Source organism: Arthrobacter sp. Soil761 (assembly GCF_001428325.1).
In the GTDB taxonomy this organism is placed as follows: domain Bacteria; phylum Actinomycetota; class Actinomycetes; order Actinomycetales; family Micrococcaceae; genus Arthrobacter.
The window spans coordinates 395,431-510,773 of the sequence record NZ_LMSF01000001.1; the positions used below are offsets into that span (position 1 = coordinate 395,431).

Genomic DNA, 115,343 nt, shown 5'->3' on the forward strand with positions numbered 1-115,343 from the left:
GCCAGGCGGCCAGGCCGCCGTCGAGCAGGTACACCTCATTGAGGCCGGCATCGCGGAGCATCCACCACACCCTTGCGGCCGCCATGTTCGCGCTGTCATCGTAGGCGACCACGACGTCGCCCTTCTTGATGCCCCAGCGCCGGGCCGACTCCTGGAACTGTCCGGAGGAGGGCAGGGGGTGCCGTCCCCGGTCCGGAACCGCCGGGTCGGACAGCTCGGAGGCCAGGTCCACGAAGACGGCACCCGGCAGGTGCCCTGCGAGATAGTGTTCGTGGCCGTGCGGATCGCCCAGGACCCAGCGCACGTCCAGCAGCACCGTCCGGCGCCCGGCGCCGAGCCTGGCCTGGAGGGCGGCAACGTCCATCAACGGTTTCATCGGTGCTCCTTCTGCAGCGTGCTGACGGCGGACGCGGGATATCCTGCCTGGACGGCCGCCGGTCCCACTCTAGACGGGGAGTTCCCGGCCCGCGGGTAGGCTGGACTGGTGACGATCGAGGGCAGCACCGGCAGGAACGATGGCGGAACGGACCGGGACTGGGCCGACCAGGCCATCCGCACCATCACCGCCGAAAACAACCGTTCCGCGGACACGCACCTGTACTCCGTGCCGCTGCCGGAACAGTGGGGCATCCAGCTGTACCTCAAGGACGAGTCCACGCACCGCTCCGGCAGCCTGAAGCACCGGCTGGCCAGGTCCCTGTTCCTGTTCGGGCTGGTCAACGGCTGGATCCGGGCGGACACCACCATCGTGGAGGCCTCAAGCGGCAGCACCGCGGTCTCGGAGGCCTACTTCGCCCAGTTGCTGGGTTTGCCCTTTGTCGCCGTGATGGCCCGCACCACCAGCCCGGAAAAGATCGCGCTGATCGAAAAGTTCGGCGGCTCCTGCCTGCTGGTGGAGAACGCCACGGATGTGTATTCGACAGCCGAAGAAGTAGCCGCCACCTGCAACGGGCATTACATGGACCAGTTCACGTTCGCGGAGCGGGCCACCGACTGGCGCGGGAACAACAACATCGCCGAATCGATCTTCGGGCAGCTCAGCCTGGAGCCGCATCCGGTGCCGGAGTGGATCGTGGTTGGCGCCGGTACGGGCGGAACCAGCGCCACGATCGGCCGGTATCTGCGCTACCACAGCCATCCCACACGGTTGCTGGTGGTGGACCCGGAGAACTCGGCCTTCTATCCAGGCTGGCTGGGGGAAGCAGCCGGACGGCCCACCGGCCTGCCCTCGCGCATCGAAGGCATTGGCCGGGCCCGGATGGAGCCGAGCTTCATCCTTACGGTGATCGACCGGATGGTCCAGGTGCCGGATGCCGCCTCGGTGGCAGCAATGCGGCACCTGAACTCATTCGCCGGCCTGCATGCAGGTCCCTCCACCGGAACCAACCTGTGGGGAGTCTGGCAGACGGTGGCCCAGATGCTGTCCGAGGGCCGCAAGGGCAGCATCGTGTCGTTGATGTGCGACGGCGGCGAACGGTATGCGGGCAACTACTGGAACCAGGACTGGCTGGCTTCCCAGGGGCTGGATCCGGCGCCCTACGAGGCCGTGATTTCGCGCTTCCTGGACACCGGGGAGTGGACCGGCGCGCCGGCCTAAACCTCCACGGACTCGCGGGCGGCCAGGTGCCTGTATTCGGTGCCGTACTTGGCGCCGATCCGCTTGACATGGCCTTCAACGATGCCCAGGCCGTTGTCGTTGAGCAGGCCGTCATGGATCTGGAAGGCGCGCGGCGCCCGCACACCGATGACGAAGTCAACAACCTCGGCGGACTTGCTCCACGGCGCGTGCAGCGGGACCAGGAGCGTCTGGACCTGGATTCCGTCCGGGATGATGAACGAGTCCCCCGGGTGGTACACGTTTCCGTCCACCAGGAAACCGATGTTGGCAACCACCGGGATCTGCGGGTGGATCAGGGCGTGCTGGCCGCCAAAGCTGCGGATGTCGAAGCCGGCGGCCTGGAAGGATTGGCCGGGTTCCACCGTATGGATGCGGTCTGCCGCGGCGGCGGCTTCCCGGCGCAGTTGCCCGGCCACGCCCCCGGGGGCATACAGCGCCAGGCCCGGATCTCCTTCGAGGGCGGCCACCACGGCCTTGCTGTCAAGATGGTCTGCGTGTTCGTGGGTTACCAGGACTGCCTGCGCCCCTGACAGCGCCTCGGCTGATTCGGAGAAGGTGCCGGGGTCCAGTACCAGGATGCGGCCTTCCTTCTCGAGCCGGATACAGGCGTGGGTGTACTTGGTCAGCTTCATAGCGCCAGCCTAGGGTCCGCCCCGGAAGCCTGTCCACGGACCCTGTCCTGCACTCCGGCCCATGAAGCTCCGGCTGGTAATCTTGGTGTTTGCCCCCCACGGAAGCGAGTTCGTCCATGCCGATCGGCGTCAAGGCTGATTCCGCCGCCCCATCCCCGGCAGGAGGCGGCAGGGAACAGCGCGTTACCAAGCAGCGCAAGGCCGTCAGTGCGGCCCTGGACCACCTGGACGACTTCGTCAGCACGCAGGAGCTGTACCGCATCCTGCAGAACCAGGGCGTGTCCGTGTCATTGGCCACTGCCTACCGGATCCTGCAGTCACTCGCCGATGAGGGACTGGTGGATGTGCTGCGCAATGGCGACGGCGAGGCCGTGTACCGGCGCTGTGCGGTGACCGCGCATCACCACCACCTGCTGTGCAGGAACTGCGGAAAGGCAGTGGAGGTGGAGGCACCCGCCGTCGAAACGTGGGCGGTGCGCACGGCCGCCGAGCATGGGTTTACCGAGGTGGACCATACCGTGGAGATTTTCGGCCTGTGCCCTGACTGCACCGCCCTTAAGGCTGCCGGGAAGCTGTAAGGACCCGCCCGTTGATGCCGCGCGCGGCGCGCACGGAGCTGATGGCGCGGCAGGCCACGTAGATCAGGAACGACAACGTGGTGACGTAGGGGCTGATGGGGATCCGTCCGCCCAGTGCCAGCAGGATTCCGCCCACCGTTGCGGTGACAGCAAAAACGACGCTCAGGACCACCGCCGCAACCGGCGACGACGTGACCCGCAGGGCCGCGGCCGCCGGCGTAATCAGCAGCGCAAGCACCAGCAGGGCGCCGACCACCTGGATGGACAAGGCCACACTGACGCCCAGGAGGACCATGAAGACGAGGGCCAGCGTGCGGACCGGGACTCCCCGCGCCTCGGCGAGTTCGGGATCCACGCTGGCGAAGGTGAGCGGCCGCCAGATGGCCACCAGCACCAGCATCACCACGACAGCGGTCCCGGCGAGGGCCTGGAGCTGGACGGTGTCCACGGAAACGATTTGCCCGGTGAGGAGCCCGAACTTGTTTGCGGCCCGGCCCTGGTACAGGGACAGGAACAGGATTCCGAGTCCCAGGCCGAACGGCATGATCACGCCGATGGTTGAGTTCTTGTCCCTGGCCCGGACACCCATCAGGCCCAGCAGCAGCGCTGCCGCCACCGATCCTATGAGCGAGCCAAAAACCACGTCCGCACCGACCAGCAGGGCGAAGGCGGCGCCGGCGAAGGAAAGTTCGGAGATGCCGTGGACCGCGAAAGCGAGGTCCCGCTTCATGACGAACGTGCCCACGAGGCCGCCAAGGAGCCCCAGGATGGCGCCCGCCCAGATTGAGTTCTGGACCAGGACCAGCAGTTCGCCGTAGTTGTCGAAGTTGAAGATGGCACCGAGGATGCTGTCGGCGTCCATTACGCTGCCTCCCCTGCCAGGGCGTCAGCCTCGGCGTGGTGGTGGGTGGTGGCATCGGGCAGGCCAACGACGACGATCCGGCCGTTGGCGTGGATCACCTCCACCTGGGTGCCGTAGAGGTCGGAGAGCACTTCCGTGGTCATGACCTCTTCCGGCGTCCCCACCCGGAACCGTCCCCCTGCCAGGTACAGGACCCGGTCCACGTAGTCGATGATGGGGTTGATTTCGTGGGTAACGAAGACAACGGCGCTGTTGTGTTCGCGGCTTTGTTTGTTGATCAGGGCGCTGACTGCCTGCTGGTGGTGCAGGTCAAGGGACAACAGCGGCTCATCGCAGAGCAGGACCTGCGGATCAGTTGCCAGTGCCTGCGCCACGCGGAGCCGCTGTTGCTCCCCGCCGGAGAGCTGGCCAACGGGGACCTTGGCGTAGTCGGAGGCGCCCACCAGTTCCAGGAGCTGGTCCACCCTGCGGTTTGTCTTGCCGGCCGACAACCGGATGCCCCACCGGTGCCCGTCGACTCCCAGGGCCACCAAATCGCGGGCACGCAGGGGCGTGTCCTGCGGAAACGACTTCTGTTGTGGAATGTAGCCGATCAGGTTGCTGCCGCGTTCCACGGGCCGGCCGCCCAGGAACGCTTGTCCGGAGTGCAGCTTCTGCAGGCCCAGGAGGACCTTCAGGAAACTGGTTTTGCCGCTGCCGTTGGGACCCAGCACGGCGAAGAACTCACCGGGCCTGATGTCCAGGTCCAGATCCTCCCAAAGCGTGCGCTGACCGAACCTGAGGCAGGCCCCGCTGAGGCTGACGACGGATTTCACCTGTTTGACTCCAGAATTTTGCTGACGTTGTTCACATTGTCCGTCATCCACTGCACGTAGGTCTTTCCCTCAGGCAGGGTTTCGGTGAAGTCCACCACCGGAACCCCGGCGGCTTCAGCAGCCTTCTTCAGCGCTTCCGTCTGCGGGCCCTCGGTCTGCGCGTTGTAGGCCAGCAGCCGCACTGTCCCGGAAGCCACCAGGTCTGTGGCCTCCTTCATGGCGGCGGGCGGGACGTCAGTGCCCTCCTCGATCGCGGCAGTGTAGGCCTCAGGTGTGGCGTTCTTCAGGCCCGCATCTTCGAGCAGGTAGAGGGGAACGGGTTCGGTGACCGCAACCTGTCCTCCGGCCGCCGCGCCTTTCCGGGCCTCCAGCTTGCCGTGCAGGTCTGAGAGGGAGGCCTTGAAGGCGTCGGCGTTGGCTGTGAACGTGGCGGCAGAACCGGGATCCAGCGTGCCGAGCTTCGCCGCAACACTGTCGGCCATCCGCTCCATGGCCGGCAGGCTGTACCAGACGTGCTCGTTGAAGTTGCCGTGATCGTGCCCGCCAGGGCCTTCGGCGGCCGGCCCGGTCGAGGCGGAAGCCTCCTCCTCCGGGTGGGCAAGGCCGGAGACTTCGACGGCGGTCAGCACCGAACCGCCGTCGAGCTTGCTGCTCTCCACCAGGGTATGAAGGAAGTCGTCGTAGCCGCCGCCGTTTTCGATGACCAGCTGCGCCTTCGAAACAGTGAGGCGGTCCTGGGCGGTTGCCTGATAGGAATGCGGATCCTGGCCGGCGTTGTTGATGATCGCGGTCACGCTGACCTTATCCCCACCGATGCTCCTGGCAATGTCGCCGTACACATTCGTCGAGGCCACGACGTTGATCCCCTGCGTGGAAGCGGGCGTCCCGGACTGCTGCGGGCTGCACGCACTGAGCAGAAGGCCAAGGCCCGTCAGGGCGGCAAGGAAAGAGCTGGCAGCGGCGGTACGGCGCACGGGAAACCTCAGTTCACGCAGATGGGGAGGACGACAGTGCAAGCCTATACCTAAATGCGAATGATTCCTATTTAGGTCAATTTCCGTTCGGCTGGCCCAACCGGCGGATTCCGGTGGCCTGCGTCGCGTCCCGGATTTCACCGACGAGCTGTTCGATGACGTCCTCAAGGAAGAGCACACCCCGCGTCTTGCCGTCCGGGCCGATCACGCGTGCAAGGTGGGATCCCGTGCGCTGCATGACGGACATGGCTTTTTCGATCTCGTCCCCCAGCGCCAGGTTGGCCAGCGAGCGGATGCGGCTCTCGGCAATCGGCAGTTCGTAGGCGGACTCCGGAATGGACAGCACATCCTTCACGTGGAGGTAGCCGTAGAGCATGTCGTCGTCATCCAGCATGGGAAACCGGGAGAACCCCGTACGGCTGACGGCCTTTTCAAATTCCACCGGAGTGGTGGAAGCCCCCAGCATGACCAGCTTCCCGAGCGGCACCATGATGTCCTCCGCCGTGTGCTCCGAGAACTCCAGGGCACCGGTAATGAGCCCGGCGTCGTCGTCCACCAGGCCGTGGCGGGTGGACTCCTGGACGATCGACTGCACCTCCTCCAGCGTGAAGGAGGACGTCACCTCATCCTTGGGCTCGATCCGCATCAGCTTAAGGATGTAGTTGGCGGACCAGTTGAGGACTGAAATCACCGGATGGACCAGCCGCGAGATGAACAGCAGCGGCGGGGCCAGGAGCAGCGCGGCCTTGTCCGCCACGGACACCGAGATGTTCTTGGGCACCATCTCGCCGAATGTGACGTGGAGGAAGGTCACCAGCATCAGGGCCACGGCGAAGGCCGCAACGTCCGCAGCTTCCGCCGGCAGGCCCACCGTCTCGATGGGGACGGCAAGCAGGTGGTGGATTGCCGGCTCGGCCACCAGCAGGATCAGCAGGGAGCAGACGGTGATGCCAAGCTGCGCGCAGGCCAGCATCAAGGACACGTTCTCCATGGCGCGCAGGGTTGTCTGGGCGCGCTTGGATCCGGTGTCGGACAAGGGCTCAATCTGGCTGCGGCGCGCGGACATGATGGCAAACTCAGCCGCCACGAAAAAGGCATTGCCCAGCAGGAGCAAGCCCAGCCAGAGGATGCCCGCCCAGTCACTCATGGCTTGCTCCTGTCATTGGCGTCCTGTGCAGCCGGTTGATCCGCCGGGTGGAAGCAGATGCGGTCGATTCTCCGGCCGTCCATCCTGGTAACGCTGAGCGTTCCGCCGCCCACCGGGACGGCGTCCCCCACCACGGCGATCCGGCCGAGTTTGCTCATGACGTAGCCGCCCACGGTCTCGTAGGCCGCTTCGTCCGGAACACTCAGCCCCGGGATCTGTTCGGACAACTCGTCCGGACGGAGGAGCCCGGGAAAGTACCAGTCGCCGGAGGCGCTTTGCAGTAGCCCCGGACGGACCTTGTCGTGCTCGTCCGCCACCTCGCCCACGATTTCCTCCACCAGGTCCTCAAGGGTGGCGATGCCTGCCGTACCCCCGTATTCATCAAGCACGACGGCCAGCTGGAGGTTTCCCTCGCGGAGCTCGGCCAGGAGTGCATCAAGGTGGATGGTCTCGGGCACCCGCAGTACCTCGGTCATGATGGCGCCCGCTTCAAGGTTGCGGCGCCGGTCCCACGGAACAGCGACGGCCTTCTTGACGTGCACCAGTCCGCGGATGTCGTCGGCGGACTCGCCAATAACAGGGAACCGGGAGTACCCGGTCCTGCGTGCTGCGTCCACCACGTCGGAGACCGGCTGGTCGGCGTCGATTGTCTCGAGCCGGATGCGCGGCGTCATGACGTCCGCGGCCGTCCGCGTTGAGAAATTCAGGGTGCGGGCGATGAAGTTCGCAGTCCCGGCGTCGAGCGTTCCCATCGCAGCCGACCTGCGGACCAGCGAGGCAAGCTCCGCCGGAGTCCGCGCGCCGGAAATTTCTTCCTTGGCTTCCAGCCCGAAAACGTTCAGGACCTTGTTGGAAAAGCCGTTCAGGACCAGGATGGCCGGTTTGAAGATCGCCGTGAAGATCAGCTGTGGCCGGGCCAGCGCCCGGCCCACGGGGAACGACAGCGCGATCGCCATGTTCTTGGGCACCAGCTCACCCAGGAGCATGGACAGCAGCGTAGCCAGCACCATGGCGAGGATGAGGGAGATGGACTGCACGGCCACGGCGGGAAGTCCGACGGCGGCCAGCGGCGCCTCGAGGAGGTGGCCAACCGAGGGTTCCATGACGTAGCCGGTGAGCAGCGTGGTCAGGGTGATGCCGAGTTGGCAGCTGGACAGCTGGGTTGACAGCGATTTGAGGCAGGTGAGCAACGGCACAGCGCCGCTGTCCCCGTCGTCAATGGCGCGCTGGACGGTGGATTGGTCCAAAGCGATGAGGGAAAACTCGACGGCCACAAAGAATCCGGTGCCGGCGATCAGCAGCAGGCCTGCTGCCAGGAGGAGCCACTCCATTCAGCATCCCGCCTGGAGCGGCAGGACCGCCGGGAGCGCAGCCGACCGGAAAAGGGAGGAGCTGCTTCGGCCCGGCGGAGGATGGTCGGCGGATCCCGAGGACTGGTCCGCACGGGATGCGGCAAGCTGGGCCGCTGGCTGGTGATGGGCGCGTTGTCGGGGTTTGCCGGCTCTGGGGGCGGACTGTGCGGCGCTCCTCGTGGAGCTCCGCTGACAGTGCCCAGGCCGGCACCTAGATTTACTGTCCATAAGAATTTCAGTCTACAGGAGCGGCCCCGGCCGGATGCGCGGCAGTCCGCCGCCGGGGCGGCCCGGCCTCCGGCCGCCCCAGCACTTTGCGGGGCTTCCCGGCGACCCTTGGCGCTCCAGGAGCCGGGCGTATCAGATGGCAATTCAGATGCAATTTTGGGCTCACATTCAGCCCCATGTTCGTCACTTCATGATTTGGGTCACCCTTATTGGCAGTTAACACAAGATGCTCACTAGACTTGCTAAGGGTCTGGGTTCAGAGGACGCAGAGACTGGTTCGATCGCAGTGCTGAAGCACCGGGGGGCCAAAGAGAAATCAAACTCATGGAAGAGGCGTATTTCAAGTGCCAGAGCAGCCAAGCCACCGTCTACCAGAGGAATTTGGCGGGAACGAGTGGCTCGTTGACGAACTGTACGAGCAGTACCAACAGGACAAGAACGCCGTGGACGCCAAGTGGTGGCCGCTGTTTGAATCTTTCGACTCGGGTAACGGTTCTTCCAACAATGGAAATTCCGCGCACGCTGCCAATCCTCCTACGCGCGAGCTGCCCGTGGTGAAGACGGCACCCGCTGCTTCGGCACCGTCGCCGGCCGCAGCCCCTGCCACTCCCCCGGCGGCACCCGCCGCCACCCCGGCCGCCGCTCCTGCAGCAGCCCCTGCGCCGGTCAAGAAGGCCCCCGCCACGGAGGCACGCGACGGCGGCAAGAAGACCGAAGCAGGCACCGGCTCGCAGCCCATTCCGGCGCAGCTGCCCAAGAACGTCAAGGCCCCCACCGCGCCGGAGGAGGACGTCGTCTCCGTCCTCCGCGGACCTGCCAAGGCCATCGCCACCAACATGGTCACCAGCCTTGAGGTGCCCACGGCCACCAGCGTCCGGGCGATTCCGGCCAAGCTGCTCATCGACAACCGCGTGGTCATCAACTCGAACCTGGCCCGCGCCCGCGGCGGCAAGGTCTCCTTCACGCACCTCATTGGCTACGCAGTCATCCGGGCCCTTTCCCAGTTCCCGTCGATGAACGTGTACTACGACGAGGTGGACGGCAAGCCCGTTGCGGTCCAGCCGGCCCACGTCAACTTCGGCATCGCCATCGACATGCCCAAGCCCGACGGCACCCGCCTGCTCATGGTCCCGAACATCAAGAAGGCCGAGACCCTCAACTTCGCCGAGTTCTGGCACACGTACGAGGACCTCATCAAGCGCGCCCGCAACGGCAAGCTCACCGCCGAGGACCATCAGGGCACCACTGTCTCCCTGACCAACCCCGGCGGCATCGGCACCGTGCACTCAGTGCCGCGCCTTTCCAAGGGCCAGGCGGCCATCATCGGCGTCGGCGCCCTTGACTACCCGGCCGAATTCCAGGGTGCCAGCGAAAAGATCATCGCCCACAACGCCATCAGCAAGGTCCTCACCCTGACCTCGACGTATGACCACCGCGTCATCCAGGGCGCCGGCAGCGGCGAGTTCCTCAAGCTGGTGCACCAGCTGCTGCTGGGCGCACAGAACTTCTACGACGAGATCTTCGAAGCCCTCCGCATCCCCTACGAGCCTGTCCGCTGGAGTGCGGACCTGCAGGTGGATCCGGCTGACGAGATCAACAAGGTTGCCCGGATCCAGCAGCTGATCCACTCCTTCCGCGTACGCGGCCACCTCATGGCGGATACCGATCCGCTGGAGTACGTGCAGCGCAAGCACCCGGACCTCGACGTCCTCACCTACGGCCTGACCCTCTGGGACCTGGACCGCGAATGGCCCACGGGCGGCTTCGGCGGCAAGCCGATGCTGAAGTTCCGCGACATCCTCGGAGTCCTGCGGGATGCCTACTGCCGCACCACCGGCATCGAATACATGCACATCCAGGAGCCTGCCGAGCGCAAGTGGTTCCAGGACCAGCTGGAACACCCCTACTCCAAGCCCAGCCGGGAAGAGCAGCTGCGGATCGTCTCCAAGCTGAACGCGGCCGAGGCCTTCGAAACCTTCCTGCAGACCAAGTTCGTGGGGCAGAAGCGCTTCTCGCTGGAAGGCGGCGAGTCCCTGATTCCGTTGCTGGACGCCATCATGTCCGATGCAGCCGATGACGGCCTGGACGAGGTTGCCATCGGCATGGCCCACCGCGGCCGCCTCAACGTCCTGACGAACATCGCCGGCAAGACCTACGCACAGGTGTTCCGCGAATTCGAAGGCACGCAGGATCCGCGCTCCGTCCAGGGCTCCGGCGACGTCAAGTACCACCTGGGCACCGAAGGTACCTTCACCTCGGACACCGGCAAGGAGACCAAGGTCTACCTCGCCGCCAACCCGTCCCACCTGGAAGCCGTGGACTCCGTCCTCGAGGGCATTGTCAGGGCCAAGCAGGACCGCCTTGACCAGGGCGAGTCGTTCCCCGTCCTGCCCATCATGGTCCACGGCGACGCTGCCTTCGCCGGCCAGGGCGTGGTTGCGGAAACGCTCAACCTGTCCCAGCTGCGCGGTTACCGCACCGGTGGAACCATCCACATCGTGGTCAACAACCAGGTCGGCTTCACCACCGCCCCGTCGTCGTCGCGCTCATCCACGTACTCCACGGACGTTGCCAAGATGATCCAGGCACCGGTCTTCCACGTGAACGGCGACGACCCCGAGGCTGTGGTCCGCATCGGCCAGCTCGCCTACGAATTCCGCCAGCGCTTCCACAAGGACGTCGTCATCGACATGGTGTGCTACCGCCGCCGGGGCCACAACGAGGGTGACGACCCCTCGATGACCCAGCCGCTGATGTACAACCTGATCGAGGCCAAGCGCTCCGTCCGCAAGTTGTACACGGAGTCGCTCATCGGCCGCGGGGACATTACCGAGGAAGAAGCCGAGCAGCTGCTCCGCGACTACCAGGAACGGCTGGAGCGGGTCTTCGCCGAGACCCACGCCGCCCAGACCTCCCCCATCCCGATCGTGACCGCGGATTCCGCTGCCGTGTCCGACATCGAGCGGCCCATGGCCCAGCAGTCCGATTCCAGCGTCAGCGCACCGGCCTCCACGGCCATCAGCGCCGACACCCTGGCCCGGATCGGCAAGGCTCACGTCGAGATCCCCGATGGCTTTACGGTCCACCCCAAGTTGAAGCAGCTGCTGGAAAAGCGCGAGCAGATGTCCCGCGAAGGCGGCATCGACTGGGGCTTCGGCGAGATCGCAGCCTTCGGCTCCCTGATCATGGAAGGCGTCCCCGTACGCCTTGCCGGCCAGGACTCCCGCCGCGGCACCTTCGTACAGCGCCACGCCGTCTTCCACGACCGTGCCAACGGCAAGGAATGGCTGCCGCTGGGCAACCTTTCCGACGACCAGGCCAAGCTGTGGATCTACGATTCACTGCTGTCCGAATACGCGGCCATGGGCTTCGAGTACGGCTACTCCGTGGAACGCCCGGACGCCCTGGTCCTCTGGGAGGCCCAGTTCGGCGACTTCGTCAACGGTGCGCAGACCATCATCGACGAATTCATCTCCTCCGCAGAGCAGAAGTGGGGCCAGCGGTCCTCGCTGGTCCTGATGCTCCCGCACGGCTACGAAGGCCAGGGCCCGGACCACTCCTCGGCGAGGATCGAGCGCTTCCTGCAGCTCTGCGCGGAAGACAACATGATCGTGGCCAACCCCACCACGGCGGCCTCGCACTTCCACTTGCTGCGGCGCCAGGCGTACAACCGGCCGCGCAAGCCGTTGATCATCTTCACGCCCAAGCAGCTGCTGCGCCTGAAGGCTGCCGCCTCGTCCGTGGAGGACTTCACCAGCGGCACCTTCCGTCCTGTCATTGGTGAGCATGAGCAGCTGCCGGCCACCGCCGTCGAACGCGTGCTTCTGGTCTCCGGCCGCCTGTACTACGATCTCCTGTCCACCCGGCAGAAGACCGGCGACAAGACCACCGCCATCATCCGCGTGGAGCAGCTCTACCCGCTGCCGCACCAGGAGATCGCGGCGGAGCTCGCCAAGTACCCCAACGCCGAAGTGGTCTGGGCACAGGATGAGCCTGCCAACCAGGGCCCCTGGCCATTCATCGGCCTGCACCTGCCCGAGGCCCTTGACCGGCGGGTCCGCCTTGTGTCCCGGCCGGCATCCGCCTCCACGGCAGCCGGCTCCATGAAGCGGCACGCTGCGGAACAGGATGTCCTCCTGAAGCAGGCATTTGCACGGAAGTAAGCAGTAAGGCTGCCCGGCCGGAGTCGAAATACCAGACTCCGGCCGGGCAGTTCTGTTTAATGGATGGACAGCGCCGCCCCGTACCCCCGCAGCCGCGGCGGCGACGATGCAGCGGCCGTACCGAAGTAAACCCGTACCGAAGTAAAGAGGAACGCGTGGAAGACAGGAAGCTGCGGATCGCAGCTGTAGGAGACGAACTGCTGGCCGGACTGGGGGATCCCCGGGCACTTGGCTGGCTGGGCCGCGTCCTGGCCCGCACTCCCCAGGACGGAATGCTCCTGGAAAGCTACGCCCTCCCCTGTCCGCAGGAAGGCACCGAGGGGCTTGCGGCACGTTGGCTGGAGGAAGCCGGCCGCCGTTTCAGCCCCGAGGCGGAGAACCGGCTGGTCATCGGCCTGTCCGGGCGGGACATTGAATTCGGTCTTTCCACCGCACGGAGCAGGCTGAACCTGGCCAATATCCTGGACTCGGCGTCACAGAACCGGATCGAGGTATTCGTCGTGGGGCCGCCTCCCACGCTGGACCCGGCCCAGAACCGGCGGCTTGACGAACTGAACACCGCCTTCGCCGATGTCACCACCCGCCGCAAGCACCTCTACGTCGACACGTTCTCGCCCCTGCTGAACCACGAACAGTGGCGCCAGGACCTTGCCGCAAACGGTGGAACGCCCGGCCAGGCAGGCTATGGCCTCATGGCATGGCTGGTGCTGCACCGCGGCTGGTTCCAGTGGCTGGGACTGGAAGCCCCCCAGTAGTAGCCCGCTCGAGATATATCTTGACCCTGCCCGCCTGCGGCGATACGTTGTAGGGGCTACGCGATATATCGTCTTTTGGAGGGGACCATGGCCGAGCAAAACTGGAGTGTGACAGACCCGCAAACCATGGACGTCGACGGCGTGACGGCCCTGAAGCTGGGCATGGTCCGTGGCAGGTTCAGGATCACGGCGCACGCGGGGTCCCAGGTGCGGCTGGAGTTCGCCGACGTGCACGGCGATCCGGTAGCCGTGTCACTGAACAGCGGCAGGCTCGAAGTGCGGCACCAGCTGCACGGAGCCCAGGGCTGGTTCAAGAACCTCATGGAGACGGTCAACCACAGCAGCGACAACTCCGCGCTCATCACCATCGCTGTTCCCCAGGGTGTGGAGGTGGAGGCCGGGACCGTCAGCGGGGACGGGCTGGTTTCGGGCGTCTCTGCCCGTGTCCGGCTGAACACCGTGTCAGGTTCCGTAGTGGCGGACAGTACCTCCGGCGAGCTTCAGGTCAATACCATCAGCGGCAGCGTGGAGGTCAGGAACCACCGCGGGGTACTCATGGCCAAGAGCGTCTCAGGCAGGGTTACCGCCTCCGGATACTTCACCAACGTGCGCACCAACACCGTCAGCGGGCACCTCGACGTTGAACTGCTCGATTTCACCCGGGACTTCGGCTCCAACTCGGTGTCCGGGGATCTGGCTATCAGGCTGCCGCACGACGTCGGCGTCGACATCGTGGCCAAGTCCGCCGGCGGAGCGGTGATCCTTGACGGCCGGCAGTGCCTCCTGGCCAACGGCAAAGTGGAGACCATTGCCGGGCCCGACGGCCAGCTGATGCTCGTCCGGACCAATTCGGTATCCGGCAGGACGTCCATATCCCACGCTCCTGCACCACTTGACGGCGACGGGGAAGCGCAAGGCTGATGCCGCCCGTCTTCGCACACGGTGCGTTGCGCCTCTACCTGCTGGCACTGCTGGAAAGCGGGCCCAAGCACGGGTACGAGCTCATCAAGGCGCTCAAGGAAAGGTTCGCGGGGACTTATTCGCCAAGCGCCGGAACCATCTACCCCCGGCTGGGCAAGCTCGAGGAGGATGGCCTGGTGGCCACCGAGCCGGCCGGGCGGCGCACCAACTACCGCATTACAGCCGCCGGCCTTGCCGAACTGAACCGGCGCCGCGACGATCTGGCGGGGGTCGAGAATGACATCGCCGTCTCCGTCCAACGGCTTGACGTGGAACTGATGGTGCAGAAGTTCCATGATGAGCTCTGCGCGGACCTGCGGCGGCAGGCCATGCGCCGCCCCATCAGCCCTGTGACGCTGGAAACCGTCAGGACAGCCCTCGACGACGCCCGCGCGGCCATCCGCAGCACCCTGCAGTCCTAAGGCGGCGCCTGCTGCCGCACTTCCACAGGTCATCCGCCCCTACCCGGTTCGCGGGCCGCCACATCATGTGGGAGACTTGAGGGCAGCTCTTTTGAGTACCAACAGTAAGGAGGCCAGCTATGAGCAAGCGTGCACGCAAGCGTCGTGACCGTAAGCGTGGCGGCGCGAACCACGGGAAGCGCCCCAACACCTAGGCAAATGCCAGGAACTACGGTTCAAGCGAAGGACCCCGCAAGCCAAACGGCTTCCGGGGTCCTTTGCTGTCTGCGGCCCTGACCGGCGCAACGCGTGCCTGTTCCTAGGCCTCCACGGGACGGATGGTGTGGATCCTGTCCAGGATGGCGTTCTTCAGGTTGTCCGGCGCGGACTCCGTGCAGGAGCGCTTGACCATATTGCGGATGACGCACTCCAGGTCATACTGTTCCGTGCACTCAGGGCAGTCATCAAGGTGGTTCTTGATTTCCGTGAGGTCCTCGCGGGTCAGCGCCCCGTCAAGGTATTCGTAGATGCGTTGCATCCTGGTGTCGTCGCAATCGCCCAATCCCTGGCAGTCGCTCATTTCCTGTTCTCCTGTGCTTTGCTTCCTGCCGCATCCGAGGCATCTGCGGCCGTCTTAAATCCCCGCTCGGCGGCGTATTCCGCGAGCATGTCCCGCAACATTCGCCGGCCGCGGTGGAGCCGGGACATCACAGTGCCGATGGGCGTGTTCATGATGTCCGAGATTTCCTTGTAGGCAAAGCCCTCAACGTCGGCGAAGTAGACCGCCAGCCGGAATTCTTCGGGGATGTCCTGCAGCGCCCGCTTCACGTCCGAATCCGGAAGATGATCCAGGGCTTCAGCCTCGGCTGAGCGCAGTCCGCTCGAGGTGTGCGACTCCGCCCGTGCCAGCTGCCAGTCCTCAATGCTGTCCGAGTTGGACTGCAGGGGCTCACGCTGCCTCTTGCGGTAGAGGTTGATGTACGTGTTGGTCAGGATCCGGTACAACCAGGCTTTCAGGTTTGTTCCCGGCTTGTACTGGTGGAAGGCCGAAAAAGCCTTGGTGTAGGCCTCCTGGACCAGATCCTCCGCGTCGGACGGGTTCCGGGCCATGCGCATGGCAGCGGAATACAGCTGGTCGACGTACTGCATGGCATCCCGCTCAAAGCGAAGGCGGCGCTCCTCCACGCTCTCCGTGGCGACGTCCAGCGTGGCATCCTCGGCATCCGCTTCTGCGGCCAATGATTCAGGGCCTGCCTGTCCGGCAGGCACAGGCGCGGTGCCGGCCCTGCCGTTTGCTTCGCCGGGGGTAGCCTCATACATGGCCGCAACGGCCGGATCCAGGGTGTTCATTGCCTTCAAGTCTACTGTCAGGCTCCCTGCCCGGGGCGTGCCGTATTCCGGCGGTTCCGAGGCCAGCTTGTCCACTGCCACCGGGCCCGCCTGCCTGGTTCCGTCCAACACCTTCCCCAAGGGCCAACTCCGCTCTGTTTCGGGTGAATGATTGTCAGGCCCCTGTTGCGGACCTGTTTGCCATAACCGCCTCCCACGGGCAAATATTCCCCAAAAGTGCAAGACTAGGACCGACTCCGCCGCTCGGCGCGGCTCGTCCATCCAGGAGGAAATCCATGTCCTTTGTCCGCACGCTCGCACGGCCCATGCTCGCCTCCAGTTTCGTTCTCGCCGGACTGGATAAGCTCAGGAACGCAGACGACACCGCACAGCAGCTCTCACCGCTGCTGCGCAAGGCTGCAGCCTCGCTTCCCTTCCAGGCGAACGAAACCACCCTCGCACGTGTGATTGGCGGAACCCAGGTAGGGGCCGGCGTCCTGTTCGGCCTTGGCAAGTTTTCCCGGCTCTCCGCGGGCCTGTTGACGGTGATTTCGCTCCTGAACACCTTCGTTGAATGGCGCAGCGCGGATATCAGCAGCAAGGAAGGCCGCGAAAGCCGCCGGAACCAGCTGCTCAAGAACCTCTCGCTGAGCGGCGGCGCCCTGCTCGCTTCCGTGGACACCGCCGGCAAGCCCGGCCTGGCCTGGCGCGCCGAGCACCTGGCGGCCGATGCCCGTCGTAACGCCTCGCACCTGGCCGCCGACGCGCGCAGGACCACCACCAAGAAGCTGAACAAGGCGGACAAGGCCGTGCGCCGCGCCGTCGAACACGCTACGGGAGCATAAACACGAATGACCGCAGCAGTTGCCACCCGGGACGGGTCCGGAACGCCTGTCCAGCACTGGGCCGCACCCCTTGCGTCCCGGCCCGTTAACGCCACCGTGACGGTGCCCGGATCGAAGTCCCTGACCAACAGGTACCTGGTCCTGGCAGCCCTCGCGGACGGCCCCTCCCGGCTGCGGGCCCCCCTGCATTCCAGGGACTCCGCACTCATGGTCGACGCACTGCGGCAGCTCGGTGCCGTCATCACCGAAGTGCCCGGGGACGGTGCCTTTGGGCCCGACCTGGAGGTGGTTCCGCTGCCGGCGGCAGCGGCCGCGTCCCACACCAGGATCGACTGCGGACTTGCCGGCACCGTCATGCGGTTCGTTCCGCCGCTGGCGGCGCTCCGCAACGGAGCCAGCGTGTTCGACGGCGATCCCCACGCCCGCAAGCGCCCCATGGGAACCATCATCGAAGCCCTCAAGGCCCTGGGCGTGGCCGTTTCCGCCGAAGACGGCAGCGCGCCGTCGTCGCTCCCTTTTGTGGTGGAAGGCAACGGCGCAGTCCGCGGCGGCCATCTGGTGATCGATGCCAGCGCCTCCTCGCAGTTCGTCTCCGCCCTCCTCCTGGTGGGCGCAAGGTTCGACGACGGCCTGCACCTGGAACACGTGGGCAAGCCGGTACCCAGCCTGGACCACATCAACATGACAGTGGCCGTCCTGCGCGGTGCCGGCGTTTCAGTGGACGACTCCGTCCCCAACCACTGGGTGGTGGCGCCGGGACCCATCCGCGCCTTCGACCAGCGGATTGAACAGGACCTTTCCAACGCCGGGCCCTTCCTGGCCGCGGCCCTGGCCACGCGGGGCACCGTACGGATTCCCAACTGGCCTGCTGAAACGCAGCAGGTGGGGGACCTGTGGCGCGGAATCCTGGCCAGCATGGGCGCCTCGGTCACCCTGGCTGACGGTGTCCTGACCGTCACCGGCGGCCCGGAGATCAAGGGCGGCAACTTCGCGGACACCAGTGAACTGGCTCCCACGGTCGCGGCCCTGTGTGCCCTTGCCACGGGGCCTTCCCGCCTCAGCGGCATCGCCCACCTGAGGGGACACGAGACGGACAGGCTCGCGGCCCTGGTATCGGAGATCAACCGGCTGGGCGGCGACGCCGAGGAAACCAGCGACGGCCTGGTGATCCGGCCCGCCCGGCTGCACGCCGGCGTCGTCCACAGCTACGCCGACCACCGCATGGCCACGGCCGGCGCAATCCTGGGACTCGCCGTCGAAGGCGTACAGGTGGAGGACATCGGCACCACGGCCAAGACCATGCCGGATTTCCCGCAGCTGTGGGCCGGCATGCTGGCCCAGGGAGAAGGGTCCGCCGCCGGACCGGAAGGGCGCGGCAGTGGCGCGGAGCACTGATTCCTGGGACGAATCGGACGTTCGGATCCGTCCCAGCAAGAAGGGCTCCCGGCCGCGCACCAAAGACCGCCCCAGCCACGACGACGCCGTGACCGGACGGATCATCACGGTGGACCGCGGGCGGTACACCGCGGTAGTGGACGAGGACTCGGAGAATGAGCGCGTTGTCATTGCCGCGCGCGCCCGGGAACTTCGGCGCTCGCCCGTTGTGGCAGGCGACTTCGTCTCGCTCGTGGGGGACGTCTCCGGCGCGCCGGACACGCTTGCCCGGCTGGTGAAGATCCAGGACCGCCACACCCTCCTGCGCCGCAGCGCCGACGACACCGACCCCGTTGAGCGCGCGGTGGTGGCCAACGCCGACCAACTGGTGATCGTGGTGGCTGCCGCCAACCCGGAACCCCGCACGGGGTTCATCGACCGCGCGCTCGTGGCCGCATACGACGCCGGAATCGAACCCATCCTGCTGGTCACCAAGGCCGACGTCAAAGACCCCGCGGACCTGCTTTCCAACTACACGCACCTGGACTTCCCGGTGATCATCAGCAAGACGGCGGATGCGCAGGCGTCGGGAATCGATGCCCGGTCCGATGACGGGCTCTCGGCGCGGCTGGACAGCGCCGCAGTGGCGGCGCTGCGGGACCATCTCGATGGCAAGGTCACCGTTATGCTGGGGCACTCCGGCGTCGGCAAGTCCACCATGGTGAACGCCCTGACCGGCGCCGAGCGGGCCACCGGCGGCGTGAATGCCGTGACCGGGCGCGGCCGCCACACGTCGTCGTCGGCCCTTGCCTTGCGGTTGGCGGACGCGCCTCCCGGCAGCTGGATCATCGATACCCCCGGCATCCGTTCCTTTGGCCTGGCGCACGTGGACCCTGACCGCATCCTGCGCTCCTTCCCGGACCTCTCCCCCGGCATCGAGAACTGCGAACGGGGCTGCAAGCACACCGCAACCGCAGTGAACTGCGGCCTCGACGACTGGGTGGCAGGCGGACACGCAGGTCCCACCGGCGCGGCCCGGCTGGCCTCGCTGCGGCGCCTGCTTGGCACGGACCCGAGGATGGAAGCACAGGAAACCAAGGAGCTCGGCAGCGTCAACTGACGCGTTCTCCCGGCAGAACCGTCCACAGACGGTAGTTTGGAACCATGATCCAACCCGCTTCGAGCTACAACGATGACCTGCGCCTGGCCCATGTCCTGGCCGACTCCGTGGATGACCAGACCATGAGCCGCTTCAAGGCCCTGGACCTCCACGTTGAGACCAAGCCGGACCTGACGCCGGTCACCGACGCGGACAAGGCCGCCGAGGAAGCCATCCGGGGCCAGCTCTCCCGTTCACGCCCCCGCGACGCCGTCCTGGGCGAGGAATTCGGCAGCACCGGCCACGGTTCCCGGCGCTGGATCATCGACCCCATTGACGGAACCAAAAACTTTGTCCGCGGCGTTCCCGTATGGGCCACGCTGATCGCCCTCGTGGATGAGGGCGAACCGGTGGTAGGCGTCGTCAGCGCCCCGGCCCTGGGCAAGCGCTGGTGGGCGGCGAAAGGCATGGGCGCGTACATGGGCAGGTCCCTTGCCGCCGCCACCCGCCTCCGCGTGTCCAACGTGTCGAAGCTTTCCGACGCCTCCCTCTCCTACTCCAGCCTGGGCGGGTGGAAGGAACGCGGAAACCTTGACGAGTTCCTCGGCCTTACCGAGGACGTTTGGCGGACCCGGGCCTACGGGGATTTCTGGTCGTATTGCATGGTGGCCGAGGGCTCCGTGGACATCGCCTGCGAACCCGAGCTGAACCTCTATGACATGGCTGCCCTGGTGCCGATCGTGGTGGAGGCCGGCGGCCGGTTCACATCCCTGGAAGGCGAGGACGGCCCGTTCGGCGGGAACGCCCTGGCCACGAACTCAATCCTGCACTCGGAGGTCCTGCACCGATTGAACCCGTACCTGGACGATCTGCTGTAACTCACGCGCTTTCCACGTTTGAACGAATAATGCGACGCCGGACACCTCCCAAGGCAGGTGCCCGGCGTCGTTTATTCGGCGGCGCGTAACAAAGCCCTTAACAATTGCCGCGGCTTCAGTCCTGGCCGCCCCATGTCCTACGCTTTTATGCAGGTCACGAGTGCCAGCGCAAAACCCCGGTTTGCTGGCCGGCAACCCTCCATTCGCGGTGGGGTGCCCCGGGTGACGACCAGGCCGGTCCGGAGCGGATGCGGCAAGCGCGGATTCCACTATGCCGGAGTCCTGTACCAAGTGAGGTCTCTGTGACAACTGCCACCGTCTCCCCCCAGCCCGTCATTGCCCAAGCTGCCGTCCCCCATGCACGCCACGCCGCAGCCGGCCGGCCGCTCGCTGCCGTCACCGGCGCCGAAATCCAGGCGCCCCTGATTTCGGGCGGCCACGTGCGGTACGCCAACCTCGATTACGGCGCCTCCGCCCCGGCACTGTCCGTAGTGTCCGCTTACCTGAATGAGATCCTCCCCTACTACGCCAGCGTCCACCGCGGGGCAGGATACGCATCCCAGATCAGCACCTCCGTGTACGAGAACGCGCGCAGCATCGTCAGGGATTTCGTGGGCGGCCGCCCGGATGATTCGGTCATCTTCACCCGCAACACGACGGATTCGCTGAACCTGCTGGCCGGCTGCCTTCCCGTGACCGATGGCCGCCACCACGGCGAAGTGCTGTACCTGGACATCGAACACCACGCCAATCTCCTGCCGTGGCAGGGCGTCCCGCACCGCAGCATCGTCGCCGCCGACACCATCACCGGCACCCTTGAGGCCGTACGTGCCGAGCTTGGACAGGGCGGTGTCAGCCTGGTCGCGGTCACCGGGGCCTCCAACGTGACCGGCGAAATCCTCCCCATCCGGGCGCTGGCCGCGCTGGCCCACGAACATGGCGCACGGATCGTGGTGGATGCGGCCCAGCTCGCGCCGCACCGCCGCATAGACATCAGCGCGGATGACGTCGACTACCTCGCCTTCTCCGGCCACAAGCTGTATGCGCCCTTCGGCGCCGGCGTCCTGGTGGGACGCCCGGACTGGCTGGACGCCGGCGTCCCGCACCTCGCCGGGGGCGGCGCCGTCAAGGAAGCCAGGCTCGACGGCGTCAGCTGGGCCACCGGCCCGGCCCGCCATGAGGGGGGCTCGCCGAACGTCCTGGGGGCCGCCACGCTGGCCCGCGCCAGCCAGGTCATTGCCGGCCTGGACCAGGAACGCTGGCACGCCCACGAGTCCGCCATCCGCTCCTTCCTGGTGGAGGGACTCCAGCGGATCGACGGCGTCACGGTTCACCAGATCTTCAAGGACACCAACCCCGAAACGGACACCATCGGGGTGGTCAACTTCTCCGTCGAGGGTTACGACGCAGGACTGGTGGCGGCGTACCTTTCGGCAGAGCATGGCGTGGGCCTGCGTGACGGGCGCTTCTGCGCCCATCCCCTGCTGAAGCGCCTGGGCCTGCCGTCCGGTTCCCTCCGCGCCAGCTTCGGCGTCGGTTCGCGCCTGGAAGATGCCGAGCGCCTGCTGGCCGGCATCCAGGCGCTCCGGAGCAACGGGCTGGGCTGGGACTACGTGGTGGACGCAGGCCGCTGGGTCCCTGCCAACGACACCCGCACCTACCCGCACTGGGCGCCCAACACCCCTGGAACAGCCGGCGCAGCGCCCTGCATCGACGACTGACGCGGGAGACCGGCCACTCCTGTTTCAGCCGGCTGACCGTGTGTCAGGGGAATGCGGTAAATTCGAAAGGTACCGCAGGACGTCAGCTGAAGGAGGCCACGCGTGGTTCGGGGTGGCCCCAAGCTTGATCACGGGCGGCGCAGGGAACTGGGCCAGAGCTTCCAGGACGGCGGCAGGCACTACCAGCGCGTCCGGCCCGGCTACCCTGAGGAGTCAGCCCGGTGGCTGGTGCCCGCCGACGCCCATGAAGCCCTCGACGTGGGTGCCGGTACCGGAAAGTTCACCGCGCTGCTGCTGGACATGGGGCTGGACGTCACGGCCGTGGACCCCTCGGCGGACATGCTCGCCCAGCTCACGGAACACTACCCGGCTGCCACGGCGATGCCGGGGACTGCCGAGGCGACAGGCCTGCCCGACGCCAGCTTCGACGTCGTCACCGTAGCCCAGGCGTGGCACTGGTGCGACGCCCTGGCGGCAAGCACCGAACTGGCCCGCGTGCTGCGCCCGCACGGAACCCTCGGCCTGGTGTGGAACCAGCTGGACACCTCAGTGCCCTGGGTGCACCGGCTCTCCCGGATCATGCACGCAGGCGACGTCTACCGGCCGGGGCACAAGCCCGTCATCGGCCCGGAGTTCCAGGGGCTCGAAGGGCATGTCACCCACTGGCAGGACACAGTGGACACCACGGACCTGATGGAACTCACTAAATCCCGCAGCTACTACCTCCGGGCCGGCGAGTCAACGCGGGCCAAGGTCCTGGCCAACCTGGACTGGTACCTGCACGAACACCTTGCCTACACCCCTGACCAGGAAATCGACCTTCCCTACCTCACCCTGGCTTGGCGGGCCGTCAAGGCATGACGGCGCATCCCGTATGGCGCCTGCAGAGCCGGTAGGCTTGGATTCGTGAAGACCAGCGCGCCCTCCTCCTCGATCGAGGATTACGTCAAGGTCATTTATTCCTTTACCGAATGGCAGGACAAGCCCATCACGTCCTCCCAGCTCGCACAGCGGCTGGGTGTGGCAAATTCCTCGGTTTCGGAAATGGTCCGCAAACTCAAGGACCAGGGCCTGGTGGACCACAAGCCCTACAGCGCCGTCACGCTGACCGAGGCCGGCCTGCGGCTGGCGCTGTCCATGGTCCGGCGCCACCGGCTGATCGAGACATACCTTGTCCAGCGGCTCGGATACAGCTGGGACGAAGTCCACGATGAGGCTGAACAACTCGAACACGCCGTATCGGACACGTTCATCGAACGGGTCGCCGCCAAGCTCGGGGACCCGAAGCGTGACCCGCACGGCGATCCAATCCCCACGGCGGACGGGCAGGTGCTGATGCCGCGCGCGCACCTCCTCGCCGAGCTGGACCAGGGACATACCGGCAGGATCACCCGGATCAGCGACGACAACCCGGAACTGCTGCGCTACCTGGCAGCCCAGGCCATCGACCTTGATGCGGACGTCGAGGTGGTGGGACGGCGGCCTTTCGGCGGAGCCCTGGTGGTGCGGATCGGTGGTCCCGGCGGCGCCCGTGAGTACGATTTCGCTGAGGAAATCGCCTCGGCGCTCTGGGTCTCCAGCGACGCGCCGCATGCCGGCTGCGCCCTGGACGGGCTCTGACGTGGCGTTGCCCACCGCCCGTGCCTGGCTGGCTGTCGCCGTCGGCGGGCTGATCGGCAGTGAGCTGCGCTACGGGCTGGGCCTGGCGTTTCCGGACGTGCCCGGTTCGGTCCCGTGGGCCACGCTGGGCATCAACATCATCGGCAGTTTCGTCCTCGCGGCTTTGACCACCGTCTGGATGGCACGCCCGCACACGGCCTTCTGGCTGCGCGCCGGCATCGGGCCGGGCCTGCTGGGTTCCTTCACCACCTTTTCCGCGGTCATTTTCGCCTCCGACCAGTTGGCACGCGCGGGTGAGCACCCCGTATGGCTCCTCTACCTGGGCTTGTCGCTGTTGCTCGGTCTTTCGGCGGCCGGCCTGGGCTGGCGCACCGGAAGGCTCATCGCCCGGAACCGGGGCCCGGCATGATCACGGCAGCCCTGGTGGGAGTGTTTGGCGTGGCCGGAGCGCTTCTGCGGTTCGGGATCGACAGCTGGTTTGCACACCACAGCAGCATCCGCAGCGTCCGCACCGATGGCCGTGCGGCGCTGCACTGGCCCTGGGCCACCCTGCTGGTCAACGTCGTCGGCTGCTTCATCATCGGTCTGGCACACGGCCTGACCGCCGGGCTGGGACTTGGCGCGGAATGGCAGGTGGGTTTGGCCACCGGACTGGCCGGCGGACTTACCACCTTCAGTTCGTGGACCACCGCCACCATCCGCCTGCTCAGCGAAGCACGGTTCGGCGCCGCGGCCCTGAACGTGGCGGTTAACCTGGGCCTTGGCTTTGCTGCCGCGGCCGCTGGCAGTGCACTGGCTTCCTAACGACGCTGTTCCCGTTGGGGGCCCGGCCGGCGATTTGGCGGCCTCCCGTATGGTGGAAGGTGATGATCAGCAGACGCGACGCCGCAATAACCCTTGATGTTCCCCTTGAGATGGCGCAGCGCCACGGCCTGCCGAAGTGGATGACGGAGGCCGAACTCCGCGCCATCCTCGACAATCCTCCGCCATGGCTGGTGCAGTCGCGCGCCAACCGGACGGGCAAGCGGCCGGTGTGGGTGCACCTGGAATGCGCCGTCTGTGGCTATGAGGAGGCGGCCCGGCCCAAGAAGTGGTGGCCGGACTTCACCTACGTGGTATGCAGCCATCATGCGCCTTCCGATGTTCCCGCCGTCCGCCCCGGGTGCGTCCGCAGCGAGTACGACGGCGTGGGGACCCGTTTCGTGGGCATCGCGGACGTGGAAGCGCCTCCGGTCCGTCCCTAGGCCCGCCCAGGTGACGTGCCCCGGGTACCTTCGGTCCGGCGTCGGGCATTATCCTGCGCCGTTGCCTGTCATTTCTTCCGGGACGGCGGTGAGGTGCAACTCGGTGCCGTCGCGGAGTACCTTCACGTCCAGCGGCTCGCCGATGGCATCGGAAAACAGGAGCCGCTGCAGGCTTTCCGCGTTGCTGACGGGACGGCCTCCGGCGGTGACGATAATGTCACCCGCGGCAAGGCCTGCTTTGTCCGCCGGCGAGCCGGGCAGCACCTCCACGACGCGGAGCCCTTCGCGCAGCCCGCTGCGGATCACAGCGCTGGGGTTGAGCTGGATGGGCGTGCTGACAAGGCCCAGGTAGGCACGGCGTACCCTCCCGTCTGACAGGAGCGCGGAGATGATCCTGCGGGTGGTGGCATTGATTGGTATGGCGAGCCCCAGCCCGGCGCCCGCCACTGCGGTGTTGATGCCGACGATCCTGGAGTGCGTGTCCGCCAGCGCTCCACCGGAGTTGCCTGGGTTCAGCGCTGCGTCCGTCTGGATAACGTCCTCGATCACTCTCCTGTTGCCGCCCGCCCAGACTGGAATGGCCCGGCCCAAACCGCTGACCACGCCCGCGGTGACTGACCCCGCCAGGCCCAGTGGGTTTCCGACGGCAATCACAAGCTGGCCCACGCGCAGGGTCTCGGCCGCGCCGAACTGAGCAGGTGGCACCTTGGGCCGCGAACCGTGGACCACTGCTAGATCGGACAGGGGGTCGGCTCCCACCAGTTCCAGTTCCATCCGGCTCCCGTCTCCAAACACCGCAAAACCGTGCCGGGTGCCTGCCACGACGTGTGAGTTGGTGAGCAGGTATCCGTCCTCCGTGAAGAGAACGGCCGAGCCGGCGCCCACCCTCACCCTGCCGTTGCCCCTATTCGCGGTCATCTCGATGGCTGCCACGTGGGGCGTAACCGCTGCCGCGACACGCATGACCGTTTGCGAGTACGAGTCCAGGACGTCCTCGTCTCCGGTGGATATGGGTTCCCGCGCCTGTTCCATGACGCACCTCCGGTCTGGTGCCGCTTCCGGCAATCCATGCCCTTTACGGGTCCTTACGGGAGACAACAATGGCCGGGCACGGTCCACTCCCGGTGGAGCTACGCCGTGGGTGAACGCCGGCATTGCGATGCGGTGCGGCTGTCAAGGCTTTAGGATCGGAGCATGACTGACTCCCCTGCAGGGTCTCAAACGGAAATACTGAACGCTGAGGAGTGCTGGCGGTACCTTCGGTCCTCCTATATCGGGCGGCTGGCGGTCATCAACGGTGACGTTCCCGAGATTTTTCCCGTGAATTTTTCGGTCGCCGGTGACACCCTGCTGTTCCGCACGGCGCCGGGGACCAAGCTCCGTGCCCTGCTCAGCGGCTCGGTTGCCGCCTTGGAGGTGGACGGCCTCAACCCATACGCCACTCAGGTCTGGAGCGTTGTCGCCAAGGGCAGGCCGCAGCCATTCGATGAAGCCAGCATGAAGCTTCCGGAGGAAGACGCCGACCGGGAACCTTGGGAACCGGGGATCAAGGACCACTTGGTGGCCATTACCCCCACCGATATCACCGGCCGCCGTTTCGCGGTCACGCCGCGGACCCGTTGGTGGCCGCCGGTCGATTTTTCCGCCGACTGGCTGTAGCGGCCTGCGGTCTCACGCCGTGATGATCACTTTGAGGGCCTTGGTTTCGGCTGCCCGGGAAAACGTGTGGTAGGCGTCAAGGAACTGGTCGAAACTGAAATGGTGCGTGGCGAATTTCTCCGCCCTGATCTTTCCCTGGGCCACAAGCTTGAGCAGCATGGGCGTCGTGTTGGTATTCACCAGCCCCATGCTGATGTTGATGTTTTGGATCCACAGGTTTTCCAGGTGCAGCTCCACCGGTTTTCCGTGCACCCCAACGTTCGCCACCGATCCACCCGGCCGCACTATGTCGGTGCACATGCCAAATGTTGCCGGCATGCCAACAGCTTCGATGGCCACATCGACGCCCTGTCCGCCGGTCAGGGCCAGGACCTGTTCCTTCCAGTCACTGCTGCCGGAAAGGACAGTGTGCGTGGCGCCGAACTCCCTTGCCTTCGCCAGGCGGTTGGCGTCCAGGTCGATGGCCACCACAGTCGCTGCGCCGTACAGTCCTGCCGTGGTGATCGCCGCCAGGCCCACCGGCCCGGCACCAACAACGGCCACGGTGTCGCCGGGCTTCACCCGGCCGTACTGGACACCTATTTCGAATCCGGTGGGGAGGATATCGGAGAGCATGACGGCCTGTTCGTCGCTGACGCCCGCGGGCAGCAGGTGCAGCGAGTTTTCGGCGTACGGCACGCGGACATACTCCGCCTGGGTCCCGTCGATCAGGTGTCCGAAGATCCACCCGGTGCCTTCCTGGCCTTCGCCTCCCAGGCAGTGCGAATAGAGTCCGGTCTTGCAGTTGGCACAGTGGCCGCAGGATTTGATGCACGAGATGATGACACGGTCATTCACCTTCAGGCCGGTCACGGAAGGCCCGGTTTCCACGATGGTTCCCACCGCCTCATGTCCCAGGATCCGGCCCTTTTCGACGGCGGGTACGTCACCTTTGAGGATATGCAGGTCGGTGCCGCAGATCGTGGTGGTATCGACCTTGACGATGACGTCGCCGGGTTGCTGGATCCGGGGGTCGGGGACATCAGTCCATGACTTGTCACCCGGTCCGCCGTAGACGAGGGCTTTCATGTGTCTCTCCTTACTGTGTGGGACGGATTCTCCGACGTTCGCCGCCGGCTTGCGCGGACAGCTGATGGTTGGGCTGCGGGCCGGCGGGACTGGCTGTCGGCGGATCCAGTGCCTGGAGTTTGGCTATGTGCAGGCTTCCGAGCACCAGGAAGAGCCCCGAGAGCCCAAGGGCGGGCAGCAAGGCGGCCAGGCTTGGTTCTGCACCGAACAGGGGTTTGACCAGTTCACCCACCGCCAGGGAGAAAATGAGGGTGAAACCCAGGACATACAGGGCCGGGAGAAGCAGCAGTCCCGTACGGTGGCCCCGGTACGTGAGGAAGGACAGGATCAGGAACCCGGGCATGATGAAGCAAAGGTCCAGGATGAAGATCGAGTAGAGGGAGTCAATCTGCTCGCCGCTCCGCATCAGGGGCAGGAGCATCCCGATCCACAGAGGGTAGAAGACCAGCGGCTGAAGGATGGCACCGGCCGCTGACACCAGCCTCAGTGCACGGGGAAGGGAGGCGGATGGCGCGTCGCGGTCCATGGTGGCCCCGGCGGTGACCATGGCCCAGAATGACACTGCGAAGACTGCCATGTAGAGCAGGTACAGGCCGTTGTACGTCCGCTCAATGACGTAGATCCCGTATGCGTAGAAGAGGTAGCCAAGGAGCCCCAGTGCCACGATCTGGTATTTGGCCCTGTGCGGGCCAACCGCGTAGGCCAGGTACAGCAACGCGAGCCCGGCCGCGACGGAGAGCAGGTCCTGGGAGTAGGCGCCGGGGATCAGGTCAGCGGCAACCACCCTGTTGTAGATTCCGGGCCGCCAAAGGCCCGTTGCCGCAGCGGCGAGTGCCAGCAGTCCGGCAACAGCCCACAGCAGGCGGTTGAGGAACAGATGGGTCAGCATGGGCCACCTTTCACCGGAAGATGAGCGTTTCCCGGGCGTCCCCACAGCGTCCCATTGGGCCGGCCGGACCCCAAGTGCCATTGGTCCTTCCTTGGGCATTGGTCCTTCCTTGTAGGCCGGGCCTTTATGCCCTTACGGCAGGCGGGAGAGTTGCCTACGCTGTGGCCTATGACTGAGAAAACGAACGTGCCTGTGCCGGAAATCCTTGACGCGGTCGAGTGCTGGACGCTCCTCGCCCAGACCGGGGTGGGGCGCCTGGCCGTCATCGCCGATGGCCATCCGGATGTCTTTCCCGTCAATTACAAGGTGGACGGCAGGACGCTGGTTTTCCGCACCGGCGGCGGTACCAAGCACCAGGCCCTCCAGTCGGAAGCCACCGTGGCCCTCGAAGCAGATGCGGTCAGCTCCCAATTCGGGCTCGCATGGAGCGTCGTGGTCAAAGGCACGGCTGTTGAAGCGACGCCCACGGGCCCTGACCTGGATGACGTCAAGCGGGCGCTGTTTCCATGGCAGGGCGTGGGGCAGGAGCACTTCATCCGCATCACGCCGGAGTCGATAACGGGGAGGCGCTTCACGGTGGACGCACCACTGCTGTGGCAAACCTCGCTGGACGACGCAACCCGCGCCGGTTTCGAGTAGGAATTACGGGCAGGAGACACCGTGCGCGCATGGTGGGTGAACGGGCCGGGCCCCATATCCACCCACCCGCTGGTTCAGGGACTCCGTGCCACTCCTACGCCTGCGGCCAACGAACTCCTGGTGGAAGTGACTGTCTGCGGTGTTTGCCGCACCGACCTCCACCTCGCTGAAGGAGACCTGGCACCGCACCGTGCGCAGACTGTGCCCGGGCATGAAGCAATCGGCGTGGTTGTTGAGGCAGGAGTTGCCTGCTCCCGGTTCAGGACTGGCGACAGGGTGGGTGTGGCGTGGCTTGGCGGGGTTTGCGGCAGGTGCGACTACTGCCGCCGGGGTGATGAAAATCTGTGCCAGTCGCCCGTCTTCACCGGCTGGGACAGGGATGGCGGCTATGCCGAGTACTTGACGGTTGCGGAGGATTTTGCCTACCCGGTACCTCCAACCTTCCGGGATGAGCAGGCGGCACCACTGCTGTGTTCGGGCATCATCGGGTACCGCGCGCTGAAGCGCGCCGCCCTTCCCGTCGGTGGCCGTCTTGGCATTTACGGCTTTGGCAGCTCTGCCCACATCACCGCCCAGCTGGCGCTTAAACAGGGCGCCTCCGTGTATGTCATGACCCGGTCTGACGGCGCGCGGTCGCTCGCCCTGGAGTTGGGAGCTGATTATGCGGGGGACGCTTATGACCAGCCGCCGGTACCGCTCGATTCCGCCATTCTTTTCGCACCGGTTGGAGACCTTGTCCCGGCTGCGCTGCGCGCCCTGGATCGGGGCGGAACGCTTGCCATCGCCGGAATCCACCTAAGCGACATCCCGGCCCTCAATTACACCAGGGAGCTCTTTTTTGAACGGCAGGTGCGGAGCGTGACAGCCAATACCCGGGCTGACGGGCGTGAGTTCCTGGCTCTCGCAGCCAGGCTTTCGCTTACCCTCACCACCACGGCCTACCCGTTCCAGGCTGCGGCCAAGGCACTTGAGGACCTGGCTGCCGACAGGATTACCGGTTCGGCAGTCCTGCGGGTCCGGCCGGAACAGTAGCCTCTCATCCAAACAGGACGGCGGCCTCCTGGTACCGCGCTTCAGGGACCACCTTCAGTTCCCCCAGCGCTTCTTCAAGGTCGACGTTGACAATGTCCGTGCCGCGCAGCGAAACCATGGTGCCCCACCTGCCGGCGGCTGCCGATTCGACGGCGGCCAGGCCCAGCCTGGTGGCAAGGACACGGTCGAAGGCCGTGGGTTCGCCGCCACGCTGGATGTGGCCCAGGACGGTGGCGCGCGTTTCGATGCCGGTCCGCAGCTGCAGTTCTCCTTCAAGCAGCAGTCCGATGCCTCCCAGCCGCGGGCGTCCGAAAGTATCCAGGCCACGGGGCGCGTACGGTGCTTCGTGGCCTTCAGGAGCGAAGGCCTCGGCCACCACCACGAGCGGAGCCCTGCCCCGGTCACGGGCCGACAGCACCCACGAGCAAATTTGGTCCAGGGACACCGGATGTTCAGGTATCAGGATGGCGTGCGCGCCCGATGCCATCCCGGAATGCAGTGCTATCCAGCCCGCACTGCGGCCCATGACCTCGGCCACCATGCACCGGTGGTGCGACTCGCCGGTGGTCCGGAGCCGGTCGATGGCTTCGGTGGCGGTCTGCACCGCAGAATCAAAGCCGAAGGTGTAGTCGGTGGCGCCGAGGTCATTGTCGATGGTCTTGGGCACTCCCACCACGTTGATGCCCTGGGAGCAGAGTTCCCGGGCGGCTGCGAGTGTTCCCTCTCCCCCAATGGCAATCAGGCCGTCCAGTTCGTTGTGCCGGACGCAGGCACGGACACCCTCGATTCCATTGCCCACCAGCGGGTTGGTCCGGGACGTGCCCAGGATGGTTCCACCCAGGCGGGCGATCCCACGGACACTCGTACGGGGCAAAGGGTAAATGTCCTGCTCCAACACACCCCGCCAACCGTCCCGGAACCCGATGAATCCATAGCCATGCGAAACGTGCCCGCCCAGCACGGCTCCCCGGATGACCGCGTTCACGCCCGGGCAGTCACCGCCACTGGTGAGGATCCCCAGCCGCTTCACCGGACCACCACCCCCGAAGCCCGGACAGGCAACGGAAAATGGAGGGTTTGCCCGGGAGGAAGGACCTCGTCATTGCCATGCACCTGCACCTTGATGGGGCCGGCGTCACCGGGAGCAGAGGCGATGCTCATGTCCCCGTCCTTGAGATGTATGCGGAGGCGGTGTCCCCGGTAGAGGACCTCAAAGGCAACGGCGCGCAGCCCGGTGGGGAGGTTGGGTGCAAACAGGATCGTGTCACCGCTGAACCGGAGCCCCGCAAAGCTGCGCTGGACCACGTCGATGGTTCCGGCCATCGCGCCCAAATGGATGCCCGCGCGCGTGGTGCCGTGCTGGGTATCGTCAAGATCGGCGTCGAGCGCTTCCCGGAAACTGTCCCACGCCCGGTCCGCGTCCAGGCCCGCAAGGACGGACGCGTGGGCAACCCTGCTCAGGGTGGAGCCGTGCGCCGTCCTGGCCAGGTAATACTCGATCGTCTTGTTGAGGTGTTCCGCCGTGAATGCATACTGAAGCCGCCGAAGAATGCTGACCAGTCCGTCGTGTCCCAACAGGTACGGGAGCATCAGGACGTCGGCCTGCTTTGCCAGCTTGTAGCAGTTGGTACTGTCATCTTCGGCCTCGAGGATGAGGTCCAGCCGCTCAATGTCGCCGTACCTGTCCCGGTAGTGGTCCCAGTCGAGTTCCTTCAACGACCCGTAGCCCTCGAACTGGCTAATGACGCCGTCCTCGTGAAAGGGGACGTACATCGCCGATCCCACGTGCGCCCACCCGGCGGTTTCCTCCTCTGTGACACCCAGGCGTTCCATGAGTACGGCACGTTCGCTGCCGTGCAGGAAGGCCATGATTCCCCTTGCCGTGGAGCAGGCCCATGCCGCCATGACATTGGTGTAGGCATTGTCGTCCAGGCCGGGTCCGTCGCTGCCGGGATAGCCGGTGTGGTATTCGTCCGGTCCCACGACGCCGCGCAGGTGGTAACGGCCCTCCTGCTGGTCGTAGTCCGCCAGTGAGCGGAAGAAACGGGCAACCTCGATCACCAGTTCCGCCCCCTTTTGCAGGAGCCAGATCTTGTTACCAGTGGTCTGGAAGTACTGCCAGGCATTGAACGCGACAGCAAGTCCGGAGTGCACCTGCAGGTGCGAGTGGTCCTTGACCCACCTGCCGGACCTGTCGTTGTACAACCATTTGGGCGTTTCCTCGGTTCCGGCGCTGGCGCTTTGCCACGGAAATTTCGCCCCTGCCAGACCTTCCAGGGCCGCGGCATGCCGGGCGGCGGGAAGCCGCCGCCACCTGTAATCGATGACGGCACGCGCAACCTCAGGCGTCCTCGAGGCGAGTACCGGCAGGACGAACAGCTCATCCCAAAAGACGTGGCCCCGGTAGCCCTCGCCGTGGAGTCCACGCGCCGTCACGCCGGCATCCAGTTCGGTCGTATGGTGTGTCAGTGTCTGCAGCAGATGGAATATGTGCAGGTTCAGGACAAGGCGCACCTGGACCGGGGCATCGATCTCCACCATGAACGGCCGCAGCTCGCGCCGCCACGCTTCCTCGTGCGCCGTCAGCAGCGAATCGAAGTCCCCGGGGATACGCGCCAGGACCGCACGGGCACCGGCTTCCGGAGAGGATATGGCACGGTCACGGGACGTCACCACTGCCACCGTCTTGGTGATCCGCACCGCGGCGCCGGCACTGAGGGACAGCAGAAGAGTCTGGAAATGGAAGGCCCCTTTCCTGCCCTCCTCAACTCCCTCCGCTTCCGGGAATACCTGTGTTCGATAGGCCGCGGCGATGCGGATGAGGCTCTGGGTAGTTTCCACTTCGACGACGGAGGCAGCAAGCGCGGACGGCTCAGGGATGGAGCGGTGGGAGGCTGTCCTGTCAGCGATGTGGACGTCCGAACCCTGGGCATGTTCGGGGAGGTTGGCGTTGCGGACCCCGGCGTTGACACCGCTGCGGACCTCCACCTGACCGCTCCAGCCCAGCGCGGTGATAACCGTCTCAAGGACCAGCAGATGGGGCTCGGCCATGGACGCGAAACGGGTTTGCACTACTTCCAGCCTGCGGTGGTCGGCTGTCTCCAGCAGCAGCCGCCGCTCCAGTACCGCCCGTCTGAGGTCCAGGACCCTGTGCTCGCGGACCGAGGTCATTCCGCCCTCCGACCACCACTGCTTGCCCGGCAGGCGCAGGTCGAGCGGCAGGCAGTTGGGGGCGTTGACCATGTGTTCTTCCAGCAGCGTCTCGCCGCCGGCTTCCGCGCGGACACGGTTGTAGACGCCGGCGAGGTACATGCCCGCGTAGCTGAAGCTGCCGCCTTCGGGCGCCGCCCCGCGGACGCCCATGTAACCATTGCCCAGCGTGGTCAGGGCTTCCCGGTGTCCCTCGTGTGCGGCGTCGAAACCTTCATAGACGAGGTGCCAGGCGTTGCCGATGACCTGGCCCAGATCCAGCTCCCCCACGTCGTTGAGGACGGTATGGGCGCCGGCTGCCTCAAGCTGCCGGCGGTTGCCGGTCCGGTCGATTCCGACAACGAGGCCGAAGTCACCCCGGCGGCCGGCCTCAACCCCCGCCGCGGAGTCCTCGATCACCACCGCATGTGGCGGGGAGACCCCAAGCCGCGATGCGGCCGCAAGAAAGACGTCCGGCGCCGGTTTTCCGCGCAGGCCGAGCCGGGCCGCCGTCGTTCCGTCCAGCACCACCCTGAAGAGATCCTGGATGCCCGCCGCTTCCAGGACCAACCCGGCGTTCCGGCTTGAGGTGACCACAGCAGTGGGCACTGCCGCGCCCGCAAGCCTCTGCAGCAAATCCAGGGTGCCTGGGTAACTCTGGACGCCGTCGGTCCGGAGGTGTTTCAGGAACAGTTCGTTCTTCCAGGCACCCAGGCCGAACCCGGTCCATGCGCCGGCTTCGTCCGTCTCGTTTCCCTTCTCAACCTGCACTCCCCTGGCAGCCAGGAACCGTACCACCCCCTCCTCCCGCGGCATCCCGTCGATGAAGGTGAGGTAGTCATTCCTGCTGAGCGGGGCACGGTTGGCGCCGGCAGGGACTCTTGGGTCACGCAGGATCCGGTCGAACGCATCTTTCCAGGCAGCCTGGTGGACCATCGCTGTATTGGTGACCACCCCGTCCAGGTCGAAGATGACGGCGTCAAACGGTGGCTTGGCAGCAGCGGCGGTGGGCGACCCGATCATAGGTCAGTGGTACCAGCAAAGCGGTCATTCCGGACAGGGCCCTAGGGCCCGGCGCGGCCGCCGGGTCACGACGCGGCCACTGGAACCCTATGTCTTTGCGCCGGCTGTGTGCCCCACGTGGCTCCACCAGGTCAACGGGGACGTGATGGAAAAACGCCTGCCCGTAACGGAGTTGGGAACGATCCGGACAAAGTGGTCCTTTTCACCGGCCTGCCAGGGAAACAGGGTAAGGCCTGCTCCCTTCATCAGTTCCTCCGATGGCTCGAGGATGACGGCCTTGCCTTTGACCAGGACGCTCCATGCTTTGGCGTCATCATGGCCGTCGGCTTCCAGGGCGACGGCGAGCGGCCCGCCTGCTGCGCGCAGTTTCGTTCCCTCCCCCGTCCGGAAGACCAGCGATTCGTGGTCAACTTTGTAGTTGACCGGGAACACCTCCGGGTATCCGTTCACCAGCACTGCCAAATGGCCGACGGATACTCCACGCAGGAGGTCCCAGCACGTTCCGGCGTCCAGGACTTCGGTAGGCGTTTGCGGTGGATCGTTGTGCATGCAGTCGAAGGTAACGGCTTGCGGGGCCAGCCCGGTAGAGCATTTAGGCCCGGGTCCCCTTGCCTTGACAGGCAAAGAAAAACACCCCGGTCCGAAGACCGGGGTATTTTACCCGTGGGTGGAGATGGGGGGAATTGAACCCCCGTCCGATGTCGTGTTGTCAGGGCTTCTCCGGGCGCAGTTTGCGTCGGATTTTCTCGGCCCCAGCCATGCTGCAAACAGCTGGCTGATCCGGGCCCAGTCATCTAAAAGTCCCGTTTACTCCGATGACGGGAGCAAACAGCAGTGGCTATCTAAATGACGCCAGGATCCGGGGCGATAGCAACCCCGGGCTGACGGACTGTCTTACTGCTTAGGCAGCAAGAGCGAAGTCAGTGCGCTTAGATTCGGCACTTATTGGTTTGCAGAAAGCGTTTACGAGATAATTCTGCATCCTCGGCCCGCTTCACCTGTCGCGACTAACACCGTCGAAACCGATCATCCCCGTATTTTGTTACCAAACCGGCTGGCAAGCCTGCCGGACTATTCATACTAACGCATGACCCGTGGAAATAATTCCTACCGGCGCCGGTTGCGCTCGCGCATCTCACGCTGGGCTTCACGGTTGTCCTGCTGTTCCCGCAGCGTCTGCCGCTTGTCGTATTCGCGCTTGCCGCGGGCAACACCGATTTCCACCTTGGCCTTGCCGTCCACGAAGTACAGCTGGAGGGGAACAATGGTGTAGCCGGACTCCCGGACCTTGTGGGAGATCTTGATGAGTTCTTCCCGGTGCAGCAGCAGCTTGCGGCGCCGGCGTGCCGCGTGGTTGGTCCAACTGCCCTGGTTGTATTCGGGAATGTGGATGGCTTCCATCCACAGTTCGTCGTTATAGAACGTGCAAAATCCGTCCACCATGGAGGCGTGGCCCTCACGCAGGGACTTCACTTCGGTGCCCATCAGCGCGATGCCGGCCTCGTAAGTGTCCAGCACGTGGTAATCGTGCCGGGCCTTGCGGTTGGTGGCCACTACCTTACGGCCACTTTCTTTAGGCACGGGGAAACTCCTCGGGTTCAGGTCGGGTGCCTCCGGGCCTGCGGCGCGGAGCTATACCAGTCTACGGCAGCAGCGCTTCGCCCCTACAGCAATCCCATGGGGTCGACGGCGGCACCATTGAGCCAGGTTTCGAAGTGGGCGTGGCAACCCGTGGAGTTGCCGGTGCTGCCGGAGTAGGCAATGAGCTGGCCCTGGGAGACCCTCTGCCCATTCGAAACCACGATGCTGGAGTTGTGGTAGTAGATGGTGGTGAGCGTATTGCCCTGCACCACGCCGTGATCGATCTTGACGCGCCAACCGCCACCATCGGCGGAATTCCAGCCTGAGCTGAAGACCTCACCGGCCGCTGCCGCATAGACGGGCGTGCCGCAGGCTGCGCCAAAGTCGATTCCGGTGTGCATGTATCCACCGGTGCCATAGAAGTCGATGGTTCCCGGCGGGGTGGTGCGGTAGCCAAAACCGGAGGTGATGGGGATGCTGCCGTCGAAGGGGTGGCGGAGGCCAAACGCCGACGGTGATCCCGCGGCGGGCGGGACGTACGGCTGCGCGGGCGGGGCCGGGCGGTTTGCGGCGGCCGCGGCCGCGGCCGCCGCAGCGGCAGCAGCAGCCGCCTGCCTGCGCTGCTCGGCTTCCCAAGCTTCACGGGCCCTGCGGTCGCGTTCGGCGATCTCGTTGGCCACCTGGTTCTGGTTGGCCTGGACGCCGGCCAACTGGGCCTGGATGCCGGGCTTTGCCGCCTGGAGTTCGGCATCGAGGCGGGTGGTGTCCGCAATGAGCTGGTCGACTTGGGCCTTCTTGGCCGCAGCCTCGTCGCGGGCGGCCTTCTCCCGCTCCAGGGCAGCGTCGGCCTTGGCCTTGAGGTCCTTGATCTCAGCTTCGACAGCTTGCAGGCGCGCTTCGGAGTTGACGTTGGTGGCGTTCTGCTGGCTGAGCTTGTCCATGGCTGCGTTCTGGCTGCGCATGGCCTGGTCCGCAAGGTCCATGGTTTCGGTCAGGCTGCTGCCGCTGTTGGAGCCGAAGAAGAGCGACAGGTTCGAAGGAACGCCGCCGGATTTGTAGGCCTGGGTGGCGATCTGCCCAATCAGTTTCTTGGTGTCCGCGATCTTTTGCTTGTCCGTCTCCAGCTGCTGGGTGATCTTGGCCTTGTTCTGCTGGGCCATGTCCACGCGGGCCGACAGCGCCTCTACCTCCTTGACAGCCCCGGCTACCCGCCCCTGTGCCTCAAGGAGTGCCTGCTGGGCACCGGGCAACTGTCCCTGGTAGATCACCAAGTCGCTGGCGGCCTTGGCGATCCGGGAATCGACGAATTCGAGGGATGCCTGGACGCGTGCGGCTTCGGCCTCGAGCGCGGCTTGGCGGTCTTCGAGGTCGTCGGCGAAAGCGACGGGTGTGGCAAGGGCCATCCCGGCCGAAAGGATGACGGTGAGCACGCCGCTGACGATCCCCAAACGGCGGGCAGCGGCCCGCCCTCGGCTGTGCCGGGGGCGGGGCAAGGTTTGGTGAATGAGGTTCATGGGCATTCCTAGGTCGCGGTGTGCACAGCCTAAACGCGCAAATATCTACGTAAGGTCAAGAGAGACGAAATTCCTGCCAAGGATCCGCCAAGGATTATCAGCGCCGGGGCGATGATCAGGGTCTGCCCGGATGAGATAAAGGCCGTATCCGGGTATTGCCGCGACATATAGTCGCCCAGGAAGTATTGCGCTACGGCCCACAGGGTGCCCGAGGCCAGGGCAGCGCCGATGACGGCTGCTATGACGCCTTCCAGGATGAACGGCAGCTGGATCACGGTTTTTGAGGCACCGACCAGGCGCATGATTCCGGTTTCGCGGCGCCGGCTGAACGCCGAGAGCCTGATGGTGGTGGCGATCAGCAGGATGGCGCAGACGATCATGACCCCTGCGATGCCGACCGCCACAAGGGACGCACCGTTCATCACCGAGAAGAGGCGTTCGAGGAGCTGGCGCTGGTCGATCACCGTTTCCACGCCTGGCTGGGAGGAAAACGTCTCGCTGATGATCTGGTACTTTTCCGGGTCCTTCATGTTGATCCGGAACGATGCGGGCAGCTGGTCCGGCGTCACGGAATCGACGATCGGAGAGTTCGAAAACTGGTCCTTGAAGTGCTTGTAGGCCTCATCCTTGGACTCGAACTGAAAGTCGTTGATGTACTGCGCCACGGCCGGGGACTCAAGGAGCGCGTTCAAGCCCTGTTGCTGCTCAGGGGTGACTGGCCCGGAAGCGCAACCCGGCGCCGTCGAACCTTCACTGCAAAGGAAGATCGCCACCTGGACCTTGTCGTACCAGTAGCCCTTCATCTGGTTGATCTGCATTTGCAGCATTCCGGCCGCACCCACGAAGGTGAGGGACACGAACGTCACCAGGATGACCGAGACCACCATGGAAAGGTTCCGGCGCAGCCCGCTGCCGATTTCCGAAAGGATGAATGCGAGCCTCACCGCTGGGCCTCGCCTTCAGCGCCATTGCCCGGCAGGCCGCCGTCGGGCGTTTCCCTGCCACTGGCGTCCTTAAGGCGCCTGGACTGGCCGACTACGGGAATCATCGAGGTGTACAAGGCCTTGGCTTCGTCGCGGATCACCACGCCGTTCCTGAGTTCGACCACCCGTTTGCGCATTTCGTTGACGATGTCGTCATCGTGGGTGGCCATCACCACGGTGGTTCCGTTCTGGTTGATCTTGTCCAGGACGCCCATGATTCCCATGGACGTGGTGGGGTCCAGGTTTCCGGTGGGTTCGTCCGCGAGGAGGATCCCGGGCCGGTTGACCACGGCACGCGCGATGGCCACGCGCTGCTGCTCGCCGCCGGACAGCTCGTGCGGCATGCGGTGTTCCTTGCCTTCGAGGCCGACGGTCTTCAGGACCTCCGGGACGGTGTCGCGGATGACGCTGCGGCTCTTGCCGATGACCTGCATGGCGAACGCCACGTTGGCGAAGACATTCTTTTGGGGCAGGAGGCGGAAGTCCTGGAACACGACGCCGATGCCCCGGCGGAGGCGCGGAACACGCCAACTGGAAATCTTCGCGACGTTTTGGCCCGCCACGTAAACAGCGCCGGAGGTGGCGCGGTCTTCCTTCAGCACCAGGCGGAGGAAGGTGGATTTTCCGGAGCCGGACGCACCGACAAGGAAGGCGAATTCGCCGCGGTCAATCTCAAGGGTGACAGAGTCCAGCGCCGGACGGGCTTTCTGGTCGTAAACCTTGGTGACATTTTCGAATCGGATCATGGCCCTAAGTACCCTGCAGGGCATGGCTGATTCTTGTGATGCAGCCCAGTTCTGCAGCCGGTGCACGGGTTTTCGTTTGGGGAAAGTAGGGCCCCGGCCCCTCGACTATACGCAGGGTCCCCCGTGCTTCGACCTGCTTTCGGGGGCGTGTCGCTGGATCGGCTGCAGGACGGCGGGGCCGGCAGGCCTACTTTTCGGCGTTGCGGTTGTCAGTACGCCAGCGGATGCCCGCATCGATGAAGTCGTCAATCTCGCCGTCGAACACTGCGGACGTGTTGCCCACTTCGTGCTCGGTGCGCAGGTCCTTCACCATTTGATACGGGTTCAGAACGTAGGAGCGCATCTGGTCACCCCACGAAGCTTTAACATCGCCGGCCAGCGCCTTCTTCTCCGCATCCTCCTGCTCCTTCTTCAGCAGCAGGAGCCGGGACTGCAGCACGCGCATGGCGGCGGCGCGGTTCTGCAGCTGCGATTTCTCGTTTTGCATGGAAACCACCGTGCCGGTCGGGATGTGGGTGAGGCGGACGGCGGAGTCCGTGGTGTTGACCGACTGGCCGCCGGGGCCCGACGAACGGAACACGTCCACCCTGATTTCGTTGTCCGGGATGTCGATGGAGTCCGTCTGCTCGATCAGCGGAATGACTTCCACTGCGGCAAAGGACGTCTGGCGGCGGCCCTGGTTGTCGAACGGGCTGATCCTGACGAGACGGTGGGTTCCGGCTTCCACGCTGAGCGTGCCGTACGCGTAGGGAGCCTTCACCTCGAAGGTGGCCGACTTGAGCCCGGCCTCTTCCGCGTAGGACGTGTCCATGACGGTGGTGGGGTAGCCGTGCCGCTCGGCCCACCGGAGGTACATGCGCATCAACATCTCGGCGAAGTCTGCGGCGTCCACGCCTCCCGCGCCGGCGCGGATGGAGACCACGGCTTCGCGTTCGTCGTACTCGCCGGACAGCAGGGTGACCACTTCCAGGTCCTTGAGGGCTTTCCTAATGGACTCAAGTTCTGTCGCGGCCTCCCCCATCGAGTCCGCGTCGTCCTCGTCCTGCCCAAGCTCAACGAGGACTTCAAGGTCGTCGATCCGGGATGCCAGGCTGGTGAGTCGCTCCAGTTCGGACTGGCGGTGGGAAAGCCGGGAGGTGATTTTCTGCGCGGCCGCGGGGTCGTCCCAAAGGTCCGGCTCCCCTGCCCGCTCGCTGAGTTCGGCGATGTCTTCCTTGAGTGTCTCCACGTCGCTGACGCGTTCAATGGACTCGTAGGTGGCGCGCAGCGCCCGGATTTCAGCGGAAAAATCAATATTGGCCATGGTTGTTTAAGCCTACGCTATGGAGCGGTACGGCCCGGCGCTGCCAGGATCATTGGCTCAGCGGGTGCATGACTCAGCGGGTCAGGCGTGAGCGGGCGGTGGACGTCGCTTCGATTCGGATGCCATCAGGGACAAGGAAGTTCACCACAGGTGGGTGCACGTCTGCCGTGAGGACCACGACGGCGGTGGAACCGTCAGGTGTACCCGTTGTAGCGGCGACGGCGAGGCCTGAGAAACGCTGCGAGGCTGGGCTCCTCGAGACGAAGTCGGCAGCTACATTGCGGACGCGCGCGGGATTAAGGACAGCCGAGGGGCTTCCACCCTGGGATGTGACTTCTCCCAGGGTGTAGCTGTCGGCCGCCGCAAGCGATGCCCCGTCTGCCAGGGACAGCAGGCGCTTGTGCTCCAGATAGACGGCAGATATGCCGACGACGACCGTCGCCACCAGAAGTGCCAGGGTGATGTAGCCGAGAATCATCACCATGACCTGGCCGCTCTGGTCCGATTCCCGGCGTTTCACCGGTACCGGCCTACCAATTGGGTGGAAGACGCCTCAACCTCCGTGGCTGATAATCCGTCGGCGAACGGAATGAACGGCAGCGGTACGCTCAGGCTTACGGTGACAGTCACCGTGGTTCCGGCGGCCTGGCAGTCAGCAGGGTTGCAGGTCGTGGCCATGCGGGCCCTGTCTGCCTGGTGCCCGAAGTCGGAAAGGGCGAGGGCCACGGCCTGCTCCGCAGCTGCCTGGGCTGTGGAGGAATCCGGCTGTGCCACATAAACCTTGGCCGCCTGGTCCGCGGCACCCACCACAGCGAAGGAACCGCCCTGGATTTGCCCGACGGTGATCACGAAGTACACCAGCGGGACCATCAGCAGAAGTGCAAGGAACGTGAACTCGACTACCGCACTTCCTTGCTCGTGTCCGCTCCCCTGCTCCTCATGCACAAAGCCCTGCTGCTGGTGCTCCCCGCGAGCAGGCCTGGGGCAGTGGGATGGGTCGCCCACGTGCGTGCCCCCGGCACGCTCCCTGCAGAGCACTTCTGCCACGCGGGCCGTGACCAGGAACAGACTGGAACCGGCCTGTGCGCTGGAGCGGGACTGGGCACTGGAACAGGACTGCGCACTGGCGCGGGGTGGTCCGTCGGGGTGGGGCAACGGGCTGGCGCTGAACGGATCAAGGCTGGACAGCCGCATGCCCTTTCACCTCCAGCAGGTCCCGGGGCCCAATCAGGCCGATGACCGGCATTGGGGACCGGACAGTCACTTCCAGGGTGCGCATCCCCTGGACAGTTACTTCCTGCGTACTGACCTGGTCAGCAAAGCCTTCGTTCAGGGCCATGCTGATGAGGCTGCGGGTCCGCTCTTGCGCGTCGGCGGCATTGCGGTCAGCGAGTGTGCCGTACCGGGCACCAGAGGCAGCAGCATCAATAAGTGTGTTCCGGACATGCAGAACCAGGGTCAGCTGAATAATCGCAAGGAAGAACATCGTCAGCAACCCGCCAACCAGGACGAAGTCCACCACGGCTGAACCCCGCTCGCCCGGCCTGGGCAGCACTGGCTGCACGGGTCCGTGAGCGGACGGCAGCATGGTTCAGTTCCCCACCTTGTCCATTGCCTGGTTGAACATGGCCTCCAAGGCGGGGCCCGCGAGCGCCAGCAGGGCTGCAACCAGGACCGCGGACATCAGGGTTATCATCACCCATCCCGGAACGTCACCTCGTTCAGGGTTATCGTTACCGGTGGTCGGAGGCACCTGAAGGTCTTCCCTGCCTTCGGTGTACTGTGCACCGATAGGGCGCCCCCTCCCGGCTGTCGCGGGCACCTTGAGCTGCAGTAAAGCGGCAAGGCCAAGAAGCAGCAGTGCACAGCGGGTTCCGATGGTTTTCATCTTGAGTCCTATTCCTGGTTCCTAAGGTGGGCTTTAACTAATGGCAGCCGGTCCGGGCTTCGGGTCTTTCTCCCCATCAGAAGCCCAGGTTGATGGCGGCCAGGCCGGGGAAAACAGCAAACACCACGGTCAGGGGAAGCACCCCGAAAACCAGGGGCACCATCATTGCAATTTCCTTTTTCCCGGCAGCTTCCATCAGGTCCCGCTTGGCCGAATCGCGCACGTCCTGCGCCTGCGCGCGAAGCACGTCCGCAAGGGGTGTTCCTCTTTCCACCGCAACGATGATGCCGTCAACAAACCTGACCAGCGGCGCAAGGTCGGTGCGCGCAGAGAACTCCTGCATTGCCAGAATCAGCGGCTTGCCGGCCCTGGTCTCCGCGAGGATCTTCGAAAATTCCTTGGACAGCTCACCGTTGGCACTCCTGCAGACGCGATCCAATGCGCCTGTTGCGCTCTCCCCTGCGCCGACGGCCAGGGCCATCAGTTCGGCAAGGCTGGGAAACTCGGCCATCATCCGCGCTTCCCGCCGGCGGACCTGGGCGCCAAGCCAGTAGTCCCGCAACACAAAACCCGCTGCAGTACTGCCGATAATTACCGCCGCTGCCAAGAGCGGGCTGAACCTGCCCGCTGCGGCTCCAATGAGCATGAAAGTCGCTGAAAGGACAAAACCCGCAGCAGCCCACAGCAACTGTTCAGCGCGGAAGTCGATGGCGGACTTGTTGATTCCTGCCTGGGCCAGCCGCCGGCCCGTGGCACTAGGCGTGGGGTTCAGTCTTCCCAATGCGGACAGCCAGTCCCGGAAGACGGGACGGAAAATTCGTTCGAGGGGGCCGAAAGGTGTCAGGTTCTGCTCGCCGGCGTGCAGGAGCCTCGACTCCAGGTTTTGCGACTTAAGTTGGGGCTCTATGCGTTGGGAAAGCGTCAGGGCGCGCATGGGAGGTGACCGGAAGATCACGAGCCACAAACCAAGGCCAAGGCCGATACCGCAGATTACTGCTGCAGGCGGGATGATGATCATCGGAGCACCCTTTCGTCCTGTGGCAGGGCCCCGATCTTCAACATCACCGTGTAGCAAACAAGCGAGACCACCAAGCCGCCGAGCAGGACTGCGGCGCCCATAGGCGTGTTGTAGGCCTGGATCGCCTCCGGCCTGCTGGCAAGCAGGATCATCACGATCCAGGGTGCCGCGACGGCAAGCCGGGCGGCATTGATGGTCCACGACTGCCGCGCCTCGAGCTCGCTGCGGGTCCGGGCATTCTCCCGCAGGAATTCCGCCAAGGTGCCCAGGAGCTTCCCCAGGTCCGAACCGCCTACCTCCCGGGTCAGCCGGAGCGCTTCGACGATGCGGTCGGCCACCGGGTCAGCCAATCGCTGCTTCAACTTGTTTAGAGACCCATCAAACTGGCCTCCGGCGCGATAGTCAGCGCCGAACTCACGAAAAATGGGCCGCAATTCCTCAGGTCCCTTTTCTCCAAGCTGAATGAGGGCCTCGGGCAGGGGCAGGCCCGCACGGATCGCAGAGCGCAGATGATCCACGACGTCAGGCCAGAGTTGGCGCAGCAGGGCCGTCCTCTTTTTGGCCCGCCACCTGAGGATGGTGATGGGAAGCCATGTGCCGAAAAGTCCGAAGCAGCCGGCAATGGGCCACGAATGGCTAAGCCCGTAGAACACCAGTGCTACAAAAACCCCGAGGCCCAAGCAAGTACCGGCCAAACCGCGGGCTGAGACCCTGTCGACCCCGGCAACCGCGAGCAGGTCAGCCAGGTGGCCGGGCTTTCGCACGCGGTTCCCGGGGTCCGGCGTTTCCCAACAGGACCACCAAATGAGGAAGAGGCCCATCCCTAGCGCCGCCCCCATCAGCGCCGGGATCATCGCGGATCCAGCAGCGTGGCGAGGTCGTATCCTGCCCGCGAAAACTTCTCAGCTGCCGGCATGGCGTTGGCCCGTGGTTGCAGGATTCCATTCTCCAGGGCGAAAACCAGTGACGACTCGATGATGCCGTTTTCCACGCGGCGCCCCAACGATAGGATTTGGGTCACTTGCCGACGCCCATCGGGATGCCTACTGCAGTGCACTACAAGGTCTATGCAGGATGCAACGGTGGGGACCACGAACGCACTGGAGATGTTGTCCCCCGCCAATAGCGGCAACGTGCAGATCTTGGTCACAGCATCGTGCGCCGAGTTCGCATGGACGGTGCACATTCCGGGCAGGCCACTGTTAAGGGCAATCAGCATGTCCAGGCTCTCGGCTTCCCGCACCTCCCCTACCACCAGCCGGTCCGGACGCATCCGCAACGCTTCCTTGACCAGGCGACGGAGTGGAATTTCGCCCTCACCTTCGAGGTTCGGCTGCCGGCACTGCAGACCCACCACGTCCCGGAGGGGAAACTGAAGTTCAAAGATTTCCTCGACGGTGATGACACGCTCCCGGCTACCTATGCTCGCCGCCAGACAGTTCAGCATGGTTGTCTTACCTGCCTGGGTGGCCCCCGACACAAGGATGTTGAGGCCACTGGACACCGCCGCGCCGAGAAATCGTGCCGACTGCGGTGTCAGCGTTCCCAACTCGACCAGGTGTTCCAGTCGACTGGCCTTCACGACGAATTTGCGGATGTTCACGGCCCAGTGCCGGCGGGTTACATCCGGAATGACTACGTGGAGCCTGGATCCGTCCGGCAGTGCCGCGTCCACAAAAGGGGACGACATGTCCAGCCGTCTGCCGGAGCTTTTGAGCATGCGTTCTACGAGGTCACGCACGTGTTGCTCGGAGAGGCTCAGCGAGGTCAGCTCTGACTCCCCGTTGCGTGCCACATATATTTCGTTTGGCGCGTTGAGCCAGATCTCTTCTATTGAAGGATCGTCTAGGAGTGGCTGGAGCACTCCAAAGCCGGCCACGGCATCAAACAGGAACCTACGGGCAGCATCCAACGGGCCAAGGGGTGGAAGAGGCCCCATAAGGGCGCGCTCGTCATAGTCAGTGACGGCTGCTTCCACCAGCCTACGGACCTCTCCTGCCTGCCTCAGTGGGTCCAGCCCACGACGGCGGATGAGCTCGCGGACTTCGTCCTCGACAATTCCCAGCGCGTCCATATGTTCCCCCATACAACTGCCGCCCCCAGCGGAGGCAGTTCGACTGGGTACAGCTTAAGTAGAGGGTCCTGCCGCAACAAGTCATTCAGCACTCCTGTGGATAACTGACGACCCTCAAGATTCCCCTTAGTAGGGCTCAAGATTTCGCTTCGAAGACCACAGGATTCACAGAAGTAACACCAGAATCACTGGTTGCGCCAGTAACACTGGTGCTATGGTGAGCGCGTTATTTATCGAAATAGCACTATCAGGTGCCTTCCTGGGGGAAATCACCTGAGCAGTATCCAAAGAGGCGCTTGGGGGAGCGCCGCATTGTCTCCGGAGCACATATGAAGCGGAACCTGTCTCAGTCCCGTCGCCCAATCATGATGTCCCTTGGGGCCGGCTTATTAGCTGCCTCCTTGCTGACCGGCCCTGGCCTGATCGGAGCAGCTTCCGCTTTGGAGCCCAGTCCCACACCAACGCCTGCCCCGTCCCAAACTGCCACTACGCTGCCACAGGCGACGCCGGCACCAACAACCACTGCGTCGCCGCAGCCTTCCATCGCAGCCAGTTCGCCGACGTCGGCTACTCCCCAGTCAATGGCCCAGGCCATCGGCCCCGGCGGGGCGGAAATGGGGCAGAGGTCCAAGAGAGTGACCTCTGCTTCCCCGTCGCCCACCGCCCAGAAACTCAGCGCCGAATCGCTCGCAACAGAGGGCACATGGATGCCCTCCTTTGGGATACAGGGGCTTGACGTAAGTGGACACCAAACCAGCGTCGACTGGCAGCAGCAGTGGAACATGGGTGCCCGGTTCGCGTATGTGAAAGCCTCTGAAGGCAATTACTTCACGAATGATCTGTTTGGCTCACAGTACCAAGGCGCACGAAGCGTGGGGATGCTCCGGGGCGCATACCACTTCGCGATCCCCAACTGGTCTTCCGGCGCCGATCAGGCGCGCTATTTCGTGAACAACGGTGGTGGATGGTCCGGCGACGGCTATACGATGCCGCCGGTTCTCGACTTCGAGTTCAACCCCTACGAGGGTCGGACGATCAACGGCTTCTACTTTGGCAACACCTGCTATGGCATGTCCCAGGCGCAACTGACATCCTGGGTCCAGGACTTCGGAAACACGATGAGGTCCCTCACCGGCAGACTGCCGATGATCTATACGAATACAAATTGGTGGAACCAGTGCCTGGGCAATCCCACCGGTTTTGGGGACTATCCCTTGTGGGTTGCGGCCTACCCGTACTCGGCAACCAACGATGCGGGCGCCATTCCGACAGGCAGTTGGGACACCTACAGCATCTGGCAGTACAGCAGCACCGGGCCGTTTGCTGGGGACTCCAACGTTTGGAACGGGGACTATGCGGGACTCAAGGCATTCGCTTCCGTAGCCGTTCCATTGGCGGCGAGCCAGGCCATAGGCGACGTCCGATCCCGTACGCCAGAACTGGGAGCCCAGACGTCCAACATAGTTTGCGGCCTGCGCGAGGGAGGCTGCTACCAGAACTTCCAGAACGGTGCAGTCATATGGTCCCCGACCAACGGAGCCCATCCCAGCCTGGCAGGTCCGATCAGGACGCTCTGGCAAGCGGACGGCTTCGAAAATGGAACCATGGGCTACCCGACCTCTGCCGTAATCTGCGGCCTGAAGGACGGCGGCTGCTATCAAAACTTCCAGAACGGTGCCATCCTGTGGAGTTCTGGCTCTGGCGCGCAAATCAGCGTGAGCGGACCAATTCGAACTGCCTGGGCAGCAACAGGCTTTGAAAACGGCGTTATGGGATATCCCACCGGAGGTCAAACATGCGGCCTCGCCGCACAGGGTTGTTACCAAAACTTCCAGTCGGGCGCGGTCTTGTGGTCTCCTGCTACCGGGGCCAAGCGCAGCCTCAACGGACCCATTAGGGCAGCTTGGCAAAAGACAGGCTTCGAGTCAGGGCCACTTGGCTACCCGACCAGCGAAACGCTTTGCGGTCTTCGGGACGGCGGCTGCTTCCAAAGTTTCCAAACAGGCAGCATCGCGTCCTCAATCACCAATGGAGCACACATCGTTTGGGGCCAGATGGAGTCGGCCTGGAGGGCAGGTGGCCGGGAAGCAGGACCCCTGGGCTACCCCGCTGCAGATGAAGTCTGCGGCCTCAAGAACGGGGGGTGCCGGCAACTGTTCGAAAAGGGTGCCACCGTCTGGTCACCCTCCACTGGAGCCCAATTGAGCCCCGCCGGACCTATCCGCACGTTGTGGCTTCAGCAAGGGGGTGAGAGCGGTCTGATGGGATATCCCACCGGGCCTCAAACATGCGGGCTCGTCAACGGCGGCTGCTTCCAGGAGTTCGAAGGCGGGGCCATTATTTGGTCTGCGACGTCCGGTGCGCAGCTGAGCAAGGCTGGTCCCATCAGAAATGATTGGGCTCGAACTGGCTTTGAGAACGGTGCCATGGGCTACCCCACCGCAAATGAAGTTTGCGGGCTACCCGACGGGGGCTGCTCGCAGGATTTCCAGAACGGCTCACTTACGTGGACTTCCGGCAGAGGCGTTTTGCGGGTCATGTCCCCAATTTTTGCCTCGTGGAAAGCTCAGGGGCGCGAGTCCGGAGTACTTGGCTACCCCAGCGCAACCCAAGTCTGCGGACTTGTCGGAGGAGGCTGCTACCAGAACTTCCAGAATGGCGCCGTTCTCTGGTCGGCGGCCACGGGCGCCCAGCCGAGCCCTGCAGGGCCCATCCGCACACTCTGGGCTGCGACAGGATACGAAAACGGTTCTCTCGGATACCCCACCAGTAGCCAGGTCTGCGGTTTGAAAGACGGTGGTTGCTACCAGAACTACCAAAACGGGGCTATTCTCTGGTCTCCCGCCACGGGCGCGCAGATAAGCCCCAACGGACCCATCAGATCCAAGTGGGGCTCCATGGGCTACGAGCTCAGCGAGTTGGGATACCCTACGGGCGGTGTGGTCTGCGGCATCAGGGACGGGGGCTGCTACCAGAATTTCCAAGGCGGAGCGATGCTGTGGTCGCAGGCAACGGGGGCTCAGCCCAGCACTGGACCAATCCGCACGAAGTACGCCAGCCTTGGCTACGAGAACAGCTTCCTCGGCTATCCCATCGCGGCGACTTCCTGCACCTTGGCCAACGGAGGCTGCTTCCAGAACTACCAGGGCGGGTCCATCACCTGGAGCCCCACAACTGGGGCAAGCGCAAGCACAGTGCGCCGGTAACCGGTGTGGCTCCTGCTGCGAGAGGCAGGAGCCACGGTCAGAAGCTATTGGATTCAGAACAGAAAAGGGTTGAAGCAGCCGCTTCAACCCTTTTCTGTTTGTAGAAATCTACTTTTCGGCGAGGAGCTCGAGCAGGTATGAGCCGTAACCGCTCTTGACGAGGGGTTCGGCCCTTTCGCGGAGTTCATCGTCGGTCAGGAACCCCAGCCGCCACGAGATCTCTTCGGGCGCTCCAATCTTCAAGCCTTGCCGGTTCTCCACCGTCCGAATGAAATTGGAGGCATCGTTTAGGTCGTTGAAGGTCCCGGTGTCGAGCCAAGCAGTTCCCCGGGGCAGGATCTCGACCTGCAGCTTACCGGCGTCCAGATAGACGCGGTTCACGTCGGTGATCTCGAGTTCACCGCGGGCGGACGGCTTGAGGTTCTTGGCGATGTCAACAACATCGTTGTCATAGAAATAGAGCCCTGGAACTGCGTAGTGGCTCTTGGGTGCCGCGGGCTTCTCTTCCAGGGACAAAGCCTTGCCATCGTCATCGAATTCCACCACCCCGTAAGCAGACGGATCCTTGACCCAGTATCCGAAGACTGCTCCCCCGTCGATGGTCTTGAACCTGCGCAGCTGAGTGCCCATGCCCTGGCCATAGAAGATGTTGTCACCCAGGACCAGAGCAACGCTGTCATCACCGATATGGTCCGCACCGAGCACAAATGCCTGGGCCAGTCCGTCAGGAGAAGGCTGCTGCTTGTAGGTGATGGAGACGCCGAACCGGGACCCATCCCCCAATAAGCGTTCAAACTGCTCCGCGTCGTGGGGAGTGGTAATGATGAGGATGTCCCGGATCCCAGCCAGGATCAGCGTGGACAGCGGGTAGTAGATCATCGGCTTGTCGTAGACCGGTACCAATTGCTTGCTGACACCCAGCGTGATGGGATGAAGCCTGGAGCCGGTTCCGCCGGCCAGTATTATTCCGCGCATGTCCCCATCTTTCCCTTCGCTAGGAGCAGCAGCAAATCCGGTAGTCTAGGGAATTATGCAGCGACTTCTCGTAACCGGCGGAGCCGGCTTTATTGGCTCGAACTTTGTCCACTACGTTTTGGAAAACACCGACGACCACGTAACGGTTCTGGACAAGCTGACCTACGCAGGTAACCTCGAGTCGTTGAAGGGCCTTCCGGAGGAACGTTTCACCTTCGTCCGGGGCGATATCGCGGACGCAGCCCTTGTAGATGGTCTTGTTGCCGATTCCGACGTCGTTGTTCACTACGCTGCCGAGTCGCACAACGACAACTCGTTGCATGACCCACGCCCTTTCCTGGACACCAACATCATCGGCACCTATACGCTCATTGAGGCAGCGCGCAAGCACAACAAACGCTTCCACCACATCTCCACGGACGAAGTTTACGGAGACCTGGAGCTGGATGACCCGGAGCGTTTCACCGAACAAACGCCTTACAACCCCTCAAGCCCGTACTCGTCAACCAAGGCCGGTTCCGATCTGCTGGTACGGGCATGGGTACGCTCCTTCGGCCTGCAGGCCACCATCAGCAACTGTTCCAATAACTATGGTCCGTACCAGCACGTGGAGAAGTTCATCCCCCGGCAGATCACCAATGTCATCGACGGCATTCGCCCCAAGCTCTACGGTAAGGGCGAGAACGTCAGGGACTGGATCCACGCCAACGACCATTCCTCCGCTGTGCTTGCAATCATCGCCGGGGGAAAGATTGGCGAGACCTATCTGATCGGCGCGGACGGCGAGAAGAACAACAAAGACGTCGTAGAGCTGATCCTCAAGCACATGGGACAGGCCCCGGATGCCTACGACCATGTGGTCGACCGGCCAGGTCACGACCTCCGCTACGCCATCGATTCCACCAAGTTGCGCGACGAACTCGGGTGGAAACCTCAGTTCTCCAACTTCGACGAGGGCATCGAAGACACAATCGGCTGGTACCGGGATAACGAAGACTGGTGGCGCCCGCAGAAGGCTGCCACCGAAGCAAAATACAAGGAACAGGGCCAGTAGTCCATGTCGCTGGAGTTCTCGAAGAAGCTTGCTGCCCACCAAACCCCCATTCCCGGCGTCGTTCTCTACGACCTCCCGGTCCACGGCGACAACCGGGGATGGTTCAAGGAGAACTGGCAGCGGGAAAAGATGCTTGCTCTCGGGTTGCCTGACTTCCGGCCCGTGCAGAACAACATCTCCTACAACGAAAAGGCCGGAACCACCCGTGGGATCCATGCCGAGCCGTGGGACAAATTCATTTCGGTGGCCACCGGCCGCATCTTCGGGGCGTGGGTTGATCTTCGGGAGGGCCCCTCGTTCGGTGCGGTCTTCACGGCTGAACTCGACCCGAGCCAGGCAATCTTCATCCCCCGCGGAGTCGGCAATGCGTTCCAGACGCTGGAGGACAATACCGCCTACACGTACTTGGTGAACGACCACTGGTCCGCGGACGCTCAAGGTCAATACACCTTCCTTAACCTCGCCGATGAGACGGCTGCGATCCAGTGGCCGATTCCGCTCACCCAGGCGGAACTCTCTGACAAGGACAAAGCGCACCCGCGGATGGCCGACGTGGTCCCGATGGCAGCCAAGAAGATCCTTGTGGTAGGTGCCGGGGGGCAGCTGGGCAAGGCACTTCGTGCCCAGTACGACGGCGATACCTCGGTTGAGTTTGCAGGCCGCGCTGAGTTCGATCTCACCAACGCGAACAGTTTCAAAAGCAGGAACTGGAAGAACTACTCGACGATTATCAACGCCGCCGCCTACACTGCTGTCGACGCAGCGGAAAGCGCAGATGGGCGGGCCTCCGCCTGGTCCATCAACGTCGCGGCCGTAGCGCAACTGGCGCGCACCGCCGTCGAGAATGATCTCACTTTGGTCCATATTTCCTCGGACTATGTCTTTGACGGTAGCCGCGATATCCACGACGAGGACGAGCTCTGCTCTCCCTTGGGCGTTTATGGGCAGACCAAGGCCGCCGGAGACGCGGTAGTCAGCGTGGTTCCCCGCCACTACATTGTGCGGACCAGTTGGGTTATTGGAGAAGGAAATAACTTCGTCCGCACCATGGCCAGCCTGGCGCGAAAAGGGGTCAAGCCTTCCGTCGTGAATGACCAGACAGGCCGCCTGAGCTTCACCCAGGACATTGCGGCTTTCATTCGACATTTGCTGGAGTCGGATGCAACCTACGGTTTGTATAACTTCAGCAATGACGGGCCCGTCAGGAGCTGGGCGGATATTGCGCGGGATGTGTTCGAGCAGTGCGGGGCATCCGGCAGTGACGTCACTGGCATCACCACTGCCGAATATTTCAAGGACAAGGCAGCGGCCCCGCGGCCACTTTCCAGCACGCTCGACTTGGCAAAGACGCGCTCTACGGGTTTCGACATACCTGATGCCGACGAGCGGCTGGCAGCCTATCTGAAGTTGGAAAACGATAAGGCATGAGACCTGTAGATCAGACGCAGCACACCCTTGTGATCATGCCGGCCTGGAACGAATCGGAGGCCATCGGCAACACGATTCGTGAGGTCTTCGAGTTTGGCCCGGATTGCGATGTCCTGGTAGTTGACGACGGTTCACGGGACGACACGGCACAGGTAGCCCGTGATGCAGGCGCGCTGGTTGTGCAGCTACCGTTCAACATGGGCGTTGGCGGTGCCATGAGAACCGGGTTCAAATTCGCAAAGATGCACGGCTACACCCAGGTCATCCAAGTGGATTCGGATGGCCAGCACGATCCCCGGGATATAAAAGCCGTCCTCGATGGGCTCCAGGAAGCAGACATCGTCATCGGTGCCCGCTTCGCCGATAAGGGCAATTACACAGTCCGCGGGCCCCGTAAGTGGGCCATGAACGTCCTGGCGTGGACGATATCGAGGGTCGCAGGAACCCGGCTCACGGATGTCACGTCAGGCTTCCGCGCTGCGAACACGAAGGCCATCCGGCAATACGTAGACCACTACCCTGCGGAGTACCTCGGGGACACCATTGATTCCCTGGTTGTTGCGATCCGGTCTGGGTGCACCGTGCGCCAGGTTGGAGTGTCAATGCGGGAGCGGCAGGGCGGGACGCCGAGCCACGACCCATTGAAGGCAGCCATCTACCTCGGCCGGTCAGCTTTTGCCCTCCTCTTCGCTTTGACGCGCAAGAAGAACGAACCGTCATCCAACTAGGAGTTCACATGGCCACGCTTGTTGGCTTCATCTTTGTGCTGGTCATTCTGCTCATTATCTTCGAGATGCTCCGCCGGCGTCATTTGAGGGAAAAGTACGCAGTCCTCTGGATCATCATCGGTGTTGGAATGCTGGTCCTTGTTGCGTTCCCACAGCTGCTTTTCTGGGCCAGCGGCGTGCTCGGCGTTCAAGTGCCTTCAAACCTTCTTTTCGCGATGGCATTGCTTTTGCTCGTCCTGGTCTGCCTTCATCTGTCTTTCGAGCAGTCCCAGGCTGAGGACGAAATCCGTGTCCTGGCCGAAGAAGTAGGAATTCTGCGGCTCAAAGTACAGGAACTGGAAAAAGGCCAAACACGCGATCAATCTGTACCGGACAACGAGGTGCCAAGCGCGGGAAGGCCACCCGAAACCACTGCTTAAACTATTCAGGTGGCTGCCGGTCAATGCCTGCAGCCACCTGAATTATTTAAGTCTCCTAAGAGATAACGTGTTTCAACAGCCGGGGCAGGGAATCGGTCTTTCCAATCGCCAGGGAACGCGCGACCAGGGTAGCGGCGTTCAGACGCGACGTCGTATGGAAAGCAGCCGCGCGAGCTGTCCTCTGCCAGCCGAGTTCGCGGAATCGGCGCGCCTGGCCCTCGAAGAAGGCCCGCTCCTCATCGAAGCGCCTCCCATCCAGAGCCTTAACTGATGAGTCTGAGGCTGAATGACGGCGGTAAAGGAATGCCAAGGTTGGATCAACCACCATAGATCCGTTTTCAGCAGCAATATCCAGCAATAGTGCGAGGTCCTGGACGACGTGCAGCCCCTCGGTGAAACCGATGCGGCGAATCACGTCCGTGCGCCAAGCAAGGGACGGGAAGTAAGCCCAGTCTGCCCGCATAAGGCTGGTTGCCATTCTTTCGCCCTGCAGGAGGACCGGTTCCTTGACGCTCGGGGCATAGACCTTCTTGACGATGTCGACCAGAGGCGACGCGACTCGGCCCTTCTCATCGATCACCTGGACCCCTGGCTGCACCACGCTGGCTTGTGGGTAGGCTTTGAAAGCCTTTGATACTACTGCCAGATAGTTCGGCAGCATGATGTCATCAGCGCCCATGACGACGACGATGGGGGCTTCAGCCAGGTCCAGGGCCTTGCGGTAGTTTCCGTTGGCACCCAGGTTCTTTTCGTTCTTTTGGTAGCTCACCCGAGGGTCGGAGATGGATTCGAACCAGCGCTGAGGTTCGGGGCTTGGAAACCCATCATCCACCACGATGAGCCGCCAGTCTTCGAACTGCTGGCTCATGACGCTCTGGGCAGCGAGTTTCATCAGGTCGACGTCCCCATAGTAGGGAAGCAATACATCAATGGCCATGTGCCAGGTAGATCCTTTTCTTGTCTTCCAGCGGATGCCCGCCAGCGGTTAGTCCGAACGTGAGCCAGATGGTCGTTTGAGGAGTGCTAGTCCGTGCCTTCAGCGGTCACAGTTCCTGCACGAGCAGGAACTTTTCCGGGCTCATGCCTGAAAATCCATACCTTATAGAGCCAAAAGTTCCAAGATGTGGTCAGTACAGTCGCGAACGCTTTGCCTATTCCGTAGGAAATTCCCCAGGCGTCGAAGCCGTTCACGATGACATCTATTGCCACGATGTTGAAAACCACCAGGGCCAGATACTTAAGCAGGCTCACATGGCTCCGGTTTCTGGCACGGAACGTAAAGGAGCGCTGGAGGGCGAAGTTGAACACCAAGCTGGCGACAAAAGCGATGGGCGTGGCAATCCAGAGGTCCACTCCGAAGACTTCATGCATGAGGGCCAGTAGAGCAAGATCTACTGCGAAGGAAGCGCCTCCAACGAGCAGGAACTTGATCAGGTGACTGCGCTCAACGATCCCTGAGATCCGGGAAGCGAGTTTCTGTGCTCGATGCTTCACTGATCGCGCACTGTCTGTTGTCTGCAAGCCACTCCCAGTTCCGTATACCCCCGCAGGTTGCAGTCGGGCTCAAGCCATCATACCGGGTGGCTGTCCATGGGGTGCTACCGGCAAAGAGGTCGAGGCGGCATTCGCGCCGACGGCTTCGACCGGTTCCATGACGTTATACTTGCGTTGCCGTTGCATACGTGGCGCCCTCGCCGGGGGCGCGGGGGTTAATTCGGCGCTTCAGAAATTTGGGGAGCAACAACACATCATTCTGCGGCATCGAGCCATAGCCGGTGATTTCACCTTTGGTCCCCTTGGTCTGGGCGCCAGCCGCGATCTATGGGCGGCAGGGATCCCATGCAAGTCGGTCGAAATTGTCTGTGCAGCGTCGTGCCCGGGTTATGGCAAAGGTAACAGCAGTCGTTAGGCAAGAAGGAAGAGCAGAATGTCACCCCAGATGTCGTCCAGACTTCAAAGCATCAGCTTGCATGCCTGGCGTTGGGTGTCAGCTTCCGACCGAATGGCGCGAATGGCCGTCATCGCTGTGTATGCGTTCCTGGTGATCACTGGAGCCACGACCTCTTCAATTGGAGTGGCAGAACTCCGACAAGATCCTTCCCACCCGGAAGGAAACCAACTGGGGTCGAGCTCCGCTATTCGCTCTGACGAGTACAACGCATTCTCCCCGATTGCGATCTCCATCATGGCGACGGGGGCAGCCCCGACTACCAGCTATCTTGCCGCGCCGGCTGATGTCGTTCACAGGTATCCTTCCGGCGGGTTCTTCGAAACGTTCGTCTACTTTGATTCCACCATGCTCCGGTCCGCGGCGGTTCTGCCCGACGAGATGGTTTTCGCAGCCCACTGGTGGCTCCCGGCCTTCCTGCTCTTCCTTTTCCTTCCCAAATGGTTTCAGCAGATTGGGGCATCCCGGCACATGGGATGGCTGGCTGCTTTCCTTATAGCGCTCTCCCCCGCCGCATCCTGGTGGACGATGATGCCGATCCAGCTAATCGCGTACACGATCGCGGGGTCGAGTCTCCTGCTCTCCGCATATGGCGGCTTCAAATCGCGGCGCCTGCCCATCCCGCTCGCTCAGTCCGTTGCTGGTGGAATTCTCCTCGCCGGCATCCCCAGCTTCTACATTCCGTGGTCTTTGGTTCTGGGTCTTCCCGTGGTGGCTGCAACGTCCCTTTGGATCCTTTCCCGGAAGGAGAGTTGGGTGCCGAAGATCAAGGCCCTCGGCTTCACAGCCGGTGTAGCGTTGATATTCGGGATAGGCACGCTGCTGGAAAACAGGGAGGGCATCAATGCCCTGCTGAACACGGTATATCCAGGTTCGCGACGGTCAACTGGCGAAGCTCAGCCATTTGGGTTCCTTTTTGGTGCACCATCCCTGGGGGAGCTCAAAGATGCAATCCCTGTCGGCAGCAACCAGAGCGAGATGTCTACCGCGTTTACCATAACCTTCCTTTGGGCTGTGCTGGTATGGCTGGGCGTCTCTGGAATCGGCAGATGGAGGGATAATGTCGTACCCCTGATACTTTCCTTCTTTGGTGCTGTGTGGCTTCTGTGGTGCACCTTTAATTTTGGCCCTGTGGGGGCTCAAATCCCTCTGCTCAACTATGTCCAGCCTGCCAGGGCGGCCCAAGTCTGCGGAATTATCGGCACATTGTTGGTTGCCGTGCTGTTGTCCCGTCTCAAGGACAGCCCCCGGTGGCGCTTGCCCATTGCTGCAGGGCTCACAACAGGACTGGTAACCGCCTATGCGGGTTCCCAGCTTCAGCTCACTTATCTGCCGGGCATGTCAAGGAAGGAGGCGCTTCTCGCGGCTGCCGGCGTTGCAGCAGTCGTCTTCTTTGTCACACGCTTTCCCAAGTCCATTTATCCCGTCGGACTTGCTGCTGTCGTTGCCGCGATTCCAGTCTATGGCGCTAATCCTCTACTTTTCGGCTTGGGCGACCTCAGAGCGTCACCAGCAGCGACCTACTTATATTCCGAGGGGAGCGAAAGCCGCGAAGCAGGAACTCTCTGGGCCACCGACAGGTCGGCTGTTGACACCCTCTTGCTTGCTAATGGCGTGCCCTCACTCACGGGAGTTCAGCGCTCCGGCCCCGACCAAAGTAAGTGGAGCATTCTTGATCCCGAACATCGATATGCCAACGACTGGAACAGGGGCGGCGGCTTCATTCAATTCGCCTGGACACCTGGGCTGCCAAAGACCTTCTCAAACAACGGTGGAGACAGGACAATCCTCCACATTGACCCCTGTGATCTGAAAGGGGCGTTTCCAAGCCTTACCCACATCACGGCATCCGGAGAACTTTCCGCTTCTTGCTTGACCCTGGAGAAAGAACTGACCTGGTCTGGACAAAAGACGCTAGTCTACCGCGTCTCATGACTGACGCCTTGTTCCCTCCGGGCGACGATACACTGGATCCTGCTGCCTGACGACTCCCACAGTTGGGGCCGGTCAATTCGGATAAGCGAAAAGGAACAGTGAGACGTGACGCGCCAGAGTGACGCCAGAGTGGTGGCCATTATTTCCGCATTCCACCCGCCGGTGGACCTGTCCGAGAGAGTCCTGGAACTCAACAAGCAGGTGGCACACACCGTGGTTGTCGATGATGGCTCGGATATCAGCCATTCCAGCACCGTCCTGCAGGAGCTTGAAGAGATCGGCTGCACTGTGCTCCGGATGCCGGAAAATTCAGGAATTGCTGCCGCCCTGAACACCGGCATCAATCTGGCGCTTCAAAAGTGGTCCCCCGACTTCGTGTTGACCCTGGACCAGGACTCCGCGCTTGATCCCGGCTACATTGAAGCTGCGCTCAACACCTTCACGGCGGCGAAGGCCGAGGGAATAGATCCCGGACTTATCAGCGCCCAGTCGCACAATGGCCTAAACGTTCCCCTTCTCACCAAAAAAGCTCACTTTCCTGAAGCCTTCGATCCCCTCCAATCTGGAGCTCTGATACCTGTCTCAACCCTCAAAGCCGTGGGAATGATGGATGAAAGACTCTTCATCGATTGCGTGGACTCTGAATTCAATCTGCGCGTCCGGTCCCATGGCCTCGCCACCCTGATAGGAAAGGGCTGCAATATGACCCATGCCCTGGGGCATGCACAGCCGATGATGCTTTTCGGATGGCATGTGTCCGTTCTGGGCACCAAACGGCACGTCCACTCGCACGCGCCGTTCCGGGTGTACTACATAACCAGAAACAGCATTTACCTTTGGCGCCAATACGGTGCGCGATTCCCAGGCTGGCTCCTGCGACGGCTCAGATTCCAATTGGAAAGCGACATCTTTCGACTGCTGTATGGGGCAAACCGCAAGGGGCAACTCCGTGCTTTGGCCCGCGGCTGCCTCGACGGCTGGCTTGGACGGCTCGGAAAGATTGACCCCTCATTTCAGCAACGGATCAGCTCATGAATGCGAAAGCGGTAAAAAGGGTATCTGTCTGCATGGCAACATATAACGGACAGGATTACCTGGCGGAGCAGATATCGTCCATTCTCGACCAACTGTCGCCCGAGGACGAACTCATCGTCGTGGACGATGCCTCCAAAGATGGGACGATCGACGTCGTCCGCAGCATCAATGACTCCCGTATCATCCTCCTTCCCAACCAGGAAAACATGGGGTATGTTTCCAGCTTCGAGAAGGCAATCGCCGCGAGCAAAGGTGCCTACATCATGCTCTCGGACCAGGACGACATCTGGTTGCCGGGGCGCGTGGAAAAGCTGGTGGATTCACTGCACACCAAGGCCTTTGCGGCAAGCAACTTCACGGTGTTTGGCGGCCCCGCCAACAAGCTGCAGAAAGTGCAGTTGAAGAAGGCCGACAGTGGGCGTTGGCTATCGAACCTGGTTACCACGTGGATCGGCATCCGACCCTACTATGGCTGCACCATGGCCTTCCGCGCAGATGCCAAGCGTCTGATTCTTCCCTTTCCAACGTTTCTTACGGAAACCCACGACCAGTGGATAGCGATCGTGGCGAACATTAATCGTGAAATGGAACATGTGGAATCGGCCACTGTTGCACGCCGCCTGCATGAACAAAACACGACACCCAAATCGCGACGTCCCATCTCCAAAATCGTCCGAGCCAGGATTATGTTGCTCCGGGCGTTCCTCGTTGCCCTTCGTCGGAAGTCCCAGACAACATGAGCCCCGCTCCTTCGCCTCCAACTTCGCCGGCTCAGGCGGGTAACTATTCTGAAGCATTTGGCGCTGTAGCTATGGCCGCCTACGAGCCGGACGAAACCATGTTCGCTCGGCAGCTCTTGTCCATTCAAGCCCAGACTCACACCGCCTTTGTATGCCTCATATCGGCTGATGGCAATTTTGAGCGCGTCCAGGACATTGTCAGCCGGACCTGCGGAGGCGACAGGCGTTTCAAGGTGCTTGGATACGACGACAGGCTTGGGTTCCATCACAATTTTGAGCGTGCGCTCAATGCAGTTCCTGCGGAGGCACGCTGGGTAGCCCTCAGCGACCAGGATGACTACTGGTATCCGGAAAAGCTCACCACGCTGCTCCCCTACCTCGAGGAGTCAGCGCTTGTGACGTGTCAAGCCCGCGTCGTATCACCAGAGATGTCAACAACAGACCTGGACCCAGCCAAGGGTACTCAGACCGATCGGAAGAATGTAGGGCCGGCTGATCTTGTCGCCAACAACCAGGTTACAGGCGCACTCTGTGTGTTTCGCCGTGAAGTCCTTGAGTTGGCTTTGCCCTTCCCGTCGCTGGCCGCCCCTTCCCAGTATCACGACCATTGGATCGCTCTCTGCGCTATGGCCGGAGACGGCGCACGCGTGAAGGACCTGGTCCTCCAGGACTACATCCAGCACGGCGGCAACGTTGTGGGAGAATCCCGGCAGAGTCTTACGGGCTCGATACGTAACACGTTCCGGTTCGTGCGCCGCTACGAAGGCAACGCTTCGCCTATAAGTATCTGCCGACTCATCTATAAGACAGGGCTGGGCTGGCGGACGCTGATGGCACGGACGCTCCTGCAGCGGCTTCAGAGCGACGGACGTTCAATCCCTGCGGACCTTCGGGGTGCATTGGAAATTTATGCCGCGCCCAAGGCACTACGCCTGATCCAGCTTTTGGCATTGGGTTGGCGACGCAAAAATGTGCCCTTGATGCGGGTGCTGGAAATCTTGCTGGGGGTCTTCGTGAAACCCATCAGCAGCCGGAACATAACCAACTGACCTGTTCGCCGGCGCCCTCGCGGTGCTTCGGTTCCAAGGCCCCCTTGAGCGTCCGGTGCTGCCGCAGCACGTGACCGGGACCGTCAGCAGTTGATGCGTTCCCGGGCCTCGGTGGTAAGGGTGGCCAGCAGTTCACCGGGCATCTGACGGGTGGGTTTGGTGAAGAAACCCTGCCCATAACCCTTGGCAACCGCCACAAACCAGTCCTTCTTACTCCGGGCGGCCAGTCCCTGGTGCAGAGAATGCTGGATCAACAACAGAACATCGAACACATTGGTACCCAGCGGGAATCCCCGTTCCCGGATGTACCAAAGGCTGTTTCTGACATGGAAGAACAGCCGTGATCCCATGTCCTCTCCAATGCCCTTGGCAACCGGGTGGTTGACTTGGCTCTCCTTGACGGTCATCGCGAAGCCCATCTTGGACAGTCGATGGGTGTATTCGGAGTCATCAATCCAGATAAAGAAGTCCTTGAACGGCAGATGCGTGGCGGCGGCAACCTGAAGGTTGATCAGCACGCCCACGAAGGTCGCGGCATCAATGGCGATACCGCCCAGTTCGCTGGCCCGTACCTGCTTATGAGCGTCCCGGCTCACTACGGGGGGATTCCTGGGATTGAACTCCCCCCGGCCCGCCGTCACGAGTGACGCAAGGAACGCGGGACGGGGCGCCATGGACTCGAACTTTTCCATCAACGGCGCCAGTGCGTCCAATTCGGGTTCAGCGTCGTCGTCCATGAGCCACGCTGCATCATGGCCGTGGGCAAGAGCAATCTCCACTCCCCAGGCGAAGCCCCCGGCTCCACCGAGATTGGCACCTGTCTCAAACATCGTGACAGTCGGGTGTGAGTCGCGTATGTACTCTGCGCTTCCGTCGGTGGATCCGTTCTCAATGACGATGATTTCATCGAGCGGCCTCGTCTGCTGTTCCAGAGCCGCCAGGCACTTCTTCAGGTAGTCAAGACGGTTGTAAGAGACGACGACAGCAGCTACGGACATGAAATTTCCTGACTTTTTAGATCAACTTCCCGGTACATCGTAGTCGACCTGGCGCACAATCCCCTTGTCCGGCGAGGGGCGCCGGCTACTCTAAGCTGGATACTTTGGCGCTCAACGCTTACAAAGGCACGTCGAAGGAACAGAACCGCATGAAAGCAATTGCCGCAGCGCTGGCCAGGTTGGCGAAGTTTGCCCTGACCGTTGGCCTCGGCACCGTCGTCGGACTAATAGCTATTCCTGTCATCACCGACGTTGTCGGGTCCGGGCTGTGGGCCATCCTTGCGCTGGTGCAATCGCTGGCCACCCTGTTCGGTGTACTGGTCGCCTTTGGATGGGGAACCGTCGGACCGTCGATGGTCGCGTCGCTGCCAGCGGCCGAACGTCCGCAACTTTTCGCGGACTCACTCGTAACGCGCTCCTATCTCTACTTGTTGACGGCACCAATCATGGGCTGCGTCATGATTGCTTTGCAGCCGGCCCATGCCGCCTTTGTCTTCCTGGCCTCCCTGACGTATCTTCTCCCCTTCCTTGGGGCCTCTTGGTACTTTATCGGCGAGGCAAAGCCAACACGCCTCTTTCTGGCTGACGCGCTGCCGCAGTTGGCCGGTACGGTTGCTGGACTTTTCGTTCTTACGAACACGAGAGATTTGACTCTCATGGTGCTGACGCAACTGCTGTTCAGCCTGTTTGCCGTAGCGATCAGCGCAGTCGTGGTGCTGGGCTCGGCTAAGTCGACCCTGAGCTTCGACTTCTCCATCCGTGGGTCCTGGTCGCGCATGCAGTTGCAACGGCACGGAGTCATCACTGCGGCGACTGGGAGCCTCTACGTGAATTTGCCGATTCTTGCCGTCACAATCCTGATTCCGTCCCATTTGGACGTGTACGCCTTCGCGGACCGGCTGTTCCGATACGGCGCCGTAGCTTTCTCGCCCGTTCTCCAATTTATTCAGGGTTGGATACCGGAAGGTGGCGTACGGGACCAGAAGCATAGAATCCGGCGTGCAGCCCAGGCCGCGCCCTTGATTGGGGTGGCAGGCGGTCTGGCCCTGGCGATCCTTGGCCCGTTTGCGGCTCAAGTTCTTGTCAAAGATCCCATCCCATTCGGCACAAGCCTCAGCGTACCGATCGGAGTGGCTTTTGCAGCGGTGGCGCTATCACAGGTGCTGGGACTGGCTTGCCTTGTAGCAGTTGGACGGGCACGGGACCTAGCGAGATCGACACTCATCGGCGCCCTGGCAGGTGCCCCGATGATCGTAGCGGGAGCACTCAGCCTTGGTGTGGTGGGGGTGGCCTGGGCCGTCGCCATATCCGAAGCCCTTGTTGCGGCTTACCAGCTTGTGGTACTCCGTCGACACATGCGGGGCTAAGCAGGGGTCATAGTTCCCGCAAAGCGGATACCAACCGTTCCGGGGCTGAATTATGAGGCCGGGTTTAGCCTCTACGCAGGAGGGGAAGGGCACAGGTCGAGTTTGTAGAGCTTCGCCTCACCCTGGGAGTCTTCGAGTGTGGCCATGCCTGCAGCTATGAGGGCGTCCAGTCCTTTATAGCCACTGTCCCTTCCATGGACTTCCCGGTGCCCGAAGTCGAGGATGTATTCGATCTTCAGGCTTTCAACTGTCGGGCATACGGCGGGATCGTCCTTGGCCGGAGCAGGACCGTTAAGCAAAGGAGTTGCACCTTGGGGAACGGCGCTGAGGATGTGGAGTTGGACGAGCTTCCGGTCGGCAAAGGCGTACGCGAGGGAACTTCCGTTCCATGGATTGCCCACCATAAGGGCGTCCTGGGGCACTTCGCCTGGCAAGCGCTTGATGAGCGCCATCTCGTCGCTGGAGATCAGCGGTGAGTTCTCGGACAACCGGTAAGACCCTGCCATTGACGCTTCGGCTTGGCTGACATTGCCGCGTTGAGTCGCCACAATCAAAGCCAAAACCATGACGGTAGCCGCCACGGCGCCCAACATCTCCGGCCGCAAAGTCTTCCCGCCCGTCACAGGCGCGGTAGGCCGGACAGAACGGCCCCTTATCAGGCCGGCGCCCTTTGCCACGAGGATGGACAGCTGATTCCACACCGCGACGGCACCCCTGCACGCAAGCGGAATCGTCACCACGGGCAGGAGAGCCGCCAGCCGGGGAGGGTCGTTGTACCAGATGCCAGTGAGGAAAAGCCGGAAGTCGTCAGCCGGAAAGGAGCTGACCACAACGAAGAGAAAAGCAGCCACCGCATAGGTTCCCAGCAGCCACAGCTGCCGCCCGGACCGGAAAGTTAAGTAAATGCCGATCAGCGTCAGGAGCATGATGCCCCACGCAACTGGACGGCCAATTGCTGAGCTGGAGATCACCTCTCCAATTGCCTGCCCCGTCGACTCTACCGGCGGCCAGAAGGCAGCCTCGGCTGGAGGACGCACCGCGTCCCACAAGACTCGGAGCAGTACGACGGCGACAACGAAGCCGAGTGCCAGGGCCGTTGAAACGATGATTCGTTCCTTGCCCCGCCGGGTTGCAACCGTAGTCGTGAAAATGCGGGTGTATACGTAGAGGGCCGGGGGCAACATCAGTGCCAGCCACGCCATGGCGGCGCTTGGGTGGGCAAGTGCCATACCCGGAAGAGCCGCAAGCAGCAGGAACAGGCTCAGGAGCCTGGATCGGCTGGATACGGCAGACAGGCCAAGTGCGTCCAGTCCCAAGGCAATCACCATAGGCAGGAGGGCAAGCGCAAGAAAATTGGGGTACAGGACACCGAAGTCCAAGAGCGAAATTGGAAAAGCGCCGAATGCAGCAGATGCAATGCCTGCAGTGATGCTGACGGCCGGACGGCGCCCCCAAATGGCCTGTGCGAGATAAATGCACCCAAGCGGCCAGACGAAGGAGGCCACGACAATATTCATGACGTTTACGGATGCCGTGATGTCCCCTCCCCCAATGCCGACGAGCAGGGAGACCAGGTCGTGCCAGGCGGCGGGATAGGAACCGGCCCCCGTCATCGCATTAAGCGTGAGGGACGAGCCGGAGCCGGTGTCGAGAATGTACCGCACAGCGTTCAGGTGGAACACATTGTCGAAGGTTTGGGAAAACGACTCCGGGGAACCGGCGGCGTTCAACAGCCGACGACCAATCAGGACGGCTGCGATGGCCAATGCCGCCAAAGAGGCAAGGATCCAGTGGCCCGGATTGTCCTTCAACCCCGCATCAACCGCTCCGGCCCGCTTCCTGAGCAGGAGGGACACCGCAAGAGCTACGGCGGCCACCCCAATGGTTACGGCGACCACCGGCAGGAGCGACCAGGCAATTCCAGCGAAGGGTGCCAGGATTGCAGCCACAGCAATTATTGAGACGCTCACAGAGGGAGCAGCGGCGGCGGCCCGGGTGGCACCCAGTCGCGCGGCCATGCCGACGGTGAATCCGGGGATCATCAGCAGGGCCACCGCGAGGACAAACTGTGGTACTGCGTCAAACCAAGACAAAAAGTCCTCCATACGGCTACTGGAGCGCGGGTATGTTCTGCCTGCCGCGGCTGCCTGTGTGAGAACGTCACGGACGGCCTGGTAAGGCCCGCGACGAAAGGTTAAATTAGGTCAATTGCGCAACAGGCCGACAGCCTCATGTATCGGCCCGTCGTAAATCATTTCTCCGTGTTTGAGGAGAACACCCCGTTTGCAGATCCTCGACACAAGATCCAAGTCATGGCTCACCACGACCAAGGTCTTGCCGTCCTGCGCCAATTCCTGGATCTTGTCGATGCACTTCCGTTGGAAAGGCTCATCTCCTACTGCGAGGATCTCATCGATCAGGAAAACCTCAGGGTCTGTGTGCACAGCAACGGAAAAGGCGAGCCGCAGGTACATTCCGGACGAGTAGAACTTGACCTCGGTATCTATGAACTGGCCAATCTCGGAAAACTCGACAATGTCGTCGAACCGGTCCTTGATCTGCTGCTCGGTCATTCCCAGGATGGCGCCGTTAAGGAACACGTTGTCGCGTCCGGAGAGGTCCGGGTGGAAGCCCGCGCCGACTTCGATCAGTCCCGCCACCCTGCCCCTTGTTTTTACTGTTCCTGAATCAGGAAGCATGACCCCGGAAATATGCTTGAGCAGAGTGGACTTGCCGGAACCGTTCAGGCCCAGCAGCGCCACTGTTTCCCCCGCCTCGACGTTGAGAGAAACGTTCTTTAGCGCGTGGAACTTCTCCGAAAGGTCCCCTTTGCGCCCCTTGACGAGCCAAACGACGGCTTCCTTGATGGATCGCGTATGGCGGAGGACGAATTGCTTGCTGATGTCAGAGACTTCAATTGCGTTGACCACTTAGAGCTCCTGCGCGAAACGGCCCTCAAGGCGCCGGAAAGTGAATTGGCCCAGGACGAGGATCGCCAAGGCAACGCCGATCCCAACCACCAGCCAAAGACTAAAAAGATTGGGGGGCATGGCGACGGAACCGTCAGTCGTCGGGAACCAGAACGCGTAATGAAAGAGCTCCACGCCGATCGTGATCGGATTCGCCTGGTAGACGGCAAACCATCCCGACCCCAGCTTCTCCTGAACCATGGACCATGCATACATCACGGGGGAAGCCCAGGTGGCGACCATCAGGAGCATGTCCACCAGGTTCTCGGAGTCACGGAAGTAGACGTTGGCGGCGCCGAACAGAAGACCCAGGCCCGTGGCAAGGAGGGCAACGATAGCAAAGCCGGCCACCGCCGCGAGCAGCTGAAAAAGGTTGGGATGCCATCCGGCGAAGAGACACCCGACGACAAGCACCACCAGCTGCGGGAAGAAGTGCACAGCCGAAACCCAAACGGACGCCACAGGAAAGAGTTCGCGCGGAAGATAGATCTTCTTGATGAGGTTTCCGTTGTTGACGATGGACCTGGCTGCATTTCCCAGTGCTTCGGAAAAGAAGTTGATTAGCACAATGCCCGAAAACAGGTAGACGGCGTAGTTGGCCAACCCTTCGGGGTTCCGTGCGCTTCGTTCCAGGCCCAGAAAAACCCCGAGAGCCACGTAGAAGACGATGAACTGCACTCCAGGCTTCACATACGACCAGAGCAGGCCCAGGACAGACCCTCGGTAGCGTACCTTGAGCTCTTTCCGTACCAGCAGCTTAAGAAGGAAGCCTGACTGCCTTATATCCCGGAGGCCACCACCCAGTCCGGGCGTGGTCAACTCCCCGGATGCGACTTCACTCACTTGATCTCGTTCTGGGTATGCTGCTCGAACGTCTTCCTCCAGGACTCCATAGAAGTGAGGTCCGACACGGCAGCTTTGTATTTCCTGCTGAGCGCGGGCCACTCCTTGAGCAGGGCAGAGTGAAGCCGCGCGCTCTCTGCCAGCATCTTCCGCAACTGCTTGGGATCCCGGCGGTACCAGGAGGCTCCGGTGCCTTCAGCGTTGGACACCACAGCGCTGTCGTACTGGGCCATGCGCCACCACCGGTTGTCCTGGTGCGCAATCGTTGTCTGAGGACGCTCTGCACTGGTGCCCTTGACCGGGCTTGCCAACTGCCGAACGACAGTCTTGGCCGCCCATGGAAGAAGGGTCAGCTTGCCAGGCTGCGACGGGCCGTGGCCCCGCCGCGGCGGTTTGTCCATCTTAGGCGCCGGAAAGTCTTCCGGATCAGGACGGAAGACTGCATCCGAATGTGCGGCCATCATCTCGCGGATCTGTGGCAGCTTGGCTGACAGCAGCCCGGGCAGTGATTCCGGCCCCTTCAACACATCCTCCAGGGCCCATTGCCGGCCCTGGGCCGTGGCGTACTGCATGGACACCAGATGCTTGACGTCAGCGTATTGCGACTCCTTGATGACCCTGCCGCCAAACTCGTAGGGGCTGTGAAGGAGGGCGGCCACCACCCTGTTGCGGGCGTGGAAGTAGGCCTGCCAGCCAACGAGGTCGTCCTTGTCAATCCAGGACACGTGCCAAACAGCTGAGCCCGGCAGCGACACCGTGGGGTATCCGGCCGCCTTGGCCCGCAGCCCATATTCGGAATCGTCCCACTTGATGAACAGCGGGAGTGAGAGTCCGATCTCCCGGATTACCTGGGTGGGGATCAGGCACATCCACCAGCCGTTGTAATCGACGTCGCAACGCCGATGCAGCCACGGGGTTTGGCGAAGGTTGGACGACAGGAAGTCGTGGCCCAGGATCATGTCCTCGCTGGGTAGCGAAGGCTGGAACCGGTAAGGGTTTACCACTTCGCCGAAGGTGTGCAGGACCGTCCGGTTGTAGAGGTCGAACATGTGCCCTCCGACGAGGGTCGGAGTCTTGCACCGGTCCGCGAACGTCAGAAGGCGAATGATGCTCTCAGGCTCAACAACGACGTCATCATCCATCAACAGGGCGTAGTCGCTGCCGTTCTCGACAGCCTCGAACATGCCCCGCGCAAACCCGCCCGAACCGCCCAGGTTGGACTGGTTGATGATGCGGAGCTTGCCCCTGAGGGAACGCTTGACGTCGTCGAACCCCTCAGCGTCGGAAAGTTTCTGTGTGCCCTGGTCAACAATCAGGATTTCCTGCACGTGGGCCAGCGCTTCTTCGCTGTCGGCAAGGAGCCGCAGGTTGTTGAGGCAGAAATCCGTTTTGTTCAGGGTGGTGATCTGGAGCGTGACGGACCCCGGCGTTGTTTCGACCGCCGGACCCTGCCATTCCGCGTCGAGCATGATCAAGGGCTCGGTTCCGGCCAGCAGGTCGAACCAGTACCACCCGCCGTCGCCGAAGGGCGCCAGTGAAAGTTCAAACGTGCTCTCCGCGTTGCCTTCAACCCGGCGGGTGTCCACCCGCTGCAGGGAACCGCGGGCGTTCGACTTGTAGACGATAACCGAGCCGGCGCCCTGGGTCCGGACCTGGAGCCGGATCTTGTCTACTGTCGTCCACCGACGCCAGTAGCTGGCGGGGAAAGCGTTGAAGTAGGTGCCGAAAGACACCCGTTCGCCGGAACGGACAGACGTTGAGTGCCGCGAAAGGAAGTCTTCAACGTGCGCTTCTTTGGTGGGGCTGCTGATGGTCCGGGGCTTCGCGGTCTTACCGTCGCGGTCGCCGGCGGTGGGCAACTGAATGCCCGTCGCGGTGCCCATGTCCATATAGAGGGGCACCGTGTCCATCTGGCTGGCACTGGGCAGGATCACACGCTGAAGCGTCTGCCACGCTCCCCGGTCCTTAACAGCGTCAGCCCTCACGGTGTTCTTCGTCTTGTTGTCGGTAGGGACGCTCATGCGTCGACTCCCCCGCTTTCAAGCTGTACGCCGCTTTCGAAGTGCGGCCGGATCTTGTTGTCAAACATGCTGAGAGCGGCGCCGATGGCCATGTGCATGTCGAGGTACTTGTAGGTGCCCAGCCTGCCGCCGAACAATACGTCCTTTTCGGCCGCAGCGAGGTCTCGGTACTTCAGGAGGCGTTCCCTGTCCGCGGAGGTGTTGACCGGGTAGTAAGGCTCATCGCCCTTTTCGGCAAAGCGCGAGAATTCGCGCATGATGACCGTCTTTTCGGTCTGGTAGTCGCGCTCCGGGTGGAAGTGGCGCGGTTCGATGATGCGGGTGTAGGGGACGTCTGCGTCGTTGTAGTTCACAACCGACGTGCCCTGGAAGTCGCCCACCTCAAGGACTTCTTCCTCGAAGTCGATGGTGCGCCAGGACAGGTCGCCCTCGGCATAGTCGAAGTACCGATCCACCGGGCCGGTGTAGACGACAGGAATGTTGCCCACGACCTTGTTCTTGCTGTACTCGTGGGACTCGTCGAAGAAGTCGGTATTGAGCCGCACCTCGATGTTGGGGTGCTCTGCCATCTTTTCGATCCAGGCGGTGTAGCCGTTGGTCGGCAGGCCCTCGTACTTGTCATTGAAGTACCGGTTGTCATAGTTGTAGCGCACAGGCAGCCGGGAAATGATACCGGCCGGCAGGTCCTTGGGATCTGTCTGCCACTGCTTGCCGGTGTAGTGCTTGATGAAGGCCTCGTACAAGGGGCGGCCGATCAGCTGGATGCCCTTGTCGTTCAGGTTCTGGGGGTCAGTTCCCGCCAGTTCCCCTGCCTGTTCCTGGATGAGGTCGCGGGCCTGGCCGGGGGTGAGATTGGCCCGGAAGAACTGGTTGATGGTGGCCAGGTTGATGGGAAGCGAATAGACCTCGCCCTTGTGGACGCCATAGACCTTGTGCACATAGTCAGTGAAGGTGGTGAACCGGTTGACGTACTCCCACACCCGCTCGTTCGAGGTATGGAAGAGGTGGGCGCCGTACCGGTGGATCTCGATCCCGGTCTGCTCTTCCTTTTCGCTGTACGCGTTTCCGCCGATGTGGTGGCGGCGGTCGATGACAACGACCTTCAGGCCGAGCTCAGTGGCGGCCTGTTCTGCGATTGTCAGGCCAAAAAAGCCGGACCCTACGATGACGAGGTCAGCGGTCACAAAATCTCCTGGTTCGAATGCGGGCAGCGCAATGGTGCGCAGTGTCTGCTGCTCTAGCCTACCCGAGTGACTGCAGGGCCCGTCGAATCAGCATTCCCGCTGTGACCCGGCACACGGAGTCCCGATGGGCAGGCGAAGGACCCCGTTATCCCAGTGCGGTTTATCCACATAGGCGCAGAAGCCAATGCCCCGCACTGAGCCCGGTGGCTAGCGTGGGTCCATGCACGAGGGACCAACTACCCATGACGCTTAATTGCACTCTGGTGGGCGGACCGGGATCACCGCGTGCCCAGCCACCCGTGGAACTGTCCATTGATGCACCGGCCGGCACGGCAGGGTACGTCATTCACGAACAGTTGGTCCGGAAGTACGGTGCGGGCTCAGTCAGAGTGGACGGGCAGGATCTGCGTTCCCTGGTCCTCGGCGTGCCGCCGCTCGTAGAGGCGGCAATCCTTGTCGACGGCGGCACCCCACCTTCGAGCAGGCGGCCACGGCGCCCGCCAATTGCCGATGCCGTCCCTCCCCTGGTCCTCGCCATCGACAGCGGAGCAGCATCGGGAACCGTTGTGCCATTACGGCGTGGCACCTACACCATCGGTCGAAGCGGCACACGGATTGTCATCCCGGACCCGGAGTTGTCCCGTGAACATGCCAGTGTGGTGGTCACTGACACGGAGATCATATTGGTTGACCTGGACAGCGCCAACGGGACATATGTCGACGGCCAAAGGATACGGAACACGGTTATCTCAACGGACTCAACCATCAGGTGCGGTCAATCGAACCTATCGCTGGTGTTTGCAGATGTGCCCCATAGAGTCCTCTCGGAAGCAGGAAAGTCGGTGGCGGAACCTATCGTGGTGTCCGGCCGCCCTGATCCAGGAAACCGCGCGGCACTCCTTCTGACCGCGATTCTCCCACTGGCACTTGGGGTACTGCTGGCCTTTCTCACCGGCATGTGGATGTTTCTGGCCTTTTCCGCGGTTTCGGTGTTTTCGGTCCTGGTGCCCGCGGTCAGCGGACGGCGGCACAGGCGGGACCTGTCCGCGGCCCTGAAGTCGGCTGTTGAAGATGACAGGGAACGCCGACGACGGTGCGCCCCTTCCCTGTCCATCGTTGCTCTTGCGGCCCGGCGGACTGAAGGGACGTCCAGCCCGGTTCCCCCCGGCGACGGGGTGTGGCTGCGGCTGGGACAGGCAGAACAGCCGGCCAATGTCAGGATCGAACCGCCCGGTGCTGCCGCGACCATCCCACGGGCAGGAATCGTCCCCGTCGTTCTGGACCCGGACGTCCCGCTCACCACCCTGGGCGGCCCGCGCTTTGCCACCGATGGCACCCTCCGCTCCCTTCTCATGCAACTTGCGGCATACCCGCGCACGGGCACGATGAATGTCGTCGTCCACGGGCTGCCGGAAGCCCTACCCCTCGCAGCCCGGTATCTCAGCAGAGTGACGCTCACTGCAACATTGTCCGCCGCCCTTAATGCAGTGGACGGCAGCGAGCAACAGGGCTGCGGGCGGGGAGTCCTTTTGATCCGGGGGGATAACTCCGGAGCGGTGGTGGAAAAGTCGCTCCGGGAAGCAGCGCTCCAGCGGGGGTGGCAGGTTCTTCACTTCCTGCCTGAAGACGGCGATTGGCCTGCACCTGACGTCCTCCTGTCCGAGCGTGCATCAACCGTGGTGCAGAACCACCGCGGTACTGTGTTTGTCCCTGACCTGGTCCCGGACGAAGTCTTTACGGCTTTCTGCCGGCACCTCGCCGGTGCCCTGATTCGTGACAAGGAACAGGCCAAGACCGTTCCCGCTTCCTGCAGCCTTGACGAAGTCCTGCCACTGACGCTCGCGGCTACCGCAAGCAGATGGGACTGCAGCGCCCGAAACATCGGATTGCCCGTACCCTTGGGCGTTTGCAGGTCGGGAACGAAGACCTTCGACCTCCTGGCCGACGGTCCGCACCTCGTGGTGGCAGGCACCACAGGCTCAGGGAAGTCGGAACTGCTCCGGAGCATGGCCCTGGCGCTGGCCTTGTCCTATCCGCCGGACCGGGTCAACTTCTTCTTCATCGATTTCAAGGGCGGTTCAGGTCTTGGTCCGCTCAGCGGGCTCTTTCATTGCGTGGGACTGCAGACGGATCTTTCCGATTCCGAGATGGAGCGGACACTGACATCGCTTCGCGCCGAAGTGAGGCTGCGGGAGAGCTGCCTCGCCGCGGCCCGCGTCCCTGACGTCTCCACGTACCGCTCCGCACCGGCGGCCAAGGATTTTGTGCTCCCCCACCTCGTCATCGTCATCGATGAGTTCAGGATGCTGGTTGACGACGCGCCGGAAGTTCTTCGTGAGCTGCTGCGGATAGCATCGATCGGACGGTCACTGGGCATCCACTTGATCATGGCCACTCAGAGGCCGCAGGGAGCGTTGACAGCTGACATCCGTGCAAACGTCACCTCGAGCATTGCACTTCGCGTGCAGTCCGACATGGAATCTGTCGACATCGTCAATTCCAGGGACGCTTCGGCCATCAGTGTTAGTACCCCCGGCCGCGCCTTCCTGGCGCGCGGAACGGAGCCGGCCGAGGAGTTCCAGGCCGCGTCCCTGTCGTCAGTCTCCGATCGCAAACAGCCAAGTGCCGTTTCTGTCCAGCGGACAATGGACTATCTCGCCTGCCAGGCAGCCGAACCAGGCGACAGACGAGCCCCTGCACCCACCCCCGCACAGGCAGTGGAACCGCTGGCAGCCTTGGTGAGGAGTCTGTGCGCTGCCCAGCAGAAACCAGCACCGAGAAGGCCTGTCGCACCTCCACTGCCGACTGAACTGGAAAAGCCCGACCCGAACGCGCCATCCTCGGATTCGGGAACCGCTGACTCACTGGCCCTGGAACCCGTGGCTGTGGCGGGCCAGATCTGCCTCGGCCTGATGGATGTTCCCGAGCAACAAGAACTTCAGCCCCTTCTGTGGAGCCATGCCAAGCACGGTCACGCAGCCTTCATTGGCAGTCCAACTTCCGGGGCCGGATCGGCACTGGAATTGACTGTCCATGAACTAATGGCCAGTCCTGATGGAGCCCATTTCTATGTCCTGGACGCGGACGGGAGTCTTTGCCCGCTGGCAGGTGAAGCACGGGTGGGCGCCCACGCCGCCTTGCACGATCTGCGGCGTGGAGTGCGCATCCTGGAGCGGCTCGTCCGTGAACTGGGGCAGCGGTTGAGTCAACCCGCCTCCAATCCGGTACCTCTCGTCCTCGTCATCATCGGCTGGGGATCCTGGGTTTCGGCATTCCGGTCCGGACCGCTGGCCTGGGCGGAAGATCTGGTTCTGGACCTCGTGCGCGACGGCGCCAGGGCAGGGATAACGCTCCTGGTCCATGGGGAGCGGGAGCTTGTCACCGCCAGGTTCTTTGGTGCGCTTCCCAATCGTTTCTTTTTTCCAGCCTGCTCCACCGAGGAGAACCGCGCCCTGTGGCCGCGGATGCCTGCCGTTCCGGCCGTCAAGGGCAGGGCTGTAGCCTTCGGCCCTGTCTCGGGCGGCAACCCCGTTGCCTGCCAGTTCTACCGCACCCCCGATCTGCAGGCTGGCACAGGCCGGAGAGGCGCCGGATATCCGCCAGCCGCATCGACTCCATTCCGCATTGAACCCCTCCCCGAGAAAATCACGGTCCGGCAGATCGCAGCGGTCATGTCGGCGGCGGGGACACCCCACCGAGCCCTGCGGTCCCCAGACCAGGACCCGCCTGGCGGTACGCACTGCTCCGAACTATCGGAACCGCCCCGCCGGCCACGCAACGTCATCCTGGGCGTAGCCGGAGACGAACCCGCTCCAGCGTCCTTGCGGATGCCTGGCAGCGGAGTCACCGCCATTCTTGGCAACCCGGGAAGCGGCAAAAGCAATACCCTGCTCGCGCTGGCAGCACTCAACCCGGGACAGCAGTGGTGCACGTGTCCGGTACCGGCAGAAGGCGCAGAAGATTTTTGGCGGGACGTGCTTATGCAGGCGGAGAGCGGGGGGCTTTCGCGGGAGACCGTACTGCTGGTTGACGACGTTGATCTGCTGGCCCTTCCGGCGCTGAGGGCTTTGGAGCGGCTGGCCGCTTTGGGCCACTCCCTGATGGTCACTGCTGCCTTCAGCCCAATGCTTTTCCAACGCGTTCCGCTGGTCATGAACGCAAGGGGCGCCGGCGCCGGACTTCTGCTGGGGCCACGTTCCCTGGCGGATGGCGACCTGTTTGGGATCAGGTTCGAAGTTGAGTCCAACGCTCCGCCGGGGCGTGGCGTCCTCATCTCCGGCGGGCGGTCCTGCCCCGTTCAGGTGGCCTGGGCGGGCGCGACAGGCTGAGCATGCCGGTTGCCCGTCGAACGCCGTCCCGCGGAGAGGCGGCCAGGGCCCGCGCTGCAGGTCAAAGTGCGGGCGGAGCACTTCCGGTTCGGGAGGCATGGTTGATCACGTTGTTGGAGAACAGGAGGACGATGGCGATAACAGCGGGTACCAGCATCGCCAACCCGGCAAGGACCAGGCCGCTGGTTATGGCGGGTACGCCTATGGTCAGGACGAACAGTTGGGCCACCAATGCGGCCGCCCGGGTCCAGCGATAGCCCCTGTACAAAAAGACGGACACGGCAAACAGCCACGCGGAGAAAGCAAGCAGGAGCCCCAAGGTGAAGACGGCACCCCAGAAGGACAGCACGGGGCTCCCGCTGAGCAGCTCGTAGGCGTACCACCCGGCGGCTGCCAGCAAAGCCGTCGCCTCTGCAGCAGAAACAATGGCCACCACCTTGGCCGCGGCCGGCACGGTTGCCGGACGATCGCCGGCCGAAGGGTCAGCACCGTCACGGGGCTCATCAGGAGAAGAGGGGGCGCCTGCTGGGTTTACCGGGGGTCTTGACACACTGGCACCCTACCGGACATAGTCGGACACTGGTGAGGGCGGGAGCCGACACTGTGATGCATCGCTCAGGTTTCAGCGGATATCAAGCGTTATTACCCCTTGTTTACACAGCGTTAACATGACAGGCTTGATGCAGATGACCAAGGGGGCCCTGAGGGCCCCTTTCCTTTGTAGCCACTAGTGAATAATTTCACAAAGGCATTTCCCAGAAATGGAGCAACTGATCAGCATGGATTGGCGTAACCGCGCAGCGTGCCTTGACAAGGACCCGGAACTGTTTTTCCCCGTTGGGAACACAGGACCTGCCCTCCTGCAGATCGAGGAAGCCAAGAGCGTCTGCCGCCGGTGCCCTGTCGTAGACACCTGCCTGCAGTGGGCCCTCGAGTCCGGCCAGGACGCCGGCGTATGGGGCGGCATGAGCGAAGACGAGCGCCGCGCGCTTAAACGGCGCGCCGCCCGCGCACGTCGCGCCTCCTAGGAAGGCACGGCACCGCAGGCCGGTCAGCATCGGGCCCAGCAACCGCAGAACAGAGGCCCCTGGACAATCCACATGGATCGTCCAGGGGCCTCTGTCTGTTCTACGGTGTCTGTATTACTCACCGTCCGGCCCTTGGATGTGGCCGGACCGGCACCCTCTACTTCCCGGCCAGGCTGAGCCGGATCTTGACCTCAGTCCCGCCGCCCTCGCGGCGCTCCCACGTGATGGTCCCGCCCAACTCGCTGGTGACAAGCGTGCGCACGATCTGAAGCCCGAGCCCCTCAACGTGCGGAGTCTGCGGAAGCCCCACCCCGTCATCGGCGATGGTCACAGTCAGTTCTTCGCCGTCGTCCCCTTCGGACCGGTCGGCAACAAGCCAGACTGTTCCTGCCCTTCCTTCAAGGCCATGCTCCACAGCGTTGGTCACCAGTTCGTTGATGACGAGGGCCAGCGGGGTGGCAAGATCGCTGGGAAGTTCACCGAAGGTCCCTGACCGTTCGGTCCGGACCTGCTGCGACGGGGAGGCCACCTCAGCAGACAGCCGGAACTGGCGCCCGATCAGTTCGTCGAAATCAACACTTTGCGTCAGGCCCTGCGACAATGTCTCGTGGACCAGCGCGATCGTGGCAACGCGCCGCATCGCCTGCTCCAGGCCCTGCTTCGCCTCATCGCTGACCATGCGCCTGGACTGCATCCGCAAGAGCGCAGCCACGGTCTGGAGATTGTTCTTGACCCGGTGGTGGATCTCCCGGATGGTGGCGTCCTTGGTCACCAGCTCCATTTCGCGTCGGCGCAACTCGGAGACGTCACGGCAGAGAACCAGGGCGCCGAACCGCTGCTGTTCGTCCCGGAGCGGAATGGCCCGCAGGGACAGGCTGACCCCGCGGGACTCGATCTCGCTGCGCCATGGCATGCGTCCGGTGACAACCAGCGGCAGGGTCTCATCGACCATGCGCCGGTCCTTGAGCAGGCCGGCGGTGACTTCGGCGAGCGAGCGCCCTTCCAGGGATTCGCCGTCACCCAGGCGCCGGAAGGCCGACACTCCGTTGGGACTGGCGTACTGGACCACGCCATCGGCATCCAGCCGGATGAGGCCGTCCCCTACGCGGGGCGCGCCCCGGCGGGAGCCGGTAGGTGAGGCGAAGTCGGGCCACAACCCAAGCGTGCCCATCCGCAGGAGGTCGTAGGCGCACTGGCGGTAGGTCAACTCCAGCCGTGACGGCATGCGTGAACTGGAGAGGTCCATATGGGTGGTGACTACCGCAAGGGTCCGGCCGTTGCGGACCATGGGGACGGCCTCCACCCGCAGCGCCATCTCGCTGTTCCAGTTCGTCTCGCTGGAGCGCTCAATGGACCGGGAGTTCCAGGCTTTGTCCACGAGCGGTTGCAGGTCTGACCGGATTCCCTCGCCGACAAAGTCGCTGTGGAACGCCGTGTGCGTGGTGGACGGGCGTACGTGCGCCAAAGCGATGTAGCCAAGCTCCGGGTGGGGGAACCAGAGCGCCAGGTCGGCGAACGCCAAGTCCGCGACCATCTGCCAGTCCCCCACCAGGAGGTGCAGCCATTCGGCATCGCCCGGCCCGAAATCAGCATGTTCCCTGATAGGGTCCGTAAAGATTGCCACTGCACCTCCATTTGCGACGCCGGATTGCTAGCGTCGGACGATTGACCTCAAGAGCCTCAATGCTACCGACAGCGAGGCCATGTCGTCGGCCTCGAGTGCATTCACCTCGTCGAACATGCTCTTTGCCCTGCCCAGCTGCTCGGCATTTTGTGCCTCCCAGTCCTTGAGCCGTGCATCGGGGGCGTCGGCGGCAGACGTAGCGTCCAGCACCGCCGTCGTCATGTCCGACACCGTTGAGTACAGATCGTCGCGCAGGGCAGCCCTTGCCAGCGCCTGCCACCGGTCCTGTCGGGGCAGGCTGCTGATCCGCTCCAGCAGCGAGTCGGCATGGAACCGGTTGAACACCGTGTAGTAGACGGCGGCGATCTGCTCCACCGGGTCTTTCCGGGTCCGGGCGATCTTTGCGATGTCCAGCAGCACGAAGCTCTCGAACAGTTCTGCCCAGCGCAGGGCAAGGCCTTCGGGCAGTTGCCACTCGCGGCCCTTCGCCAGCCATTCCGCCACCCGCTCGCGGTCGTCGCCGCGCAGGTAGTCCAGCAGCCGGGCCCGCATGGGATCCATGAGCGGCTTGAACTCGGCCACCACGTCGGCGATGGGGCGTGAAACGCTCTCCTGGCTCAGCAGCCACCGGACAGCCCGGTCCAGAAGCCGGCGGATGTCCAGGTGGACGGTGCTCCAGTGCTCCGTGGGGAACGAGGCAGGCAGGCTGTTCAGCTCGCCCACCATCGCATCCAGTTCGTACACCTCGCGCAGCGCCACGAATGCCTTGGCCACGGCCACTTCACTGGCCGAGGTTTCCTCCATGACGCGGAAGGCGAAGGTGATGCCGCCCAGGTTGATCATGTCGTTCGCCACCACGGTGGCGATAATCTCGCGGCGCAGGGGGTGGGTGTCCAGTTCCGCGTCGAAGCGTTCGCGCACCTGGTGCGGGAAGTAGGAACGCAGCGTCTGCCGGAACCACGGGTCATCGGCAAGGTCGCTGTCCCGCAGCGCCGAGGCAAGCTCGATCTTGGCGTAGGCGGCCAGCACCGAAAGCTCGGGAGAAGTCAGGCCCTGGCCTTGCTGCAGCCGGTCCCGGAGCATTGCCGTGCTGGGCAGCGCTTCCAGGTCGCGATTCAAGTCGGCGCTCTTCTCCAGCCAGTCCATGAGCCGCTCGTAGCTCGGGCTCCACTCCGCGACGCGGGTCCTGTCGTTCAGCAGCAGGATGTTCTGGTCGATGTTGTCTTCGAGGACCAGCCGGCCCACCTCATCGGTCATGGAGGCGAGGAAGTCGGCCCGCTCACCGGCCGGCAGTTTGCCAGCCGCAACCATCCGGTCAACGAAGATCTTGATGTTCACTTCGTGGTCCGAGCAGTCCACGCCGGCGGAGTTGTCGATCGCGTCCGTGTTGAGAATGACGCCCTGCAACGCTGCCTCGATACGTCCGCGCTGGGTCATGCCCAGGTTTCCGCCTTCACCCACCACCTTGACGCGCAGGTCCCGGCCGTTGACGCGGATGGCATCGTTGGCTTTGTCCCCCACGGATGCGTTGGATTCGGAACTCGCCTTGACGTAGGTACCGATACCGCCGTTGTAGAGAAGGTCGGCAGGCGCCAGCAGGATGGCACGCAGCAGCTCGGGAGGGCTGAGTTCAGTGGTGTCCGCCGGGAGCCCCAGCGCGGTCCGAACCTGCGTGGACACGGGAATGGACTTGGCCTGCCGGGCGAAGACCCCGCCGCCCTCACTGATCAGCGACTTGTCGTAGTCGTCCCACGAGGACCGGGGCAGCTCGAAAAGTCTCTGCCGCTCCGCAAACGAGGACTCCTCGTCCGGCTCCGGGTCCAGGAAGATGTGCCGGTGGTCGAAGGCAGCCAGAAGGCGGATGTGCCGGGACAGGAGCATCCCATTGCCAAACACGTCACCGGACATGTCCCCCACACCCACCACCGTGAACGGCTCGGTCTGGGTATCCAGGTCCAGCTCGCTGAAGTGCCGCTTGACCGATTCCCAGGCGCCGCGGGCCGTGATGCCCATGGCCTTGTGGTCGTACCCCACGGAGCCGCCGGAGGCGAAGGCGTCGCCAAGCCAGAAGCCGTACTCCGCGGAAAGGCTGTTGGCAATGTCTGAGAAAGTAGCCGTTCCCTTGTCCGCCGCGACCACCAGGTAGGAGTCGTCGTCGTCATGCCTGACAACGTTCGACGGCGGCACGAGCCGTTCGCCGCCGCCTTCCGTGAGAAGGTTGTCAGTTAGATCCAGCAGCCCACGGATGAACGTCTTGTAGCTTTCGACGCCCTCGGCCATCCAGGCGGCGCGGTCCGTGGCGGGATCGGGAAGCTGCTTGGCGAAGAAGCCGCCCTTGGCACCGGTTGGCACGATGACGGCGTTCTTGACCGTCTGCGCCTTCACCAGGCCCAGGACCTCCGTCCGGAAATCCTCCCGCCGGTCAGACCAGCGCAGTCCGCCACGCGCCACCTTGCCGAACCGAAGGTGCACACCCTCAACTCGTGGGGAGTAAACCCAAATTTCAAACATGGGCCGCGGGAAGGGCAGTCCTTCGATCCGCGCGGGATCCAGCTTGAAGCTCAGGTGCGGCTTGTCCTGGTAGAAGTTGGTGCGAAGCGTGGCCTCAATGAGGTTGACGAAGGTGCGCAGCACGCGGTCGGCGTCCAGCGTTGCCACCTTTTCGATGGATGCTGCCAGGTCCCGTCCCACGGAGGCCTGTGCCTCGGACCGGTCTCCGTCAGTCAAGGCCGGGTCAAAGCGGGCGGCAAAGAGCGCCGTGAGGCCCCTTGTCACGTTGGGGTTCGCGAGGAGCGTGTCCGCCATGAAGCCGAAGGAGCTGCTGTTGCCCATCTGGCGCATGTAACGGGCATAGGCGCGCAGTACGGTGATCTGCCGCCAGTGCAGGCCCTCCCTCAGCACCAGCCGGTCAAAGCTGTCCGATTCCGCAGCGCCGGTGACAGCCGCCCCGAAGGATTCCGCGAGAAGCTCTCCGGTTGACATCGGGTCCACGCCGGCCGGGTATTTTAAACCCAGGTCGTACAGGAAGAAGTCGCGGTGGTCTGCTGTTTCGATTTCAAACGGCCGTTCATCCAGGACCTCGAGTCCGAGATTATGGAAGTACGGCAAAATCTGGCTCAGGCTCTTGGGCTCCAACATGTAGAGCTTGACCCTTGCATCCTCTTCCAGGGTGGCGCCGGCCCCTTCTGGAAGGTACACGTGGACGCCCGGCCGTTCCTGCCGCGCGCCGGTGCTCCGCTCCGCGGCGGCCCCGTACTTTTCGAAACGCGCAATGTCCTCAAGCGCGTCCTCTACTTCGTAGTCCACGCGGTAGCTGGCCGGGAACGCTTCGGCCCAGACAGCGGCGAGTTCCTTGGCTTCGGTCGCATCCCGCCCTTCACGCAGGACTTCCGCGATGCCTTCACTCCATGACCTTGCGGCCCGGACCAGCCGCTTTTCCAGCTCATCGCTGTTGACGTGGCTGACGTCGGCATCCTTGGGCAGCCGAATACGGAAGAACAGCCTGGCGAGGGCGGACTCCGTCATACGGGCTTCGTAATCAATCGAGACCGCCTGGAACGTTTCCCGCAGTTCCTGTTCTATGCGAAGCCGGACGTTGGTGGTGTAACGGTCGCGCGGCAGGTAAACGACGGCGGACATGAACCGGCCGTAGATGTCCGGCCTCAGGAACAGGCGGGTACGCCGCCGTTCCTGCAGCTTCTGGATTCCCAGCGCGGTGGCGGCAAGGTCGGGAATTTCGATCTGGAAAAGTTCATCCCGGGGGTAGGTTTCGAGGATTCCCAGGAGGTCCTTGCCCGAGTGCGAGTCCGGCGGGAAACCCGCGCTCTGCAGCACGGCATCCACTTTCTCCCGGACAATGGGAATATCGCGGACGGAGCCGGCGTAGGCGCTGGTGGCGAAAAGACCGATGAAACGGCGCTCCCCGTTGACGTTGCCCGCGGCGTCGAAGCTTTTGATGCCGATGTAGTCCAGGTAGGCCGAGCGGTGGACGGTGGACCGTGAATTGGCCTTCGTGATGACCAGTGCACGCTTTTCGCGGGCCTTCTTACGGCCGGTATCAGTGAGGTGCTGGATGTGCGGGGAGTCGGCGGCCGCGCGCAGCAGCCCGAGGCCGCTGTCCTCGCGCAGTTCGAGGACGTCTTCGCCGTCCACGTTGAGAAGGTCGTACTCACGGTAGCCGAGGAACGTGAAGTTCCCTTCGTCAAGCCACCGCAGCAAGTCCTTGGCCTGCCGCAGTTCGGCAATCTGGGCGGGATTGGCCACCCGGTCCAGGCTTTCGGCGATTTCCAGGGCCTTTTGGCGCATTTTGGGCCAGTCTTCGACGGCGGCGCGCACATCTTTCAGCACGCGGGTCAGGCCGGCGAGCAGGGACGCCTTCACGTCGTCGGAGACGCGTTGGATTTCGACGGCGATCCACGACTCCATGTGCGACGCGTTCTCACCCTGCGCGATGAGGTGGGAGAGGTTTGGCATTGCCGCGGTATCCCCACTTGATATGCCCAAGTGCGCGGGGACCCTGTTCACCTTGACCAGTTCGCCCGTTTCCCGGTTCCTGGTGGCCACGAAAAGCGGGTGGACCACAAGCTTGATGGCGGCGTGCTGCCTGACCAGTTCTGAGTTCACGGAGTCGACAAGAAACGGCATGTCGTCGGTGACGACAAAGATGACGCTGCTGTCCTCTTCGTCGATGATCGAGATCTTCGCCTGCCCGGGCTGCCGTACTGATGCTGTCCGGCGGTGTTCCTCGGCCCGGGACTCCAGTACGTCGCGGGGGTAGCTTCGGGCATCCTCCTCAGCCAGGTGCTGGTAGTAGTCCCCCATGAAGCCTTCAAGGCTTTCAATGGAGAGGGGCTGGTCCTCCACACTGGATCCAGACGACATCGACAACGCCTCCATCAGAGATTCTCGCCGCACCTTTGCAGCTCTTATGGCGAGCCTAGTCCTTTGCCCTTCGCCGCGGTGTGGAAGAAAATACAGATGATTTGGACTTTCGCTGGTCGGGTGCACAAACCAGGTCCCGGATAGCGCGCCGGAGGGTCGATTCGGGCGACGCTTCGAGCAGCAGTGATCCGGCCAGGAGTGCGGCGTCGGCGGCGACAGGGTCGTAAGGCAGGAATGCCTTGAGGCTGGACGCGGGGCCGTACCGTTCCCACGCATCCCGCAGTTGGCGCTCGGGGGCCCTTCCCACGGACGACGAACGCACCTTGTTCATTACGACCGTGGGCGATGCCTGCGGGACTGCGCCCTCCAGCTCGGCAAGTGCACGGACCAGCCGTGGAACACCCACGGGATCAGCAGCGCCGACGGCATACACAGTGTCCGCCAGTTCCAGCGGACGCAGTGTCGCCGCGTTCCGTCGAGGCGCCGTGGTGTCAAAGCTCAGTTCCTCATCCGCCTCAAGGCAAAACCCGGTGTCCACCACCACAACATCGGCAATCTGCCGGGCCCGCTCAAGGACCAGTCCCAGGGCAGGGGCGCGGAGTTCCGTCCACCGATCGGCCCGGGTTATGCCGGTCAGCACCCGGAACGTCCCGGCCGTGGTGGCGACCGTGGCGGCCACCTTCCGCAATGCCTCGGCGTCCAGCAGGCCCTGGTCTGCAAGCCTGCACGCCTGGGCAAGCCCGGCTGACTCATCCAGGAGTCCCAGCACTGCCGCCACGCTGGCGCCGTACGTGTCGGCGTCGACCAGCAGGACTGACCGGCCGTCGGCGGCCATCTCACCGGCGATGTTCACAGCAACCGTTGTACGTCCCGGAGATCCGGCGGGACCCCAAACAACGATCAGCTGCCCGGCCCCGCGCCCCTCCTCGTCCACCGCCGGCACAACGGGATCCGTTGCCAGTGCAGCAGCGGTATCGGCGGGCGCGCTGAGGTTCGCCGGACGAAGCGCGCCGGTCAGCTGGGCGACGGCGTCCGCGATCCTGTCCGAAAGCTCCGCGGACTCAACGCCCGACAGCGCCGAAGCGACACCTATCGTGCGGAGTCTGGCTGCCTCCTCCGCGTTATCAGTCAGCGCGACGATCGCCACGCCAACAGCTCCAAGACGGTCAACCAGGGACGCGGTCAGCCCCTCTGAACCCTCTGCCACGACTGCTGCCCTCGCCAGCCCGCTCTGGCAGGCAGCAAGCAGTTCGGGAAGTTCAGCGCACCTGCGAACCACCGTGACCGGGCCGTGGAGTCTTTCGAGCCCGCCCACCAGGTCCTCGCGGCTCTGGCCGACGGTGACAACGGGAATGTTCATCGGGCGCCGCCCGGATTCCACACCACGGAGATCTTGGCCTCGTTTGCCTGGGCCCCCAGCAACGCAGGCATCTGCTTGTCCTCCACCAGGACCATCAGCACAGTGGTCTTTGACGATCCAAGAGCGGTGGATCCGGTGGAGACCTCTGCGATTTCCGCTCCGGGAAGGATCAGCCTGGGCTCGCTGAATCCATTCTTCGCATCCGGCTGTGCCACCCAGACGTCCACGCGGGCACCGGCAACTGCCTGTGACGGCAAGGTCTGCTCAACGCTGAGGGCGACGGGCTTCCGGTCCAGCCGATCCACCGTACCGAGGCTTGCCCTGGGAACCAGTTGGTCTTTTGCGATTCGTTGCATCGCGACCACGTCCTGGGGCAGGCCGGCCTCGACAGTGATGTAGTGCTGTTCGGCATCGCCCAGCCGGACCTTGGCGCGGACTACATTGTCGGGCGTCAGGCGCTCACCAACGGCTATGCCGTCCCGTGCGGCGTAGACCTCGGTGGTGCGGTCTGCACTTCCGACAAGGAAGACGACTCCGGCGACGGACACCAAGACCAGGAGAACGCCAACCAGCAGCCGGGGGTCTTTCCACGATGGACGCTTAAGCCGCGCTGCAGTGGCACTTGAATCAGGAACCATGCCGTTCTCCCCCCGGGTATACCGAACCTGTCCGCTCTGGCCGGACTCCTCATTGTTACCGCATGGCCCGGTGAACAAAAGTCATTTGTCTAAATGGCGCCAATCTGTGGATAACAGCCACAAAATGAGTCACTTGATGGCAAAATGGATACATGCCCAGGTTCCTCACACTCGCTGACGTCGCGGAGCAGCTCCAGATCAATTCCCCTGCCGCCTACGCCCTGGTCCGCAGCGGTGAGCTGAAGGCTATCCAGGTGGGTGGCCGCGGGCAATGGCGGGTCGAAGAGAAGATGCTGGAGCAGTACATCGAGGAACGCTACGCCGAGGCCAGCCGCATGATCCAGGAATCGCGCTCGAAGTCCGTCTGACGCCGCTAGCTCCCGCCGGGTTTGTATGACCTGATCATGGCCAGGGCCGTGAAAGGTATTGCTGAAACCTGGCCTACACTGTGACCCCTCCGGGGCTCCCCGGTATTGACCATGGCCAGGTCGATGTAGTCCCTGCCAACACGGTCGATCACGCCTGCCAGCCTGCTGGTCCCGGCTCCACCACCAATCGTTACCGAGAGCTCCGCCCGGTCGCGCGCCAGGCCACGCAGGGCATGCGCCAATCCGATCGACCGGCGGACCGGTGAAGTCTCCGCCAATGCGTGCCTGCCCAGGCCAACGTAGCGTGCCGCCGCCGCATAGGGGATGAGCACCTGGTGCTGGCCTTCATCCAGGACCAGTGCATCCGCTCCAGCATGCGTCAGTTCCCCGTGCACCGTTTCGCCGCAGATGAGCTGAACACCGATCCGGTACCCAACAGCGGCGCGCAACCTGCCCTCAAGGGGCAGGCTCACCATTTCTGCCCGCGCGCGCTCGTTGACCTCACTGTCCAGCGCCAGCCGCTCAGCCTCCGCAAGCTGGCTTTCCATGTCATTGAAGAGTGCATCCCAGCGCATTCCGCCAGCGTAGGGTCCCCCTGTCCGGCCCGTCAATGCGCCGTCTTTTTCATTCCAACGTATGGACAAATACTTTGATTGCGGTCCAAACTGATTCAAACATTAATAAACAGCATCAAACGCTATCAAAGGAGTACTAATGGATCGGGCAGACAAAATCCACTGGTCGGATGCCTGCATGGTCCTGGCCCTGTTAGTACTCGGCATTCTGCTCTGCTTCCTCGGAACGGGCCTGTTGTCCCAGTGGCAGGAATCCATGGCCCGGCACCAGGGCGAATCCGTGGACCTCCTCCTGGGTGGGACCACAGCGGCCACCGGCATTGGCCTTCTCCTCTGGTGGGGTGTCTCGATCCTGACCGCCGGGGCATCCGTTCTGCTGGAACGCCTGGGACGACGGCGGGCCGCAGCGGCCGCGCGGAGGCTCTCGCCCGCTTTCATGCGGAGGGCAGTTGTCGCGGCACTCTCAATACAACTTGCGTCAGGTGTCGCCGCACATGCGGCGGTCCTAAGCGCTCCCGGGCCCGAGTGGACGCCTACACAGGCACACGTGGCGTCGTCGGCTCCGTCAGACCCGGCGGCTCCCCAAGATGGTCCGCTGCCCAGGGTCAGCGACAGCCCGGGCGGTGTGCGCGTTAAAAACCCGCCTCTCCCGGTTGCAGCAGCGCCAGCCGGCCAGGAAGGGCCGTCGCCGGCAACGAATTCCATTGCGCCGCCAACCGTCACTCCGATCGACCCCGGTTGGCAGCCCGCTCCCCCTGTGGTGGAGCCCGGCCTGCTAGCCGGACCGGAAACCAGGACCGCGCCGGAGTGGGGCGGCAGTGGCCCTGGTGCCAATGGCAGGGGTGGCCCGGCAAAGGCAGTGACGGTCCTCGCGGGCGACACGCTGTGGGACATCGTAGCCACCCATTTGGGCCCGGAGGCATCGGATGTGGACATCGCCCTTGAATGGCCGCGCTGGTATGCCGCGAACCGTGCGCTGATCGGTGGAAGCCCGGATGTCCTGCTTCCAGGCCAGATACTCCAGGCGCCGGCAGCGTCGTAGCCGCTGCCAGTGACCCGGTCGCACCAATAACCGGTCAAAGCACCAACATCACGTCGAACCAGAAGCAAGCCTAATCACCAGTCACACCAACCAAGGGGAACGCCATGACCGCAGTGACACCTATCCGGGCCGTTGAAGGTCCGGCCGCCGAGTCCAGGCAAGGAGGTGCCGGTTCCGCAAAGCCGCTGCCTGTGTCGACGCCAACCCGCTCCGGCCAATCCACCGGGGCAACCCCTCCATCGCTGCGGCCAGTTAGCGAGGCTGCGGAGGTCAGGGCCATTACCCGCGGGACAGTTCAGGCTTCCATGGAGGTCCTGGCCGGTACCCGCCCCATCCAGCAGTTGGCGCGGCGCCTGGATCCGCGCTGCCTGGCATCGCTGCAGCACCGGGCAGCGCTGATCAGGCGCGAGCTCACCAGGACCGGCAATCCTGCATTGGCCCGGCTCCACCGGAATTCAACAGTCCGCTCCGTGCGGGTCTGTGAAGTGGCCGACGGAATCTATGAGGCCAGTGCTGTAGTGGTGGATGATGTGCGGGCCCGTGCCGTAGCTGTCCGGCTTGAGCGCAGCAAGCAGGTGTGGCGGGTTGTTGAACTTGTCATCGGCTGACCCGTCGAAATACCTGGGGCGTGCGGTGGTACGGAACAGGCGACGCGCAAACAGGGCAGGGACGCGTCCGTCCCTGCCCTGTTTGCCGCCGCCGGCGGGTACCTGCAGCTGTCCTGCTAGCGCTTCTTCTTTTTCGCGGGGCGTTTGGCTGCATCCTGGGCAGCTGCCTTGGCAGGATTACCGGAGCGACCGCTTCCGGCGCGCGTTTCCACGCGTGTCTGGGTTCCTCCACTTTCCGAGGGAGCCGTGTACTGCAGCTGCGCAGGCTTCTCGGGGGCTTCGAGGCCGGCGGCGTGAACCTGGGGGTCAACGTGCTCGGTATGCCCGCCGGCGGCATCCTGTACTACTACATCCTGGGCGGGGGTTACTTCCACCTCAAGGTTGTAGAGGAATCCAACGCTTTCCTCGCGGATGGCTTCCATCATGCTTTGGAACATGGCGAAGCCCTCGCGCTGGTACTCCACCAGCGGATCGCGCTGTGCCATGGCGCGCAGGCCAATCCCTTCCTTCAGGTAGTCCATCTCGTAGAGGTGTTCCTGCCATTTGCGTCCGATGACGGACAGGACCACCCTGCGCTCGAGCTCGCGCATGCTTTCGGAGCCGATGACCTCCTCGCGGGCCTGGTACACCAGGCGGGCGTCAGAGAGGATTTCCTCCTTCAGCAGCTCCACGGTGACCCTGGACTTGCCCCCGGCTTCCTCGATGATGTCTTCCGCCGAAACGCTGACCGGGTAGAGCGTCTTGAGGTTGGTCCACAGCTGGTGGAAGTCCCAGTCGTCACCGTTCCCTTCCGCCGTTGCGGCGTCGATCAGCGCCGTAATGGTGTCTTCGATGAAGAACTGCACCTTCTCGTGCAGGTCATCGCCCTCAAGGATGCGCCGGCGGTCGCTGTAAATCGCTTCGCGCTGACGGTTCAGGACGTCGTCGTACTTCAGCACGTTCTTGCGCTGCTCGGCGTTCCGGCCTTCCACCTGGCCCTGCGCGGACGCGATGGCACGCGAGACAAGCTTGGATTCGAGCGCGACGTCGTCCGGGACCGAGCTGTTCATCAGCCGTTCCGCGGCTCCCGAGTTGAAGAGCCGCATAAGGTCGTCTGTCAGCGAGAGGTAGAACCGGGATTCCCCGGGATCGCCCTGGCGGCCGGAACGGCCGCGGAGCTGGTTGTCGATGCGGCGTGACTCATGGCGCTCGGTGCCCAGGACATAGAGGCCCCCGAGGTCCAGGACTTCCTCGTGTTCGTCCTTCACGGACTGCTTGGCAGCTTCAAGTGCCGCAGGCCAGGCTGCCTCGTATTCTTCCGAGTTCTCCTCGGGGTCCAGCCCGCGCTTGGCAAGCTCGGCCACGGCGGTGAACTCCGCGTTGCCGCCGAGCATGATGTCGGTGCCGCGGCCGGCCATGTTGGTGGCCACGGTGACCGCGCCCTTCCGGCCCGCCTGGGCGACAATGGCGGCTTCGCGGGCGTGGTTCTTGGCGTTCAGGACTTCGTGCCGGATGCCTTCCTTGGCGAGCAGCTTGGACAGGTACTCGCTCTTCTCCACGCTGGTGGTGCCCACAAGGACAGGCTGGCCTTTTTCGTGGCGTTCGGCGATGTCCCGCACCACGGCGTCGAACTTGACAACCTCATTCTTGAACACGAGGTCCGGCTGGTCTATCCGCTGCATGTCCCGGTTGGTGGGGATGGCCACCACGCCGAGCTTGTAGGTGCTCATGAACTCGGCCGCCTCAGTCTCGGCGGTGCCGGTCATGCCGGAAAGCTTGTCATACATGCGGAAGTAGTTCTGCAGGGTGACTGTGGCAAGGGTCTGGTTTTCCGCCTTGATCTCGACGCCTTCCTTGGCCTCGATCGCCTGGTGCATGCCTTCGTTGTAGCGTCGCCCGGCCAGGATGCGGCCGGTGTGCTCGTCAACGATCAGGACTTCACCGTCCAGGATGACGTAGTCCTTGTCCCGCTTGAACAGTTCCTTGGCCTTGATGGCGTTATTCAGGAACCCAATCAGCGGGGTGTTCGCGGATTCGTAGAGGTTGGAGATGCCAAGGTAGTCCTCGACCTTTTCAATTCCGCTCTCCAGGACGCCGACGGTGCGCTTCTTTTCATCGACTTCGTAGTCTTTCTCCGGCTGCAGCCGGAGCACCACTTTGGCGAACTCGCTGTACCAGCGGTTGGTGTCCCCCTGGGCAGGGCCGGAGATGATGAGCGGCGTACGCGCTTCATCGATAAGGATGGAGTCGACTTCGTCGACGATGGCGAAGTTGTGGCCGCGCTGGACCAATTCGTTCCGGTCCCAGGCCATGTTGTCGCGCAGGTAGTCGAACCCGAACTCGTTGTTGGTTCCATAGGTGATGTCCGCGGCGTACTGCTGGCGGCGCACGGCAGGATCCTGGTTGGCGAGGATGACGCCGCTGGTCAGGCCGAGGAAGCGGTAGACACGGCCCATGAGTTCGGACTGGTATTCGGCCAGGTAATCGTTGACGGTGACCACGTGGACACCCTTGCCGGTGAGTGCGTTCAGGTAGGCGGGAGCGGTCGCCACCAGGGTCTTGCCTTCACCGGTTTTCATTTCAGCGATGTTCCCCAAATGCAGGGCAGCGCCGCCCATCAGCTGGACATCGAAGTGGCGCATCCCCAGGGTCCGCGAGGACGCTTCGCGCACGGCGGCAAAAGCCTCCGGAAGCAGGTCTTCGAGCTTTTCACCGTCCTGGTGGCGTTCGCGGAGACGGTCAGTCTCCTCACGCAACTCTGCGTCGGTAAAGGTCTTGAATGAGTCTTCGAGGGCGTTGATGGAATCGGCATAGTTCCGCAGCTGCCGGAGTGTTTTCTTGTCACCCGTGCGGAGAATTTTTTCGATAAGTGATGCCACGTGAAGATGCTCCCAGTCTGATGCCGCCGAATTCTGGCGTGTTCAGTCTACGGGAGAGACACGCGGCCGGTGCCCCCTTTTCCCTGAGAGCGGATACTCCTTACAGCCGTGCCAGCTCATGGGCAAGCCTTGCAGCGAGGTCTCCTGCCGGCCCCACTTCCACATCCGGCAGGCCAAGCCACTGGCTCATCAGCCTCAGCTCGGCAGCGAGTTCGACGGCGGTGTCCGCGGGTGCGTCCGGCTCGGCAAAGGCGGCTCTCACCAGCAGACGGCCACCCGTCCGGTCCGCCTTCAAGTCAACCCTGGCCACCATCCTGTCGCGCAGCAGGAACGGCAGGACGTAATAGCCGTAGCGCCGTTTGGGCTCCGGGGTGTAGATCTCGATCCGGTAATGGAAGCCGAACAGTTCCAGCAGGCGCCGGCGTTCAAAGACCATGGAATCAAACGGGCTCAACAGGGCCCGGCCGGTGGCACGCCGCGGCAGTACAGCCTCGACATGCCGGAACACGTCCCTCCCCCACCCCGGCACGTTGACCGGTTCCAGCCTGCCCTGCTCCACCAAGTGCGCAACGGCGAGCGCCGTTGCCTTGACGGGCGTCCGGAAGTAGTCGGCGAAGCAGCGGATGCTTCCGATCCCATGCGCCCGGGCCGCCGCTTCGGTCAGCCGGCGGAGCGCAGCTGTTGGGTCGACTTCCCCTCCTGCTTCGGCAGGGCGTGGGAGGACTTTGGCTGTCAGCGTGTACCTGCGCTCGAATTGCCCGGTCCTCGAGGCTGCCGATACCAACCCTTCTTCGAAGAGGTGTTCAAGGACCCGTTTCACCGCGTTCCAGTTCCACCCCCAGTCGGTTGTCTGTTTTTCCTCAACGTGGCCAATCCGGGCGGTCAGTTCGGAGGCCGTCATGGGCCGGGACCTGGCCAGGACCGCCAGGATCCGGTCTGCGACGTCGTTGCGGAGCCCGGGATCCAGCCGGGAGGCGCCCACCCAGGAGCGCTTTTGCCACAGCAGCAGATCCTGGTAATGCTCCGGCCGGATGTAGCTTGCTTCGTGTGCCCAGTACTCCAGCATCCGGCGGGGGTGGCTGGCAGACATGCGCTGCAGGATGTCCCGGTCATAGTTGCCAAGGCGGGAATAGAAGGGCAGGAAATGGCTGCGGACCAGGACGTTCACGGAGTCGATCTGGACGAGCTGGAGGCGGGCAAAAGTACGGCCCACCGCCCGTGATGTCACGGGGCCGGTGGGCCGTTCTTTATGGAGTCCCTGCGCTGCCAATGCGATCCGCCGTGCCTGGTGAAGGCTCAGCGTTGCTGACAATTCAGTCCTCTCTGCTGGTGGTTTGGTCCACCCTAAGCGTTGGCGGCGGCGTCGTCGGAGCGGTAGGCAAGAATCTTTTCCTCCACCACGGTGTCTCCCGGCTCGCATTCATGGTCCAGCGTAATGACCCCATAGGTCCAGCCACGGCGGCGGTACACGACGGAGGGCGTGTTGGTCGCTTTGTCCACGAAGAGATAGAAGTCGTGGCCCACAAGCTCCATATTGTCTACGGCGTCGTCGAGGGAGAGGGATGCGGCGGGAAAGACCTTGCGCCGGATCAGCACCGGTGAGTTTCCGGCCGGGATGTCGTTGTCAACATCGTACGGCGATTTGTCTTCGGGGGCTGCCACCGCTTCATTCCGGTGGTTGGCCTCAAGATACAGCGGTTCATGGGCACTGGCGGGCTCGAGTGAGGCGGTGGCCTCACGGACAGCCTTGGGAGTGTGGCGGCCGTGGTGGACCTTCTTGCGGTCCTTGGCCCGCCGGAGCCGCTCAAGCAGTTTGTTATAGGCGAGGTCAAAGGCGGCAAACTTGTCTGCAGCGCTTGCTTCGGCACGGATTACGGGTCCGCGGCCCAGGACTGTCACCTCGACGGTCAGCTGGTCGCCGGTCTGCCGGGCATTGGTCTCCTTGGAGACTTTCGCGTCGACCCGCTGGACTTTGTCGCCCAGCGATTCAATTTTCGCGATCTTTTCCCCGGCATACTCGCGGAACCGGTCTGAAACTGTCAGATTTCGTCCGCTGATCATAAACTCCATGGTGCCCTCCAAATGACTTCGGTGACACGACGGCGGCGCTTCCCTGGGCCGGGCTGTGTGACAGTCGAGCCCCTCTCCGAGCCGCCATCGAAAGGTACATTCTGTTCTTGGTACCCACCTCAGACGTTAGTTCATAGCCACCCGTTATTCATCCTTTCCCGGTTTATTTTTTTCTAAGTCATGCGGGCTTTCACGCAGGGCGGCGGCCCGGCAGCCCGGCTGCTGGGTATCGGGCGGGCGTGTCGCGGCAAGCACGACGGCGCCCCTCACCACAGCGCCGGCCAGGTGCAGTGCGCGGGCTGCTTCGCCCACCGTGGCGCCGGTTGTGAGGACGTCATCAATGATGATGCAGGGGCGCCCTGCCACCTTTGCCCGGGCCCCGGGCTTGACCCGCATGGACCCCCGGACGCGCTGGGAACGGGCTCCCCTCCCCAGGCCTTTTTGGCCGGCCACACCTCTTCCGCTGCCGGATCCGCGGGTGCCGGGGAGGACGGGGCCAGGCCTTGGAGTCTTGCCCAGCACATCCGCGACGTCGAGCCCTGGATGCTGCCGGCCCGCCGACTTCAGGAGCAGGTGGACCGGGCTGAAGCCCCGGCTGACGTAGGCCGGCGTGCTGGTGGGCACGGGGACCAGGAGGCATCGGCTGGGGCCAGGGACGGCGGCCCTGACTGCACCTGCGAGCGCCCGGCCAAGGCTTCTGCCAAGCTGAGGCTGGCCGTGCCGTTTGAACGACAGCAGTCCCTGCGCCAGCTCGTCCCGGTACACCCCCGCTGCCACGACGGGAAGCACGACGGAGCCGGCGACATCCATAAGGGCCGGAGCTCCGCTTTCGGCCCGGAATGGCTGCCTGGTCAGCTGGCGGATGCGGCTGGCACAGGATGGGCACAGGGTGCTGTCTTCGGCCCCGCAGCAGACACAGTCCACAGGGACGGCCAGGGCGAGCAGATCCGCCACGGCGCCGGCCAGCCAGTCGGCAAGGCGAAGGAGGGCGGCCGCGTGTTCACCCCGGTGCAGCGCCGCCCATGGCGGGGGCGGTTGAAGGTCCGGATCCACCCTCCGGGTCCCCCGGTGGCCGGAACCGGCCGCGCCGTTCCTGCGGATGAGCCGTTTCATGGTTCCACTGTCGCCTGAAGCCCAGTCACAGTTGGAGGGCCAGCCCGGGCTATGTGCATAAGGCAGGCCCCATCGGGACGGCGGAGGCAGAACCTGGCGATGCCGCCAACAGGGGTGTCAGCCGGGAAACGCGGGGTCGATAGGGCCCTTGATCTGCGGGGACCAGCCATTGCCGAGGCGCTGGAAGATCCCTTCCCCGGACTGGACATAAATGTCGTCGGCGCCATTCCCGGCACTGATGGCTACCAGGCCCGGCCACGGGGCAAGCTGCTGCGGCTGGCCGGAGGTGAGGGACAGCAGCTCCGGTGTGACGTTGGAACCCGAAGCCCCCTTCATCACGGCAACGGTAATGCCATTCACCCACACCCCTTGATCAGGGTCGGTGCCGGATACCAGGGTGACGGGCGCGGTCAGTTCGCGCGGCGTACCGTCGGCGGCGCGGATCATGCCTGTCACCTGCACCTTGGACTTCCCGTTCTGTTCGGATATGACCAGGGCGCGCACACCGTCGCGTGAGACGCGGAATTCCTTGACCGTGCGGCCGGCAAGCCAGGAGGGTGCCAGCGTCACGGACGGAACGGCGGCGCCCTCTGCCACTCCGGTGGGATGGAAAGCCACTACTTCCGTGGCTCCGGTGGCACCGGGTCCGGCCGTCCATACCCAGTCGGAGACACTGAAGGACGGGCGGGTGAGGGTGCTCCGGGTAGTCAAGGCGCGCGCAGGCTGGCCGGGATTGATGCTGTACAGCGTGGTGCGGCCTTCATTGAGGAAGGCAGCCGTCTGTGACACCGGGGATTCCGCCGGATAGCGGGGGTTGAGCGCAGACACCGGCTGCATGTCAGGCAACGGCGAGACGCGGTTGTTTTCATAGCGCACCAGTTCGTTGCCGCTGATGGCGATCTGGCGTGAGGGCACGGTCCTGTCCAGCACCGGAGGAAGAACGGACCCGTTGTCCTCCACCCGGACCAGGTCCTGGTTGGCACGGAGTTCAACATTGACCACGTCAGGCTGGCTGCGGAACGTCAGGGTCAGCTGCATCTGCATGCGGAGCCGGTCCTCCGCCGATGTTTCCGTCAGCTCCTTGGCTGTCAGGTCCACCTGTGCGGCCCCGGACACCACCGGCACGGATTCCCGGGCGAGCTTGATCCCGGAAGGGAAGGCACTGGCGACGGCGCCGCGCAGGTACGGGGCGGGCCCGGCCAGCAGGGCACTGGTCATTGCTTTGACCGTCTTGTTCTTCAGGAACCAGCGGACGTCCGGGATGGCATAGGTGAAGGTGGGGTCGTAAAAGTAGATGGGGTAGGCACCGTAGATCACCTTGAACGTTTCCTCGGCAATGGCGGTCCCGTCGGGAATCGCCGAAATCCGCCACTCTCCATCCACCTGGGTCACCGTCACCGGGATGCGCTCCACGGTTCCCGGCGGCGACTGGGTGGCTATGCCGTCGGCGTCCACCGTGTAGGACACATCGAGCTCGTAGTTGAAGACGTTTTCCGTGCCCGTGGGCACAACGCGCGCCTCCCGGTATACCAGCGCGCGTTTGTCCGGTTTCCAGGACACAGCCGAGGCCTGCGTCAGGTACTGGCGGGCCACCGCATAGTCGTCCTCGTAGCCACTGCCTGCCCGGTAGAAGTAGTCGATGATGGTCTCGGGTGATGCCCCGGGCTGCGGCGCTGCCGGGAGGAACACGGGAGCGCTGACGTTGCCGGCGCTGCTTTCGCTGCTTTTTCCCACCGGACCGGACGTGGGGATCCGTGCGCAGCCGGACAAGAGGACGATCAGCAGGGCAAGCAGTGCCGCCGGGTACTTCGCCAGGCGCACGGTGGCCCTCATGGTGTCTCCTCGGGCGCGCGCACCGGAGCAGGCCGGGCCGCTCCCGCCTGCAGCACCAGCATGTTTTTGTAGTCCTGTTCCGCGGGAACGCTCCCCGGCGCTCCGGGATTGGTGACGTCCTTTGGCTCCAGCTGGACGGGCGACTCGCTGATGCCACCGTCCTGGCGCAAGGGAAGGGTCAAACGGAAGTTGGCGCCGTCGCCTTTCCTGCCCCAGGCCTGCAGCCAGCCGTGGTGCAGCTTCGTATCCTCCATGGCGATGGACAATCCCAGCCCGCTGCCGCCCGTGGTGCGTGCGCGGGCAGGGTCGGCTCGCCAGAACCTGTCGAAAACCCTGGCGGCCTGTGCCTGGTCCATCCCGATCCCGTGGTCGCGGACAGCAACGCCCACGGCAGTTTCATTGACCGCGACCGTGACGGCCACCGGCTTGCCCTCACCGTGCTCCACCGCGTTCAGGATCAGGTTCCGCAGGATCCTGTCGATGCGCCGGGCGTCCATCTCCACCACCACGGCGCCCTCGGGAGCGGTCAGGACAATCTCCGAACCGTATTCAGCCGCCACCGGCGCGGCGCCTTCAATGACGTGGGAGATCACTTGGAGAAGGTCCTCGGGTTCAGCATCCAGCACGGCCACACCGGCGTCGAAGCGGCTGATTTCGAGGAGGTCGGAGAGGAGGGACTGGAACCGCTCCACCTGGTTGTACAGGAGCTCTGCGGACCGCTTGTTGATGGGGTCGAAGTCATCGCGGGCGTCGTACAGGACCTCTGCCGCCATGCGCACGGTTGTGAGCGGCGTCCGGAGCTCGTGCGACACATCGGACACGAAGCGCTGCTGCATCTGGGAGAGCGTCGCCAGCTGGGTGATCTGCTCCTGCAGGCTGGCGGCCATGTGGTTGAAGGAAGCGCCAAGGCGGGCCACCTCGTCCTCCCCCTTGACCACCATGCGCTCCTGCAGCTGCCCGGCGGCGAGCTTCTCCGAGACCATCGCGGCATGGCTGACCGGGCTCACCACGTTGCGGGTGACGTACCAGGCGACAGCGCCGATCAGGAGGACCAGCACCGCACCGCCGGCCCACAGGACGCTTTGGATCTCGTTAAGCGTCTGCTGCGCTGTGTTCAGGTCGTAGATCAGGTAAAGCTCGTAGACAGTGCCGTTGAAGGTCACCTTGTTGCCGACCGCGATCCCCGGCCGGTCCTCGGTGCCCACGGGGATGACGGTGGAAGCCCAGTACTGGTCCTTCCCCGACTGCTGGACGGCCTTGCGCAGCTCAGGGGGAATGACGCTGACCGTCAGTTGGTCGGATGCCCGCGACTCAACCCACCGGTTGCGGGGCTTGGTCTGCTCCGGCATCGCCTCGAAGACGTACCGGCGCTGGATCACTGAACCCCGGCCCTCCACCGCGTTCAGGGTGTCGTAGACCAGGGTGATGACGCTGGACTGGTCGGTGACCTGGGCGCCGTCGAACGTTTCCTGGACCTGCTTGACGTTGTAGCGGGTCTCGGACTCCGCCTGCGTCAGCCGCTCCTGGAACAGGTTGTTGGCAATCTGGTTGGACAGATAGGCACCGACCACGGCGAACGAGGTCACCGCGAGCATCAGGGTGGTGAGAACGGTGCGGAATTGAATGGACCGGCGCCAGCGCCGCTGCAAGGCCCGCCCAAGGTACCGCAGACCGGGAAGGAAGCGCCGGACTCCCGTCCGGACGAGCCGGGCGACGCGGAGCGCCACAATCAGGGCACGCCGCTGCCAGATCCTTGCCCGGAACGCCATGTGCCGCAGCCCGGGAGTGGCGGCGTCGCCGGCTTCCGGCACGTCCTGGACGGCGCCGTCCTGTTTCACGGCATCCGCGGAGTCCGGGGTTGGGCGCTGATCCGGTTCCCCGTCCTGCGCGGCGGGGTCAGACCCCTGCTTTATAGCCGACACCACGCACCGTCAATACGACTTCCGGAGCTTCCGGGTCCTGCTCGATCTTGGACCGCAGGCGCTGGACATGGACGTTCACAAGCCGGGTGTCAGCGGCGTGCCGGTAGCCCCAGACCTGCTCCAGCAGCAGTTCCCGGGTAAAGACCTGCCAAGGCTTGCGGGCCAGCGCCACCAGGAGGTCGAACTCCAGCGGCGTCAGGGAGATCCGCTCATTGCCCCGGCTGACCGTGTGCCCGGCGACGTCGATGGTGATATCCGCGATGCGCAGCGTTTCGGGCGCTTTCTGGTCCCCCGGGCGAAGGCGGGCACGCACGCGTGCCACCAGCTCGGCAGGCTTGAACGGCTTAGGCACGTAGTCGTCAGCCCCGGATTCCAGCCCGCGGACGACGTCTGAGGTATCGGACTTGGCGGTCAGCATGACGATGGGCACGTCCGACTCGCCGCGGATCTGGCGGCAGACCTCGATGCCATCCATACCGGGAAGCATGAGATCGAGCAGGACCAGGTCCGGCCGCGATGACCGGAACACGTCCAGGGCCTGGGCGCCGTCGGCGCAAAAGACCGGCTCGAAGCCGTCATTACGGAGGACAATTCCAATCATCTCGGCCAGCGCTTCGTCATCATCTACCACCAGAATGCGTGCCTTCATAGCTATATATTCCCTTATCGGGATGGGTTTGTCCTGTTGAGCGGCTTCCGGCATGGCGGGGCACTAGGCCGTCCGGCGCCGGAACTATAGTCTTGGGGTCATGCCCCGCGTGGCCGGTGCGCCCTTTTGCCGGGTGCATTTCCGGCGCAGGAGCAGGCGGACTGGTATTGGGGGAGGAATCAGTGTCACCACAGGAGTCGGGGCCCGGGGAGCCGGCGCAGGAGCAGCCAGGCGTTGGACACGACGACGTCGGGCCGGCTTCCGCAGGCGGGCCCGGGCCGGTGCCGCCCGCCCGGGAACAGCAGTGGGACCAGCCCTGGACGCCGCCCGAGGGCCGGCAAGCAGGCCCCTGGCCGGGAACCGAGCCGCGGCAGCAACCGCAGTGGCAACAGCAGCCCGGACAGCACCCGCCCCGAAATGCCCCGTACCCTGATGCCCCCTACCCTGGCGCCCCGGCCCCCGGAGCCTTCCCATCCGGCGGCCAGTCCTACGGGACCCCGGGATACAGCGGCCAGCCTTACGGCGGACCCCCAGATAACCGGTCGCCGTATTCCGGCGGTTCCTACGGCGCCTGGCACTCAGCGCAGCCCAGGTATGCAGCCCCGCCCAAACCCGGGATCATTCCGTTGCGGCCGTTGTTGTTCGGGGAGGTCCTGGACGGTTCCTTCCAGGCCATCAGGCGCAACGCCAAGGCGATGCTCGGCGCCGGCCTCCTGGCGCAGTCCCTGTCAGCCATCCTCGCGGCGGTGCTAACGGGAGTCCTCGCGACGTCGTCAGGGTCCATCGAAGCCTGGGCCCGGACGGCGAGCAACACCGATATCGCTTCCCTGGGATTGGGGCTGATGGCCACCTTCGTCCTGTTGTCCATCCTGTCCGTCTTCATCACCGTTGTCCTCCAAGGTGCCATGGTGGTCCCGGTGGCCCGGTCCGTCCTTAACCAGCCCACCGGCTTCCGGCGCATGCTGTCGTTGGCGCGCCCAAGGTTTGGGTCACTGATCAGGTTGGCGGCGCTGCTGGTTGCAGCCGTGCTGGCCACGGCGATCGTTTTCGTCGCCGTCGTCGTGCTCCTGTTCTCCAACGTGCGTGGCGCGGGAGCCCTGCTGGTCATCCCCCTGATGCTGGCCTTCGGCGCCGGGTTCCTCTGGGTGGCGGTCAAGCTCATGGTGGCGCCCGCCGCCGTCGTTATCGAAGAACTCGGGGCGTTTGCCGGCCTTCGCCGGTCCTGGAAACTGACCAGGGGCAACTGGTGGCGGATCTTTGGCATCACCCTGGTGGTGGGGATCCTGGTGGCCGTCATCACACAGGTGGTCCTGATCCCGGCCAGCATCCTGCCAACGGTCCTCTCCGGGGTGGTCTCGCCGCACGGCGGCAGCGGGCAGGAAGCAACGCTCGCCGTGGCCGTCGGCATCTTCACCGCGGTGGTCGGTGCCCTGGTGGGCGCGGTCGGTTACGCCTTCCAGACGTCAGTCATGGCGTTGCTCTACATGGACCTGCGGATGCGCCGGGACGGCCTGGACATTGCGCTGCTGCACCAATTGGAGAACGGCGCTGATCCTGACGGCATCCCGGGCCGGGGCGCGCACCCCGGCAACCACCGCCCGTATCCCGGATATGGAGCCTCGCCTGGAGCCTGGCCTTATGGCAGCTGAGCCACCCGTGCGTCCGGGTGCCGGGGAGGCACGGCGCTGGGCGGAGGAGGAATTGGCCAAACGGGAGTACCGTGATGCCGCCCCCTCATGGCTCGGCACCCTGTGGCGGAACTTCCTGGACTGGCTGCAGTCCCTGGATGGCTCCCAGGGAGACGCTGCCCCGGTGCCAAGCCCCGTCATCGCCCTCGTTATTGCCGCCATCATCGCGGCTGCCATCATCCTGGCCCGCCCCCGCCTGCACGCCCGGTCCCGGCAGGCCAGGGACGTCTTCGAACGGGAACCCACCCTTGGTGCCACCGACTACCGGGCCCGTGCGGAAGCGGCGGCCGCCGCCGGAAAGTGGGGGGACGCCGTCGTCGACCGCTTCCGCGCGGTGGTCCGGAGTGCGGAGGACCGGGCCATCCTGGACCCGCAGCCCGGCCGCACTGCCGACGAAGCGGCCCGGGCCTTGTCCGTTCCGTTCAACAGCCAGTCCGGGCGCCTTGCCCGGGCAGCGGCCACTTTCGACGGGGTCCGCTACGGAAACAGGGCGGCCGACAGCGGGGACTACCGGCAGATGGTGGAGCTTGATACCGCCTTGGACGCCATGAAGCCCGCCACCGCCGGCACTGCGGCGGTGACGCCGTGACCGGCCTTCCCGCCATCGGCGAGAAACCCCGGGACGCGGGCAGGGAACCGGACGGTGGCAAGCAACCGGCCACCGGATCCGTGGCTGACAACCGGAGGATTCGGGGTTGGCTGCGGCGGCACCGCGGCCTGACCGCGGCGGCAATGGTGGTGGCTGCGGGGCTGGCACTTGTCGTGGGCACGCAACTCGCTCCGAAGGGTGACGCCGTTCCCCTCTCGGTCCACAATGCCGCGCCGGAAGGGGCCAGGGCGCTGGCGCAGATCCTGGGCCGGCACGGGGTTTCCGTTCACACACCCGGCCGGTTCGATGCAGCGCTGGCGGACCTGCGCTCCGGCTCCTCCCCCACCCTCCTGCTCTACGACAGGAACGGCATCCTGGGCGCGCAGCAGCTGGCCGACCTGAGAGCGGAGGCAGACCGGGTGGTGGTGCTCTCCCCACGGCTGGAGACGCTCACCGCCCTTGACAGCGGCATCCACCAGGCCGGCGTTGTTCCCGATGCCTTCCCGATCCTTGATGCCGGGTGTTCCCACCCTGACGCGGAAGCTGCGGGACAGGTCACGGGACAGGGAGGATTTGTGTACGACGGCGGCACGTCCTGTTTCCGGACAGCAGGAACCGCCGGAATGCTTGCCGTCAGCGGCGATGGCCGCCTGGCCGTGCTGGGCAGCACGGCCGTCCTGGGCAACGGGAGGCTGGACGAACTGGGAAACGCCGCGCTTGCCACCAGGTTGCTCGGCGCGTCGCCTGACCTGGTCTGGTACCTGCCCTCGATTGAGGACGCAGCATCCAACGGATCCGGGAAAACCCTCGATGACATTGCTCCGGCCTGGGCCCGCTTCCTGGGCCCCTGGCTGCTCCTGGTGGCGGTGACGGCCGTCGTGTGGCGGGGCAGGCGGCACGGGCCGCTCGTATTCGAGCCGTTGCCGGTGGTGGTCAAGGCTGTTGAGACGGCCGAGGGACGTGCCCGGCTCTACCAGGACGCGCGCGCCATCGACCAGGCACGGGACAACCTCCGGGCCGGCCTGCTGGTCCGGTTGTCCGGGAAGCTGCGGATGGGACCAGGCGCCACCGCCGAGGACACGATTTCGGCAGCAGCCCGGCTCCTGAACCGGGACGCCACTGAAGTCCGCACGCTGATCAACGAACGCCCCGCAACCGAGGCCCGGCTGGTTGCCTGGTCGCAGGCCTTGGACAAACTCGAGAAAGAGGTCAAGATCCGATGAGCGAACAGAGCAGTGGCCAGCGGGTCCTTAATACGGTTGACGACGACGGCGCACGGCAGGCGCTGCTTGCGGTCCGCCGGGAGGTGGCCAAGGCGGTGGTGGGGCAGGATGCCACCGTCACCGGCCTCCTGATTGCACTGCTTTCCCAGGGGCATGTGCTGCTGGAGGGCGTCCCCGGAGTTGCAAAGACCCTGCTGGTCCGGGCGTTGTCCTCCGCGCTGAGCCTGGACACCAAGCGGGTGCAGTTCACCCCCGACCTCATGCCAGGTGACGTCACCGGTTCCCTGGTCTACGACTCGCACACCTCCGAGTTCAGCTTCCGGGAAGGACCGGTCTTCACCAACCTCCTGCTGGCGGACGAGATCAACCGGACTCCTCCAAAGACCCAGGCTTCACTCCTCGAAGCCATGGAAGAGCGGCAGGTGTCTGTGGACGGCGTCTCCCGGCGGCTGCCCTCGCCATTCCTGGTGGCGGCCACCCAGAACCCCGTGGAGTACGAGGGGACCTATCCCCTGCCTGAGGCACAGCTGGACCGGTTCCTGCTGAAGCTCACCATGCCGCTGCCTGAACGCAGGGATGAGATAGAAGTCATCCGCCGCCACGCCGCCGGGTTCGATCCGCGGGACCTGGCTGCCGCCGGCGTCCGGGCCGTGGCCGGCGCGGAGGACCTGGAACAGGCGCGGGAGGCAGTGGGCCGGGTGGCGGTGGAACCGGAAATTATCAGCTACATCGTTGACCTGGTGCGCGCCACCCGGTCAGCGCCTTCATTCCAGCTTGGCGTCTCACCCCGGGGAGCCACCGCCCTGCTCAACACGTCAAGGTCGTGGGCGTGGCTCTCCGGCCGTCCTTTCGTGACCCCGGACGACGTCAAGGCACTGGCTTTGCCCTGCCTGCGGCACCGGGTGGCGCTGCAACCCGAGGCGCAGATGGACGGGGTCCGGGTGGACGACGTCCTGGGCAGCATCCTGGCCGCCGTCCCCGTTCCGCGCTGATGGCCATCTCCGGGCGCTTCGTCGCAGTGGCGCTGCTGGGACTCGTGCCGGTACTGCTGTTCCCGGAATGGCTGACAATCCTGGCCACCATCGCCGCGCTTGCAGCGCTGCTGGGCGCGGACCTGCTGGCCGCGGCGCAACTCCGGCAGGTCAATCTGGTGCGTGCCGAACCGGAGAACGTAACCCTGAACAATGCGGTGGAGGCGGCGCTCACCATCCGTAACGGCGGCAGCAGGCGGCTTCGGGGATCGTTCCGGGACGGGTGGCAACCTTCCGCCGGTGCCCGGAACCCCGTCCAGGACATTGATGTCCCGGCCGGGGAAGGCAGGCGGTTCGCGGTTCGGCTCCGGCCGGTCCGGCGGGGTGACCTCTCAGCGCCGCACGTGACGCTTCGGTCCTTTGGTCCGCTGCACCTGGCAGCCCGCCAGCGGACCATTGACTGTCCGGGCTCGGTGCGGGTGCTGCCGCCCTTCCATTCCCGACGCCACCTGCCGTCAAAGCTGCGGAAGCTGCGTGAACTTGATGGGAAGGCGGCAGTCCAGGTCCGGGGCGCGGGCACCGAGTTCGATTCCCTGCGGGACTATGTCCGCGGTGACGACGTACGCTCCATCGACTGGCGCGCCACTGCCCGGCGCTCCTCCGTGGTGGTCCGGACCTGGCGCCCGGAACGGGACCGGCGCGTGGTGATGGTCCTGGATACGTCACGTACCGCCGCAGCAAGGATCGTGGACGAATCGCGCCTGGACACCGGGATAGAGGCTGCGCTCCTTCTGGGTGTCCTGGCCGAACGGGGTGGCGACCGGGTGGACCTGGTAGCCTTCGACCGCAGGGTCCGGGCGCGGGCGGGCTCTGCCGGGCAGGGCAATATCCTGGGCCGGCTGGTCCAGGCCATGGCTCCGCTTGAGACCGAGCTGATTGAGATGGATTGGCCTGCGGTCCCGGCCCAGGTCCGTGCTGTTTCGGCGCACCGGTCGCTGGTGGTGCTGTTGACGTCGCTGGACAGCGGGGCGCCGGAGGAGGGCCTGCTTCCCGTGGCGGAGCGGCTGGCGAGCCAGCATGTTGTGGTGGTGGCGGCTGTCCGCGACCCGCAGCTGGGCGCCATGCTCCGGGAACGGAACGATGCCACGGCGGTGTTCCGCGCGGCCGCGGCCGAGCGCGCCCTCCTGCAGCGGGCGGCGGTCTCAGCCGAGCTGCGCCGCTACGGGGTGGAAGTGGTGGACGCCGAGCCCCACGAGTTGCCGCCCCGGCTGGCGGACATGTACATCCGGCTCAAGGCTGCCGGTAGATTGTGAATCCGGAGGCTATCGTCTCCCCCGGCAACAGGAGGTCCACTTCATGAACGTCCCGATCTACCAGCAGGCCCTGGGCCGGGAATTCTCCCGGCTGCAGCCCGAGCTCCAGGAGTACTTCTCGCTGGTCCCGGGATCCGGCCAGTACGGCGTAGGGGAAGGAACGTTCGACGTCGTGGGGTGCCGCCAGCGGTGGCTGCGCCCTTTGCTGAGGGTCACCGGGGGCGAAGAGGCCTTCTTCCCCGAGTACGGGGAGAACGTTCCGTTCCGGATCGAGAACCACGCCCACCAGGATCCGTTCGGCCGTTCCAGCCTTACCGCCCGGCGCGAGATCCGGTTCCCGGCGCGCACCCGGCTTTTCCAGGACACCACCAGCGTCACCAACCGGGGTGGCACCACCCAGCTGGTGGACTACGTGGGCAGATACCGGCGCCTGGTGACCGACCTGAACCTGAGCGTCACCGCTGCCGGAAGGCTGCGCGGTGTCTCAGAGGCGTCGCGGCTCTTCCTGGGCCCGCTCCGGGTCCCGCTTCCGGCAGGCCTGGACGCCAAGGCGTACGCCGAACAGTGGTGGGATCCCGCGGAAGGAAGCAACGGGCGGCACCGCATCCAGGTGAAGGTCATCCAGCCGCAGATCGGCCTGGTGCTGGTGTACGCGGGCGCCTTCGATTACCGGCTGCGGCCCTACACTGGCGGCAGTTCCGCCCAAAGCTTCCTGCCCCGCTACGCCCAGCCGGACCGCTGGGAGAACAGGGTGTAGCCCTATCCCAGCGCCTGCTGGTTCAGGCCGTCGGCCACCTGGATCAGCCGGCCCAGGACGGCGGTGGCCTGCGCAGGTGTGTGGCCTGCCAGTCCTGCTGAAGGCGTCACCCGGATGGCGCCAAGCAGCGACGGCGGAAGACCCAGCTGGCGCCACGGACGCCATACTGACTCCACGCAGTCGGCGACCCTGGGCAGCGGGGCGCCGGCGGGGACGTCCAGCGCACCGGCCCAGAACTGTTTCCCTGACTCCAGTGCTGCGGCAAGCTGTTCCCACTGGCGGTTGGTCAGTGCCTTGAGCGGCAGGGCGACGCCGTCCGCACCGGCCGCCAGGACCAGCTCGATCGGCGCTTCGATTTCAGGACATGAGACAACAACCTCAGCGGCACCGGCCGAGCGGAGGGCGTCCAGGACCAGGCGCCAGGATTCGCGCGCTTCCGATGCCGGCACTGCGCGGAGGGTGCGGTAACCGCTCGCCGTGGGTATGGTTCCGGCCAGCACGGCGGCGATGGCGGGCTCGTCCACCTGCACCACCAGGCGTGCACCCGGTACGGCCGCCGCAACCCGGCGAAGGTAACCGCCGACGCCCGCGGCAAGGGACGCGGCCACGTCCCGGCGGGCTCCGTAGTCCAGGAGGGCGCGCTCCCCGTTATGCAAGTGCAGGCCGGCGGCAAGGCTGAGCGGCCCCACCAGCTGCACCTTGAGTTCACCCGCCGACACGTCCTCGCCCCCGGCCACGTCGGCGAGGACATTCAGGTCGGTGGACAGCGCCGACACGGCACGCTGCATGTCCTTGCCGGGGCGGTCAACAAGCCGCCATCCGTAGGGCTGGACGTCCACCGCCAGCTCTTCCAGGAACGAGGCCGTACGGCCCAGGGCGTCTGAGCCGACACCGCGGTCGGGCAGTTCGGCGAGGAATGGCAGGTGCGGGCTGCCGAGCTCGCCGCGGATGATCCGGGCGGCTTCCAGCGGGTCCTCGCCCGGCCACGGTCCCAGTCCGGTGGCCGTCACTTCCCTGGCTGTGACCTCCTGGAAGGGAGCCGCGGCCGGACGCGGGGCTGGGCCCCTTTGGTGCTGTTCCCGGCTCACGCCAGTGCGGAAGTCTGCGGCTGCTGGCCCGACGAGGCCTGGTGGTCCTCGGCGATGGCCTCGTGATGGCGGATCACCTCGCCGATGATGAAGTTGAGGAACTTCTCTGCGAATGCCGGGTCAAGGTGGGCGTCCTCGGCGAGGCGTCGCAGCCTCGCGATCTGGGCTGCTTCACGTCCTGGGTCGCCGGCCGGAAGGCGGTGTGTTGCCTTCAGGAAGCCCACTTTTTGTGTGGCCTTGAATCGCTCGGCCAGGAGGTACACCAGGGTGGCATCAATGTTGTCGATGCTGGAGCGGATGGACAGCAGTTCAGCCATCACCGAATCGTCCACGTGGCCAGCCAGTGAGCTGGCGGAGGGATCAAAATCGTCGGAGCCAGGAGTGCTGGGGTTGTGCTGCGTCATGGCTCCAGTCTATGGGAGCCGACGGAATCGACGCGGGTGTGAAGCGCCGGTGCGGCCGTCCGCCGGCACCGGCGCCCCACACTGCGGGCCTGGAGGGTCAGATGCCCAGGAGTGCCCGGTGCTCCTCCCGGCGTTTGGCCTGTTCGGCCGGGTCCGGCACGGGCAGGGAGGCGATCAGCCGGCGCGTGTAGTCATGCTGGGGGTTCCCCATGACCTGGCTTCCGATCCCCTGCTCCACCAGCTTGCCCTTGTACAGCACGCCCACCCACGAGGACAGGATGTCCACTACAGCCAGGTCATGGCTGATGAACAGGCAGCCGAAGCCGAACTCCTCCTGGATGTCCCTGAACAGCTCCAGGACCTTTGCCTGCACCGAAACGTCCAGGGCCGACGTCGGCTCATCCGCTATCAGCAGCCGCGGGTTCAGGCTCAGCGCCCGCGCCAGTGATGCCCGCTGCCGCTGGCCGCCGGACAGTTCGTGCGGGTAACGGGCCGCGTACGACGCCGGCAGCTGGACTGATTCGAGCAGCTCACCGACGCGTTTCCGCGCCTGGGCCGGGCTTGGATTTGTGTGGATGACCATAGGTTCGGCGATGCATTCCCCGATGGTCAGCTGCGGGTTGAAGGAGGCGGCGGGGTCCTGGAACACGAAGCCGATGTCCTTGCGGAGCGGCTTGAAAGTGCGTTCGCGAAGGTTGAGCATCTCATAGCCCAGCACCTTCAGGCTGCCGCCGGTGGTCCGGTTGAGCCCGGCGATGGCCCGCCCGATGGTGGTCTTGCCGGACCCCGATTCGCCCACCAGGCCGAAAACCTCACCCCTGGACAGGGTGAAGCTGACGCCGTCCACGGCCTTGAAAGCGGGGGTGCCGAGCCGCCCCGGATACTCGATGACCAGGTTGTCAGCAGCCACAAGGACTTCCTCATCCTGGTGGCGCCGTTCGGTAAGGCCTGCGGACGCGGAATTCCGGCCCAGGTGCGGGACTGCAGCCAGGAGCTTGCGGGTGTAGTCCTGGCGGGGTTCAGCGAACAACGTCTTCGCCGGGGCTTCCTCCACAACGTCGCCCTGGTACATCACCACCACGCGGTCCGCCAGGTCAGCCACCACGCCCATGTTGTGCGTGATCAGCACTATGGACGTGCCGTACTTGTCGCGAAGGTCTCGCAGCAGCTCCAGGATCTCGGCCTGGACGGTGACGTCGAGGGCGGTGGTGGGCTCGTCGGCGACAATCAGTCCGGGGTTCAGCGCCAGCGCGGCGGCGATCACCACGCGCTGCTTCTGCCCTCCGGAGAACTGGTGCGGGTAATAGTTGACGCGGTGTTCCGGGTCAGGGATGCCCACCTTGCGGAGCGCCTCGATTGCCCGTGCTTTGGCCTCCTTTGCCGAGACGCGGCCTCCGCCATCCACGGCGGCGTGGGCGCGAATCCCCTCGGCGATCTGCCAGCCCACTGTGAATACGGGGTTCAGGGCCGTGGACGGCTCCTGGAACACCATGGCCACATCCCGGCCGCGGATCTGCCGCAGCCGGTGCGGACTGAGGCTGATGATGTTGGTGCCGTTGATCAGGACCGCGCCGGAACTCGTGGCGGTTTCCGGGAGCAGGCCCAGGATGGTTTTGGCCGTGACGGTCTTGCCGGAGCCGGACTCCCCCACGATGGCAAGGACCTCACCCTTCCTGACGTTGAGGCTCACGTCCTTGACTGCGTGGACGTCGCCTGCGTCCGTGGCGAACGTGACCTGCAGGTGGTCGATGTCGAGCACGTGCTGGCCGGCGTCGGGCTGGTGTACCGGCGACGGGTCGATGTTGCCTGTCATGAATTCCTCACTTCTGCAGCGATGGCCTCATTGGCCACCGGGGCCGGCGCCGTGCCGCCGGCACGCTTGCGTCCGCGCAGGCGCGGGTCGTTCAGGTCATTAATGCTCTCCCCGACCAAGGTGAGTCCGACGACCGTCAGGACTATGGCCAAGCCAGGGAACACACCGGTCCACCAGATGCCCGAGGAGGCATCGGAAAGTGCCTTGTTCAGGTCAAATCCCCATTCCGCAGCGGAGCTCGGCTCAATGCCAAAGCCCAGGAAGCCCAGCCCTGCCAAGGTCAGGATGGCTTCCGATGCGTTGAGGGTGAAGATCAACGGCAGGGTCCTGGTGGCGTTGGCGAAAATATGCCGGCCGATGATCCTGGCGCTGGAGGCGCCTACCACCTGGGCGGATTCCACGAACGGTTCGGCTTTCAGCCGTATGGTTTCGGCACGTATCACCCGGAAGTACTGCGGGACAAACACTGCGGTGATCGCCAGCCCGCAGGCGAGGATTCCACCCCAGAATCCGGACTGCCCCTTATTGATCGCGATGGACATAACGATCGCTACGAGGAGGGTCGGAAAGGCATAGATGGCATCAGCAACCACCACAAGAACCCGGTCCAGCCAGCCACCAATGTAGCCACTGACGAGCCCCAGAAATACCCCGAGGAAGATTGACATCACGACAGCGGCCACAAGCACCGCTGCGGCTGTCTGTGATCCCCAGATCACGCGTGACAGGACGTCGTAGCCTCCAACAGTCGTCCCCCATGGGTGCTTGCCACCGGGTTCCGCCTGGGCCGGAAACGAGCCTGCTTCATCGGAAATCTGGGAGAAACCATAGGGCGCCAGCAGCGGCGCGAAAACAGCAGCCACCACAAAAACAACACAAAGCACGACGCCGATCAGCAGCATCGTGCGCTGCAGGCCAACGCTTTGGCGGATGTGGGACGCCACCGGCAGGCGGTCGAGCAGCGGCTTTTTGGGATGGGGCAGGGCTTCGTTATTCATCAGTACCTCACCCGCGGATCAATCAGGGCGGCAGCAATGTCCACCACGAAATTGGTGACCGCAACAATGACGGCCAGAAGCATGACTATCCCCTGGACCGCAACAAAGTCACGCGCCGTCAGGTACTGCGCCAGCTGATACCCAAGGCCCTTCCACTCAAAAGTGGTTTCCGTCAGCACTGCGCCGCCGAGCATCAGGGCGATCTGCAGGCCCATAACGGTGATGATGGGGATCAGGGCCGGCTTGTAGGCATGCTTTGTCACAAGCCGGAATTCGCTGACTCCACGGGAGCGGCCGGCCTCAACATAATCCTTGCCCAGGGTGCCAATGACGTTGGTGCGGACCAGGCGCAGGAAAACACCGGCTGTAAGCAGGCCGAGGGCGACGGCAGGCAGAACCGCGTGGTGGACGATGTCGCCAAAAGCTGCCAGGTCACCGCTGCGCAGGGCGTCCAGCCAGTAGATCCGGCTGGGCGCTGCCAGCCTGCCCATCGCCAGTTCCGTTGTGGTGGATGCACGGCCCGCGACGGGGAACCAGCCCAAGCCTACGGAAAAGACCAGCTTCAGCAGAAGACCTGCGAAGAAGACAGGAGTGGCATAGCAAAGAATGGCAAACAACCGCAGGAGGGCGTCCGGAACCTTATCGCGTTTGTAGGCGGCAAACATCCCCAGCGGAATCCCCACCAGCAGCGCCACGATCAAGGCATTGATGCTCAGTTCCAGCGTGGCGGCCCCGAAGGTGGTCAGCATCTCGATGACGGGCCGCCCGTCTGAGATGGTCCTTCCGAAGTTGCCTGTGGCGATGTTGCCAAGGTACTCGACGTACTGAATGAACAGGCTCCGGTCATAACCAGCCTGGTGGATCAACGCATCAATCTGCTCCTGCGGCAGGCGTCCGCCTTGGGATGCGGTGATGGGATCGCCAGTGATCCGCATCAGGAAGAAGACCAGGGTGACGAGGATGAAGATCGTCGGAAAGATAAGCAGGAAGCGGATCAGGATGTATCTCCCGAGGCCACCTCCCGCGGATTTGGATTTGGGCGGCGCTACCGTTGGCGGCGGCGCATCGATCATTGTGGCCATGCTGTCCCTGCTTGGTAAGAAAACGAAAGGTATGGGGCCAACAGTTAGGAGGCGGAGCCGCGCAGGCCCCACCTCCTAAGCTGGCGGATTGGTGATTACTTGGAAACGGTCCCGAGCCTGAACTTGAAGGATGCGTCCAATGTGGAATCCACGCCCTTCACGTTTTTCCCTGAAACGGCCACCTGGGCTCCCTGCAGCAGCGGCAGGGTGGAAATGTCCTTGGCCAGTTGGTTTTGAATGTCCTGGATAGTCTTAACACGCTCCGATTTGTCGGCAGTGACCAACTGCTTGGCAATCAGCGCTTCGACGTCGGTGTTGGAGTAGTGGTTGTTGAAGAAGCCGCCCTTAGGGAAGAAGGGGGTCAGGTAGTTGTCCGCATCACTGAAGTCCGGGAACCAGCCAAGCTGGAAGACGGGGTAACTGTCCTTCTTCGATGCCGAGTTGTAGGTGACCCACTCGGTGGACTGCAGATCTACGGTAAAGAGGCCGCTCTTCTCCAATTGGTCCTTGACCATGGCATATTCGTCACCCGAGGACTTGCCATAGTGGTCCGGGTTGTACTGCAGTTTGAGATTGACCGGACCGCTGATGCCGGCGTCGCTGAGGACCTTCTTCGCCTTGTCCAGGCTCGGCTTGCCGCTTCCGTCGCCGTACGCCTGCTTGAAGGATTCGTTGGCGCCGAGGAAACCGGACGGAACATTGGACCACATGGGCAGATAGGTGCCCTTGTAGACCTGGTCGGAAATGGCCTGGCGGTCAACGAGGTTGGCCATGGCCTGCCGCACGGCCAGCGCCTTTTTAGGATCTGCTTCGGGAGTCTTGGCGCCAAAGGGCATGGTGTCGAAGTTGAAGACGATGTACCGCATCTCGCCGCCGGGGCCGACGTTGACCTTGACGTTGGAGTCCTTTTTGAGGTCGTCAATGTCCGTGGCGCTAAGGCTGCGGTTGGCAACGTCGATCTGCCCACCCTTGACTTCCAGCTTCATGTTGGTCTGGTCGGTGTAGTACTTAATGGTGGCGCCGGAATTGGCCGGTTTGCCGAGGACACCGTTGTAATCGGGCCAAGCCGTGAGGCTCACCAGCGTGTTCTTGTTGTAGGAGTCGATAACGTACTGGCCGTGGAAGGCCTTGGCCTTGACGATCTCCTCGTCACTGAGGAGTTTGTCCGCCGGGAAGACTTCATCGTCGACAATGGGGGCCGCGGGACTTTGCAGGATCTGGGTGAAGGTCTGATCGTTGGCCTGCTTGAGGGTGAACACCACTGTGGTGGCATCCGGGGTGGCAATGGACTGGATGTTGGTCAGCAGGGATGCAGGCCCGTTGGGATCAGCGATCTTGACCTGGCGGTCGAACGAAAACTTCACGTCTTTGGAGTCCAGTACGTGCCCATTGGCCCATTTAAGGCCGCTCTTCATCTTGACCGTGAATTCCGTGGGTTTAGTAAAGGAACCCGATTCGGCCAGGTCCGGTGCAGGTTCGGCGCCGCCGGGCTTGGAGTTCATCAGGAAGGAGTAGATCTGGTTCATCACCATGAACGAACCGTTGTCGTACGACCCCGCCGGGTCCAGGGCAGTGACTTTGTCGGTGGTGCCGTAAGCAATGATGCTGCCTGCACTTCCCGATGCTGTGCTGCTTCCGCCTCCGGACGGGCCTGTGCAGGCCGTCATTGCCAGCGCGGAAATGCCTGCCAGCGCGATCGCGCCATGCAGGGCTTTGTTGCTCTTCGTCATCTGTGAGCTTTCTGTCCGATGAGAACGTGCGCTCCGGGCACATGGGCGTGTGTGCCCCTGCCCCGGAGCACAGGGCTGATCCCTAGATTCAATCAGAGAGTCAGCCCTCGGGACGGCCAATTTGTGAGTTGAAACACAAAATTTATCTCATTGGTACCCCTGCCCACTGGTCGGACTGCGGATGCAGGTGCCTGAGGGACAGGAATCGGCCGGAAACGCCAAAGCACCGCCCCGGCGACAACCGGGACGGTGCTTTGGGAACGTGTGGCTAGAGCGCGGCGCGCTGCAGCGACCGGGCGGTGTCGATGGTGGCCTGGCCCAGTACCCGGCTGCCCTGGTAGAGCACCACTGTCTGGCCGGGGGCCACCCCCCTCAGGGGTGTCACCAGCCGGACCACCAGCTGGCCTCCGGCTCCGTCCGTGGCAGGCTCCATCCTGGCAGTGGCCGGCACCGGGTCCCCGTGCGCCCGGACCTGGGCGTAGCAGTCGAACTCAGCTCCCGTTTCCACCTCGGCGATCGGAAGTCCCGCCCAGGACACCTTGATGCCGCGGATCTCGTCGATCGCCAGCAGCGCCTCGGGACCCACCACCACCTTGTTTTCCTTGGGCCGGATTTCCAGGACGAAGCGGGGCTTGCCGTCGGCAGCGGGAGTTCCGAGTTTTAGTCCGCGCCGCTGGCCGACCGTGAACGCGTTGGCTCCCGGGTGCTCCCCCACCTTCGCGCCGGTCTCGTCGACAATGTCGCCGGTGGTCATGTCGATTTTTTCCGCAAGCCAACCCGCCGTGTCGCCGTCGGGAATGAAGCAAATGTCATGGCTGTCCGGCTTGTTGGCGACAGACAGGCCCCGCCGCTCCGCTTCGGCACGCACCTCGGCCTTGGACGGTGTGTCGGCCAGCGGGAACATGGAGTGCTTGAGCTGTTCGTGGGTGAGGACGCCAAGGACGTAGCTCTGGTCCTTGGCCCAGTCCGCGGCGCGGTGCAGTTCCCGGTTGCCGTGGGCGTCTTCGATCACCTTGGCGTAGTGGCCGGTGCACACGGCATCAAAGCCCAGGGCGATGGCCTTTTCCAGCAGGGCCGCGAACTTGATGCGTTCGTTGCAGCGCATGCAGGGGTTGGGCGTCCTGCCGGCCGCGTATTCATCGATGAAGTCCTGGACGACGTCTTCCTTGAAGCGCTCCGAGAAATCCCACACGTAATAGGGAATGCCCAAAACGTCGCAGGCGCGCCAGGCATCCCGGGAGTCCTCAATGGTGCAGCAGCCGCGGCTGCCCGTGCGCAGGGTGCCGGGCATGCGCGAGAGGGCCAGGTGGACGCCGACGACGTCGTGCCCGGCCTCCACCGCGCGCGCGGCGGCAACAGCGGAGTCCACTCCGCCGCTCATGGCTGCTAGTACTCGCATTCTGGCCTTCTGTTGAGGGATATGTTTTTCCGGGCCGGGCTGGGACCCACCGGCAGCGGAAACGATCTTCGCCTATCTATTCTACGGTGGCAGGCAAATCGGCCGGCACGATACTGGCCGGTATGGGCACGAAGAACGTCGGGTGGCGCGTTCACACGCCGCGCAGCGCCTGCCGCGCCACGGTTCCTGCTGTCTGGATGGAGGACTCGTGCCCGGCCATGCCGGCCTGGCGGGCCCGCGCATAAGCCTCCGGAAGCGCCCTCAGCAAAGCATCAACGTCGGCCTCGGTGGACGCGTGCCCCAGGCTGAAACGCTGGGCTCCGCGTGCCGTTTCCTCGTCCAGGCCCATGGCGAGCAGCACGTGGGATGGCCGCGGCACGCCGGCGGTGCACGCCGAGCCGGTGGATGATTCGACGCCGGCCAGGTCAAGAAGGAACAGCAGCGAGTCACCTTCGCAGCCGGGGAACGTGAAATGGGCATTGCCTGGCAGCCGGCCGTCGTGGGGTGCCCCGCGGAGGACGGCCTCCGGAACGCTTTCCCGGACGCCCTCGATCAGGCGGTCACGCAGTGCGGCAATCCGCGCCGCTTCCGCCGGCAGCCCGGCGGTGACGGCCTCCGCGGCGGCAGCGAAGGCAGCGATGGAGGCGGTGTCCAGCGTGCCGGAGCGGACATCACGTTCCTGGCCGCCGCCGTGCTGTACCGGCGTCAGTTTTACAGCGCGGCCCAGCAGGAGTGCGCCCACGCCCACCGGGCCGCCGATCTTGTGTCCGGAGATGGACATCGCGTCCAGGCCCGATTCCTTGAAGTGCACCGGGACGGAGCCGAATGCCTGGACGGCGTCCGAGTGCACGGGGACGCCGGCGGCATGGGCCAGCTCAACCACCCGGTGGATGGGCTGGATGGTGCCCACCTCGTTGTTCGCCCACATCACGGTCACCAGGGCCACGGCGGCGGGGTCGCGCGCGAGCTCGGCTTCGAGGACGTCGAGGTCCAGGACACCCTTGCCGTCCACCGGCAGCCAGGTCACGTCGGCACCCTCGTGGCGTTCGAGCCATTCGACGGTGTCCAGCACCGCATGATGTTCGACGGCGGAGCAAAGGATGCGGCGCCGGTGTGGGTCCCCTGCCACGCGGGACCAGTACATGCCCTTCACTGCGAGGTTGTCCGATTCGGTGCCTCCGGAGGTGAAAATTACCTCGGAGGGGTGGGCTCCCGCGGCCGCTGCGATCACCTCGCGCGCATCCTCAACGGCACGGCGCGCCCGGCGTCCCGATCCATGAAGCGACGACGGGTTCCCGGTCCGGGCCAGTTCACGCGTCAGGGCGGCGAGCGCCGCTGCGGACAGCGGAGTGGTGGCGGCATGGTCGAGGTAGGCGGGCATCCCCCAATTCTATCGTGGCCTGCCGCCGCATCCCCGGGGAGCCGGTCAGTCCCCGCCGGTAATCCTCGCGCAGCAATGGCCGGCGCCGGCAGCCGGGGCAACGCGCTCTTCCGGACTGCCACACCCCACCGCGGCCCCGCGCAGGAAGGCGCCGTTCATATCGCACACCACTGCCGCATGTGCCCGCGACAGGCGGTGGAACGGGCAGTTGGGAAGCAGGTAACCGCCCTCGCCGTCGTGCTCTGGCTGGTAGCCCGATTCGGTCAGGAACTCTTCCAGGTCCCCCGCCGCTTCCGCCAGTTCCCGGCCCTTCAGGAAGGCGGCCGCGCGGAGCGACTCAGCCACAGGCGCGCCGTCGGCCTGGGAGGCTTCGATGGCGGCCGCCATGAGTTCCCCGGCGAGGTCATAGTTCCGGTCCGGCACCGACGCGCCGATTTCACTCCCCACTGTCCGGTACATCTTGGCGGGGCGGCCGGAGCCCGGCCCCGTCCTTCCTGCGGGCTTGTGGAACTCCACGGCCAGCAAACCGTCCTGGACCAGCCTGTCCAGGTGGAATGACACTGTGCTGCGGGCCATGCCTGCGGCCTCGGCAACATCGTCGCGCCCCAGCGGCCGTGGTGATGATGCCACGAGCTCGAAAAGATGCAGCCTCTTGGCGTCCGTCAGCGAGGCAACGGCAGCAATCCTGTCAGCCCAGGGAAGTCGGTACATAATGCCCACCAATCCAAAGTCAAGATCTATTGATTATAGAACGTGCGCTTTCTAAAATGGGCATACCTACTTTTAGAAGGAGAACACCATGAAATCAGCATCGGCAGTGCGGGCCCAGCACGCATCAACCACCATGCCGGCGGCCCGGCAGGCGTTCGTGCTGCTGCGTACCGTCTTCACCGTTGCTCCGGTCCTTTTCGGCCTGGACAAGTTCACGAACATCCTGACTGACTGGACCATCTACCTGGCGCCCCAGGCAACAGCGGTGGTGCCGCTGCCGCCCCAGACCTTCATGTACATCGTCGGCGCAGTGGAGATCATCGCGGGCATCGTCGTGGCTGTCCGGCCGAAGTATGGTTCGCTGCTCGTGGCGGCGTGGCTGGCAGGGATCATCGTCAACCTGCTCCTGCTGGGAAGTTTCTACGACGTGGCCCTCCGGGACTTCGGGCTGCTGGTCGGCGCGCTGGCCCTTAACCGGCTTTCGATGGGGACCAGCCGAACTGCTGCCTGACGCCGCTGGCGCCGCCAGGCGCAAGCACTACAGACAGCGCACAGCATTACTCACGGCGCGGAGCGTTGTGCACATCCAAAGCCGCCGGCAGCTGAGCCCTCCAGCCGCCGGCGGTTTTACGAGCCGGACCCCGCGCCCCAGCCCTGCAACAGGGCCCATGCATGCACGCTGTCCGGGCTCAAGCAGACGGAGGCAGCAACGGCAGGTAGCGGACCACCTCGTCGCGCGCCGTGGCCAACGTGGCCGGATCCGGGCAGGACACGGATATATAGGCCGAGGAGCCTGCGGTGCCGAAGACCCTCGCCAGCACGGCGGTGGACCTTCCGCCGGGAGCCGTCTGCTCCAGCGCCAGCACGTCCACATTCTTGCCGGGAGCCTCGGGGGTACCACCCCACCGCAAAGTCCCGGTCTTCAGGTACGAGGGCTGGATGGTGGCGTCCAGGTACTGGAAAAGGGCGACAGACGATTCACGGTCATCGCCGCGGACCAGCGGCCCCTGGCCCGTACTGACCCGTGCGGCGACAACGCACCCATCCGCCTTGACGTATTCGCTGGCGCCCGACACGTTGTCCTTGGTGACCTTCCAGCCGGGCACGTCCTTCAGCCCGTCAGAAATTCCCACCGGCACCCCGGGCGCCAAGGTGCCACCGGCGGCAAAGGGCAGGTCCCGTCCCGCCACTGCAGCGGCGTCGTGGCCCGGGGTGATGGTTGGCGTGGACAGAACGGGCGTGCTGGCAGGGGCAGCAGGCACGGAAGGATCCCGGACGTCCACGCTGCAGCCGCCAAGAAGCACCGCAACCAGGCCTGCAATGGCGGGCTGCACTCCCCGGTTCCATGCCCTGCCGGCCCGTCCCGCCGTCGTCGGCATATCCGTCTCCAGTCCGTCGCATCCCCTTCGGCCGGTGTCCGGCCGCGCAGGCAAGAGTCTAGACGCCGTCCGCCGGGAACCTGGAAGCCCCGGACATTCGTTGTTACGGCAGGCCCATCAACCGTGCTGGCTAGACTGGGCGGGCACTTTGCTTTCCCTGCGGAGAATTAAGACGCCGCGCATCAAGAAAAGGAAGATCTTGACCGAGAGCAGCAGCTCCCACTACCAGGTCCTTCGCGTGGCCGTCACCGCCACCGAAAAGGAAATCAAGGTGGCGTACCGGCGCGCTGCCAGGGCGGCACACCCGGACCACGGGGGTGACGCCGCAACCTTCCGCCGGGTGACCGCCGCGTACGAGACCCTCATCGATCCGCAGCGCCGGAAAGCCTACGACCGCACCTATGGCGCGGGTGCGGTCCGTGACACGTCCGACGGCGGCGCCCACTTTGATGCGCCCGCCGCCGGAAGCCGGGCCTCTGCCACCGTCCGCAGGCCGGACAACGGCAGGAACACCGCAGGCGACCCGCCGGTCTACGTTCCGCCGTACGAGGCAGCTGGCTCCACGGTCCCGCTCATTCCCTTTGCCCAGGCCCGCCAACAGGTACACGGGATGCCGCGGAAACGGGGTATCTTCGGTGCCGAGGCCCGCATCCAGCGAGAGATGCGCACCGTTCAGCTGCTGACCCGGCAGGTGCTTCCGGCCATCCCGGCCGCCCGGCTCATCAACGGCCTGCAGTCGCCCGCGGACAACAGCCACATCGACCACGCGGTCCTGTCCGGCTACCGGCTGGCCCTGGTCAACTCCATGCTGCTGCCCAAG

103 protein-coding genes, 1 other RNA gene and 1 riboswitch (2 of these 105 only partly in view) are annotated in these 115,343 nt (G+C 64.1%); of the genes, 43 read left to right on the forward strand and 61 right to left on the reverse strand.

Features of this window, described 5'->3' with window-relative positions:
* On the reverse strand, positions 1-376 hold the 5' end (the start) of the coding sequence (locus ASG79_RS01845) for a sulfurtransferase (RefSeq protein ID WP_056388021.1). It extends 539 nt beyond the left edge of the window; 376 of the gene's 915 nt are visible here — the first part of the coding sequence; it begins with the start codon at positions 374-376; its stop codon lies beyond the left edge, outside the window.
* Positions 377-484: 108 nt separating this feature from the next.
* Between ASG79_RS01845 and ASG79_RS01850 the strand changes: the two genes are divergently transcribed.
* On the forward strand, positions 485-1,597 hold the full coding sequence (locus tag ASG79_RS01850; RefSeq protein WP_056388023.1) for a PLP-dependent cysteine synthase family protein: 1,113 nt from the start codon (positions 485-487) through the stop codon (positions 1,595-1,597).
* Here ASG79_RS01850 and ASG79_RS01855 read toward each other — a convergent pair.
* Entirely contained in the window at positions 1,594-2,250 is a 657-nt protein-coding gene (locus ASG79_RS01855) for an MBL fold metallo-hydrolase (protein WP_018768435.1), read from the reverse strand. The genes ASG79_RS01850 and ASG79_RS01855 overlap by 4 nt on opposite strands.
* Before the next feature lie 116 nt (positions 2,251-2,366).
* Between ASG79_RS01855 and ASG79_RS01860 the strand changes: the two genes are divergently transcribed.
* A complete protein-coding gene (locus ASG79_RS01860; protein ID WP_018768436.1) occupies positions 2,367-2,828 on the forward strand; it encodes a Fur family transcriptional regulator in 462 nt (153 codons plus the stop codon).
* On the opposite strand, the gene ASG79_RS01865 is transcribed toward ASG79_RS01860, so the two are convergent.
* From ASG79_RS01865 to ASG79_RS01885, 5 genes are all read right to left on the reverse strand, one after another.
* A complete protein-coding gene (locus ASG79_RS01865) occupies positions 2,806-3,690 on the reverse strand; it encodes a metal ABC transporter permease (RefSeq protein ID WP_056388024.1) in 885 nt (294 codons plus the stop codon). The two genes, ASG79_RS01860 and ASG79_RS01865, sit on opposite strands and share 23 nt — an antisense overlap.
* Complete coding sequence (locus tag ASG79_RS01870) at positions 3,690-4,505, reverse strand: metal ABC transporter ATP-binding protein (RefSeq protein ID WP_056388027.1); 816 nt, start codon at positions 4,503-4,505, stop codon at positions 3,690-3,692. The genes ASG79_RS01865 and ASG79_RS01870 overlap by 1 nt, the downstream gene beginning before the upstream one ends.
* Positions 4,502-5,479: a metal ABC transporter solute-binding protein, Zn/Mn family gene (locus ASG79_RS01875; protein ID WP_056388029.1), complete on the reverse strand. Its 978-nt coding sequence runs from the start codon at positions 5,477-5,479 to the stop codon at positions 4,502-4,504. The genes ASG79_RS01870 and ASG79_RS01875 overlap by 4 nt, the downstream gene beginning before the upstream one ends.
* 76 nt (positions 5,480-5,555) lie before the next feature.
* A complete protein-coding gene (locus ASG79_RS01880) occupies positions 5,556-6,626 on the reverse strand; it encodes a hemolysin family protein (protein ID WP_056388031.1) in 1,071 nt (356 codons plus the stop codon).
* Positions 6,623-7,957 carry a hemolysin family protein gene (locus ASG79_RS01885; RefSeq protein WP_056388032.1) on the reverse strand — a complete coding sequence of 445 codons (1,335 nt, stop codon included), beginning with the start codon at positions 7,955-7,957 and terminating at the stop codon, positions 6,623-6,625. Before ASG79_RS01885 ends, ASG79_RS01880 begins: the two co-directional genes overlap by 4 nt.
* Before the next feature lie 593 nt (positions 7,958-8,550).
* On the opposite strand from ASG79_RS01885, the gene ASG79_RS01890 reads away from it, so the two are divergent.
* From ASG79_RS01890 to ASG79_RS24425, 5 genes are all read left to right on the forward strand, one after another.
* Positions 8,551-12,369, forward strand: a complete 3,819-nt coding sequence (locus tag ASG79_RS01890; RefSeq protein ID WP_056388033.1) for a multifunctional oxoglutarate decarboxylase/oxoglutarate dehydrogenase thiamine pyrophosphate-binding subunit/dihydrolipoyllysine-residue succinyltransferase subunit — start codon at positions 8,551-8,553, stop codon at positions 12,367-12,369.
* A gap of 155 nt (positions 12,370-12,524) precedes the next feature.
* Complete coding sequence (locus ASG79_RS01895; RefSeq protein ID WP_056388034.1) at positions 12,525-13,124, forward strand: GDSL-type esterase/lipase family protein; 600 nt, start codon at positions 12,525-12,527, stop codon at positions 13,122-13,124.
* Positions 13,125-13,211: 87 nt separating this feature from the next.
* Positions 13,212-14,045, forward strand: a complete 834-nt coding sequence (locus tag ASG79_RS01900) for a DUF4097 family beta strand repeat-containing protein (RefSeq protein WP_056388036.1) — start codon at positions 13,212-13,214, stop codon at positions 14,043-14,045.
* Positions 14,045-14,506 carry a PadR family transcriptional regulator gene (locus ASG79_RS01905; RefSeq protein ID WP_018768445.1) on the forward strand — a complete coding sequence of 154 codons (462 nt, stop codon included), beginning with the start codon at positions 14,045-14,047 and terminating at the stop codon, positions 14,504-14,506. Before ASG79_RS01900 ends, ASG79_RS01905 begins: the two co-directional genes overlap by 1 nt.
* 119 nt (positions 14,507-14,625) lie before the next feature.
* The gene (locus ASG79_RS24425) at positions 14,626-14,700 is read left to right on the forward strand and encodes a 50S ribosomal protein bL37 (protein ID WP_369299106.1); all 75 of its coding nucleotides are present in this window, start codon (positions 14,626-14,628) and stop codon (positions 14,698-14,700) included.
* A gap of 104 nt (positions 14,701-14,804) precedes the next feature.
* Here the strand turns inward: ASG79_RS24425 and rsrA are convergent, their stop codons facing one another.
* The gene (rsrA, locus tag ASG79_RS01910; RefSeq protein ID WP_018768446.1) at positions 14,805-15,065 is read right to left on the reverse strand and encodes a mycothiol system anti-sigma-R factor; all 261 of its coding nucleotides are present in this window, start codon (positions 15,063-15,065) and stop codon (positions 14,805-14,807) included.
* A complete protein-coding gene (locus tag ASG79_RS01915; RefSeq protein WP_235509705.1) occupies positions 15,062-15,835 on the reverse strand; it encodes a sigma-70 family RNA polymerase sigma factor in 774 nt (257 codons plus the stop codon). Before ASG79_RS01915 ends, rsrA begins: the two co-directional genes overlap by 4 nt.
* A gap of 275 nt (positions 15,836-16,110) precedes the next feature.
* On the opposite strand from ASG79_RS01915, the gene ASG79_RS01920 reads away from it, so the two are divergent.
* The 10 genes from ASG79_RS01920 to ASG79_RS01965 all read left to right on the forward strand — a co-directional run bounded on the left by ASG79_RS01920 (position 16,111) and on the right by ASG79_RS01965 (position 24,595).
* Complete coding sequence (locus tag ASG79_RS01920; RefSeq protein ID WP_018768448.1) at positions 16,111-16,659, forward strand: DoxX family protein; 549 nt, start codon at positions 16,111-16,113, stop codon at positions 16,657-16,659.
* Between the two features lie 6 nt (positions 16,660-16,665).
* Entirely contained in the window at positions 16,666-18,054 is a 1,389-nt protein-coding gene (gene aroA, locus ASG79_RS01925) for a 3-phosphoshikimate 1-carboxyvinyltransferase (RefSeq protein ID WP_056388038.1), read from the forward strand.
* Positions 18,038-19,153, forward strand: a complete 1,116-nt coding sequence (rsgA, locus tag ASG79_RS01930) for a ribosome small subunit-dependent GTPase A (protein ID WP_018768450.1) — start codon at positions 18,038-18,040, stop codon at positions 19,151-19,153. Before aroA ends, rsgA begins: the two co-directional genes overlap by 17 nt.
* A 44-nt stretch (positions 19,154-19,197) precedes the next feature.
* Positions 19,198-20,010: a histidinol-phosphatase gene (gene hisN, locus ASG79_RS01935; protein WP_018768451.1), complete on the forward strand. Its 813-nt coding sequence runs from the start codon at positions 19,198-19,200 to the stop codon at positions 20,008-20,010.
* 152 nt (positions 20,011-20,162) lie between these two features.
* A riboswitch (SAM riboswitch) is annotated at positions 20,163-20,276 on the forward strand.
* Between the two features lie 36 nt (positions 20,277-20,312).
* Positions 20,313-21,731 (forward strand): aminotransferase class V-fold PLP-dependent enzyme, encoded by a 1,419-nt coding sequence (locus ASG79_RS01940; RefSeq protein WP_056388039.1) that lies wholly within the window; start codon positions 20,313-20,315, stop codon positions 21,729-21,731.
* 102 nt (positions 21,732-21,833) lie between these two features.
* Positions 21,834-22,592: a class I SAM-dependent methyltransferase gene (locus tag ASG79_RS01945; RefSeq protein ID WP_056388041.1), complete on the forward strand. Its 759-nt coding sequence runs from the start codon at positions 21,834-21,836 to the stop codon at positions 22,590-22,592.
* A gap of 45 nt (positions 22,593-22,637) precedes the next feature.
* Positions 22,638-23,351, forward strand: coding sequence for a metal-dependent transcriptional regulator (locus ASG79_RS01950; RefSeq protein WP_018768454.1), 714 nt, complete (start codon positions 22,638-22,640; stop codon positions 23,349-23,351).
* Positions 23,323-23,760: a fluoride efflux transporter FluC gene (locus ASG79_RS01955; RefSeq protein WP_056388043.1), complete on the forward strand. Its 438-nt coding sequence runs from the start codon at positions 23,323-23,325 to the stop codon at positions 23,758-23,760. The genes ASG79_RS01950 and ASG79_RS01955 overlap by 29 nt, the downstream gene beginning before the upstream one ends.
* Positions 23,757-24,155, forward strand: coding sequence for a fluoride efflux transporter FluC (locus ASG79_RS01960; RefSeq protein ID WP_056388044.1), 399 nt, complete (start codon positions 23,757-23,759; stop codon positions 24,153-24,155). The genes ASG79_RS01955 and ASG79_RS01960 overlap by 4 nt, the downstream gene beginning before the upstream one ends.
* A gap of 62 nt (positions 24,156-24,217) precedes the next feature.
* Positions 24,218-24,595 carry a hypothetical protein gene (locus tag ASG79_RS01965; RefSeq protein ID WP_018768457.1) on the forward strand — a complete coding sequence of 126 codons (378 nt, stop codon included), beginning with the start codon at positions 24,218-24,220 and terminating at the stop codon, positions 24,593-24,595.
* Between the two features lie 48 nt (positions 24,596-24,643).
* Here the strand turns inward: ASG79_RS01965 and ASG79_RS01970 are convergent, their stop codons facing one another.
* Positions 24,644-25,627, reverse strand: coding sequence for a S1C family serine protease (locus tag ASG79_RS01970; protein ID WP_056388045.1), 984 nt, complete (start codon positions 25,625-25,627; stop codon positions 24,644-24,646).
* Between the two features lie 162 nt (positions 25,628-25,789).
* Here ASG79_RS01970 and ASG79_RS01975 point away from each other — a divergent pair, with 162 nt between their 5' ends.
* Positions 25,790-26,254 (forward strand): pyridoxamine 5'-phosphate oxidase family protein, encoded by a 465-nt coding sequence (locus ASG79_RS01975; RefSeq protein ID WP_018768459.1) that lies wholly within the window; start codon positions 25,790-25,792, stop codon positions 26,252-26,254.
* A gap of 12 nt (positions 26,255-26,266) precedes the next feature.
* Here ASG79_RS01975 and ASG79_RS01980 read toward each other — a convergent pair whose 3' ends face one another.
* Together ASG79_RS01980 and ASG79_RS01985 are read right to left on the reverse strand one after the other, a co-directional pair.
* Positions 26,267-27,322 carry a zinc-dependent alcohol dehydrogenase family protein gene (locus tag ASG79_RS01980; RefSeq protein WP_056388046.1) on the reverse strand — a complete coding sequence of 352 codons (1,056 nt, stop codon included), beginning with the start codon at positions 27,320-27,322 and terminating at the stop codon, positions 26,267-26,269.
* Positions 27,323-27,332: 10 nt separating this feature from the next.
* Entirely contained in the window at positions 27,333-28,211 is an 879-nt protein-coding gene (locus tag ASG79_RS01985; protein ID WP_056388190.1) for a hypothetical protein, read from the reverse strand.
* Between the two features lie 168 nt (positions 28,212-28,379).
* Here ASG79_RS01985 and ASG79_RS01990 point away from each other — a divergent pair, with 168 nt between their 5' ends.
* On the forward strand, positions 28,380-28,850 hold the full coding sequence (locus ASG79_RS01990; protein ID WP_056388047.1) for a pyridoxamine 5'-phosphate oxidase family protein: 471 nt from the start codon (positions 28,380-28,382) through the stop codon (positions 28,848-28,850).
* 21 nt (positions 28,851-28,871) lie between these two features.
* Positions 28,872-29,882 (forward strand): zinc-dependent alcohol dehydrogenase family protein, encoded by a 1,011-nt coding sequence (locus ASG79_RS01995; protein WP_056388049.1) that lies wholly within the window; start codon positions 28,872-28,874, stop codon positions 29,880-29,882.
* 4 nt (positions 29,883-29,886) lie between these two features.
* Here ASG79_RS01995 and ASG79_RS02000 read toward each other — a convergent pair whose 3' ends face one another.
* From ASG79_RS02000 to ASG79_RS02075, 17 genes are all read right to left on the reverse strand, one after another.
* Positions 29,887-30,912 carry an ATP-dependent 6-phosphofructokinase gene (locus ASG79_RS02000; RefSeq protein WP_018768464.1) on the reverse strand — a complete coding sequence of 342 codons (1,026 nt, stop codon included), beginning with the start codon at positions 30,910-30,912 and terminating at the stop codon, positions 29,887-29,889.
* On the reverse strand, positions 30,909-34,094 hold the full coding sequence (locus ASG79_RS02005; RefSeq protein WP_056388051.1) for an HAD-IA family hydrolase: 3,186 nt from the start codon (positions 34,092-34,094) through the stop codon (positions 30,909-30,911). Before ASG79_RS02005 ends, ASG79_RS02000 begins: the two co-directional genes overlap by 4 nt.
* Before the next feature lie 87 nt (positions 34,095-34,181).
* Positions 34,182-34,643 carry a pyridoxamine 5'-phosphate oxidase family protein gene (locus ASG79_RS02010; RefSeq protein WP_056388053.1) on the reverse strand — a complete coding sequence of 154 codons (462 nt, stop codon included), beginning with the start codon at positions 34,641-34,643 and terminating at the stop codon, positions 34,182-34,184.
* Between the two features lie 116 nt (positions 34,644-34,759).
* Positions 34,760-35,128, reverse strand: a transfer-messenger RNA (tmRNA) gene (gene ssrA / locus ASG79_RS22950).
* Between the two features lie 73 nt (positions 35,129-35,201).
* Positions 35,202-35,675 carry an SsrA-binding protein SmpB gene (gene smpB / locus ASG79_RS02015; protein WP_009356865.1) on the reverse strand — a complete coding sequence of 158 codons (474 nt, stop codon included), beginning with the start codon at positions 35,673-35,675 and terminating at the stop codon, positions 35,202-35,204.
* An 83-nt stretch (positions 35,676-35,758) separates the two neighbouring features.
* Positions 35,759-37,189, reverse strand: a complete 1,431-nt coding sequence (locus tag ASG79_RS02020) for a M23 family metallopeptidase (RefSeq protein ID WP_018768468.1) — start codon at positions 37,187-37,189, stop codon at positions 35,759-35,761.
* A gap of 29 nt (positions 37,190-37,218) precedes the next feature.
* Positions 37,219-38,133, reverse strand: a complete 915-nt coding sequence (gene ftsX, locus ASG79_RS02025; RefSeq protein ID WP_018768469.1) for a permease-like cell division protein FtsX — start codon at positions 38,131-38,133, stop codon at positions 37,219-37,221.
* Positions 38,130-38,918, reverse strand: coding sequence for a cell division ATP-binding protein FtsE (ftsE, locus tag ASG79_RS02030; protein ID WP_018768470.1), 789 nt, complete (start codon positions 38,916-38,918; stop codon positions 38,130-38,132). The genes ftsX and ftsE overlap by 4 nt, the downstream gene beginning before the upstream one ends.
* 187 nt (positions 38,919-39,105) lie before the next feature.
* A complete protein-coding gene (prfB, locus tag ASG79_RS02035; RefSeq protein WP_018768471.1) occupies positions 39,106-40,221 on the reverse strand; it encodes a peptide chain release factor 2 in 1,116 nt (371 codons plus the stop codon).
* Between the two features lie 73 nt (positions 40,222-40,294).
* Positions 40,295-40,741, reverse strand: a complete 447-nt coding sequence (locus tag ASG79_RS02040; protein WP_018768472.1) for a pilus assembly protein TadG-related protein — start codon at positions 40,739-40,741, stop codon at positions 40,295-40,297.
* Positions 40,738-41,415: a hypothetical protein gene (locus ASG79_RS24365; RefSeq protein WP_056388055.1), complete on the reverse strand. Its 678-nt coding sequence runs from the start codon at positions 41,413-41,415 to the stop codon at positions 40,738-40,740. Before ASG79_RS24365 ends, ASG79_RS02040 begins: the two co-directional genes overlap by 4 nt.
* Entirely contained in the window at positions 41,396-41,809 is a 414-nt protein-coding gene (locus tag ASG79_RS02050; RefSeq protein WP_018768474.1) for a TadE family protein, read from the reverse strand. The genes ASG79_RS24365 and ASG79_RS02050 overlap by 20 nt, the downstream gene beginning before the upstream one ends.
* Before the next feature lie 3 nt (positions 41,810-41,812).
* Positions 41,813-42,109 carry a hypothetical protein gene (locus tag ASG79_RS02055; protein ID WP_144599909.1) on the reverse strand — a complete coding sequence of 99 codons (297 nt, stop codon included), beginning with the start codon at positions 42,107-42,109 and terminating at the stop codon, positions 41,813-41,815.
* Positions 42,110-42,185: 76 nt separating this feature from the next.
* On the reverse strand, positions 42,186-43,127 hold the full coding sequence (locus ASG79_RS02060) for a type II secretion system F family protein (RefSeq protein WP_056388057.1): 942 nt from the start codon (positions 43,125-43,127) through the stop codon (positions 42,186-42,188).
* Positions 43,124-43,981, reverse strand: coding sequence for a type II secretion system F family protein (locus ASG79_RS02065; protein ID WP_082581635.1), 858 nt, complete (start codon positions 43,979-43,981; stop codon positions 43,124-43,126). The genes ASG79_RS02060 and ASG79_RS02065 overlap by 4 nt, the downstream gene beginning before the upstream one ends.
* Positions 43,978-45,201, reverse strand: coding sequence for a CpaF family protein (locus tag ASG79_RS02070; RefSeq protein WP_018768478.1), 1,224 nt, complete (start codon positions 45,199-45,201; stop codon positions 43,978-43,980). The genes ASG79_RS02065 and ASG79_RS02070 overlap by 4 nt, the downstream gene beginning before the upstream one ends.
* Before the next feature lie 346 nt (positions 45,202-45,547).
* A complete protein-coding gene (locus ASG79_RS02075) occupies positions 45,548-45,904 on the reverse strand; it encodes a hypothetical protein (protein WP_018768479.1) in 357 nt (118 codons plus the stop codon).
* Positions 45,905-45,908: 4 nt separating this feature from the next.
* Between ASG79_RS02075 and ASG79_RS02080 the strand changes: the two genes are divergently transcribed.
* Entirely contained in the window at positions 45,909-48,407 is a 2,499-nt protein-coding gene (locus ASG79_RS02080; protein WP_056388059.1) for a GH25 family lysozyme, read from the forward strand.
* A gap of 108 nt (positions 48,408-48,515) precedes the next feature.
* On the opposite strand, the gene rfbA is transcribed toward ASG79_RS02080, so the two are convergent.
* On the reverse strand, positions 48,516-49,382 hold the full coding sequence (gene rfbA, locus ASG79_RS02085) for a glucose-1-phosphate thymidylyltransferase RfbA (RefSeq protein ID WP_018768481.1): 867 nt from the start codon (positions 49,380-49,382) through the stop codon (positions 48,516-48,518).
* A 55-nt stretch (positions 49,383-49,437) separates the two neighbouring features.
* Between rfbA and rfbB the strand changes: the two genes are divergently transcribed.
* The 4 genes from rfbB to ASG79_RS02105 are packed head-to-tail and all read left to right on the forward strand — an operon-like array spanning position 49,438 to position 53,011.
* Complete coding sequence (rfbB, locus tag ASG79_RS02090) at positions 49,438-50,436, forward strand: dTDP-glucose 4,6-dehydratase (RefSeq protein WP_056388062.1); 999 nt, start codon at positions 49,438-49,440, stop codon at positions 50,434-50,436.
* A 3-nt stretch (positions 50,437-50,439) separates the two neighbouring features.
* Positions 50,440-51,864, forward strand: a complete 1,425-nt coding sequence (locus ASG79_RS02095; RefSeq protein WP_018768483.1) for a sugar nucleotide-binding protein — start codon at positions 50,440-50,442, stop codon at positions 51,862-51,864.
* Entirely contained in the window at positions 51,861-52,592 is a 732-nt protein-coding gene (locus ASG79_RS02100; protein WP_018768484.1) for a glycosyltransferase family 2 protein, read from the forward strand. Before ASG79_RS02095 ends, ASG79_RS02100 begins: the two co-directional genes overlap by 4 nt.
* 8 nt (positions 52,593-52,600) lie before the next feature.
* A complete protein-coding gene (locus ASG79_RS02105; protein WP_018768485.1) occupies positions 52,601-53,011 on the forward strand; it encodes a DUF2304 domain-containing protein in 411 nt (136 codons plus the stop codon).
* A gap of 55 nt (positions 53,012-53,066) precedes the next feature.
* On the opposite strand, the gene ASG79_RS02110 is transcribed toward ASG79_RS02105, so the two are convergent.
* Together ASG79_RS02110 and ASG79_RS02115 are read right to left on the reverse strand one after the other, a co-directional pair.
* Positions 53,067-53,948 carry a glycosyltransferase family 2 protein gene (locus ASG79_RS02110; RefSeq protein WP_056388064.1) on the reverse strand — a complete coding sequence of 294 codons (882 nt, stop codon included), beginning with the start codon at positions 53,946-53,948 and terminating at the stop codon, positions 53,067-53,069.
* Between the two features lie 86 nt (positions 53,949-54,034).
* A complete protein-coding gene (locus ASG79_RS02115) occupies positions 54,035-54,532 on the reverse strand; it encodes a GtrA family protein (RefSeq protein WP_231377405.1) in 498 nt (165 codons plus the stop codon).
* A gap of 490 nt (positions 54,533-55,022) precedes the next feature.
* Here ASG79_RS02115 and ASG79_RS02120 point away from each other — a divergent pair, with 490 nt between their 5' ends.
* The 4 genes from ASG79_RS02120 to ASG79_RS02135 all read left to right on the forward strand — a co-directional run bounded on the left by ASG79_RS02120 (position 55,023) and on the right by ASG79_RS02135 (position 59,718).
* Positions 55,023-56,894 (forward strand): hypothetical protein, encoded by a 1,872-nt coding sequence (locus ASG79_RS02120; RefSeq protein ID WP_156400147.1) that lies wholly within the window; start codon positions 55,023-55,025, stop codon positions 56,892-56,894.
* Between the two features lie 105 nt (positions 56,895-56,999).
* The gene (locus tag ASG79_RS02125) at positions 57,000-57,929 is read left to right on the forward strand and encodes a glycosyltransferase (protein WP_235509706.1); all 930 of its coding nucleotides are present in this window, start codon (positions 57,000-57,002) and stop codon (positions 57,927-57,929) included.
* Complete coding sequence (locus ASG79_RS02130) at positions 57,926-58,669, forward strand: glycosyltransferase (RefSeq protein WP_026265649.1); 744 nt, start codon at positions 57,926-57,928, stop codon at positions 58,667-58,669. The genes ASG79_RS02125 and ASG79_RS02130 overlap by 4 nt, the downstream gene beginning before the upstream one ends.
* 71 nt (positions 58,670-58,740) lie before the next feature.
* Positions 58,741-59,718 (forward strand): glycosyltransferase, encoded by a 978-nt coding sequence (locus tag ASG79_RS02135; RefSeq protein ID WP_018768491.1) that lies wholly within the window; start codon positions 58,741-58,743, stop codon positions 59,716-59,718.
* Between the two features lie 83 nt (positions 59,719-59,801).
* Here the strand turns inward: ASG79_RS02135 and ASG79_RS02140 are convergent, their stop codons facing one another.
* Complete coding sequence (locus tag ASG79_RS02140; protein WP_018768492.1) at positions 59,802-60,716, reverse strand: glycosyltransferase family 2 protein; 915 nt, start codon at positions 60,714-60,716, stop codon at positions 59,802-59,804.
* A 149-nt stretch (positions 60,717-60,865) separates the two neighbouring features.
* Between ASG79_RS02140 and ASG79_RS02145 the strand changes: the two genes are divergently transcribed.
* On the forward strand, positions 60,866-62,083 hold the full coding sequence (locus ASG79_RS02145; RefSeq protein WP_018768493.1) for a lipopolysaccharide biosynthesis protein: 1,218 nt from the start codon (positions 60,866-60,868) through the stop codon (positions 62,081-62,083).
* 71 nt (positions 62,084-62,154) lie between these two features.
* Here ASG79_RS02145 and ASG79_RS02150 read toward each other — a convergent pair whose 3' ends face one another.
* From ASG79_RS02150 to glf, 5 genes are all read right to left on the reverse strand, one after another.
* Positions 62,155-64,176: a DUF6541 family protein gene (locus tag ASG79_RS02150; protein ID WP_056388198.1), complete on the reverse strand. Its 2,022-nt coding sequence runs from the start codon at positions 64,174-64,176 to the stop codon at positions 62,155-62,157.
* 111 nt (positions 64,177-64,287) lie between these two features.
* Positions 64,288-65,013 carry an ABC transporter ATP-binding protein gene (locus ASG79_RS02155; protein ID WP_018768495.1) on the reverse strand — a complete coding sequence of 242 codons (726 nt, stop codon included), beginning with the start codon at positions 65,011-65,013 and terminating at the stop codon, positions 64,288-64,290.
* On the reverse strand, positions 65,014-65,895 hold the full coding sequence (locus tag ASG79_RS02160) for an ABC transporter permease (RefSeq protein ID WP_056388069.1): 882 nt from the start codon (positions 65,893-65,895) through the stop codon (positions 65,014-65,016). It lies immediately after the preceding gene.
* Positions 65,892-67,916, reverse strand: coding sequence for a glycosyltransferase (locus ASG79_RS02165; RefSeq protein WP_056388071.1), 2,025 nt, complete (start codon positions 67,914-67,916; stop codon positions 65,892-65,894). The genes ASG79_RS02160 and ASG79_RS02165 overlap by 4 nt, the downstream gene beginning before the upstream one ends.
* Entirely contained in the window at positions 67,913-69,100 is a 1,188-nt protein-coding gene (gene glf, locus ASG79_RS02170; protein WP_056388073.1) for a UDP-galactopyranose mutase, read from the reverse strand. Before glf ends, ASG79_RS02165 begins: the two co-directional genes overlap by 4 nt.
* A gap of 242 nt (positions 69,101-69,342) precedes the next feature.
* Here glf and ASG79_RS02175 point away from each other — a divergent pair, with 242 nt between their 5' ends.
* A complete protein-coding gene (locus ASG79_RS02175; RefSeq protein ID WP_056388075.1) occupies positions 69,343-73,428 on the forward strand; it encodes an FtsK/SpoIIIE domain-containing protein in 4,086 nt (1,361 codons plus the stop codon).
* A 61-nt stretch (positions 73,429-73,489) separates the two neighbouring features.
* On the opposite strand, the gene ASG79_RS02180 is transcribed toward ASG79_RS02175, so the two are convergent.
* Positions 73,490-73,882, reverse strand: coding sequence for a hypothetical protein (locus tag ASG79_RS02180; protein ID WP_156400149.1), 393 nt, complete (start codon positions 73,880-73,882; stop codon positions 73,490-73,492).
* Positions 73,883-74,207: 325 nt separating this feature from the next.
* Between ASG79_RS02180 and ASG79_RS02185 the strand changes: the two genes are divergently transcribed.
* On the forward strand, positions 74,208-74,456 hold the full coding sequence (locus tag ASG79_RS02185) for a WhiB family transcriptional regulator (RefSeq protein ID WP_003804966.1): 249 nt from the start codon (positions 74,208-74,210) through the stop codon (positions 74,454-74,456).
* A 157-nt stretch (positions 74,457-74,613) separates the two neighbouring features.
* Here the strand turns inward: ASG79_RS02185 and ASG79_RS02190 are convergent, their stop codons facing one another.
* From ASG79_RS02190 to ASG79_RS02205, 4 genes are read right to left on the reverse strand one after another with little or no spacing between them, the layout of a single operon-like run.
* Positions 74,614-76,080, reverse strand: coding sequence for a sensor histidine kinase (locus ASG79_RS02190; protein ID WP_018768501.1), 1,467 nt, complete (start codon positions 76,078-76,080; stop codon positions 74,614-74,616).
* A gap of 27 nt (positions 76,081-76,107) precedes the next feature.
* Positions 76,108-80,961: an NAD-glutamate dehydrogenase gene (locus ASG79_RS02195; protein ID WP_056388080.1), complete on the reverse strand. Its 4,854-nt coding sequence runs from the start codon at positions 80,959-80,961 to the stop codon at positions 76,108-76,110.
* Between the two features lie 55 nt (positions 80,962-81,016).
* A complete protein-coding gene (locus tag ASG79_RS02200) occupies positions 81,017-82,321 on the reverse strand; it encodes an AAA family ATPase (protein WP_056388082.1) in 1,305 nt (434 codons plus the stop codon).
* Positions 82,318-82,959: a hypothetical protein gene (locus ASG79_RS02205; RefSeq protein WP_056388084.1), complete on the reverse strand. Its 642-nt coding sequence runs from the start codon at positions 82,957-82,959 to the stop codon at positions 82,318-82,320. The genes ASG79_RS02200 and ASG79_RS02205 overlap by 4 nt, the downstream gene beginning before the upstream one ends.
* 152 nt (positions 82,960-83,111) lie before the next feature.
* Between ASG79_RS02205 and ASG79_RS02210 the strand changes: the two genes are divergently transcribed.
* A complete protein-coding gene (locus ASG79_RS02210; protein ID WP_018768505.1) occupies positions 83,112-83,327 on the forward strand; it encodes a helix-turn-helix domain-containing protein in 216 nt (71 codons plus the stop codon).
* A 5-nt stretch (positions 83,328-83,332) separates the two neighbouring features.
* Here the strand turns inward: ASG79_RS02210 and ASG79_RS02215 are convergent, their stop codons facing one another.
* Positions 83,333-83,902, reverse strand: a complete 570-nt coding sequence (locus tag ASG79_RS02215) for a hypothetical protein (RefSeq protein ID WP_018768506.1) — start codon at positions 83,900-83,902, stop codon at positions 83,333-83,335.
* 139 nt (positions 83,903-84,041) lie between these two features.
* Between ASG79_RS02215 and ASG79_RS02220 the strand changes: the two genes are divergently transcribed.
* Together ASG79_RS02220 and ASG79_RS02225 are read left to right on the forward strand one after the other, a co-directional pair.
* Positions 84,042-84,944: a LysM peptidoglycan-binding domain-containing protein gene (locus ASG79_RS02220; protein WP_056388086.1), complete on the forward strand. Its 903-nt coding sequence runs from the start codon at positions 84,042-84,044 to the stop codon at positions 84,942-84,944.
* A 104-nt stretch (positions 84,945-85,048) separates the two neighbouring features.
* Positions 85,049-85,552, forward strand: a complete 504-nt coding sequence (locus ASG79_RS02225; protein WP_056388089.1) for an Rv3235 family protein — start codon at positions 85,049-85,051, stop codon at positions 85,550-85,552.
* 116 nt (positions 85,553-85,668) lie between these two features.
* On the opposite strand, the gene secA is transcribed toward ASG79_RS02225, so the two are convergent.
* From secA to mtrA, 7 genes are all read right to left on the reverse strand, one after another.
* On the reverse strand, positions 85,669-88,410 hold the full coding sequence (secA, locus tag ASG79_RS02230; protein ID WP_056388091.1) for a preprotein translocase subunit SecA: 2,742 nt from the start codon (positions 88,408-88,410) through the stop codon (positions 85,669-85,671).
* Between the two features lie 100 nt (positions 88,411-88,510).
* Positions 88,511-89,722, reverse strand: a complete 1,212-nt coding sequence (locus ASG79_RS02235; protein ID WP_056388093.1) for a winged helix-turn-helix domain-containing protein — start codon at positions 89,720-89,722, stop codon at positions 88,511-88,513.
* A gap of 32 nt (positions 89,723-89,754) precedes the next feature.
* Entirely contained in the window at positions 89,755-90,480 is a 726-nt protein-coding gene (hpf, locus tag ASG79_RS02240; RefSeq protein WP_026265659.1) for a ribosome hibernation-promoting factor, HPF/YfiA family, read from the reverse strand.
* A gap of 144 nt (positions 90,481-90,624) precedes the next feature.
* Positions 90,625-91,593 (reverse strand): ComF family protein, encoded by a 969-nt coding sequence (locus ASG79_RS02245; RefSeq protein ID WP_056388095.1) that lies wholly within the window; start codon positions 91,591-91,593, stop codon positions 90,625-90,627.
* Positions 91,594-91,710: 117 nt separating this feature from the next.
* Positions 91,711-93,426, reverse strand: a complete 1,716-nt coding sequence (locus ASG79_RS02250; protein ID WP_056388097.1) for an LpqB family beta-propeller domain-containing protein — start codon at positions 93,424-93,426, stop codon at positions 91,711-91,713.
* On the reverse strand, positions 93,423-95,195 hold the full coding sequence (gene mtrB, locus ASG79_RS02255) for an MtrAB system histidine kinase MtrB (protein WP_235509711.1): 1,773 nt from the start codon (positions 95,193-95,195) through the stop codon (positions 93,423-93,425). The genes ASG79_RS02250 and mtrB overlap by 4 nt, the downstream gene beginning before the upstream one ends.
* A gap of 127 nt (positions 95,196-95,322) precedes the next feature.
* Entirely contained in the window at positions 95,323-95,997 is a 675-nt protein-coding gene (gene mtrA, locus ASG79_RS02260) for an MtrAB system response regulator MtrA (protein ID WP_018768515.1), read from the reverse strand.
* 182 nt (positions 95,998-96,179) lie between these two features.
* Here mtrA and ASG79_RS02265 point away from each other — a divergent pair, with 182 nt between their 5' ends.
* Genes ASG79_RS02265 through ASG79_RS02290 form a run of 6 tightly spaced genes read left to right on the forward strand, consistent with a single transcriptional unit; the run spans position 96,180 to position 102,538 of the window.
* Entirely contained in the window at positions 96,180-97,646 is a 1,467-nt protein-coding gene (locus ASG79_RS02265) for a hypothetical protein (RefSeq protein ID WP_235509707.1), read from the forward strand.
* Complete coding sequence (locus ASG79_RS02270; protein WP_056388100.1) at positions 97,636-98,274, forward strand: DUF4129 domain-containing protein; 639 nt, start codon at positions 97,636-97,638, stop codon at positions 98,272-98,274. Before ASG79_RS02265 ends, ASG79_RS02270 begins: the two co-directional genes overlap by 11 nt.
* Positions 98,271-99,497 carry a DUF4350 domain-containing protein gene (locus ASG79_RS02275; RefSeq protein WP_056388102.1) on the forward strand — a complete coding sequence of 409 codons (1,227 nt, stop codon included), beginning with the start codon at positions 98,271-98,273 and terminating at the stop codon, positions 99,495-99,497. Before ASG79_RS02270 ends, ASG79_RS02275 begins: the two co-directional genes overlap by 4 nt.
* Positions 99,494-100,489 carry an AAA family ATPase gene (locus ASG79_RS02280; protein WP_056388103.1) on the forward strand — a complete coding sequence of 332 codons (996 nt, stop codon included), beginning with the start codon at positions 99,494-99,496 and terminating at the stop codon, positions 100,487-100,489. The genes ASG79_RS02275 and ASG79_RS02280 overlap by 4 nt, the downstream gene beginning before the upstream one ends.
* Complete coding sequence (locus ASG79_RS02285; protein ID WP_056388105.1) at positions 100,489-101,781, forward strand: DUF58 domain-containing protein; 1,293 nt, start codon at positions 100,489-100,491, stop codon at positions 101,779-101,781. Before ASG79_RS02280 ends, ASG79_RS02285 begins: the two co-directional genes overlap by 1 nt.
* Before the next feature lie 43 nt (positions 101,782-101,824).
* Positions 101,825-102,538: a DUF4166 domain-containing protein gene (locus ASG79_RS02290; RefSeq protein ID WP_056388107.1), complete on the forward strand. Its 714-nt coding sequence runs from the start codon at positions 101,825-101,827 to the stop codon at positions 102,536-102,538.
* 2 nt (positions 102,539-102,540) lie between these two features.
* Here the strand turns inward: ASG79_RS02290 and ASG79_RS02295 are convergent, their stop codons facing one another.
* From ASG79_RS02295 to ASG79_RS02335, 9 genes are all read right to left on the reverse strand, one after another.
* The gene (locus tag ASG79_RS02295) at positions 102,541-103,548 is read right to left on the reverse strand and encodes a hypothetical protein (protein WP_018768522.1); all 1,008 of its coding nucleotides are present in this window, start codon (positions 103,546-103,548) and stop codon (positions 102,541-102,543) included.
* 74 nt (positions 103,549-103,622) lie between these two features.
* The gene (locus tag ASG79_RS02300; protein WP_056388109.1) at positions 103,623-104,030 is read right to left on the reverse strand and encodes a chorismate mutase; all 408 of its coding nucleotides are present in this window, start codon (positions 104,028-104,030) and stop codon (positions 103,623-103,625) included.
* Between the two features lie 97 nt (positions 104,031-104,127).
* Positions 104,128-105,843 (reverse strand): ABC transporter ATP-binding protein, encoded by a 1,716-nt coding sequence (locus ASG79_RS02305; protein WP_056388110.1) that lies wholly within the window; start codon positions 105,841-105,843, stop codon positions 104,128-104,130.
* Entirely contained in the window at positions 105,840-106,841 is a 1,002-nt protein-coding gene (locus tag ASG79_RS02310) for an ABC transporter permease (protein ID WP_018768525.1), read from the reverse strand. The genes ASG79_RS02305 and ASG79_RS02310 overlap by 4 nt, the downstream gene beginning before the upstream one ends.
* Positions 106,841-107,923 carry an ABC transporter permease gene (locus ASG79_RS02315; protein ID WP_056388112.1) on the reverse strand — a complete coding sequence of 361 codons (1,083 nt, stop codon included), beginning with the start codon at positions 107,921-107,923 and terminating at the stop codon, positions 106,841-106,843. The genes ASG79_RS02310 and ASG79_RS02315 overlap by 1 nt, the downstream gene beginning before the upstream one ends.
* 95 nt (positions 107,924-108,018) lie before the next feature.
* On the reverse strand, positions 108,019-109,653 hold the full coding sequence (locus ASG79_RS02320) for an ABC transporter substrate-binding protein (protein WP_056388114.1): 1,635 nt from the start codon (positions 109,651-109,653) through the stop codon (positions 108,019-108,021).
* A 268-nt stretch (positions 109,654-109,921) separates the two neighbouring features.
* Positions 109,922-111,052, reverse strand: a complete 1,131-nt coding sequence (gene mnmA, locus ASG79_RS02325; RefSeq protein WP_056388115.1) for a tRNA 2-thiouridine(34) synthase MnmA — start codon at positions 111,050-111,052, stop codon at positions 109,922-109,924.
* A gap of 151 nt (positions 111,053-111,203) precedes the next feature.
* Positions 111,204-112,433, reverse strand: a complete 1,230-nt coding sequence (locus ASG79_RS02330; RefSeq protein WP_056388117.1) for a cysteine desulfurase family protein — start codon at positions 112,431-112,433, stop codon at positions 111,204-111,206.
* Between the two features lie 45 nt (positions 112,434-112,478).
* The gene (locus tag ASG79_RS02335; protein ID WP_056388119.1) at positions 112,479-113,144 is read right to left on the reverse strand and encodes a helix-turn-helix transcriptional regulator; all 666 of its coding nucleotides are present in this window, start codon (positions 113,142-113,144) and stop codon (positions 112,479-112,481) included.
* Positions 113,145-113,232: 88 nt separating this feature from the next.
* Here ASG79_RS02335 and ASG79_RS02340 point away from each other — a divergent pair, with 88 nt between their 5' ends.
* Positions 113,233-113,655 carry a hypothetical protein gene (locus tag ASG79_RS02340; protein ID WP_018768531.1) on the forward strand — a complete coding sequence of 141 codons (423 nt, stop codon included), beginning with the start codon at positions 113,233-113,235 and terminating at the stop codon, positions 113,653-113,655.
* 178 nt (positions 113,656-113,833) lie between these two features.
* Here the strand turns inward: ASG79_RS02340 and ASG79_RS02345 are convergent, their stop codons facing one another.
* Positions 113,834-114,523 carry a hypothetical protein gene (locus ASG79_RS02345; protein WP_056388121.1) on the reverse strand — a complete coding sequence of 230 codons (690 nt, stop codon included), beginning with the start codon at positions 114,521-114,523 and terminating at the stop codon, positions 113,834-113,836.
* 199 nt (positions 114,524-114,722) lie between these two features.
* Here ASG79_RS02345 and ASG79_RS02350 point away from each other — a divergent pair, with 199 nt between their 5' ends.
* On the forward strand, positions 114,723-115,343 hold the 5' portion of the coding sequence (locus ASG79_RS02350; protein WP_056388123.1) for a J domain-containing protein. 324 nt of this gene lie beyond the right edge of the window; the window shows 621 of its 945 coding nt (coding positions 1-621); it begins with the start codon at positions 114,723-114,725; its stop codon lies off the right edge, out of view.

Coding starts and splice junctions, on each gene's coding strand:
- ASG79_RS02010 (WP_056388053.1), bottom strand. CDS start 34,643: ATGCACAACGATCCACCGCAAACGCCTACCGAAGTCCTGGACGCCGGA.
- ASG79_RS02315 (WP_056388112.1), bottom strand. CDS start 107,923: ATGGCCACAATGATCGATGCGCCGCCGCCAACGGTAGCGCCGCCCAAA.
- ASG79_RS02280 (WP_056388103.1), top strand. CDS start 99,494: ATGAGCGAACAGAGCAGTGGCCAGCGGGTCCTTAATACGGTTGACGAC.
- aroA (WP_056388038.1), top strand. CDS start 16,666: ATGACCGCAGCAGTTGCCACCCGGGACGGGTCCGGAACGCCTGTCCAG.
- ASG79_RS02175 (WP_056388075.1), top strand. CDS start 69,343: ATGACGCTTAATTGCACTCTGGTGGGCGGACCGGGATCACCGCGTGCC.
- ASG79_RS02300 (WP_056388109.1), bottom strand. CDS start 104,030: ATGACGCAGCACAACCCCAGCACTCCTGGCTCCGACGATTTTGATCCC.
- ASG79_RS02220 (WP_056388086.1), top strand. CDS start 84,042: ATGGATCGGGCAGACAAAATCCACTGGTCGGATGCCTGCATGGTCCTG.
- ASG79_RS02290 (WP_056388107.1), top strand. CDS start 101,825: ATGAACGTCCCGATCTACCAGCAGGCCCTGGGCCGGGAATTCTCCCGG.
- ASG79_RS02340 (WP_018768531.1), top strand. CDS start 113,233: ATGAAATCAGCATCGGCAGTGCGGGCCCAGCACGCATCAACCACCATG.
- mtrA (WP_018768515.1), bottom strand. CDS start 95,997: ATGAAGGCACGCATTCTGGTGGTAGATGATGACGAAGCGCTGGCCGAG.
- ASG79_RS02020 (WP_018768468.1), bottom strand. CDS start 37,189: ATGAACCTCATTCACCAAACCTTGCCCCGCCCCCGGCACAGCCGAGGG.
- mnmA (WP_056388115.1), bottom strand. CDS start 111,052: ATGCGAGTACTAGCAGCCATGAGCGGCGGAGTGGACTCCGCTGTTGCC.
- ASG79_RS01905 (WP_018768445.1), top strand. CDS start 14,045: ATGCCGCCCGTCTTCGCACACGGTGCGTTGCGCCTCTACCTGCTGGCA.
- ASG79_RS02250 (WP_056388097.1), bottom strand. CDS start 93,426: ATGAGGGCCACCGTGCGCCTGGCGAAGTACCCGGCGGCACTGCTTGCC.
- ASG79_RS02100 (WP_018768484.1), top strand. CDS start 51,861: ATGAGACCTGTAGATCAGACGCAGCACACCCTTGTGATCATGCCGGCC.
- rfbB (WP_056388062.1), top strand. CDS start 49,438: ATGCAGCGACTTCTCGTAACCGGCGGAGCCGGCTTTATTGGCTCGAAC.
- ASG79_RS02185 (WP_003804966.1), top strand. CDS start 74,208: ATGGATTGGCGTAACCGCGCAGCGTGCCTTGACAAGGACCCGGAACTG.
- ASG79_RS01855 (WP_018768435.1), bottom strand. CDS start 2,250: ATGAAGCTGACCAAGTACACCCACGCCTGTATCCGGCTCGAGAAGGAA.
- ASG79_RS01955 (WP_056388043.1), top strand. CDS start 23,323: ATGCCGGCTGCGCCCTGGACGGGCTCTGACGTGGCGTTGCCCACCGCC.
- ASG79_RS24365 (WP_056388055.1), bottom strand. CDS start 41,415: ATGCGGCTGTCCAGCCTTGATCCGTTCAGCGCCAGCCCGTTGCCCCAC.
- ASG79_RS02215 (WP_018768506.1), bottom strand. CDS start 83,902: ATGCGCTGGGATGCACTCTTCAATGACATGGAAAGCCAGCTTGCGGAG.
- ASG79_RS01860 (WP_018768436.1), top strand. CDS start 2,367: ATGCCGATCGGCGTCAAGGCTGATTCCGCCGCCCCATCCCCGGCAGGA.
- ASG79_RS02050 (WP_018768474.1), bottom strand. CDS start 41,809: ATGCTGCCGTCCGCTCACGGACCCGTGCAGCCAGTGCTGCCCAGGCCG.
- ASG79_RS02165 (WP_056388071.1), bottom strand. CDS start 67,916: ATGAGCGTCCCTACCGACAACAAGACGAAGAACACCGTGAGGGCTGAC.
- ASG79_RS02145 (WP_018768493.1), top strand. CDS start 60,866: ATGAAAGCAATTGCCGCAGCGCTGGCCAGGTTGGCGAAGTTTGCCCTG.
- ASG79_RS02205 (WP_056388084.1), bottom strand. CDS start 82,959: ATGGTTCCTGATTCAAGTGCCACTGCAGCGCGGCTTAAGCGTCCATCG.
- ASG79_RS02225 (WP_056388089.1), top strand. CDS start 85,049: ATGACCGCAGTGACACCTATCCGGGCCGTTGAAGGTCCGGCCGCCGAG.
- rfbA (WP_018768481.1), bottom strand. CDS start 49,382: ATGCGCGGAATAATACTGGCCGGCGGAACCGGCTCCAGGCTTCATCCC.
- ASG79_RS02320 (WP_056388114.1), bottom strand. CDS start 109,653: ATGACGAAGAGCAACAAAGCCCTGCATGGCGCGATCGCGCTGGCAGGC.
- ASG79_RS02110 (WP_056388064.1), bottom strand. CDS start 53,948: ATGGCCATTGATGTATTGCTTCCCTACTATGGGGACGTCGACCTGATG.
- ASG79_RS01900 (WP_056388036.1), top strand. CDS start 13,212: ATGGCCGAGCAAAACTGGAGTGTGACAGACCCGCAAACCATGGACGTC.
- ftsE (WP_018768470.1), bottom strand. CDS start 38,918: ATGATCCGATTCGAAAATGTCACCAAGGTTTACGACCAGAAAGCCCGT.
- ASG79_RS01880 (WP_056388031.1), bottom strand. CDS start 6,626: ATGAGTGACTGGGCGGGCATCCTCTGGCTGGGCTTGCTCCTGCTGGGC.
- ASG79_RS01975 (WP_018768459.1), top strand. CDS start 25,790: ATGACTGACTCCCCTGCAGGGTCTCAAACGGAAATACTGAACGCTGAG.
- ASG79_RS02285 (WP_056388105.1), top strand. CDS start 100,489: ATGGCCATCTCCGGGCGCTTCGTCGCAGTGGCGCTGCTGGGACTCGTG.
- ASG79_RS02070 (WP_018768478.1), bottom strand. CDS start 45,201: ATGGACGCGCTGGGAATTGTCGAGGACGAAGTCCGCGAGCTCATCCGC.
- prfB (WP_018768471.1), bottom strand. CDS start 40,221: ATGGCCAATATTGATTTTTCCGCTGAAATCCGGGCGCTGCGCGCCACC.
- hisN (WP_018768451.1), top strand. CDS start 19,198: ATGATCCAACCCGCTTCGAGCTACAACGATGACCTGCGCCTGGCCCAT.
- ASG79_RS01965 (WP_018768457.1), top strand. CDS start 24,218: ATGATCAGCAGACGCGACGCCGCAATAACCCTTGATGTTCCCCTTGAG.
- ASG79_RS01885 (WP_056388032.1), bottom strand. CDS start 7,957: ATGGAGTGGCTCCTCCTGGCAGCAGGCCTGCTGCTGATCGCCGGCACC.
- ASG79_RS02135 (WP_018768491.1), top strand. CDS start 58,741: ATGGCCGCCTACGAGCCGGACGAAACCATGTTCGCTCGGCAGCTCTTG.
- ASG79_RS02140 (WP_018768492.1), bottom strand. CDS start 60,716: ATGTCCGTAGCTGCTGTCGTCGTCTCTTACAACCGTCTTGACTACCTG.
- ASG79_RS01990 (WP_056388047.1), top strand. CDS start 28,380: ATGACTGAGAAAACGAACGTGCCTGTGCCGGAAATCCTTGACGCGGTC.
- ASG79_RS02195 (WP_056388080.1), bottom strand. CDS start 80,961: ATGTCGTCTGGATCCAGTGTGGAGGACCAGCCCCTCTCCATTGAAAGC.
- hpf (WP_026265659.1), bottom strand. CDS start 90,480: ATGGAGTTTATGATCAGCGGACGAAATCTGACAGTTTCAGACCGGTTC.
- ASG79_RS02105 (WP_018768485.1), top strand. CDS start 52,601: ATGGCCACGCTTGTTGGCTTCATCTTTGTGCTGGTCATTCTGCTCATT.
- ASG79_RS02210 (WP_018768505.1), top strand. CDS start 83,112: ATGCCCAGGTTCCTCACACTCGCTGACGTCGCGGAGCAGCTCCAGATC.
- ASG79_RS01920 (WP_018768448.1), top strand. CDS start 16,111: ATGTCCTTTGTCCGCACGCTCGCACGGCCCATGCTCGCCTCCAGTTTC.
- ASG79_RS02095 (WP_018768483.1), top strand. CDS start 50,440: ATGTCGCTGGAGTTCTCGAAGAAGCTTGCTGCCCACCAAACCCCCATT.
- ASG79_RS02330 (WP_056388117.1), bottom strand. CDS start 112,433: ATGCCCGCCTACCTCGACCATGCCGCCACCACTCCGCTGTCCGCAGCG.
- ASG79_RS01985 (WP_056388190.1), bottom strand. CDS start 28,211: ATGCTGACCCATCTGTTCCTCAACCGCCTGCTGTGGGCTGTTGCCGGA.
- rsrA (WP_018768446.1), bottom strand. CDS start 15,065: ATGAGCGACTGCCAGGGATTGGGCGATTGCGACGACACCAGGATGCAA.
- ASG79_RS02065 (WP_082581635.1), bottom strand. CDS start 43,981: ATGATCCCGGCGCTGATGGGGGCGGCGCTAGGGATGGGCCTCTTCCTC.
- ASG79_RS02270 (WP_056388100.1), top strand. CDS start 97,636: ATGGCAGCTGAGCCACCCGTGCGTCCGGGTGCCGGGGAGGCACGGCGC.
- ASG79_RS02335 (WP_056388119.1), bottom strand. CDS start 113,144: ATGTACCGACTTCCCTGGGCTGACAGGATTGCTGCCGTTGCCTCGCTG.
- ASG79_RS01980 (WP_056388046.1), bottom strand. CDS start 27,322: ATGAAAGCCCTCGTCTACGGCGGACCGGGTGACAAGTCATGGACTGAT.
- ASG79_RS02245 (WP_056388095.1), bottom strand. CDS start 91,593: ATGAAACGGCTCATCCGCAGGAACGGCGCGGCCGGTTCCGGCCACCGG.
- ASG79_RS01970 (WP_056388045.1), bottom strand. CDS start 25,627: ATGGAACAGGCGCGGGAACCCATATCCACCGGAGACGAGGACGTCCTG.
- ASG79_RS02345 (WP_056388121.1), bottom strand. CDS start 114,523: ATGCCGACGACGGCGGGACGGGCCGGCAGGGCATGGAACCGGGGAGTG.
- ASG79_RS02200 (WP_056388082.1), bottom strand. CDS start 82,321: ATGAACATTCCCGTTGTCACCGTCGGCCAGAGCCGCGAGGACCTGGTG.
- ASG79_RS02080 (WP_056388059.1), top strand. CDS start 45,909: ATGCCCTCCTTTGGGATACAGGGGCTTGACGTAAGTGGACACCAAACC.
- ASG79_RS01865 (WP_056388024.1), bottom strand. CDS start 3,690: ATGGACGCCGACAGCATCCTCGGTGCCATCTTCAACTTCGACAACTAC.
- ASG79_RS02310 (WP_018768525.1), bottom strand. CDS start 106,841: ATGAATAACGAAGCCCTGCCCCATCCCAAAAAGCCGCTGCTCGACCGC.
- ASG79_RS02120 (WP_156400147.1), top strand. CDS start 55,023: ATGGCCGTCATCGCTGTGTATGCGTTCCTGGTGATCACTGGAGCCACG.
- ASG79_RS01915 (WP_235509705.1), bottom strand. CDS start 15,835: ATGAACACCCTGGATCCGGCCGTTGCGGCCATGTATGAGGCTACCCCC.
- ASG79_RS01960 (WP_056388044.1), top strand. CDS start 23,757: ATGATCACGGCAGCCCTGGTGGGAGTGTTTGGCGTGGCCGGAGCGCTT.
- mtrB (WP_235509711.1), bottom strand. CDS start 95,195: ATGGCGTTCCGGGCAAGGATCTGGCAGCGGCGTGCCCTGATTGTGGCG.
- ASG79_RS02130 (WP_026265649.1), top strand. CDS start 57,926: ATGAATGCGAAAGCGGTAAAAAGGGTATCTGTCTGCATGGCAACATAT.
- ASG79_RS02305 (WP_056388110.1), bottom strand. CDS start 105,843: ATGACAGGCAACATCGACCCGTCGCCGGTACACCAGCCCGACGCCGGC.
- ASG79_RS02060 (WP_056388057.1), bottom strand. CDS start 43,127: ATGATCATCATCCCGCCTGCAGCAGTAATCTGCGGTATCGGCCTTGGC.
- ASG79_RS02055 (WP_144599909.1), bottom strand. CDS start 42,109: ATGAAAACCATCGGAACCCGCTGTGCACTGCTGCTTCTTGGCCTTGCC.
- ASG79_RS02005 (WP_056388051.1), bottom strand. CDS start 34,094: ATGATCGGGTCGCCCACCGCCGCTGCTGCCAAGCCACCGTTTGACGCC.